Origin of the sequence: Streptomyces roseolilacinus, from assembly GCF_014649335.1 — a bacterium.
Lineage (GTDB): Bacteria > Actinomycetota > Actinomycetes > Streptomycetales > Streptomycetaceae > Streptomyces > Streptomyces roseolilacinus.
In genome coordinates this window covers 394980-506815 of the sequence record NZ_BMSV01000006.1, presented here as the reverse complement: position 1 = coordinate 506815, position 111836 = coordinate 394980, and the positions used below count along the sequence as shown (strand labels likewise).

The window sequence follows — 111836 nt, the reverse complement described above, 5'->3', positions numbered from 1 at the left end:
CGGTGATCCGGGCCAGCGGCTCCCAGCCGTCGAGCTGGCCGGGGCGGACCAGGACGCCGGTGGCGTCGGAGGACCGGATGTGGGCGAGGGCGGCCTCCGTGGCGTCGCCCTTGAGCCGGGTGACGTCGGCCCAGAGTGTGGTGTCCATCTGCGTTCTGCCTTTCGCCGGAAGGGCCGGCCCGGTCGCCGGGGCGCCGGCCGGAGCATGCGAACGGCGCGCCCTTCGGGGCGCGCCGGGGTGGGGACGCGCTCCGGCGCCGGCCTCGGGGCCGGCGCCGGAACGTGCGGGGCGTGGCGGGTGCGGGACGCGCGGTCGGGTTACCGCACGCCGGCGTACGGCGCCGCGTCGGGTGCGGCCGGTCCGGGCGGCGGCTCGTGGGACTCCCGCAGGCCGAACCTGCCGTGCAGGCGCCGCAGGGGCTCCGGGGCCCACCAGGTGGCCCTGCCGCCGAGCCGCATGAGGGCGGGCAGCAGCGCGCCGCGGATGAGGGTGGCGTCCATCAGCACGGCGAGCGGGAGCCCGATGCCGTACGCCTTGACGTAGGAGATGCCGGAGACGGTGAAGGCCAGGAAGACGATGGAGATCAGCACGGCGGCCGCCGTGACCATGCGCCCGATCTTCTCCAGCCCCTGGGCCACCGCCTCCGTGCCGGAACCGGTGCGGGCGTACTCCTCGCGGATCCGCGCCAGCATGAAGACCTGGTAGTCCATGGCCAGGCCGAAGGAGAGCGCGAACAGCATCACCGGGATCGTCGAGGCGATGGTCCCCGTGACGGTGACGTCGCCCAGCAGCGAGACCAGGTGGCCGTCCTGGAAGATCCAGACCAGCGCCCCGAAGGTGGCGGTGAGGCTCAGGCCGCTGAGGAGCAGCGCCAGCAGCGGCAGCGTCACGCTGCCGGTGAGGAGGAACAGCAGGACGACCATGGCGGCCATCACCGCGCCGAGCGCGTACGGCAGCCGGTCGAGGAGCGTCTCGGTGGTGTCGATGCTGTCGGCCGCCATGCCGCCGACGAGGACCTCGAACGGGGCCTCCTGCGCCCGCACGTCGTGGACGAGCCGCTGGGCCGCCTCCGGGTCCCCCGAGGCGGGGACCACCGACAGGTAGCTCCCGTCGCCGAGGCCGAAGCGCTGGTGCGCCGCGGTCGCGCCGACGGCCCGGGCGCCCTCCACGTAGCTGCCGGTGGGGCCGTCCACCCGCGCGACGCCGGGCAGCTCCGACAGGGCGGCGGCGTACCCGGGGAGGTCCCCGTCGCCCTTGTCCACTCCGGGTACGACGACCTGCGCGGCGTTCTGCTCGGCGCTGTCGAAGTCGGCCCTGATGACCGAGGCCACCTGCCGCGCCTGGGAGGACTGGGGCATGGAACGCTCGTCGGGCATGCCCAGCCGGACGCCCAGGAAGGGCGTGCCGAGCAGCAGCAGGAACGCGATCACCGCGGTGGCGACGGGCACCGGGCGGCGCATGACGAACGTGGCGAGGCGGTGCCAGAACCCGTTCTCCAGGGACTGCCCCGCGCGCCCGTCCCGGCGCCTGCCGAAGACGCGCCCCTTCTCGACCCGCGGGCCGAGCGTCAGGAGGAGGGCGGGCAGGACGGTGAGCGCGCCGGCCGCCGAGAGCAGGGCCGTCACCATGCCGCCGACGCCGAGGGACCGCACCGCCTCCAGGGGGAAGAACAGCAGCCCGGCGAGGACCAGGGCGATGGTGACGGCGGAGAAGAGGACCGTGCGCCCGGCCGTCTGCAGGGTGGTGCGGACGGCCTGCTCCGGCGCCGCCCCGTTGCGCTGCTCCTCGCGGTAGCGGTTGACGATCAGCAGGCTGTAGTCGATCGCGAGCCCGAGTCCCAGCAGCGTCACCACGCTGACCACGAAGACGGACAGCTCGGTCACGCCGGCCATCACCCACAGCACGCCGAGGCCGAGCAGCATCGAGACCAGGGCCACGGCGAGCGGCAGGCACGCCGCGACGACGCTGCCGAAGACGAGCACGAGGACGACCAGCGTCAGGGGGAAGGCGATCGTCTCGCCCTTGGTGCCGTCCTCCTGGCTGATCTCCGTCGTCTCCTTCTGGAACATCGCGTAGCCGCCGACCCTGACCTCCAGGCCCGCCCGCTCGCCCTCGTAGCGCGGCGCCAGGTCGTCCAGCAGCTTGTTCACGGCCGTCTCGTCACCGCGGATCGTCGCCCCGACGAGCGCCTTGTCGCCCTTCTCGCTGCGGAGTTGGGGAGGGCGCCCCGCGGTCCAGTAGGAGACCACGTTGACGACGTGCTCCTCCGCGGCGAGCCGCTGGGTGAGCCGGGCGCCCTCCCGGGCGGCGGCGGGGGCGTCCACGCCGCCCGGGCCGGCCGACACGAGGAGGGTGAGGTTGGGCTGCCCCTGGTCGTTCTCCTCCAGGATCCGGGTCGCCCGGCCCGACTCGGACCCCTTGTTCGTCAGCCCTCCCGCCGTGAGCTTGTCGAAGAGGGTCGCGCTCGCCGCGCCTCCGGCGAGCGAGAGGAGCAGGGCCACCACGAGCACGGCCCGGCTCCGCCGCAGGACGAGCCGGGAGAGGTACTCCATCATGATGCCGTTCTTCCTTCCTTCGTCTGGCGGCCGACGATGACGGCGCCACAGCTACGACGGAACAGCCCCGTGGATTCGTGACAGCCGGGCCGGGAGCGGGGCGCCGCCGCGCGCGCGTCGCCGGGAGGGGTCAGACGCGGACCGGGTCCGGCGCGGCCTCCGGCGCCTCCGGGGCTTGCACCGGGGGCCTGTTGAGCGCCCACGGGGACTGGCCCTCCGCCCGGATCTGCCGGTGGATCATCCTGACGTAGGTCAGGTCCAGCGCGAGGATGATGACGAACCAGAACAGCACGAGGGTGCGGCCGGGGAAGATGATCAGCACGTTCAGTCCGGCCAGGAACGAGCCCAGCATCTTGAAGACCGCGATGTAGAGCGACTGCCCGGCGGACGAGCGGCGCTGCCTGAGGGTGACGATGAAGGCCACGGCGATGCCGACGTTGAGCGCCACGCCGCTGTACATGCCGAGGTCGTCGCGGAACTCGTAGGCCATCAGGTAGTGCTGCACGGCGGTGTACGCGCAGATCCCCCAGAACATGCGGAGGAAGTTCTTCCGCGACAGCCGGGGGAAGTCCTTGCCGCCGTACTTGACGACCTGGTAGACGATGAGGAAGTCGAAGAAGAACCAGATGAAGTTGGCCGGGCGTTGCGCCGGTTCCTGGTCGATGACGAACGAGTGGACGAACTCCCAGGAGAAGTTGATCGCCACGACGACGGCGGGGATGCCGGTCCTCTTGTCCACGTGCGCCCGGTGGATCGCCAGGCAGTAGGCGAGCAGCCAGAACAGGGCGATCCCCACGACGATCGCCCAGAACCAGCCGTTCCTGAAGTCCCTCGGCGCCGAGATCGAGGGGGCGATCGCGGGGAGGTCTACGAGCGCCGGCGGCAGCCAGCTCATGGGGCACCTGCCTTTCTGCGGTTGTTCACGTCGCTGTTCTCCATGTCGCCGGGCCGCCCGGCCGGGCTCAGGTCCACTTGCCGCTGCCGAACGTCGCGCCGGTGCCGAGGACCTGTTCGCGCAGCGCGGCCCTCCTGACCTTCCAGGTGGCCGTCCTGGGCACGTCCTCCCAGGGCACCGTGCGCGGCGGGGCCAGGGCCGGCAGGCCCGCGGTGGCCCGCTCCCACTCCCGCGGGTCGAGGCGGTCGCCCCGCATGCACAGGACGGGGACGGGCGGCTGCCCGGGGACGCCGAGCACGGTCACGTCGGAGGCGTTCTCCAGCCGCTCCAGCAGCGTGCTCTCCAGCTCGATGCAGCTGATGCCCGGGACCATGTCGACCTCCCGGTCGATCAGGCGCACCCTGCCGAACCCGGCGCGCACGCCGAGGTCGCCGCTGTTCCACCACCTGCCGTCGAGCTTGGCGCGGTAGCGGTCGTCCTCGCCCAGGTAGGTGAGGCAGCGCGCCCGGGTGGAGACCATGATGATCCCCGGCTTGCCCCGGGCCTGCCTGCGGCCGGTCTCGGGGTCGACGACGTCGAGGCCCACCAGCATCGGCCAACCCGTGTTCGTCGCGTCCGGCCGGGCCTTCGCCCGCACCGTCCGGCGGGTGAACAGGTTCGCCATGATGCCGGTGATCTCGGACTGCCCGAGCCCCCAGCCCCACACGGGGAACCTCCTGCGGGAGGCGCCGAGGAACTTGCGGACCGTGCGCGGGTGCACGGCGTCGAAGGTGCTGACGTACAGCCGCGTCCGCGCGAACAGCTCGGGCCGCTCGTCGACCAGTTGCTCCCAGTGCTGGAACACGTTGGGGAACGCCTCCAGCGACGTGGGGCGGTGCTCCTCCAGCACCCTCTCCACGGTGGCCAGGCCCGGGTCGGAGACGGCCACGAGCTTGCGCGGCGCCATCTTCAGCTGGGACGACGCCCAGGCCACGACCCGGATGTGGGCGAAGGAGACGGCCGCCGCGACCACGTCGTCGCGCCGGGTCGTGAGCAGCGGGAGCCGGTACCGCTCCATCCGCGGCGGGAAGCGTCCGACGGCCGTGTTCGCCGTGTGCAGCACCAGCTTGGGCACGCCCGTCGTGCCGGAGGTGTGCGTGGCGATCATGGGGTCGTCGTCGCCGCCCGGCCGCGCGGGCGCCGCCGGCCCGCCCCGCAGCTCGTCCAGCGGGACGGCCCCGCCGCCCCCGGCGCCGGACGGCCCGGCGCGGACGACGCGCACGGCCTCGTCGGCGAGCTCCACCCCGGCCTCGGCGGCGCGGGCGAGCAGCCCGGTGCCCGCGACGAGGAGCCTGGGGGCGGCCCGGTCCACCATGGTCCGCACCGACTCCAGCGAGGCGATCGGCGCGATCATGACGGGGACCGCGCCGATCCTGGCCGCGCCCGCCGCGAGCAGCACCATGTCGAAGTGGTTCTCCTTGGACACGACGACGCGGTCGCCCCGGCGCAGCCCCGCCGCGTGGAGGCAGTCGGAGAGCTCGCGCACCGCCGCCGCGAGGGCGGGCCCGTCGTACACGAGGCCCCCGTCGGGCGCGATGTCGAACGGCCGGTCGACGTGGAGCACACTCTGGCGGGCCTGCTCGGCGTGCCAGTCGAAGACCCGGCCGAGGTGGAAGGACGACGTGGTGCGCCGTGCCATGCCCGTCCCCCTCAGCCCTCGCCGTGGACGACGGCCCGCAGCTCGGCGGTGGCGCGCACGGGGTCGGGGGCGCCGAACATGCGGCGCCCGACGCACAGTCCGGCCACGCCGGCGCCCATCGCGGCCTTCGCGGACTCGCAGAACGCCTCCCAGGTGCCCTCGCTCTGCCCGCCCGCCAGGACGACGGGCACGGGCACGGTCGCGGCGAGCTCCGCCACGTACGCGTCGCCGGGGTGGGCGGCCTTGACGATGTCGGCGCCCAGTTCGGCGGCGACGCGGGCGGCGTGCAGGACGGCGGGGCCGGGGTCGCGCTCGTCGGTCCGTACGTACGTCATGACCAGCAGCGGGACGCCGAGCCGGTCGCAGGTGGCGGCCAGGGAGCCCAGGTCGGCGAGGGCCCGCCGGTCCTCGGCCGAGCCGCCGCCGAGTGTGATGTGCGCGGAGAGCGCGTCGGCGCCGAGCGCGAGGGCGGCCTCGGGGTCGCAGACGCGGGTCTTCAGCTCGGGCTGGGGGCTCAGGGCGGTGTTGCCGGAGAGGTGCACGACGAGGGCGGTGCCGCGCTGCGCCGGCATGTGGTGGGCGGCGGAGCCGCGGTGGGTGACCACCCCGTCGGCGCCGCCCGCCACGGCGGCCGCCATGACCGAGCCCATGTCCGAGAGCCCGCCGACGGCGCCGAGGGTCAGCGAGTGGTCCACGGCGATGAGCAGGGCCTTGCCGTCCGCCCCGAAGAGCCGGCGCAGTCGGCGTTCTTTTCCAGTCACCATCTTGTGCTCCTTCAACTCCTCGGGGGTTCGCACATGCGAGACGCCCGGCCGGGGTCCCGGTCGGGCGTCGGTGCTCGGGTGGTGCGAGGGGGCGCTGCGGCCGGCGGGCGTGCCGGCCTCGGGGTCCTCCGGGCCGGCGCGGCGGCCGTGCCGGTCTCCCCGCGCGCGGGCGGCGGCGTGGGGACGGGTGGTGCGCGGGGCGGGGCCGGTGCGGGCGCGGCCGGCGGGGACCCGTTCGTCCCGGAGGCGCGGCTTCGTACCGGGCGCGGGAGGCGCGGGCGGGACGAGGAGGCCGGGGACGGGCCGGAGAAGCGTTCGCTTCCGGTTTCCGGGCACGGCGAACGTGGGGGAAGCGTGACACGGCCGGGTCCCGTTCCCCCACCCCCCTCCGGTGTGATCCGCGCCACACCGGCCAGGGGGCGGGCCGCGTCGCCCGAACGGGCGCCGCCGGCTCGCCGCGCGGTCCACGGCGCCGCAGGCTGCTCGTACACGCGCCGTGCCCCGGGCTCCGGGGCACGGCAGGCGTACGGCGGCGAGAGGGCACGGCGATGAGCGACACGGCGGGGCACGGCCACGACCGGGCACCCGGTCACGCCCACGCGCACCACGAGCGCGGCGGCGCCACCCGCACCCCCGGCGGAGGACCGGCGGCCGGTGGCGACTGGGCGTCGGCCGGGGCGATGTTCGCCGGGGTGCTGCTGCTGGTGCAGGGCGTGCTCGGCATGGTCCAGGGCGCCGCGGGCATCGTCGAGGACGAGGTGTACGGCGTCCTCGGCGGCTACGTGTTCGAGCTCAGCGTCAGCGCGTGGGGCTGGATCCACCTGGTGCTCGGGCTGGTCCTCGCCGTGATCGGCTGGGGCGTCCTGCGGGGCGCGGACTGGGCGAGGGCGGTCGGTGTCGCGCTCGCCTCGCTGGCGGTGATCGCCAACTTCGTCTGGCTGCCGTACCAGCCGGTCTGGGGCCTCGTCTCGATCGCGATCGGCGTCCTCGTCGTCTGGGCCCTGTGCACCACCGACACCCCGCCGGCCCCCCGCTGACCCCGCCGCGCCACCGGCGGCCTCCCCCGGCCCGGCGGGACGCCGGCGGGCCGGAGCATGATGGACGGCATGACTGAGCCGACCGACGTCCCCGCGACCGTGCCCACCGAACCCGCCCGACCCACCGGATCCCCCGCGCCCGCCGACCGCGACTGGTCGGCCCTGCCCGACTGGGAGAAGCGGTTCCGCGCGCCGCGGGTGTCCCTGCCCGAGTGGGCGCTGGACGCGCCGGCCCGGGCGCTGTTCGTGTCGAACGCGACGGGGACGTACGAGCTGTACGCCTGGGACCGGGACACGGGCGGGCAGCGGCAGGCCACGGACCGGCCGAACGGCACGACGGACGGGGTGCTCACCCCGGACGGCGAGTGGATCTGGTGGTTCGCGGACACGGACGGCGACGAGTTCGGCGTGTGGATGCGGCAGCCGTTCGCGGGCGGCGCGGACGAGCCGGCGGTGCCCGGCCTGGCCCCGTCCTACCCGGCGGGCCTCGCCCTCGGCCGGGACGGCACGGTGGTCGTCGGCCGGTCCACGGAGGAGGAGGGCACCACCGTCCACGTCGTCCGGCCGGGCGGGGAGCCGGTGGAGATCTACCGGCACCGCGAGTCGGCCGGGGTCGGGGACCTGTCGCACGACGGGACGCTCGTGGCGATCGAGCACACCGAGCACGGCGACGCGATGCACGCGTCGCTGCGGGTGGTGCGGCTGGACGGCGCGCTGGTGGCGGAGCTGGACGACACCAAGGGCGGCACGAAGGACCTGGGCCTGGCGGTGATGGGCTTCGCCCCGGTCGACGGCGACCGGCGGCTGCTGGTGGGGCACCAGCGGCGCGGCCGGTGGGAGCCGATGATCTGGGACGTCGCGTCGGGCCGGGAGACAAACCTGGACCTGGACCTGCCCGGGGACGTGAGCGCCGAGTGGTACCCGGACGGCTCTGGGCTCCTGATCGCCCACGGCTTCGAGGCGCGCAGCGAACTGTGGCGGTACGACCTCGCGTCGCGGCGGCTGTCGCGGGTGGACACGCCGGCCGGTTCGGTGGCGGGCGCGACGGCCCGCCCGGACGGCACGGTGGAGTACCTGTGGTCGTCGGCGGCGGTGCCGCCCGTGGTGCGGTCGACGACCGGCGCGGTCGTCCTCGACCCGCCCGGCCCGCAGGCGCCGCCCTCGGTGCCGGTGGAGGACGTGTGGGTGGAGGGCCCCGGCGGCCGCGTCCACGCGCTGGTGCAGCGGCCGGCGGGGGCGACGGGCCCGCTGCCGACCGTGTTCGACCTCCACGGCGGCCCGGCCTGGCACTACAGCGACACGTTCTCGGCGGCGCCCGCCGCCTGGGTGGACGCCGGGTACGCGGTGGTGCGGGTGAACTACCGGGGCTCCACCGGGTACGGGCGCGAGTGGACCGACGCGCTGCGGCACCGGGTGGGGCTGATCGAGCTGGAGGACGTCGCGGCGGTCCGCGAGTGGGCGGTGTCCTCGGGCCTCGCCGACCCGGAGCGGCTGGTGCTGACGGGCGGCTCGTGGGGCGGCTACCTGACGCTGCTGGGGCTGGGGACGCAGCCGGACGTGTGGGCGGTGGGCATCGCGGACGTGCCGGTCGCCGACTACGTGGCGGCCTACCAGGACCAGATGGAGGCGCTGCGGCCACTGGACCGGACCCTGTTCGGCGGCTCCCCGGAGGAGGTGCCCGAGCGGTTCCGCGCCTCGTCCCCCATCACGTACGTGGACCAGGTGCGGGCGCCGGTGTACATCGCGGCGGGCGTCAACGACCCGCGCTGCCCGATCCGGCAGGTGGAGTACTACGTGGAGCGGCTCGCGGCGCGCGGCGCGGTGCACGAGGTGTACCGGTACGACGCGGGTCACGGCTCGCTGGTGGTGGAGGAGCGCGTCAGGCAGCTGCGGCAGGAACTGGAGTTCGCCGCGCGGCACGTGCCCGCCACGAGCGGGACCCGGCAGGGGAACGGGTGACCGCGTTCCGTACCGTGGAGGGGTGTACCGGTTCCTGACGACACCCCGCTGGTGGGGGATCAACGTCTTCGTGCTGCTGGCGATCCCGTTCTGTCTCTTCATGGGGACCTGGCAGCTGGGCAGGTTCGAGGACCGCGTCGACTCGCACCAGGAGGCGGAGCGGCAGCCCGCCGTCCGGGCCGCGCAGGCGGCGGCGCCGCTGACGGAGCTGCTGCCCGTCGACAAGGAGACGTCGGGCCGCCAGGCGACGGCGAGCGGCCGGTACGGGAGGCAGTTCCTCGTCCCCGGCCGCGAGCTGGACGGCAGGACCGGGTCGTACGTGCTGACGCTGCTGCACACCCCGCAGGGCAAGGCCCTGCCGGTGGTGCGGGGCTGGCTGCCGAAGGGCGGCACCGCCCCGGCGCCGCCGTCCGGCGAGGTGACCGTGACCGGTGCGCTCCAGGCGTCGGAGCACGCCGGGAGCACCGGCGTCCGGACGGCGGGCGGCCTGCCGGCCGGCCAGCTGGGCATCATCAGCGCGGCGTCGCTGGTCAACCTGGTGCCGGACGACGTGTACGACGCGTGGGTGACACTCGGGGACTCCCCCGCCGGCCTGGTCCCCGTCCCGGCGGCCGCGGCGGCGGGCACGGGCCTGGACCTGAAGGCGTTCCAGAACCTCGGCTACACGGGCGAGTGGTTCGCCTTCGCGGGCTTCGTCCTGTTCATGTGGTTCCGCCTGGTCCGCCGGGAGGCGGAGGCGGAGCGGGACCGCGCCCTGGGCCTGGACCCGGAGGCCCCGGGCCTCGGCTGATCCCGCCGCCCGCCGCGGCCCCGCCCGGCGGGCGCGGCGGGCGGGCGGAGGGTCACCCGGCCGGGAGGAGGCCGGTGCGGTAGATGGTCCCGGCGCAGGCGCCGGAGATGGTCGCCACCGCCTGCGGGCCGCCCGCTCCGGGGGTGTACGTCACGCTGACGCCGCCGTCCGCGTCACCCTCCGCGCGCATCAGCTGCGGCTCGGTCGCCGCCGTGCCGGTGTCCGCGCCGCCCTCCGCCGAACCGGTGGCCGTGCCGCCCGCGGTCGGCGGGGGCTCCTCGCTCGGGGTGGAGGGGGTGGGCTCGGGCGACTGGCCGCCGCCCCCGTCGGCGTTCCCGCCCCCGTCGCCGCCGTCCCCGCTGCCGCCTCCGCTGCCGCCGTCCACCGGGCAGCTCTCGCTCGGCACCCAGGCGAACCGCACCTCGTACGCGCCGGACGGCTTCAGCACCAAGCTGCCGACCGTCTCGGAGGAGCCGGGCAGGCCGGACGCCGCGTCCCCGTCCGTGTGCCGGACGACGCTGACGCGGCCCGGGTCGGCCGCGCCGCTCGTGGCGAAGCCGACCGTGCCGGCCGTGGCGACGGTGCAGTCGCTGGAGGAGACGTTGGCGATGCGGAACGTGCCGTAGACCGCGCCGTCCCCGCCGGGGGCGCCCGCCTCGGCGACGCTCACCCCGAGCTGTTCCGCCCGGCACGCCTGGAGCGCCGCCGGGGCGGAGGCCCCCCGGCCGGGCGTGCCGTCCGTGCCGTCGGAGGCGCTGGTGCCGGCGGACGAGGGGGTCCGCGACGGGTCGGCGCCGTCCTTGCGGGAGCCGTCCGGCTCGCCGGAGGGGTTGCCGGCGGCCTGCTCGCCGGCGAGGCCGCTGGTGCCGCCCTGGACCTCCGCGCCGTGGCCGGCGTTGACCGGGTTGGCGTCGACGCCGCCGCCGGAGGTGGCGACGTGCACGAAGGCGGGCACGCCGGTGCCGAGCAGGATCACCGCGGCGGCCGTGCCGACCAGGGCCTGCCGCTTCCGGGCCCGCCGCGCGGGCACGGCCCGCCGGAGGTGGTCGAGCGCGCCGGTGGACGGCTCCAGCCCGTCCACGGCCCCGTGCAGCAGGCGCCGCAGCGCCGCCTCGTCCCCGTCGAGCCCGTCGGCCTCGTCTTCGTGTCCGTGTCCGAGGAGGCCCAGCACGTCGATCGGGTCGGTGCCGGCCCCGTCCCGGCCGGCCGCGCGTCCGCCGGCCGCTTCCCGGGCCGCGTCCGGAGCCGTACCGTCCCGGTCGGTGCCGTCCCGACCTGTGCCGTCCCGGTCGGCCGCGTGCGCCTCGGCCGCCCCGGGGTCGTCGGCCGTACCGTCCCGGGCCGCGTCCGGAGCCGTACCGTCCCCGTCGGCGCCGTCCCCGTCGGCCGGGGGCCGGGCCGGGGTGTCCGTGGCGGGGGGCCGGGCGGCGTCCTCGGGCGACGGGGCGGGGGCGGCCCCCGCCGGGGTGCCTTCGGCGGGTTCCGAGGCCGGGGGGGTGTCCCCGGGGGTCGGGGTGCCGGGGGTTTCTGGGGTGTTCACCGCGTTGCTTCCAGTCCGGTCGTTCGACGGCCCGTCCGGCCCGTTGTGCTCGTGGCTCTCGGCTCGGCCGCTCATGCCTTCGCTCCCATGGAGACGCGCAGTGCGGCGATGCCGCGGGAGCCGTACGCCTTCACCGACCCGAGCGATATGCCCAGGGTCTCGGCGACCTGTGCCTCCGTCATGTCCGCGAAGTACCGCAGGACCAGCACCTCCCGCTGGCGGCGCTGCAGCCCGCGCATCGCCTTGATCAGCGCGTCGCGTTCCAGCTGGTCGTACGCGCCCTCCTCCGCGCTCGCCATGTCCGGCATCGGCTTGGAGAGCAGCTTCAGCCCGAGTATGCGGCGGCGCAGGGCGGACCGGGAGAGGTTCACGACGGTCTGGCGGAGGTACGCCAGGGTCTTCTCGGGGTCGCGGACCCGCTTGCGGGCGGAGTGGACGCGGATGAACGCCTCCTGGACGACGTCCTCGCAGGAGGCCGTGTCGTCGAGGAGCAGCGCGGCGAGACCGAGCAGCGACCGGTAGTGGGCGCGGTAGGTCTCGGTGAGGTGGTCGACGGTGGTGCCCGACGTCACCGTGCCGTCGGCACCCTCACGCGGGAGCGGGGCGCGGGCACGGCGCGTGGCGGGCATGGGTGCGATCACCGGCATGCCACCTCCGTGCCGCCGGTCGCGCGGGGCCCGCTGGGGCGGCCGCAGGAGCGGAAGGACCGCCGCGCCGCCGCGCAGGGGGGCCGCCGGTGTGATGTCGAGTACCTCTGCCACGCCTGTTGGACACGTCGCCCCCCGTCAGGGTTGTACGCGCACGCCGCCGTATCTGACGGTGCGTCGTTGGCCCTCATCCGTATCCGCTCTCCCCATCGCCCCGTTCGCGCGGCAGCACAGGGGCGACCGCGGAGACGCCCTTCGCCGACCACCGGTTGCGGCGGGAGGGCGGGGGCATCGTCGAACATGCCATCACCCCAGTTCACACGGCACCGGCCGGAGAATTTCACACAGGGCGTTCACAGATCCTACAAAGAGCCGTCGCCGCGTCCACCGGGTATCGCCGCTCGGCATGGTCAGGACGGCGCCGCGCGGGCCGCGGCGAGTTCGGCCGCGACGGACTCCGCGATCTGGGCGGTGTTGAGCGCGGCGCCCTTGCGGAGGTTGTCGCCGCAGGCGAAGAACTCCAGGACCCGTTCGTCGTCGAGGCCGCGGCGGACCCGGCCGACCCACGTCGGGTCGGTGCCGACGACGTCGGCGGGGGTGGGGAAGTCGCCGGCGGCCGGGTCGTCGTACAGGACGACGCCGGGCGAGGTGGCGAGGATCTCGTGGGCGCGCGCCACGGTCACGGGCCGTTCGAAGCGGGCGTGCACGGCGACGGAGTGGGTGGTGACGACGGGGACGCGCACGCAGGTCGCGGTGACCCGCAGCCCGGGCAGGTCGAGGATCCTGCGGGTCTCGGCGCGCACGCGCAGCTCCTCGGAGGACCAGCCGCCGTCCTGGGGCGTGCCGGACCAGGGCACGACGTTGAGGGCGAGGGGCGCGGCGAACGGCTCCGCCCCGTCGTCGCCGAGCGCCCTGCGGACGTCTCCGGGGGCCGTGCCCAGCTCCGTGCCGGCGACGGCCGCGAGCTGGCCGCGCAGGGCGGCGATCCCCGCCTGCCCGGCGTCGGACGCGGCCTGGTACGCGGAGACGACCAGCTCGTCGAGGCCGAACTCGGCGTGGAGCGCGCCGACGGCGACGATCATCGCGAGCGTGGTGCAGCCGGGCCCGGCGACGATGCCGCGCGGGCGGATCCGGGCGGCGTGCGGGTTGACCTCGGGGACGACGAGCGGCACGTCCGGGTCGGCGCGGAACGCGGGCGAGGCGTCGACGACGACGGCGCCCTGCGCGGCGGCGATCGGCGCCCAGCGGGCGGCGACCTCCTCCGGCGCCAGGAACACCGCGACGTCGACGCCCCGGAGCGTGTCCTCGCCGAGCGGGAGGACCTCGGTCCACGCGCCGCGCACGGCCAGCCCGCGGTCGGCCGGGTGCGGCGACGGGCCCCCTCCCCGCGCGGACGGGGCGGGGGGCCCGGAGGAGAGCAGGCGTATCTCGCCCCAGACGTCGGCGCGCTGCGACAGGATCTGGAGCATGACGGCGCCCGCGGCCCCGGTCGCGCCGACGACCGCGAGCGCCGGCTTCCGGCTCGTCACCGGGTCAGGACGTCCGGGCCGTCAGCGGCCCGTGCCGCCGTAGACGACCGCCTCGGCCGAGTCGCTGTCCAGGCCGAAGGCCGTGTGGACGGCGCGGACGGCCTCGTTGACGTCGTCGGCCCGGGTGACGACCGAGATGCGGATCTCGGAGGTGGAGATCAGCTCGATGTTCACCCCGGCGTCGGACAGCGCCTCGAAGAACGACGCGGTGACGCCCGGGTTGGTCTTCATGCCCGCGCCGACGAGGGAGATCTTGCCGATCTGGTCGTCGTAGCGGAGGGACTCGAAGCCGATGGCGTCCTTCTGCTTCTCCAGGGCGTCGATGGCCTTGCGGCCCTCGGTCTTGGGGAGCGTGAAGGAGATGTCCGTCAGGCCGGTGGACGCCGCGGAGACGTTCTGGACGACCATGTCGATGTTGATCTCGGCGTTCGCGATGGTGCGGAAGATCGCGGCGGCCTCGCCCGGCTTGTCGGGCACGCCGACGACGGTGATCTTCGCCTCGGAGGTGTCGTGGGCGACACCGGAGATGATGGCCTGCTCCACCTTGCGGTCCCCTCGCGGTTCGTTGCTGACCCACGTGCCCTGGAGCCCCGAGAAGGAGGAGCGGACGTGGATCGGGATGTTGTATCGGCGTGCGTACTCGACGCAGCGGTGCAGGAGCACCTTGGAGCCGGAGCTGGCGAGCTCCAGCATGTCCTCGAAGGAGATCCAGTCGATCTTCCGGGCCTTCTTCACGACCCGCGGGTCGGCGGTGAAGACGCCGTCGACGTCCGTGTAGATCTCGCACACCTCGGCGTCCAGCGCCGCGGCGAGGGCCACGGCGGTGGTGTCGGAGCCGCCCCGGCCGAGGGTGGTGATGTCCTTCTTGTCCTGGGACACGCCCTGGAAGCCGGCGACGATGGCGATGTTGCCCTCGTCCAGCGCGGTGCGGATGCGGCCCGGCGTGACATCGATGATGCGCGCTTTGTTGTGGACCGAGTCGGTGATGACGCCTGCCTGGCTGCCCGTGAACGACTGGGCCTCGTGGCCCAGGTTTTTGATCGCCATGGCCAGCAGGGCCATGGAGATACGCTCTCCGGCGGTCAGCAGCATGTCGAACTCACGCCCGGCAGGGATCGGGGATACCTGCTCGGCGAGATCGATCAGCTCGTCCGTCGTGTCGCCCATCGCCGAAACCACGACGACCACCTGGTGGCCGTTCTTCTTGGCATCGACGATTCGCTTGGCGACGCGCTTGATGCCCTCGGCATCGGCAACGGAGGAGCCTCCGTACTTCTGCACGACAAGGCCCACGTGCGCTCCTCGCTCAGTCCGTTTGCGGTCGGCTCAGTCTAACGAGCGACCGGGAAACGCCCCCCGGATGTCACATCCTGAGATGTCCTGCCCGTCCGGTGGCCGTGCGGGGGGCGTCGCCCGGCCACGCCGGGACCCTGCCCATCCACCGGGCGCCCACGCGGAATGTGTCCCGGCTCACGCCGCGGGACGCGGCGGGGGCGCGGGCGGGACCGCGGGACGGGACCGCGAGTGGGCGGAGGCGCGACGCGGGGGCCGGGCTACTGGTGGGAGCGCAGGCCCAGCGGCGCGGCGATCTCCTGGAGCATCACCCGGCCCGCCTCCTCCGCCAGCGCCTCGTCCGCCACGTCCTCGTCCGTGTCCAGCCCGTCCAGCGCCTCCAGCGGCTGGTCCAGCCGGACGTGGGAGACCAGGGACTGCAGCGCCCGCAGGGTCGCCGAGGCCGTGGGCCCCCAGTTGGAGAAGTACGAGAACTGCCACCACCACAGCGCCTCGGTCGTCCGCCCCGCCCGGTAGTGGGCCAGCCCGTGCCGCAGGTCGGTGATGATGTCGGCCAGGTTGTCGGAGATCCGGCACGGCACCGGCGCCTTGCGCGGCTCGTACGGGTCGAAGACCTCCGAGAAGACGTCCACCGGGTCCAGCAGCACGGCGAACCGTTCCCGCAGGTCGTCGACGTCCATGTCGGGACCCGTGTCCGGTTCGTACCGCTCCTCGGGGAGGATGTCCTCGTGCGCCCCGAGCCTGCCGCCGGCGAGCAGCAGCTGCGAGACCTCCAGCAGCAGGAAGGGGATCGCGCTGGCGGGCTCGTCCCCCTTGGCCACCTCCGTGGTGGCCACGATGAAGGACTCGATGGAGTCGGCGATCTGGACCGCGAAGCTGTCGGGGTCCAGTGAGTGGGCGTGGAGAGTGGCGTCAGACATCGAGGAGTCGTCTCCCTTCGAACGCGCGACCGAGCGTGACCTCGTCGGCGTATTCAAGGTCTCCGCCAACGGGCAGCCCGCTGGCGAGGCGCGTGACCTTCAGGCCCATGGGCTTGACCATCCGCGCCAGGTAGGTCGCGGTGGCCTCCCCCTCCAGATTGGGGTCGGTCGCCAGGATCAGCTCGGTGACCGTGCCGTCCGCGAGGCGGGCCAGCAGCTCCCTGATCCTCAGGTCGTCGGGGCCCACGCCCTCGATCGGGCTGATCGCGCCGCCGAGCACGTGGTACCGCCCCCGGAACTCGCGCGTCCGCTCGATGGCGACGACGTCCTTGGGCTCCTCGACCACGCAGACCACCGCGTCGTCCCGGCGCGGGTCGCGGCAGATGCCGCACCGCTCCTCCTGGGCGACGTTCCCGCAGACCGCGCAGAACCGGACCTTCTCCTTCACTTCCAGCAGCGCGTGGGCCAGCCGCCGCACGTCCGTCGGCTCCGCCTGGAGGATGTGGAAGGCGATCCGCTGCGCGCTCTTGGGACCGACGCCGGGCAGCCTGCCCAGTTCGTCGATGAGGTCCTGGACCACGCCTTCGTACAACGGAACGCCTCTCCGGGAGTGCAGTCTTGGTGGTTACGGTAGTAGGTGCGGGGTGCGCCGCAGAAGACTCGGTGTGAACCCGCCGCGTCAGCGGGGTGAGCAGTCGGCGCCCGCCGGGTCAGAACGGCAGGCCCGGCATTCCGCCCAGTCCCTGGGTCAGCGGGCCGAGCTTCTGCTGCTGGAGCTGCTGCGCGTTCTCGTTCGCCGCCTGCACGGCCGCGACGATCAGGTCCGCGAGCGTCTCCGTGTCCTCCGGGTCGACCGCCTTGGGGTCGATGACCAGGCCCCGCAGCTCGCCCGAGCCGGTGACCGTGGCCTTCACCAGGCCGCCGCCGGCCTGGCCGTCGACCTCCGTGCGGGCCAGCTCCTCCTGCGCCTTCGCGAGGTCCTGCTGCATCTTCTGGGCCTGCTGGAGCAGCTGCTGCATGTTGGGCTGGCCACCACCGGGGATCACGGTCACTCCTGCGCGTCGACGACGATTCTTCGGTTACGCCGAGCCTACGTGGTCCTCGCGCGGCGCGCCCCACGCGCACCGCTCCACTCCTTCGGGTGAACCGCTGGCGCGCCCCCGCCTGATCACGCCCCTCTTCCGTGCGGAAAACCCGTGATTCGGCCACCGGGGACCGCCATTCGGCGGTAGGAAGGGCTCCGCACAATCCATCCTCTTACCCTCCCCCCGGCCCCCCACGCCCCGGCCGCCGCCGCCCGACCCCCTGACCACCCCCACCACCCCCACCGCCCCCACCGCCCCACACCACCCCGTATCGCCGTACGTCACGCAGAGTCACGCAGAGTGCAGAGGAGTGCCCCGGTGAGCCAGCCGGAGATGCAGCCCGGGAGGCCCGCCCGGGGGGAGGACCTGAGGGGACGGCCGTTCCCGCTCGGTGACTGGGGTGAACCGGCCGAGCGGTTGCACGAGCTGTACCGGTGGGTCGAGGCGAGCGCCCTGCGCACCGTCGACTGGTACCTCGCCGACCGGGTGTGGAAGCGCCGCGGCGCCCGCGCCCTGCGGGCCGGCACGGCGCTGGGCGGTGTCCTGGGCGCCGCGCTGCCGCTGCTGGACCTGACGGACGCCCTGGACGGCGCGGCCGGCTGGGGCTACCTGTCGCTGCTGCTCGCCGGGGCGTGCCTGGCGTGCGACCGGTACTTCGGGGTGACGTCCGGCTGGATGCGGGACGTGGCGACGGCGCAGGCGGTGCAGCGGCGCCTGCTGGTCCTGCAGTTCGACTGGTCGTCGGAGAGCGTCCGGGAGGTGCTGGGCCCCGCGGAGGGCACGGCCGCCGAGGCGGCGGAGCGCTGCCTGGGGGTGCTGCGCCGGTTCTCGGAGGACGTGACGGAGCTGGTGCGGGCGGAGACGGCGGACTGGATGGTGGAGTTCCGGGCGGGCCCGGCGCAGCTGGCCACGCAGGCCCTGAACGCCGCGCCCCCGCGCTCCGAGCCGGGGCCGGGCCAGACCGGGAGCCGCTTCCCGCTGCCCCCGGCGGCCCGCCCGAACATGCCCCGCCAGCGTCCCCCGGAGCCCCGCTGAGCCCGCCGGGCCGCGGCCCCCTCAGCTGAAGATGATCATCGAGCCCTGGCCCAGGCTCCGGGTGGCCGCCGCGTGCAGGCCCAGCCAGACGTGCCGCTCGCGCGCGAAGGGGTTGTCGTCGTACGGGACGGGCGCCGCCGGTTCCTCCAGCGAGGTCGGGTGGCGGGGCGGGGCGGGCGCGGCCGGCGGGTTGGCCGGGTCGATGCCGATGGCCGGGGCGACGTACTCCAGCTCCCGCAGCAGCCCCTGCGCGGAGCCCAGCGGGCCGCCCCCGGCGAGCAGTTCCTCGGTGGAGAGCGGCGCGGGGAAGTCCACCGGCACGTAGGCGCCGGCGTGGTCGTAGTGCCAGACCAGGTGGGACCGCTGGGCGGTCGGCTCGAACATCTCCAGCAACTGCTCGTAGTCGCCGCCGAGTTCGTCGACGGGCGTCACGGCGAGGCCGCAGACCTGGAGCAGGTAGGCGCGGCGCAGGAAGTGCAGGGCGTCGTAGTCGAACCCGGCGACCGGCGCCACGTCGCCCGACAGGCCGGGCATGTACGCGAAGACGGGCACGGTCGGCAGCCCCGACTCGGTCAGCGCCCGGTCGTACGCGGCGATCTCCTCGGCGAAGGGGTTGTCGGGGCTGTGGCACAGCACGTCGACCAGGGGGACCAGCCACAGGTCACAGGCCAAGGTGGACTCGCTCTCGGATCGGGGCGTCTGCTGGGTGGGGGCACAGGGCGGTCCTGCGCCGCGGACGTAGGGTCACAGTGATACCCGGTGGCACGGCCGCCGAAGCGCCGGGGCTACTCGGGGCGTTCGGGCTCCCGGCGGGGCGCGGGGAGGCGTTCCAGGTGGTCGGCCCAGCGCAGGGAGTGGGTGCGGTACGCGCCGAGGGCGGCGACGACCCGCCGCGTCGAGCCCGCCGCGACGGCCTCCGCCACCTCCTCGTGCCCGCTCCACAGCCAGTCGCGCCCCCGCCGGTCGCCCCGCAGGTGCGGCACGGCGAACACCCACGCCTGGACGCGCAGCCGGTGCAGGAAGTCGGCGATGTAGTGGTTGGCGACGAGCCCGCCCAGCTCCCGCCAGAACCGCACGTCGTAGGCGATCAGGATGTCGAGGTCCCCGGCGCGTGCGGCGCGCGCGGCCGCCTCGGCGCGCCGCCGCACGGAGACGAGCGCCTCGTCCGGCACGCACCCGCGTCCCGTCCCGGTCCGCGCCCCGTCGGCCGGGTGGCGGCGCAGGATGCCGTCGACGATCAGGGAGCGGGCCTCGATCATGCCCCGGTAGTCGTCGACCGTGAACTGGTGGACGCGGAAGCCCTTGTGCTGGTCGGAGTCGAGCAGTCCCTGCGCCGACAGGTCGACCAGCGCCTCCCGCACGGGCGTCGCGGACACGCCGTACTGCTCGGCGATCTGTTTGACGGTGAACTCCCGGCCCGGCTGGAGACGCCCCGCGAGCACCTCGTCACGCAGCGCGTCCGCGATCTGCTGGCGCAGGGTACTGCGGGTCACAGGTCCGCTCGCGGGCATGGGCAGGTCCCCTCCGTCCGGTTTCGGACACCTTAAGCCAGTCGGAGGGGGTCACCTGTAGGGGTCGGACGAGACGGAGGTCACACGGGCCGGTCACCCGGCCGGGTCGTGTCCGGGGCGCCGGGTCACCCCGTGTGCCCGTCCGCCGCGGCCGGCGCCGCGCCGAGCGCCGCGAGGCCCTCCTTGGCCTCCGCGTCGGCGGGGTCGCGCGCGGGGACGACGTGGGTGCGGTTCGTGTGGACGGAGGGCCGCGGCCCGTGCGCCCGGCAGGCTGCGGTGGAGGCCGCCGTCGGGTCCCCGGCCCCGCCCGCCGCCCCGTGCGGCACGAGCGGCTCGCGCGTCTCCCGGTCCCGTACGGGCTCCGGCGCCCGGAAGGCGCCCGGGCCCCGCGCCTGCCCCGTCGGCGGGTGCCGTTCGGCGGGCCCGCGCGGGCCCGGCCCGAGGACCCGGCGCCGGGGCCGGGCGCGTGACGGGCCGTCCGCCACGGGAGCCGGGCGCGTGACGGGCCGCCCGCCGCAGGGGAGGACCGCGCGCGTGACGAGGCGTCAGCCACGGGGCCGTGCGCGTCACCGGGCGGGGCCGTGCCGTCGGGTAGGGTGCCCGGGACGTCACCAGGACGCGCGAGGACCGAGGAGGTGGGACCCATCAACGCCAGGCAGGACTGGGTGCTCCCCTCCGAGGGCGGTACGGCGACCACGCCGCGGCCGTAACGAGACCGCCGGGAGCGCCGCATCGCGTACGCGGCCCCGAAAGGCTTTCCCGTGCCCCCGACTTCTCCGTCACCGGCCTCCGACTCCCCCCTGCCCGTCGCCCGCCCGGCGTCCGGCGGCACCCCGACACCGGTCGCCCCCGCGGCACCCGCCGCCCCTCCGGCACCCCCCGCACCCGCCGCCCCTTCGGCGTCCGGCCACGCTTCGGCGCCCGCCGTCCTTGCGGCACCCCCCGTCCCCTCGGCGGCCGGCGGCGCGACGCGCCCCCTCGACCCGCCCGGGGTGGTCGCCGCCCTGCGGGCCGCCGGGTGCGTGTTCGCCGAGGACGAGGCGGAACTGCTGCTCGCCGCCGCCCGCACCCCCGCCGCGCTGGCCGCCATGGTGGCGCGCCGCGCCGCCGGCCACCCGCTGGAACACGTCGTCGGCTGGGCCGAGTTCGGCGGGCTGCGGGTCGCCGTCGACGAGGGCGTGTTCGTCCCGCGCCGCCGCACCGAGTTCCTCGTCGAGCAAGCCGCCGCGCTCGCCCCGCGCGGGGCCCGCCCGGTCGTCGTCGACCTGTGCTGCGGTACGGGCGCGCTGGGCGCCGCCCTCGTCACCGCCCTGGACGGCGCCGCCGAGCTGCACGCCGCCGACATCGACCCGGCCGCCGTGCGCTGCGCCCGCCGCAACGTCGCGCCCCTGGGCGGCCGGGTCCACGAGGGGGACCTGTTCGCCGCGCTCCCGTCCGCCCTGCGGGGCCGGGTCGACGTGCTGCTGGCGAACGTCCCGTACGTCCCCACCGCCGAGGTGGCCCTCCTGCCCGCCGAGGCCCGCCTCCACGAGGCCCTGGTCGCCCTCGACGGCGGCGCGGACGGGCTCGACGTGCTGCGCAGGGTCGCGGCGCGGGCGGAGCACTGGCTGGCGCCGGGCGGGAGCCTGCTGTTCGAGACCAGCGGGGCCCAGGCGCCCGCGGCCGTCCGGATAGCCGAGGGGTCCGGCGGGCTCGCCGCCCGGACCGCCACGTGCGACGACCGGTACGCGACGGTCGTCATCGCGACCCGTCCGCGCCCCCGGCCTTCATGAGCGGGCGGATTCCCGCCAACCACGCCCACCCAGGTCGGCGAAATCCCTGGCCACAAGGGCGGCACTCGGCGCTCGGGAGTGTTTTCCGGCCATCCCTCCCGCTTTGTGATCACGCTCACACGGAGACGATCAATGACGGGTTAGCGTCAAGTGTGGCTGACCACCACACAACCGAAAAAAGAAACAGGGGGAACATCATGACGCGTACCCGTATACGCATGGCCGCCGTCGGCCTCACCGCGGTGCTGGCCCTTCCGGCCGGTGTCGCCGTCGCCGGCGAGATCACCAACAGCCGCCTTCCCTTCTCGATCGCCACCGCGGGGTCGAAGGAGGACGGCGACCGCTGGAAGGGCGCCGGCTCGGGCCACGCCAAGGCCTGCGGCGACGTCCCGACGTCCGACCTCAAGACGTTCAGCGCCTACGTCTACCAGGACAAGTCGCTCATGCCCGACCCGAAGATCGCCTCGACGTCGAGGAACTACCGGGACGGGTTCGGCTGCGGCTCCTACGGCGGCACGACCACGGGCGGCAAGTACTACACCAAGGCGACCTGGGCGGGCGTTCCCGGAAGCCGCGCCGTCGGCTACGTCTCCGCGCACAACTGACCAGGAAGCACGTGTCCGTAGGAAGTGACATCGCCGCGGCCGGCACCACGCCGGTCGCGGCCGTCGAGGGCGCCACGGTCCGCTACAAGACCGTGGTCGCCCTCGACGGGGTGCACGCGGAGTTCCGTCCCGGCACCACCGCCCTGCTCGGCCCGAACGGCGCGGGCAAGACCACCCTGCTCTCCCTGCTGAGCACCGCCCGGCGCCCGCACGAGGGCACGGTGTCCCTGCTCGGCGAGCCGGTCGGCGGCCGCGCCCGCACCCGCCGGGTCCGCGAGCGCGTCGGCGTCCTGCCCCAGACCTTCGGCTACTACCCGCGCTTCACCGTCCGGGAGTTCGTCGAGTACGCGGCCTGGCTGCGCAAGGTGCCGCGCGCCCGGCGGGTCGAGCGGACCCGCGAGGCCCTGCGGCTGGTGGAGCTGGAGAAGCACGCGGACCGGCGCATGGGCGAGCTGTCCGGCGGCATGCTCCGCCGGGCGGGCATCGCGCAGGCCGTGGTCAACGAGCCCGCCCTCGTCCTGCTGGACGAGCCGACGGTCGGCCTGGACCCGGCCCAGCGGGTCGGTTTCCGCGGCCTCATCAAGGACCTGGGCGAGCGCTCCGCCGTGGTGATGAGCACCCACCTCGCCGAGGACGTCGCCCACGTCTGCGACCGCGTCCACGTCCTCCTGGACGGCCGGATGCGCTTCACCGGCTCCCTCGGCGAACTCTGCGCGCAGGCCCCCGGCGCCGGGCGCGACGGAACGGCCGCCGAGATCAACGGCTCGACGGTGGAGGCCGGTTACCTGGCCGTCGTCGAGCGGAACGGGAACGAGGACCGGCCGTGACGCGCGTACTCCTCCACGAGATGCGGCGCGGCGAGGCGGGCAGGGTGGCCCTGCTGTCGACCGTGGCCGGCGTCTGGTACCTGGCCTCCGCGGACCCCGCGACGAGCGACTGGATCGGCTGGTGGAACCAGGCCGGCATCAAGGTGCAGGTCTTCGGCGTCATCGTCATGGGCTCCCTGATGAGCGCCGCCGCCGCGTGGAGCGCGAGCCGCTCGCGGCGCACCCGCACCGCCCTGTGGGCGGACACCACGCCCCGGGGCGGCTGGCCGCAGGCCCTGCTGCTGTGGGCCGCGGCCTGGCTGTGGTCGCTGGTCGCGTACGCCGTCATGACGGCCATCGCCTTCGGGCGCACCGCGTCGGTCAGCGAGGTCACGGACCCGGTGTGGACCCCGCTGCTGCTGGGCGCCGCCATGACCGGTCTGCAGATCGCCGCCGGGGTCGCCGCGGGCACGCTGCTGCCGACCAGGATCACCGCCCCCGTCATGGGCCTGTTCTGGTACGCGCTGTTCGTCGTCCTCGCCTTCGCGCCCGACCTCCCCCTGGCCCATCTCTTCCCGGCCATCGACGACCACTGGGACACCGCGTTCCGCCCGCACACCACCCGCCTCCTCGTCGCGACCGCCTGGTGCGCCGCCGCCGCGCTCGCGCTGACGGCCGTGCCCGCGCTGGTGCGCCGCGGGGTGCCGTCGCCCGGCCCGCTCGCCGTGGTGCCCGCCGTGGTCGCGCTGGTGGCCGGGGGCGCGCTGCTCACCTTCCGGACGCCGCACCCCGACCCGTTCTGGGCGCTGCGCGCCGAGCAGCCCGCCCGGCCGGCCTGCGTCACCGAGGGCCGTACGAAGGCGTGCCTGTGGCCCGACGACCGGCACCTGCTACCCGCGGCCGCGGGCGCGGCCCGCACGGTGGACCGCGTCCTGGGGCCGCTCACCGGCTTCCACCGCTCCTTCCACGAGACGGGCCTGCGCCCCGCCGGCCCGGACAGCGCGGAGCTGCCGGTCCCGCAGCCGGTCCTGGACGAGCGCGCCATGACCGAACTGATGCTCGGCGCGGCCCTCCCCAAGCCGCCCTCCGACTGCGAACCGCACCTGCTGGAGGAGGCGGGCGGCTACCCCGACACGTTCCTGGTCGAGGCCGTGGTCCACTCCCGCGCCCGGCAGCCCGCCCCGTACTACGGCGACCGGTTCGCGGCCGCCCTCGAACGGGTCCTCAAGGCCCCCGCCGCCGCCCAGGACGCCTGGCTGAGCGGCGCGGCCCGCGAGATCCGCGCCTGCCGCCCCGTCCCCCCGCTGCCCCGGTGACCGGCCCGGTGCACCCCGTCCTCGCGCTCGCCCGCAGCCGCGACGTCCCGCGCGCCGCCGCCGGTTCGCTGCTCGTGGCGCTGGCCGCGACCGTCTTCACCGGCACCCGGGTGGACGTCCCGGACTTCCGCTACCTGGTGGACTTCAGCGTCCCGGTCGCGGCCGTGGCACCGGTGGCGTACGCGGTGGTGCTGGGCACCACCCTGTACTCCCCCATGGCGGACCTGGAGCACACGGCGGCCCAGCCCGTCGAGGCGTACCGCCGCGCGCAGCTCGTCGCGCTGACCCTGTTCGCCGTCGCCCTGTCGGCGCTGCCGATGGCGGCGGGCCTGCCCTTCGAGGTGTTCGCGGCGTCCGCCCGCAACGCCGCCGGGTACCTGGGCCTCGCGGTGATCAGCGCCCGCCTCTTCGGCAGCGGCCTGGCGTGGCTGCTGCCGCTGGGCACCTTCGGTCCGACGCTGCTGCTGGGCGTGGGCGAGGACAACACCCCGGAGTGGTGGGCCTGGTCCATCGAACGCGCCGCCACGTCCTCCGCCCTGGTCATCGCCGCCGTGCTGTGGCTGACCGCCCTCGTGCTGCCGGGCGCCCCGCCCCGCGCGGACGACCGGGCGGAGACGTAGCCCGTACTCAGCCCCCGCCCGGCGCGCCCGGCCCGCCCGGCAGCAGCGCCACGACCGCGCTGCGCAGCAGCAGCGGGTGCACGAACCGCCCCGGCCCGGTCGGCGGGCACCGCCACGCCAACGGCCAGGTGCGCCCCCTGAGCGCGGGCACCGGCACGTAGCTGATCTGCCCCGGCTCGCCGTTGAACCGCACCGCGACGGCGGGCCAGGGGCGCCGGTACGTGCTGCCGGGCGGCAGCAGGAAGTACGTGCCGCGCCGCCCGTTGACCTGCGTCACGATCGGCCCCGGGTCACCGCCCGTCATCCGCTCCAGGCAGTCGGCCACGAGCCGCCCGTCCATTCCGTCGAGCCGCACCGCGTCGAATTGCACGCCCGCCTTGCGGAGCTGATATCCCGAAAGGGGAACCCAGTCAAGCCGTTCCCTGGAACTTCTCGATTTCACTGGGCCATTGTGCGCGCCCGGCGCTAGCGTTCTCCACATCTGCCGACGAACCGCGAAAGCGGTCGTGACCTGGGCGGACACCTTGTCGCGCGGTCGAATTCGACGGCGATCAGTTGAGACCGGTTGAGACCGGTCGAGTCCATGCGTGGAGCGAATATGGCTGGGCGAGAAAACAAGGAAAAGGCGACCCCGACGGCACAACTCGTCGCGCACATGACCCGAACGCTGCGCAAGCAGAAGGGGCTGACGCAGGAGCAGCTGGGCGGGATGTGCGGCTTCTCCGGGGCGGCGATCAGCGGCGTGGAGACGTGCGCCCAGCCGGCGAGCGACCAGATGCTGGTCAAGCTGGAGGAGGCGGTCGGCGACGGCATGGGCTTCTTCGAGGAGGCGCGGCTGTACCTGCGGATCGAGAAGTACCCGCAGCAGTTCAAGGAGTACGCGCTGCTGGAGCGGGCGGCGCTGAACCTGTACCTCTTCGCGACACCGGTGATCCACGGACTCTTCCAGACGGAGGAGTACGCGCGGGCGCTCATCGCCGGGGGGTTTCCCATCTTGACGGAGGAGCGGGTCGAGGAACTGGTGGAGGCGAGGGTCGCACGGCGGGAGGTCTTCGACCGCGATCCCACCGCGCTCATCGAACTCGTGCTGGACGAAGCGGTACTGCTGCGCCCCATCGGCAGCCGGGAGACCATGCGCGGCCAGCTGGAGTTCCTCGCGGAGTGCGCCCGCAGGCGCAACGTAACGATCCAGGTACTCCCTCTGGACTGTGCGCTCCACGGCGAGTACGCAGGAAACCAAGGCGAGCTGAACGCCTTGGAGACGCCGGACCACGAGTTCCTCGTGTACCTCGAACCCCAGGACGAGAGCGTCCTGATCAGCGACCCGGCAAAGGTGAGCACGTACATGCAGCGGTATGCGAGGATCCGTGGGCAGGCCCTTACCCCACGTGAATCGCTGAGCTTCATCGAGCGGTTGGCAGGAGAACAGCAGTGACCAGCAGCCTCCAGTGGTTCAAATCGAGCTACAGCAGCAGTAGCGGCGGCAACTGCATCGAAGTGGCCTTCGACTGGCACAAGTCGTCGTACAGCAGCGACGCGGGCGGCAACTGCGTCGAGGTCGCCACCTGCCCCCACACCATCCACGTGCGCGACTCCAAGAACCCCGACGGTGGTTCGTTCGCCGTCGCGCCCTCGGCCTGGACGGCGTTCCTCGCGGACGCCACGGCCCCGTGAGAACCGTGATCGCCGGGCAGCTGGTCGAGCTGCCCGGCACCATAGCGGCGATCCGGGCGGCGCTGGACGAGGACCGGGCGAGGGCGTTCGACGCGGAGATCCCGCACGTCCCGGTGGCGGACCTGCCCATCGCGCTCGCCCGGTGGGCGCTGTCCACGACGGACGCCGACCGGGAGGACGCCGAGCTGTTCGACCGTCTGGCGCGCGGCGAGGGCGTGCGGGAGTGAGCTGCTACCGCCTCCAGTACGCGCCCCCGGCGGACCTCGCCCTCGACTCCATGGACACGCCCCTGCGCGCCCGGTTCGACACGGGGATGCGCGCGCAGCTGGCCCCGGACCCGTACGGGTCCGGGTCGGTGCCGATAGGCCCGGACCAGGACCGGCGGGAGGCGACGGTGTCGGGCGTGGTGATCCGGTACTACGTGAGCCGCGACGTCTCCACGGTCACGGTCGTCCGCGTCGTCTACCTCTGAGGGACCGGCCGCACCGGCCCGTGGCGCCACGGGCCGTCGCGCGGTCGCCCGGTGACGGCGTACGGCGCCGAGAACCCGTCAGCGGACCACCGGCTCCCCCTCACCCCGCTATTCAATTTTGACTAGGGTGGGCGGGGTGAGCGAGAAGACGATTCCGATCCTGCCGTGCCGGACCCTCCAGCCCGTTCTCGACTTCTACACGGCCCTCGGGTTCGAGGTGACCTTCCAGCAGAGGAGCCCCAATCCGTACGCGGTCGTCCAGCGCGGCGGCATACAGCTCCACTTCTTCGGGATGAAGCACTACGAGCCGGCCGAGTCGTTCAGTACGTGCCTCGTGCGGACCGATGACGTCGACGGGCTGTACGAGACCTTCCGGACCAGGTTGAAGGCGGCGTACGGGCGGGTGCCGAACCGCGGGCTGCCGCGCATCGGGCCGCTGAAGGACACGTCACACGGCGTGCGGCAGTTCCTCATGACCGATCCGGGCGGCAACTGCATCCGCGTGGGGCAGCAGACGAGCGACGACCAGCACCACCGCCCCGCCCCCGAGGAGACCTTCGCCCGGGCCCTGCACCACGCCTCCCTCCTCGCCGACTCCAAGGAGGACCTGGCGGGCGCCGCGAAGACCATCGACCGGGTGCTGCGCTTGCGGGACGAGCGGCCCACGCCCGTGCAACTGCTTCGTCTCCTCGTCCTGCGGGCGGACGTCGCCACGCGCACCGGTGACACGCGGACCGCGAGGTCCGCGATCGCCGCGGCCACCGCGGTCCACCTCACCCCGCAGGAGCGGGAGTCCGTGCGCGACGACCTCGAACTCCTCGCGCGGTTACCGGTCTGAAGCGCCGGCCGCGCCCGTACGGGCCGAGCGCCGCCTCACCCGGCGGGCGCCGGGGTCGTCGTCTCCCACCACCACCCCGGCGTCCCGTCGGGGCGGCGTCCGACCGCGGTGGTGCGGGTGCGGTCGCGCAGGACGCGCAGCAGCGGCGCGAGGGCGGGAGGGGCCGGGCGGGCGGCGGGCCAGGCGAGCACGGCGTGGCACGGCGGCAGGTCGGAGACCGGGACGTAGCGGACGCCGGGGCGGGGCATGAGGTGGCGGCAGCTCGCGGGGATGAAGCGGATGCCGTGCCCGAGGCCGACGTGCGTGATGCACGACTCCAGGGTCGTGACGGCGTGGGACGTGTACGTGACGGGCGTCCCGCCGGGGCGCGGGTCGGCGGCCCAGAAGGCACGCCACCGCGGGTTCAGGTCGGGCGAGAAGCCGATGACGGGAAGGCCGTCGAGCTCCGCCAGGGTCACCGCGGCGCGCTCCGCGAGCGGATGGCTCTCGGGCAGGCACACGTACCGCTCCTCCGTCCCCAGCCGCAGGGTGCGGACGCCGTCGGGCAGGGGGGCGTAGCAGACGACCGCGTCGACGCGGCCGTCGAGCAGGGCGTTCGCCTGGTCGACGTTGTCGACGTCCCGCCACTCGACGGCGGGGACGCCGTCGCGCTGCCGCAGCGCGTCGAAGAGGATGCGCAGGGCCGGGAGCGCGGACAGGTAGGAACCCACCACCAGGCGGTCCGTGTCGTGCCGGGACGCCTCCCGCGCCGCCTCGCGCAGCACGTCCGCGGCGTGGACCGCCGCGCGCGCCGGGGGCAGCAGCGCCTCTCCGGCGCCGGTGAGCCGGACGCGGCGCGTGGAGCGCTCCACGAGGGCGACGCCGAGGAGTTCCTCCAGGGCCCGGATCTGCCGGCTGAGCGCGGGCTGGCTGACGAAGACCCGGCCGGCCGCCCGGCCGAAGTGCAGCTCCTCCGCCAACGCGAGGAACATGCGCAGTTGCTGCGTGCTCGGATCCGTGGGCATCGCTTCCCCCGCCTGCCGCCCGGTCACCGACATCGATGCCATCAGGGTATCAATACCCTTGCCGCGCACATCAGTTGAGCCTTCCGCACGGGTCCTTCGCGGGCGCAGGATGAAGGAGAAGCGAAAAGGGAGCGGCGAATTCGGCGCCAGCCGGATTCCCGCTCAGGGGGAAGGAAAGAGAAGTGCAGCTGAAATCATGGCCGGCGAGGGCGCTCACGGCCGCGGTCGCGGCTCTCGCCCTGTCGGCGGGCGCCCCGGTGGGCGCCGCCCAGGCCGACTCGCACGCCGACTCGCGGACGCGGGCGGCGGCGGGGGCGCCCGGGACAGCGGGCGGTTTCTACTGGAAGTGCACGCACAAGAGCGCTTCCAGCCGCACCGATCCGGGCGGCCGCGACGCCTGGATCAACTACGACGCGCCCAACAAGAAGGACCGGGCCGGAATGAGGTTCACGGCCGACGGCGAAATCATCACGGTGTGGAACAACAGCCGGATGGACATGGAATACGAGGTCTATTTCCAGGGCACCAAGGGCCCGATCGTGTGGCGCTGGATCCTGGAGGCCGGCGGCCGCCACCACACCGCGAACCTCTCGATCGCCGAGGGCCACAAGGTGCAGATGTCGGTCCTGCCCTGGCAGATCACCCTCGGCAGCTGCATCGACAACGGGGGCCGCACCTGATCCACCCCCGCGGACGGGCCGTACGGGCGGCGCCGTCCGCGGGGCGGCCGGCCACGGGAGGTGGCCGGCCGCTCCCTCGCTCAGGGGCGGGCGGCGTCGGCGGGCCGGCCGTAGGCGGCGAGGAAGGCGCGGGTCCCGCCGGTGGCCCAGCGCTCCAGGTCGGCCTCGGTGTGCCGGGCGCCGCCGTGGAACATGGCCTTGTTCACCGGGATCCACAGCAGCAGGCCCGCGAAGTGGTCGGCGGCCAGCAGGGGGTCGTCCACGCGGAGCAGCCCCTGGTCGGCGAGGCGCCGGAAGGTGTCCGCCAGGGTCGCCAGGACCCGTTCGAAGCCCTGCTCGTACCAGGAGGCGCCGAGTTCGGGGAAGGCGTCGGCGTTGGCGATGATCAGGCGCCGCAGCTGGAGGACCTGGGGCTGGGTGAGCGCCGTCAGGAAGCGGCGGGCGAGACGGGTCAGGTTCTCCTCCAGGCCGTCGGCGTCGGCCGGGATGTCGGTCACCACGTCGATCATTCCGTCGATGCGGTCGGTGGTGGCCAGGATGATCTCGGAGAACAGCTTCTCCTTGTCGGCGAAGTGCTTGTAGACGGTCTGCTTGGACACCGCGGCCAGGCGCGCGATGTCGTCCATGCTCGCCCCCGCGTACCCCTTGTTCAGGAACACCGTGGTCGCGGCCTCCAGGATCGCCTGGTGCTTGCGCGCCGAACGACTGTCCATGATCGCCATCCTCTCTCCGTGCGGCTCCCCCTCCGATGGAAGAGTACTGGACCGACCAGTACCCGAACGGGTACTGTACCGTCCAGTTCCGGAGATCGCGGGGTTCCGCCCCGTGGACCGCACACGAATGGAGTGGGATCCGCATGGAGAAGGTGTTCTCTGCCGACGGCACGGCCATCGCGTACGAGCGGCAGGGCTCGGGGCCCGCGGTGGTGCTCGTCGGCGCCGCCTTCATGACCCGGCACGACTCCGCCGCGCTGGCCGGCCTGCTGGCCGGGGACTTCACCGTGTTCACGTACGACCGCCGGGGGCGCGGCGACAGCGGGGACACCCCCGCGTACGACGTGCAACGCGAGGTCGAGGACCTGGACGCGCTGATCGAGCGGGCGGGCGGCTCGGCGATGCTCTTCGGCACGTCCTCCGGCGCCGTCCTGGCCCTGGAGGCCGCGGCCCGGGGCAGCGCCGTGACGCGGGTGGCCCTGTACGAACCGCCGTTCATCGTCGACGACAGCCGCCCGCCCCTGCCCGCCGACTACGTCGGCCACCTGGAGGAGCTGGTGGCCCGGGAGGCGTACGGGGACGCCGCCGCCTACTTCATGACCGCCGCCGTGGGCCTGCCCGCCGAGGCCGTCGCGGGGATGCGGCAGGCTCCCTTCTGGGCCGGGCTGGAGGCCACCGCCCGCACCCTCCCCTACGACGGCCGCATCATGGGCGACACGATGTCCGGCCGCCCCCTGCCCGCCGAGCGCTGGCGGTCCGTGACGGTCCCCGTCCTCGTCGGCAGCGGCGACGCGGGCCACCCGCACATGCTCGAAGGGGCCAGGGCGCTCGCCGCGCTCGGGGACCACTACACCCTGCGCGTCCTGCCCGGCCAGGAGCACGACGTCGACCCGGCGGTCCTCGCGCCCGTCCTGACCGACTTCTTCACCGCCGGCCGGGCGGCGCGCGCCTGACCCGGGGCGTCCCTGACCCGGACCCGGACCCGGGGCGCGCGGGCGCTGGTGTCCGCACGCCCGCGTCCGCCTCGGGTGCCCGGCTCAGGCCGCGGGCTTCCCCAGCACCTCCACCAGGCTGGACGAGCTGTCCGCGGCGTGACCGGCCTCCACCCCGCGCCGGAAGAGCGCGGCGACGGCCGCCGGGAGGGCCGTGTCGACCCCCGCGTCCGCGACCGTGTGGAGGACGTGCTCGGTGCTCGCCGCGCCCATGGCGAGCCGGTCGACGTCCCCGCGGTGGTCGCCGGCGTCCACGCGGGGCGTGTAGAACTCCACGAACTGCCTCAGGTCCAGGGCCTCGACCGCGAGCGGCCGGATGTCCGAGGCCGTCAGGCCGTGGGCGCCGGCCAGCGCGATGGCCTGCCAGTAACCGGACAGGGCGGTCCAGAACATGACCATGTTCAGCTGGTACAGGAGCGCCGCCAGGCCCGGGTCCTCGCCGCGGTGGTCGGCGCCCGTCAGCACCTCCAGCGTGGCGCGGTGGGCGTCGAAGGCGGCGCGCGGACCGCTGTAGAGGGTGGTGGAGGCGGGGTCGCCGATGCCCGAGGGCGGGGTGAGGACGCCGCCGGTGAGCTGCGTGGCGCCCCGCTCCGCGACCCAGGCGGCCGCCTCGCGGGCCCGGTCGGGGGTGTCGGAGCTGAGGTTCACCAGGACGCGGCCCTTCAGGGCGGCCGGGTCGACGCCGCCCAGCAGGGCGTACAGCGCCTCCTGGTCGGTGAGGCTCACCACGATCAGCTCGGCGGCGGACAGCGCCTCCTCCGCGCCGGCGGCGAGGCGCGCGCCGCGCTCGACGAGGGCGTCGGCGCGGGAGGGGGTGCGGTTCCAGACGGTGACGGGGTGGCCCCGGTCGAGGAAGGCACCGGCCATGGCCCGCCCCATGGGGCCGAGACCGATGACGGTGACGGGGGCGGGGGTGGTGACGGACGTGCTGCTCATGGGGGTCCACCTCTCGGGACATCTCTAGAACGAACGCTCTATCCAGGTACGGGAAGGACCGTATCACGGCTCTAGAACGAACGCTCTACTTATTTTCTCGGTACGATCGCCCCATGCAGACCGCCGCCGAAACCGCCGCCACGACCGCCTCCCGCACCGGGACCCGCGACCGGATCGTCGTCACCGCGGCGCGCCTCATCCAGCGCCAGGGGTACGTCGGGACGGGCATCAAGCAGATCGCCCAGGAGGCGCGGGCCACCCTCGGCTCCGTCTACCACTTCTTCCCCGGCGGCAAGGAGGCCGTGGCGGTCGCCGCGATCGAGCACAGCGGCGCGGAGTTCTCGGTCTTCCTGCGGGAGGCCCTGGGCAGCGCGCAGGACCCGGCCGAGGCCGTGGAGCACTGCGCCGTCCGGCTCGCCGAGGAGCTGCGCGCGTCGGGATGGGTCGACGGGTGCCCCGTGACGGCGGCCGCCCTGGAGACGCTCGGCGGCGAGACGCGCATCCAGCAGGCGTGCGCGGAGGCGCTGCGCGACTGGGAGGCGCTCGTCCGCGAGAAGCTGCTGGGCTGCGGCTTCGCGGCCGACGACGCCCGCGAGCTGGCGACCACCGTCATCGGCGCCCTGGAGGGCGCCGAGGTCACCGCCCAGGTCAACCGCAGCGAGGAGCCCCTGCGGGTGACGGGCCGCCAACTGGCCCGCCTGCTGCGCTCGTACGCCTGACCGCACCGCCCCCGGCGGCGGACGGCCACGCACCGCCCGGCGGTGGACGGCCCACGCGCCCCGGCGGCGGGACGGCCCACGCGCCGCCGTCCGGCGCGAGGAGGGCGGCGCGCGCGTGCGGTGGCCCGCGGGCCACAAGTCGGTTGACGGTGGGGCGGGGCGCCGCTTGGCTGCCGGGATGAGTGAACTCCGCATCGAACAGGTCGACGGCGAGGCCGGCGTCGAGGACTGGCAGCGCATCCACAACGAGGTCATCCCGACACACCTGCTGTCCCTGGACGACGTCCGCGAGCGCTCCGGGCGGAACGTGCTGGAGGTCGCCTACCTCGGCGACGTGGCCGTGGGGTGCTCCACGGTGCGCCCGCCGACCGGGGAGGCACCGGAGACGGCGACGGTGATCGCACGGATCCTGCCCGGGCACCGGGGCCGGGGCCACGGCGGGGAGCTGTACGCCCACGGGCTGCGGCGGGCCCGGGGACTGGGCGCGACGGAGATCGAGACGGTGGTGCTGGCCTCGAACGGGTCGGGCCTGCGCTTCGCCCTGCGGCACGGCTTCGTGGAGGTGGAGCGGTACCTGCTGGAGGGCGACACGATCCCGTGGATCGACCTGCGGCTGGCCTGAGCCCCGGCACGCGGCGGCCGGGGTCCTGAGCCGCCCGGGGCCGCCCCCGCGGAGAAACCCGTGCGGGCGGCTCCGGGATGCGCTACGGTGTACCCACGAAGCGAGACGAGACGTCTCGTCTCGAAATGGCTCCGGCCCTGACCGAGGAGGAACACCCGTGCACCGTGAACACCTCATCGACACCGCGCCCGGCGTCCGCCTGTGGGTGGAGGAGCGGGGGGACGCCGACGCGCCGGCGCTGCTGCTGGTCATGGGCGCGCAGGCGTCCGGACTCGGCTGGCCCGACGCGCTGGTGGACGCGCTGGCCGCGCACCACCGGGTCATCCGGTACGACCACCGCGACACCGGCCGCTCGACCTGGTCGTACGAGACGAAGCCGTACGCGATCACCGACCTCGCGGACGACGCGCTGGCGGTACTGGACAGGCTGGGGGTGGAGCGGGCCCACGTCGTCGGCATGTCCCTGGGCGGCATGCTGGCCCAGCTCCTGATCGCCGACCACCCGGAGCGGCTCCACACCGCCACGCTCATCGGCACCTGCGCGCTCAGCACCACCCCGTACACCCGGCCCGACGGGACCGTCGTGCCCGTCGAGGAACTGCCGCCCATCGACCCGCGCATCCTGGCCATGTGGGCCGACCGCCCCGCGGACCTGGACCCGGACGCCGAGCTGGACTGGCGGGTGGAGCACTGGCGGCTACTGAACAACGGCGGCGTCCCGTTCGACGCGGAGGCGGCGCGGGAGGCGGAGCGGCGGCTCATCGCCCACACCGGTCACGCCCGGGTCAGCACCGCGCACGGGCAGGCCGACCACTCGGGGATGCTCCGCACGGAGGCCCTGGCGGCGACCGCGGTGCCGACGCTGGTCGTGTCCGCCACCGCCGAGCCCGTGTTCCCGCCGCCGCACGCGCAGCACCTGGCGCAGGTGATCCGGGGCGCGGAACTGGTGGAGATCCCGGGCATGGGGCACGCGCTGCCCGCCCCGGTGCTGGAGCCGCTGGCGAAGGCGATCCTGGGCCACACGGGAGGCTGAGGGGAGGAGGCGGACCTCCGGGGAGGGGTGAACCCGCCCGCCGGGGAGGCGGGTTCACGAGGCCACGGGGGCACGGGAGTCCGGGATCGGGCCCACGGGGGAGGGCGGGGACACGGGGGCGGAGTCACGGGGGGAGGCGGGGCCACGGGGGCACGGGCCCGCCTCACCGTTCCGCCCTCGCCCCGCCCCCGGCCCGGTCGCGCGGACACCGCGGCCCCGGCCGCGCGGACGCCGGGGCCGCGGACGCGCGGACGCCGGGGCCGCGGACGCCGGGACCGCGGACGCCGGGACCGCGGACGCCGGGACCGCAGGCGGCGGGGCACGCCACCGGAACATGACGCCGGCCCCGGTCGCGAAGAGCGCGCGACCGGGGCCGGGGACCGTCTCGGCGGTACGGTCTCAGCAGTACAGGTTGGCGCCCGGGGCCACGCCCAGGATCTGCGTGAACTGCTGGTACTTCGTCACCCGGCTCTGCACCTGCGCCGGGTTGCGGCCGTCACACTCCAGCGCGCCGTTGATGGAGCGGATCGTCTGGCCGAAGCCCGCGCCCGTCACCATCGCGTTGTGCCCGGTCATCGTGCCGGGGCCGTTCTGGGTGTTCCAGTACCACAGGGCCGTCTTCCAGGCGACCGCCGCCTCCCGCTCGACGCGGTGCGGGTTGTTCAGCAGGTCGATGCCGAGGGCGTCGCCCGCCGCCTTGTAGTTGAAGTTCCAGCTGAGCTGGATCGGGCCGCGCCCGTAGTAGGCGGCCTGGCCCGCGGGACAGCCGTACGGCTGGCTCTGGTCGCAGTAGTGCGGGTAGTTGGCGGTGTTCTGCTCCACGATGTGGACGAGGCCGCCCGTCTCGTGGCTGACGTTGGCCAGGAAGGCCGCCGCCTCCTGGCGGCTGACCGTGGCGCCGCCCGTCGTCGCGAACGCCGGGTAGGCGCCGAGCGCCGCCTTCAGCCCGCTGTACGTGTAGAACGGGTTCCGGTTCGGGAACATCTGGTTGAACTGCGTCTCGGAGACCACGAATCCGGACGGCGCCGGGTCCGTCGGGTCCGGGTCGGGCGTGCCGGAGCCGCAGGTCCCCTGGTCGGCCCAGACCGCCACCGTGCCCGGGCGCTCGTTCTGGGTCCACCACTTCGCCTGCCAGTTGTGCCCGTTGTACGAGGCGGTGTTGCCGCCCCAGTAGACGGCCGACGAACTCCAGGGGGCCGCGCAGTCGGCGGCCGAGGCGGTGGTGGCGGGGAGGAGGGCCGTCAGGCCCACCGCCGTGGCGAAAGCGGCCAGCAGGGCGCCGAAGCGTCGTGACACGTCATCACTCCTTCGCGGGGGGGGTGCCGGTCACTTCACCGCATTGGTCTGGACCTGTCAAGAGGTCCGGACCGGACAACCGCGCGCGGCGGAGGGGCGGGAGAGGTCGTCACGACGCGGGCGGCGGCCGCGTCGCCGCGCGGCCGCCGCCCGTACCGGTGGCGGTGCTCAGTCCGGGATCCGCAGCGCCAGCAGCGCCACGTCGTCCTCGTTCTGCGGGGGTCTGGCCCGCTGGAGCAGCTCGTCCGTGAACGACTCCACCGGCCGGTGGGCCAGCGCCGCGGCGTGCCGGCGCAGCCGCTCCAGGCCCTCGTCGAGCGAGCGCCCCGGCTCCTCGATCAGGCCGTCCGTGTACAGCAGCAGCGTCGACCCGGGCGGCAGCTCCGCCCGCGCGTCCGTACGGCCCGTCCGCCCCTTGTACGCCCCGAGCCCCAGCAGGACGCCGTGGCCCTCGGTGAGGTACCGCGTCACGCCGTCGTGCGTGACCAGCAGCGGCGGCGGGTGCCCGGCGTTGGTCCAGGTCAGCTCCCACCGCCCGTTGTCCGACACGGTCATCCGGCCGAAGACCAACGTGGCCATGGAGACCTCGGCGATGTGCAGCGACGCCTGGTCCAGCCACTCGACGATCCCGCTCGCCGGCCCCTTCTGCGCCCACGCGTACGCGCGCAGCATGTTGCGCAGCTGCGCCATCCCCGCCGCCGCGTCCAGGTCGTGGCCGACCACGTCCCCGATGGCCAGCGCCAGGGCCCCGTCGTTCAGCAGGAACGCGTCGTACCAGTCGCCGCCGACGTGCGAGGCGTCCGGCGCGGGCAGGTAGCGGGCCGCGATCCCCAGCCCGGGCACGGTCGGCAGCTGCGGCAGCAGGTGGCGCTGCATGGTCTCCGCGACCTTCCGCTGCCGCTGGTACAGGCGGGCGTTCGCCAGGGCGAGGCCGGCGCGGCGCGTGATGTCCTCCAGCAGGGCCACGTCGGCCGCCGTGAACACCTCCGCCCGCTGGGAACGGCCCAGGGTGAGCGCCCCGAGGATCTCCCGCAGGCCCCGGATGGGCGCGATGACCGCCGAGTGCATCCCCGTCGCCTCGAACAGGCGGCGCTGCTCCAGCGCGATCCCCGAGTCCGGAAGGCCCTGGTACGTCTCCGGGCCCGCCAGCGCGGACGACTCGCCGCGCAGCGCCCGCGACAGGGGCATCGGCGACTCCCCCGGCACCGGGGGCATCGGACCCTCCAGCTCCTCCGCGTGCACCAGGGCGTCGCCCTCCGCCCGCACGACGGCGGCGCGCCACACCTCGTCCGGCTCCCTGATCAGGTCGATGACCACCCAGTCCGCGAGCCGGGGCACCACCAGGGCCATCAGCCGGTTCAGTGCCTCGTCCACGTCGAGGGTGGAGGTCAGCGTCGTCGTCGTCTCGGCCAGCAGCGCCAGCCGCTCCAGCTCCGACAGCGACGCGGTGGGCTCCTTCAGGAGCTCGGCGGTCGGGCGGACGGACTCGTACGGGTGGAAGACCACCAGGGTGACCGGTGGCAGCCCGTCCCGGACGCAGGGCGTGGCCAGCCACGACAGCAGGAGCAGCGACCCGTCGCCGCGCCGCGCCCACTCGCCGGCGCTCTGGGCCGTGCGCCCGGCGAGGGCGGCCTTCCGCAGCGCGCAGCGCGCCCTCGGCGTGGGGTTGCCGTGCTGGTCGCGGTGGAGCAGCTCGTGCGCGTCCTGCCCGACGAACTCCGCGGCGGACCGGCCCAGGATCTCCTGGCCGGAGGTGTTGACGGCGAGGACGCGGCCGCTGCCGTCCAGCAGGCAGGCGCCCGCCGCGAGGGCGTCCAGCGCCGCGACGAGTGCCTCGGGGGACGCGTCCGGGAGTCTCTCCCCGGACGCGTCCGCCACGTCTCCGGCCGTCATCTGCTCGCTCGCCTCCCGCCCCGCCCGGGGACGCGCCCCGGTGCTTCTTCCTGCCCGTCCTCTTCCCCTCCACCGGGCGCTGACGCCTCGGCCCCCGGCGCCGGCGCCCCGACGCCCTGGTCAGGGCCCGGGGGCGGGCCGCCCCACCGCGGCGGAGTTGAACCTCCCATGAACTTACGGCACCCCCGCCCGCCCCGCGCCCCCCGGCGTCCTACCGTGACCGCACACGTCCCGCCGGACACCTGCTGCGAGCGAGGGGGAGCGCCCGTGGAGTGGTTCAGCGCCGAGAACGTCATCGCCGTGCTCACCGCCGTCCTCGGCGTGCTCGCCTCCGTCGCCGCGCTCTGGTACGAGCGGCGGGTGCCGCGCCGCAGGCGGCTCGGGTACCGGGTCCAGATGGACACGCCGATCGGCAGCAACGTCCGCGACGGCGGCCGCGCCAACGTGCGGATCGGCCTCTTCGGCGAGGGGCCGGACGTCGACCTGTCCGACGCCACCCTCGTCCTGCTCCGCATCGAGAACGACGGCCCGCAGAGCGTCGGCGACGGCGACTACACCAGCCGCCCGCCGCACGGACTGACCGTCGAGTTCACCGGCCGCGAGATCCGGGGCGTCGCCGTCACCCAGCCCGGCGACGCCGACCACCTGATGGAGCACTTCACGCCCGAGGCCGGGATGACGCACCAGGGCGGCACGCTCCACCTGCCGCGCGTCCCGCTCAACCCGGGCGAGCACTTCAAGCTGCTGTGCCTGCTCACCGGCGGCCCGGTCGACAGCCCCGTGCGCGTCACCGGCGGCCTGCGCGACGGGGAGGTGCGGCCCAACACCGCCGTCCCCTCCGACGGCAAGCCGCCCGTGTTCAGCCGCCCGGCCCGGCTCCTCACCGTCCTGCTCACCGTGTGCGTGGTCACCCTGGCCGGGATCATCGTCGGCCGCGACGACACCAGACCGCCCATCGGCTGCGCCACCGGCACCCTGACCGTCGTCGGGTCCACGGCCTTCGCGCCCGTGGCGGAGGAGGCCGCGCGGAAGTACGAGAAGGACTGCCCCGGCTCCACCGTCACCGTCGACGCGCGCGGCACCACCACCGGCATCCGCGCCCTCGCCGAGGCGGGGGCCCGGCACGAGGACGGCTCCCCCGCCGTCATCGCGCTGTCCGACGGGCCGAAGCCCGAGCGGGGGTACGACCGGCTGCGGGAGAACCGCGTCGCCGTGTCCGTGTTCGCCATGGTCGTCAACGACCGGGTGCCGCTGCGCGGGCTGACCACCGCGGACGTGCGGCGCGTCTACCGCGGCGACGTGCGGCGGTGGTCCGAGCTGGGTGGCCCCGACCTGCCGATCGCCCTGGTCAGCCGGAACACCAACTCCGGCACCCGGGAGGTGTTCCAGCGGCGCGTCCTCGGCGGGTACGAGCCGGCGCCCTCGTCGGGCGACTGCCGCACGAAGGCCGACCCGGCGGCACGGGTGCTGCGGTGCGAGGTCGACTCGACGCGGCAGGTCATGGCGGCGGTCGCCGAGATCCCCGGCGCGCTCGGCTACAGCGAGCTGCGGTCCGGCCAGGGCGTCCGGGGGCTCCACCGGCTGGACCTCGACGGGCGGACGCCGTCGATCGACGACGTGGCGCGGAGCGGGTACCCCTACCGGGAGATCGAGTACGCGTACACGTACGGGCGGCCGCCCGCGGACTCGCTCGTCTCCAGCTTCCTCGACTACCTGGTGCGGGGCAGCGGCCAGGACGTCATCCGCACCCACGGCCACCTCCCCTGCATGTCCCCCGAGGGCCTCGGGGTCTGCGCCCGGCCGTGAACCGGGGGCGCGGCGGCGCGAAGCCCCCCGCACCGGTGGTGCGGGGGGCTTCGCGCGGGGCCCGGTCGCGGGGCCTACAGGAACGAGTTGATCTCGATCGTCTCGGTGCGGCCGGGGCCGACGCCGATGGCGGAGATCGGGGCGCCCGACATCTCCTCCAGCGCCTTCACGTACGCCTGCGCGTTCTTCGGCAGGTCCGAGAAGGTCTTCGCCTTGGAGATGTCCTCCGACCAGCCGGGCAGGTACTCGTAGACGGGCTTCGCGTGGTGGAAGTCGGTCTGCGAGTACGGCAGCTCCTCGACGCGCCGGCCGTCGATCTCGTACGCGACGCACACCGGGATCTGCTCCCAGCCGGTCAGGACGTCCAGCTTGGTGAGGAAGAAGTCCGTCAGGCCGTTCACGCGCGTCGCGTAGCGGGCGATCACCGCGTCGAACCAGCCGCAGCGCCGGTCGCGCCCGGTGGTGACGCCGCGCTCGCCGCCGATGCGGCGCAGCGCCTCGCCGTCCTCGTCGAACAGCTCCGTCGGGAACGGTCCGGCGCCGACGCGGGTCGTGTACGCCTTGAGGATGCCGATGACGCGGCTGATCTTCGTCGGGCCGACGCCGGCGCCCGTGCAGGCACCGCCGGCGGTCGGGTTCGACGAGGTCACGAACGGGTACGTGCCGTGGTCCACGTCCAGGAGCGTGCCCTGGCCGCCCTCGAAGAGGACGACCTTGCCGGCGTCGATGGCGTCGTTGAGGATCAGCGTCGTGTCGGCGACGTAGGGGCGGATCTGCTCCGCGTAGCCGAGCATCTCCTCGACGATCCTGTCAGCCTCGATCGCGCGGCGGTTGAAGACCTTGGCGAGGAGCTGGTTCTTCTGCTCCAGCGCCGCCTCGACCTTCTGGGTGAGGATCGACTCGTCGTAGAGGTCCTGGACGCGGATGCCGACGCGGTTGATCTTGTCGGCGTACGTCGGGCCGATGCCGCGGCCGGTCGTACCGATCTTCCGCTTGCCGAGGAACCGTTCCGTCACCTTGTCGAGGGTGACGTTGTACGGAGTGATCAGGTGAGCGTTTCCGCTGATCAGAAGCTTGGAGGTGTCGACACCACGCTCGTTCAGCCCGCTCAGCTCGGAGAGCAGGACGGCCGGGTCGACGACGACGCCGTTTCCGATCACGGGGGTGCATCCCGGGGAGAGGATGCCGGAGGGAAGGAGATGCAGCGCGTACTTCTGGTCGCCCACGACGACCGTGTGGCCGGCGTTGTTGCCGCCCTGGTAGCGCACCACGTAATCGACGGATCCACCGAGGAGGTCGGTGGCCTTTCCCTTGCCCTCGTCACCCCACTGAGCACCGAGCAGCACAAGTGCGGGCACAGGCGTACACCCCTTCCGGGCGGGGCATGTCCAAGGCCAGGGGCGGAAGACGTCGTACGGCGGTGTACGACGGCAGCCCGAGCCGTGGAACCGGTGCCCCGGAATAGACGAAGCCCCTGGCGCAATAGCGCAAGGGGCTCTTGCACAAAGATGCTACCCGAGGAAGGACCGAGGTGTCGGCTCCCGACCAGCTCCTGGTGGTCATCGACCCGGTAGCGCGCCGCTGCGACGGCGAGTCCGTACGGATCGCGAAGGACGTGTTGCGCGGTGGCGCGGCCGCGAAGGTGTGCCTGCCCGACACCCCGGAGGAGTTCGCGCGGGCCCTGGCGCGGCGGGGTGCCCGGCGGCCCGTGGTGATCGGCGACGACCGGGCGCTGGTGCGGGCCGTGGGGCTGCTGCACCGGGGCGGCGAGCTGGGCGGGGAGGCCCTGTCGCTGGTGCCGGTGGGGCCGCCCGAGACGGTGCGGCTGGCCGTGTCGCTGGGCGCCCCGCCCGGTGCGGTGACGGCGGCGCGGGCGGTCCTGGACGGGGTGGAGCGGCGGCTCGACCTGCTGGTGGACGACCGGGGCGGGGTGGTCGTGGGCGGGGTGCGCATCCCGGAGGGATCGCCGTCCCCGGCGCCCGCGGCGGCGCCGGAGGACCGGTTCCGCCCTTCGGGTGGCGGGGCGCCGGCGCCGTCGGTGTGGGGGACGTGCCGCTCGCTGGTGCGGACGCTGGTGGGGCCGGGGTGCGGGCGGGTCCCGCAGATGCGGGGGCAGCGGCTGCGGGTGGAGGCCGACGGGCGGCTGCTGGCCGACGTGGACGACCCGGTGGAGGGCGTGACGGTCGTGTCGCGGGACGGCACGGCGGAGGTCGTGGTGCGTCCGCGGGTGGCCGCGCCCCGGTGGTCGGCCGCCCGTACGGTCACCGTGTCGGTCCCGGCCGGCGCCGGGTTCCGCTACCGGGCGGACGCCGAGCCGACCGGGCCGGTCCTCAGCCGCACCTGGACGGTCCGCCCGGCCGCCTGGTCCCTGCTGGTGCCGGCCCCGGCGCCGGCGGCGGAGGGCGGCTAGGCGGCCGGGGCGCGGGGCCGAGGGCGTCCGCGACGCGGCGCGGGGCCGGGGGCGTCACGGGGCCGGGGGCGTCACGGGGCCGGGGGCGTCACGGCGGCCGTCAGCCGGTCGCGTCCTTGCGCGCCCGCCACCCCTCCAGGATCCGCAGCAGTCCCTCGTGGAGGAACTGGAAGAACTCCGCCGTCTCCGCGACCCGCGCGCCCGCCGCCGTGTCGGCGCCCAGGGTCTCGGCGCCCTCGCGGAGGGTCTTCTGCCAGCGGCCGAGGATCTCGTCACGGCGGGTGAAGACCTCGTACCACATGCCCTCGTGGAGCACGTACCGCTCACGCCGTGAGCCCGGGTCGCGCTCGCGGCCGATCATGTTGACCTGCGTCAGGTAGCGCACGGCGCCCGAGACGGCGGCCGGGCTGATCCTCAGCTGCTCACCCAGCTCGGCGGAGGTCAGGGCCGCCTCCTCGGAGACGAGCAGCGCGGCGAAGACCCGGGCGGGCATCCGCTGCATCCCGGCCTGCGTCAGCTCCCCGGCGAAGCGCTCGACGAAGCGGTTCACCGCCTCCTCGTCGCGCTCCCGCCGTGCGGGCCGGTCGTCCGTTCCCATGCGCCCCTCGTCTCCCGTCGTCCCTGGATCCCATCGATTTTATACGCTTTCTTAACTTCACAACTTTGTGAAGAAAGGCGTACCGTCGAAGCATGACGAACGCCATCACCGTCGGCGGACTGCACAAGTCCTTCGGGCGCACCCACGCGCTCGCCGGCCTCGACCTGACCGTCGCGGCCGGCGAGGTCCACGGTTTCCTCGGTCCCAACGGCTCCGGCAAGTCGACCACCATCCGCGTCCTGCTCGGGCTGCTCCGCGCCGACTCCGGCACCGCCCGGCTCCTCGGCCGCGACCCCTGGCGGGACGCCGTCGAGCTGCACCGCCGGGTCGCCTACGTCCCCGGCGACGTGACGCTCTGGCGCAACCTGTCCGGCGGCGAGGTGATCGACCTGTACGGCAGGCTGCGCGGCGGCCTGGACGCGGCACGCCGCGCCGAGCTGGTCGAGCGGTTCGAACTGGACCCGACGAAGAAGGGCCGCACCTACTCCAAGGGCAACCGCCAGAAGGTCGCCCTCGTCGCCGCGTTCGCCTCCGACGTGGACGTGCTGATCCTCGACGAGCCGACCAGCGGACTCGACCCGCTGATGGAGGGCGTCTTCCAGGCGTGCGTGCGCGAGGAGCGCGACCGGGGCCGCACGGTGCTGCTCTCCTCGCACATCCTCAGCGAGGTCGAGAGCCTCTGCGACCGGGTGAGCATCATCCGCAAGGGCCGCACCGTGGAGTCCGGTTCGCTGCCCGAACTGCGCCACCTGACCCGCACCAGCGTGGAGGCCGAGCTGGCCGCCCCGCCGAACGGGCTCGCGCACCTGCCGGGCGTCCACGACCTGCGGGTCGACGGCACCCGCGTACGGCTCCAGGTCGACACCGACCGGCTCGACCCCGTCCTGCGCTCCCTCACCGAGGCCGGGGTGCGGTCGCTGACCAGCGCGCCGCCCACCCTGGAGGAACTGTTCCTGCGCCACTACGCGGACGAGGCGGTGGCCCGGTGACCGCCCTCGCCCCCGCCGTCCCCCGCGCCGGCGGGGGGTCCCGCCCCCTCGCCGGGACCGGGACGCTGCTGCGGCTCGCCCTGCGCCGCGACCGGGTGCTGCTGCCCGTGTGGGTGCTGGTCCTCGGCACCGTGGTCGTCAGCGGCGCCGGCTCCATCGACGCCCTGTACGGCACGCGGGCCCAACGTGCCGAGATCGCCGTGTCGATGACCGCCAACAGCTCCCTGCGCTCCCTGTACGGGCCGGTGTTCGGCGACTCCACGGGCGCGCTCGTCGCCTGGCGGTTCGGGGTGTTCGCGGCGGTCCTCGCCGCCGTGATGAGCCTGGTCGTCGTCGTCCGGCACACCCGCGAGGAGGAGGAGACCGGCCGTCAGGAACTCCTGTCGGCCGCCATGGTCGGGCGGCGGGCGCCGCTGACCGCCGCCCTGCTCGCCGCGCTCACCGGCAACGCCGCCCTCGCCCTGGCCGTCACCGCCGGGCTGGCCGGCCGGGGCGCGGGCAGCGCCCTCGCGCTGGGCCTCGCGGTCGGCCTGACCGGCATGGTCTTCGCCACGACGGCGGCGATCGCCGCCCAGCTGACGGAGAGCGCCCGGCTGGCGAAGGGCCTCACGGCGGCCGTGCTGGGCGCCGCGTTCGTCCTGCGCGCGGCGGGCGACGCGGGCCGTGACGACGGCGGGTCGCCCCTCACCTGGCTGTCGCCGGTCGGCTGGGCCGAGAACGTGCGGGCGTTCGCCGGGGACCGCTGGTGGGTGCTGCTGCTGCCGGCCGCCGCCGTCCTCGTCCAGGGCCTCGCCGCGTACGAGCTGACCGGGCGGCGCGACGTCGGGATGAGCTTCCTGCCCGCCCGGCCCGGCCCCGCCGAGGGACGGCTCGCCACGGCGGGCGGCCTGGCCTGGCGGCTCCAGCGCGGCTCCCTCACCGGCTGGACGCTCGGGTTCCTCGTCGCCGGACTGGTGTTCGGCGGGATGGTCGAGGGCGCCGCGGACCTGGTCGGGGACAACGAGCGGGCGCGGGAGGTCTTCGAGCGGATGGGGGGCGCGCAGGCCCTCACCGACGCCTTCCTGGGCGCGCTGCTCGGGCTGTTCGGGATGATCGCCTCGCTGTACGCGGTCGGGTCGGTGCTGCGGCTGCACGGCGAGGAGACCTCGCAGCGCGCCGAACCGGTGCTCGCGAACGCGGTCGGGCGGCTGCGCTGGGCCGCCGGGCACCTGGTGATCGCGTTCGCCGGGTCCGCCCTGCTCCTCCTCGCGGCCGGGCTCGGCATGTACCTCTCGTACGGGCAGGACCCCGGCACCGTCCTGGGCGCGGCGGCCGTCCAGCTGCCCGCCGTGTGGTTCCTCGGCGCGCTGGCGGTGCTGCTGCACGGCGCCGCCCCCAGGGCGGCGGTCGCGGCGTGGGGCGTGGCCGGGCTGTCCGTCGCGATCAGCTGGGTCGGGCCGGCGCTGGACCTGCCGCAGGCCGTCCTCGACCTGTCGCCGTTCGGGCACCTGCCGAAGCTGCCCGGCGCCGACATGGCGTGGCAGCCGGTGCTGGTCCTGCTCGCCGGGACCGCGCTGCTGGTCGCGGCGGGGCTCGCGGGACTGCGGCGCCGCGACCTCGTCACGGCGTGACCAGCAGCTCCTCCAGGCCCCGGATCACGTAGCCGGGCCGCCACCGCGGCTCCCGGACCGGGCGCAGCCCCGGCGCCCGCTCCAGCAGCGCGCCGAACGACGCGGCGAGCTCCAGCCGGGCCAGCGGCGCGCCCAGGCAGTAGTGGACGCCCGCGCCGAAACCGACGTGCGGGTTGTCGGCGCGGGCCAGGTCCAGGCGGTCGGGGTCGTCGAACCGCGCCGGGTCCCGGTTCGCGGAGCCGAACAGCAGCGCCACCTCCGAACCGCGCTCCACGGTCACCCCGCCGATCTCGATGTCGTCGAGCACCCAGCGCTCGAACATCTGCAACGGGGTGTCGTGGCGCAGCAGTTCCTCCACGGCCGTGGACAGCGGCACCTCACCGGCGCGCAGCGCGGCGAGCTGCTCCGGGTGCCGGAACAGGGTCCACCAGCCGTTGACGGTGGTGTTGACGGTCGCCTCGTGGCCCGCGTTGAGCAGCAGCACGCACGTCGACACCATCTCCTGCCCGGTCAGCCGGTCGCCCTCGTCGTGCGCGGCGATCAGCGCGGACACCAGGTCGTCGCCGGGCTCCCCGCGCCGCCGGGCGATCAGCTCGCGCAGGTACGCGGAGAACTCCACGGACGCGGCCACCGCGCGGCGGGCGGTCTCCTCGTCCGGGTTCAACTCGAACATCCCGCAGATCGCCGCCGACCAGGGGCGCAGCAGGGGCCGGTCGGACGCCGGGATGCCGAGCATCTCCGCGATCACCGCGACCGGCAGGGGCTCCGCGACCCGGGTGAGGAGGTCGCCGCCGCCGTCCGCGACGAGACCGTCCACGAGTTCGGCGGCGATCCGGTGCACGACCGGCTCCAGCCGCTCGACCGTGCGGGGCGTGAACGCCTTCGCCACCAGGCGGCGGATCCGCGTGTGGTCGGGGCCCTCCAGGTCGAGCAGGCCGTGCCCGTTGAGGACGTGGAACGGCTCGTGGGCGGCGGGCGGCGGGGTGCGGCCGAACTCCTCGTGCGTGAAGCGATGCAGGTAGGTGCGGCCCAGGCGCCGGTCGCGCAGGAGGGCGGAGACGTCGGCGTGGTGCGGGACGAGGTACTGGCGGGTGGGCGCGAACCAGTGCGCCCTGCCGCCGGCGCGGAGCGCCGCGTACGCCGGGTAGGGGTCCGCGACGAACCCGGGCGACCAGGGGTCGAAGGGCATCTCCATGCGGGGACGCTACACCCGCCGGTCCGCCGCGGGCAGCCGGTCGGGCCGGCCGCCGGCGGCGGGGATGGTCTCAACGCGGGGTCACGAGGCGGGCCTCGTAGGCGAAGACCGCGGCCTGGGTGCGGTCCCGCAGGCCCAGCTTCACCAGGATCCTGCTCACGTGCGTCTTGATCGTGGACTCCGCCACCACCAGGTGCGCCGCGATCTCCGCGTTCGACAGGCCCTGCGCGATCAGCACCAGGACCTCCGTCTCCCGCTCCGTCAGGTCGCCGACCTGGGACAGCGGCACCGTACGCGGCGACTCCACGTGCTTGGCGAACTCGGTGATCAGCCGCTTCGTCACCGTCGGCGCCAGCAGCGCCTCCCCCGCCGCCACCACCCGCACCCCGTCGGCCAGTTGCCGCGCCGACGCGTCCTTCAGCAGGAACCCGGACGCCCCGGCGCGCAGCGCCTGGTACACGTACTCGTCCAGGTCGAAGGTGGTCAGCACCAGCACCTTCGCGTCGCCGTCCGCCGCGACGACCTCCCGCGTCGCGTCGATGCCGTTCATCTCCGGCATGCGGATGTCCATCAGCACCACGTCCGGCCGCAGCACCGCGACCTTCGCGACCGCCTCGCGGCCGTTGACCGCCTCGCCGACGACCTCGATGTCCGGCATCGCGTTCAGCAGGACGGAGAAGCCCTCCCGCACCATCACCTGGTCGTCCACGACCAGCACCCGGATCGTCACGCCGCCGCCCCGTCCCTCGCCACCGGGACGAACGCCGCCACCTCGTACCCGCCGTCCTCCGTCGCGTCCGCCGTCAGCTCGCCGCCCAGCATCGCGACCCGCTCCCGCATGCCGGTGATGCCGTGCCCGGCGCCCGGCGACGCCTTGACCAGGCCGCGCGGCGGGCCGTTCACGACGCGCAGCCCGAGCCCGCCCAGGACGTAGCTGACCTCCACCCGGGCCGTCGCGCCCGGCGCGTGCCGCAGCACGTTCGACAGCGCCTCCTGCACGATGCGGTACGCGGACAGCTCCACGCCCTGCGGCAGGTCCCGCACCGCGCCGGTCACCGTCTTGTCGACCTCCAGCCCGGCGTCGCGGACGTTGGCGAGCAACCCGTCCAGGTCGGCGAGGGTCGGCTGCGGGGCGTCGGGCGCCTCGTAGTCCTCCGCGCGGACGACGCCCAGGACGCGCCGCAGCTCGGTCAGCGCGGCCACCGCGTTCTCCCGGATCGTCACGAACGCCTGCTCCAGCTCGGGCGGCGGGTTCTCCACCCGGTACGGCGCGGCCTCCGCCTGGATGGCGACGACCGACATGTGGTGGGCGACCACGTCGTGCAGCTCCCGCGCGATCGTGGTGCGCTCCTCCAGCTGGGTGCGCATCGACCGCTCCTGCGCGGTGGCGGTCCGCTGCGCCGTGACCTCCTCCCGCGCCGCGCGCCGCACGTGCCACACGGTGACGACGAGCAGGGCGAGCGCGGCGGCGAACAGCAGCTGGGCCGTGGGGTCACCGCCACCGCCGCCGAGCACGGTCCCGGCGAACAGTCCGTACAGGCCGGTGACCACCCACATCCACGCCGCCGCGCGCGGCCGGGTGCGGGCCGCGACGACCGTCATGACGACGACGTGCGCGAGGAAGGTGGCGGGCGTCCACACCCCCCAACCCCCGGCGAGGACCGCGTACACCGACGTGGTCAGCAGCGACGCCCAGAAGGCGGCGACGGGCCGGACCAGCGTCAGGAGCACCGGCACCGCCGGGACGAGCGCGGCCGGGGGGAAGCCCGTCGCGCCGTACCCCACGGCGAAGACCAGCAGCGCGGCCGCGGCGATCACGAAGTGCGGCGTCCACAGCAGGCGCCGGCGTATCCGCTCGGGCAGCCGCCGGGAGACGGGGCCGTCCAGGGCCGTGGGGAGGAGGGGCCGGTAGGCGAGGGCGTCCTGCACGAGGTCCTCCCGCAGTCCCTGGAGCATCCCCACCGCGTGGTGGAGCTCGGGACTGCGGCCGGCCGGGTCGATGCGCTGCGTCGTCTCGGTCACGGCAGCCACCGTACGGGGGCCGCCGCGGCCCGGGCGTCGGGCTGGAGAGGGGTTCCGCGGGATCCGTCCTGAGGACTACGGCGCCTACGGCAGGAACGCCGCCGCGTGCTCCCGCGCCCACGCGGCGAACGTCCGCGCCGGGCGGCCCGTGACCCGCTCCACGGTGTCGGTGACGGTGCGGCCCTCCACGGGGGTGTCGCCGTACACGTCGAGCAGGAAGTCGACCAGTTCCTGCGGGCGGCCCTCGGCCCGCCAGCGCGCCGCCGCCTCGTCGGGGGCCAGCTCCACCAGCCGCACCTCCCGGCCCCGGGCCGCGGCTATCGCGTCGGTCCGGTCCCGGAGGGTGAGCGCCTGTGGGCCGGTGATCAGGTACTCCCGCCCGGCGTGCCCGTCCTCGGTGAGCGCCGCGGCGACGACCGCGCCGATGTCGGCCTCGTGGACCACGGCGCTGAGCCGGTCGGCGAACGGCTCGCGGACCTCGTCCTCCGTACGGACGGAGTCGGCCCACTCCAGCGTGTTCGCCATGAACTCGACGGGCATGGCCACCGTCCAGGCGAGCCCGCTCGCGCGGACCGCGTCCTCCACGGGCGTGGGTCCGCCGCCGTGGAGGACGACCAGGCGCCGCACCCCGGCGGCGCGGGCCTGCTCCACCAGGGCGGGGCCGGTCCCCAGCGGGGTGTAGTCGGCTCCGCCGAAGGTGATCAGGTGCAGTCCGGTGACGCCGTCGAGGGCGCCGGACGCGGCGAGGGAGGCGGGGTCGGCGAGGTCGCCGCGCACGACCTCCACCCCGGCGGGCAGGTCCGCGGACGCGGGGTCGCGGGTGAGGGCGCGGACGGGCACGCCGCGGCGCAGCAGCTCGGCGGTGACGTGGCGGCCGACGGTTCCGGTGGCTCCGGTCACGAGAAAGGTCATGGGGAGCACGCTAGGGAGTGTCGCGGTCAGTTTCGGTCCGCAATCCGGCGTCCCGCCCCTCCGGTCGGGCGCGACCGCCGGCGCGCCGCGTCACCAGGCGAGCTGGGCGATCTCCTCCGCGACCACCGCGCACGCGTCCGCCGCCGGGTCGATCAGCGGGAAGTGCCCCACGTCGTCCAGCACGGTCAGCCCGACCATCTCGCCGGCCCGCGCCGCCGCCTCGGCGTACGCCTCGGCGACCGGCAGCGGGACGACGATGTCCTCGCGGCCCTGCACGACGGTGGTGGCGATGCCCGTGGGCAGCAGGACGGCGGGGTCCGCCGACGCGGCCCGCTCCTTGAAGTCGTCCTCCCCGCCGAGGAGTTGCCTCACGGCGTCGCCGCACACGTCCAGTTCCACGGCCCGCTCGAAGTGCGCGATCGGCGCGAGCGCGACGACCCCGCGCAGTTCGGGCGGCTCCGGCAGCCGCCACGGCGATCCGGCGGGCAGGACGTGCCGGGCGGCGGCCCACAGCGCGAGGTGGCCCCCGGCGGAGTGGCCGGTGACGACGGTGCGGCGCGGGTCGGCCTGCGGCAGGTGCGCGGCGGCCAGCGCGGGCAGCGCGTCCAGCGCCGCCGCCACGTCGTCGAACGTCTCGGGCCACCGCCCCGCCACCGGGCCGGTGCCCCGGGGCGCGGGGAGGCCGGCGCCGCGCCGGTACTCGACGCTGGCGACGGCGAAGCCGCGGCGGGCGAGGTGGTCCGCGAAGGGCGAGACGTGCCGCCGGTCGTACGGGGCCCGCCAGGCGCCGCCGTGCAGGACGACGACGAGCGGCACCCGGTCGTGCCGGCCCCGGGGCGCGTGGAAGTCCACGATCTGGTCGGGGTGGTCACCGTACGAGGCGGTGGAGTCGGGGGCGACGGCCGGGTGCGACAGGGCCGACGCCTCCTCGGCGGCGTCGCGAGCAACGGGGTCGGGCATGCTGCTCAACCTTTCGGTGACGAGGCCGAATCGGCCTGACCTGCGGGGACCGTACCAGGACTGACGCCCCCGCAGGCCGGCTCCGATGGCGGCGCTACCGCTCCGCGCACACCTCTGCCAGCACGCGGGCCGCGCGCTCGGCGTCGGCGAACCCGACGTACAGCGGGGTGAAGCCGAAACGCAGCACGTCAGGGCGCCGCAGATCGCCGACGACACCGCGTTCGATCAGCCGCGCCATCACCGCGGGCGCGTCGGCGCAGGACAGCGCGACCTGGCTGCCCCGCTCGGCGTGCGCGGCCGGGGTGAGGGAGGTGAGCCGCCCCTCGGGGACGTACGCGCGGACGCACTCCAGGAAGAAGTCCGTCAGCGCGAGGCTCTTGGCCCGCACCTCGTGCACCGCCACCCCGTCCCACACGTCGAGGGCCGCCTCCAGCGACAGCATCGACAGGATGTCGGGCGTACCGACCCTGCCGCGCCGCGCGCCGTCCGCCGCCGCGTAGCCGGGGGACATCGCGAACGGGTCCGCGTGCGAGTTCCAGCCGGGCAGCGGGGAGTCGAAGCGCCCCTGGTGGCGTTCCGCGACGTACAGGTACGCGGGGGCGCCGGGACCGCCGTTGAGGTACTTGTACGTGCAGCCGACGGCCAGGTCGACGCCGTGCGCGTCCAGGTCGACGGGGAGGGCGCCCGCGCTGTGGCACAGGTCCCACACCACGAGGGCGCCCGCGTCCCGCACGGCGGCGGTGGTGCCGGGCAGGTCGTGGAGGCGGCCGGTGCGGTAGTCGACGTGGTTGACGAGCGCGGCGGCCGTGCGCGGGCCGACCGCGGCCGGGACGTCGCCGGGTGCGACGGGCACCAGGCGGCGGCCGGTCATCCGGGCGGCGGACTCGGCGATGTACCCGTCCGTGGGGAACGTCGTCGCGTCCACGACGATCTCGTCCCGGCTGTCGTCGCCGGCCAGGCGCACGGCCGCGACCAGCGCCTTGAAGACGTTCACGCTGGTCGAGTCGCCGACGACGACCTGGCCGGGCGCGGCGCCCAGGAGCGGGGCGATGCGGTCGCCGATCCGCTCGGGCGCCGTCCACCAGCCGCTCTCGTCCCAGGAGCGGATGCGCAGCCGGCCCCACTCGTGGGCGACGACGTGCGCCATCCGCGCCGGTACGTGGCGGGGCAGCGCGCCGAGCGAGTTGCCGTCGAGGTAGACCACGCCGTCGTCGAGCGCGAACAGGTCGCGCCGCTTCGCCAGCGGGTCGGCGGCGTCCAGCGCGGCGGCCCGCGCCGCCAGGGACTCCGCGGCCGGGGACTCCGCGGCCGGGGCCGGGACGGTCTCCACGACCGCCGCGCCCGGGGCCGGGACGGTCTCCGCGGCCGGGGCCGGAATGCTCCGGGCGTCCCGGCCGTCGTCGGTGTTCCGCAGGACGTCAGACATGGCTGCGCGCCGTCCACAGCTCGGGGAACACGTTCTTGCGGGCCCGCTTCTCCAGCCAGGCGACGCCGGCGGAGCCGCCCGTACCGGTCTTGGAGCCCATCGCGCGCCGGGTGGCGACCAGGTGGTCGTTGCGCCAGCGCCACACGAGCTCGGCCACGTCGGTGAGCGCCTCGCCCAGGGCGACCAGGTCGCCGTGCCGGTCGGGGTCGGCGTACAGCTCGGCCCAGACCTCCTCGATCCGCTGCGACGGCTCGTACCGCTGCGTCAGGTCCCGCTCCAGGACCTCCGCCGGCACGGGCAGCCCGCGCCGGGACAGCAGCCGCAGCACCTCGTCGTACAGGCTGGGCTCCGCGAGCGCCTTCTCCAGCTCGGCGTGGACGCGGGGCGCGCCGCGGTGCGGCACCAGCATGGACGCGGACTTGTCGCCGAGCAGGAACTCCATGCGGCGGTACATCGCCGACTGGAAGCCGGAGCCCTCGCCGAGCTGGGCGCGGTACGCGTTGAACTGCGCGGGCGTGAGGCGGGCGATCGGGTTCCAGGAGGCGTTCAGCGCCTCCAGCTCGTGCGTCGAGCGGCGCAGGGCGGCCATCGCGTCGGGGACGCGGTCCCCGCGCAGGGCGCGGCTCGCGGTCTCCCACTCGTGGACGATGACGGTGAACCACAGCTCCATCACCTGGGTAGTCACCAGGAAGACCATCTCTCCGGGGTCGTCGGAGCGCGGGTGCTGGAGGTGGGTGAGGACGTCCGCCTGGACGTAGTCCTCGTAGGGTGTGGTGCCCGCGAAGTCCAGGTTCGGCATGTCCGAACCCGTCTCGGGGGCAGCAGGGGTGGTAGGCGAAGTAGACATCGCTGTCTCCGTCAATGCGTGCTACCGGGTAGCGGTCCGCTCCTTCCGTAGGGTGATGGAGCCCCGGTCCCCTCGGGACCGGGCGTGATCGGTGCCGTCGGTCCCGATCGCATCATGGCACGATCGGCCCGGTGATGTAACGGCCCTCCTCGTCATACGGCCAGGCGTTGGAGACGCAGCCGCGCAGTCCCTTGATCTGCTGCATCATGACCGGTGCGGGTTTTCCGGGGCCGGGGCAGGTCAGGTGGGTGCGGATGCCGATCTCGTGACCGACCTCGTGGTTGATGATCAGGTGCCGGTACTCGGCGGGGGTGCCGGTGAACGTCGGGGACCCCAGCATCCAGCGCTTGAGGTTCACGACGACGCCCTCGGTCGTCTCGCAGTTGTACTCGCCCCGCGTGTCGAGGCCCTGGGCGAGGCACAGTTCGTCGGCGGTCTCCGGGGTGGCGATCCGGATGACGAAATCGGCCTCCCCGCTGACCAGTTGGAACGCGCCGCGGCCGTGGGCGGCCCAGCCGCGCGGGTGCGCGAGGATCCGCTCGATCTCGTGGGCGGCGGCCGCCGCGGAGATCCCGGTGCCGTCCTCGACCTGGACCCGGTAGCGGCGCGGCGTGCCCGTGCCGGCCTTCGCGCCGGACGCCGCCGCGGTGGTGAACGTGCCGGGTCCCGAGCGGGGCACGGCCGGCGGGGCGGGGTCCGCGCCGGCGCTCCCGGACGGCGGGGCCGGGCGCCCGGGGGACGCCTCGGCGCTCGCCTTCGGGGGCGGCGGGGGCTGCGGCGACCGCCGCGGCGGGGTGCCGGGGACCGTGGGGCCCGTGGTGGCCGGTCCGCTCGCGGCGGCCGGTCCGCTCGCGGCGACCGGCTCGCCACCGGTGTGCCAGTGCGCGAGGGCGGCCCCGCCCCCCAGGCTCAGGGCCCCGAGGGCGACACCGCCCAGCAGGACGCGGCCCAGCGGACGGCGCGCGCTCCCCCGGCCCCGGCCTCCCCGACCGCCGCGCCGACGCCGCGGCGCGGGCGCTCCACGCTTGCCCAAGACAGACCTCTCCCCGTTTCGCGGCCGGGCGGGGGGAGGTCCGGCGCAAGAATTCGATGGTCTGTGCGATCGTACCGGCCGGTCCTGTCAAGGGCGGTGGCACGCGAAGCGCCCGGCCCCGCCGCCGGCCCGGACGCGCGTGCGGCGTCCGGACCGGCGGCGGGGCGTCGGCCGAGGGTGGCGCGGTGAGGCGTCAGCCCAGGGTGTCGGCGGCGAGCGGGGAGGAGTCGCGCAGGAAGGTCGAGCAGCGCTCGTACTCCTCCTTCTCCCCGATCTCCCGCGCCGCCCGCGCCAGGGCGTGCAGGGCGCGCAGGAAGCCCCGGTTCGGCTCGTGCTCCCACGGCACCGGGCCGTGGCCCTTCCAGCCGTTGCGGCGCAGCGCGTCCAGGCCCCGGTGGTAGCCGGTGCGGGCGTACGCGTACGACTCGACGACGCGGCCGCCCTCGTACGCCGCGTCCGCGAGCTGCGCCCAGGCGAGCGAGGACGCCGGGTACTTCGCCGCGACCTCCTCGGGCGCGGTGCCGGACTCCAGCAACTCCCGCGGCTCCGGGTCGTCGGGCAGGCGGGTGGGGGGCGGTCCCCCCAGAAGGTTCTCGTGAATGGACATGGCCCCAGTGTCCTACGGCCGGCGGCTCAGACCGCCATGCGGGCCAGGGTGCGCACCAGCGCGTCGATCCCGTGCTCGGCCTTGCTGCGCGGGCAGCCCAGGTTGATCCGCACGAAGCCCTTCGCGCCGTACGCGGCGCCCGGCCGGACGGCGACCTTCTCGCGCGCCACGAGCGCGTCGTCCAGCGCCTCGTCGTCCACGCCCAGCGGGCGCAGGTCCAGCCACGCCAGGTACCCGGCCTGCGGCGGCGCGTACGGCGCGCGGCCCGGGAACGCGGCCTCCAGCCGGTCGGCGAGCAGCCGCAGGTTGCCCAGGACGTACGGGCGCAACCGGTCCAGCCAGGCCGCGCCGTGCCGGTACGCGGCGGTGTGCGCGGTCAGGGACAGGGCCGACGGCGAGTTGAGGCCCTCGCCCCGCTCCGTCCGGCGGATGAACTCGGCGTGGTCGTCCGGGTTCCCGAGGATCCCGTAGGCGCCGTTCAGCGCGGGGAAGTTGAACGCCTTCGACCCGGACGTGACCACCGCCCAGCGCCCGCCCTCCGGCGCCACGGACATCCACGGCACGTGCCGGTGCCCCGCGTGGGCGAGGTCCGCGTGGATCTCGTCGCTGACGACGGCCACGCCGTGCTCCCGCGCCAGCGCCGCGAACCCCCGCAGCTCCGCCTCGGTCCACACCCGGCCCGTCGGGTTGTGCGGCGAGCACAGCAGCAGCATCCGGCTGTCGGGGCGGGCCAGCTCCCGCTCCAGGGCCGCTTCGTCCCCGACCGGGACGCCCCGCAGCTCCCGCCCGAGCCCGTCGAGCGTCTTGAGGAACCCGTCGTACGTCGGGGTGTGCACCACCACGCCGTCGCCGGGCTCCGTCCACATCCGCAGCAGCTGCGCCAGTTCGTTCAGCACGGACGGCCCGAAGACCAGCGCCTCGGTGTCGAGGGCCACGCCGTGGCGGCGCGCGTACCAGTCCCGCACGGCCTCCGGGAAGCCGGTGTGGCGCCAGTCGGTGTAGCCGAACACGCCCCGCTCGACGCGCCGGCGGACCGCCTCCAGCACCTCGGGCGGCAGGCGGAAGTCCATGTCGGAGATGGTGAACGGCACCAGGTCCGGCACCCCGTACAGCTCGGGCAGCACGTCCCACTGGAACGAGCCGGTGCCCCGTATCCCGACCACCGTGTCGAAGTCGTACGTCGTGTCGTGCGCCATGGGCCCTCCTACGGAGCGGGCCCGGCACCGCGCTGTGCGATGCCGGGCCCGGCCGGTCGTCGTGGTGACGCCTACTTCAGCTTCGTACCCGCCGAGCGCAGCGCCTGGCACGCCTCGACGACGCGCCCGGCCATGCCCGCCTCGGCCAGCTTGCCCCAGGTGCGCGGGTCGTACGTCTTCTTCGAGCCGACCTCGCCGTCGACCTTCAGGACGCCGTCGTAGTTCTTGAACATGTGGTCCGCGACCGGACGGGTGAAGGCGTACTGCGTGTCGGTGTCGAGGTTCATCTTGACGACGCCGTTCTCCAGCGCGGTGGCGATCTCCTCCTGCGTGGAGCCGGAGCCGCCGTGGAAGACGAAGTCGAACGGGTCGGCCTTGCCGAAGCGCTCGGCGACGCCCTGCTGGAGGTCCTTGAGCAGCTCGGGGCGGAGCACGACGTTGCCCGGCTTGTACACGCCGTGGACGTTGCCGAAGGACGCGGCCAGCAGGTAGCGGCCCTTCTCGCCCAGGCCGAGCGCCTCGGCCGTGCGGATCGCGTCGTCGACGGTGGTGTACAGCTCGTCGTTGATCTCGTGGGTGACGCCGTCCTCCTCGCCACCGGTCGGGGTGATCTCGACCTCCAGGATGATCCTGGCGGCGGCGGCCTGCGCGAGCAGCTCCCGGCCGATGGCCAGGTTGTCGGCGAGGGTCTCGGCGGAGCCGTCCCACATGTGCGACTGGAACAGCGGGTTCTCACCCTTGGCGACGCGCTCGGCGGAGACGGCCAGCAGCGGGCGGACGTAGCCGTCCAGCTTGTCCTTCGGGCAGTGGTCGGTGTGGAGCGCGACCGTGATGTCGTACTTCGCGGCGACGACGTGCGCGAACTCGGCCAGGGCGACCGCGCCGGTCACCATGTCCTTCTTGTGCTGTCCGCCCAGGAACTCCGCGCCACCGGTCGAGATCTGGATGATGCCGTCGCTCTCGGCCTCGGCGAAGCCGCGCAGGGCGGCGTGCAGGGTCTGCGACGACGTCACGTTGATGGCCGGGTAGGCGAACTTGCCTGCCTTCGCCCGGTCGAGCATCTCGTTGTAGACCTCGGGGGTTGCGATGGGCATCTGTCCGCTCCTTGTGATCTGCGGTTGCGTGCGTTGCTGATCCCTGACCTGGGGGCGACGTCATCGTCGCACCCATCTTCCCAGACGGGCCCCGAGGCTCCACCCCCTGGACGCACCGGGTACGCGAGAGGCGTGCGCCGTTTCACGTGAAACGACGCACGCCTCGGGAAAGCCGCAGGTCAGCCGAGCGGCCGGTCAGGCGAGGCCCAGCTCGTCCAGCGCGTAGGCGTACCGGTACGGCACGCCGGCCGTCCCGCTGATCTTCTCGCCGGCGCCGGTCGCGCGGTCCACGATCGTGGCGACCGCGACGACCTCGGCGCCCGCCTCGCGGACCGCCTCGACGGCCGTCAGCGGGGAGCCGCCGGTGGTGGAGGTGTCCTCCACCACCAGGACGCGGCGGCCCTTGATGTCCGGGCCCTCGACGCGGCGCTGCATGCCGTGCGCCTTGGCGGCCTTGCGGACGACGAACGCGTCCAGCGCGCGGCCGCGCGCGGCGGCGGCGTGCAGCATCGACGTGGCGACCGGGTCGGCGCCCAGGGTCAGGCCGCCCACCGCGTCGTAGTCGAGGTCGGCGGTCAGATCGAGCATGACCTGACCGACGAGCGGCGCGGCGGCGCCGTCCAGCGTGATCCGGCGGAGGTCGACGTAGTAGTCGGCCTCCAGACCCGAGGAGAGGGTCACCCTGCCGTGCACCACGGCCTTGTCCTTGATCTGCTGGAGCAGATCCGCTCGTGCGTCAGTCATGCCCCGAGCTTAAGGCGCGCCGGCCGGGCCCCGCGTCAGAGGCGCCGCCACGTCCAGGTCGACGCGATCTCCAGCGGCTCGATGGGCGTGACCAGGCGCGGCGCGGTGTTCAGCCCGTTCGGCGGGCCCGACTGCGGCTCCACGCACACGGCGGGCTCCTGCTCGTCGTACACGACGACCCACGGGACGTGGCTGGTGACCTTCAGCTCCAGCCGCTCCGGCCAGGTGAGGGTGACGTCCACCCCGTCCGGCATGCCGAAGCAGTCGTCCCACGGGCCGGGCCGGGGCTCGACGCGGCGGCCGGTGGGCAGGTGGTCCTCGCCGCGTTCCTCCTGCCACCGGGGCGCGAAGTCGATCCCGACCGCGCTGCCGTCGAGGACGCGGTTGAACCACGGGTGCCAGCCGGCCTGCGCCGGGAACGAGTCGCCGTACGTCTCGACGCCCAGCCGCAGGGTGAGCGAGGCGTCGGTCAGCTCGAGGATCTGGGTGACCCGGCCGGGGTACGGCCAGGGGTCGGCCAGGTCGTAGGTGAACACCGCCTCCGTGCGGTCGGCGCGGGCGGTGCGCCAGGCGGTGTCGCGGCCGGTGCCGTGGATGGCGTGCGGCGGCGCGTTGAGCGGCAGCTGGTGCCGCGTCGCGCCGTTCAGGAACCGTCCCCGGTCGGTCCGCCCGCACCAGGGCACCATCGGGAAGCAGCCGTACCGCTCGCCCTGGCGCAGCAGTTCGGTGCCGGCGACGCGCAGGCTCGCGATGCGGCAGCCGTTCTCCGGCGTGATGGTCAACTCGACGTCTCCGGCGGCCAGCCGGACCTCTTCGCTCATGCTCACACCGCCCGACCTTACGTGCGCCGCGACTGCTTCCGGTGGCGCAGCACACGGCCGATGACGATCGCCGAGGCGAGCACGAGGGCCGCGGCGGGGACGAGCCAGCGCAGCACCCCGGCCCCGGCGCCCGCGTCGGGGCCGGGCACCGGCGCGTACCGGCCGCGCGGCGGGGCGTGGTCGACCTCCTCGGCGCTGCGGCCGATCATCGTCCGCCGGGCGTGCGCGGCCTCGGCGGGCGGCTCGGCCTCGTCGACCGGGAAGTCGTCCACGGCGAACGGGTCCAGCGAGGACGGCGGGACGGGCGCGTCGAACACCCGGGGCCGCCGCCCGCCCTCGACGGGATCCTCGACGGCGCCCTCCACGGCGCCGTCGTCGACCCCGTCGTCGTCCACGTCGTCGGGGTCCGCGCCGTCGTCGTCCACGTCGTCGGGGTCCGCGCCGTCGAGGTCCACGTCGTCGGGGTCCGCGCCGTCGAGATCCACGTCGTCGGGGTCCGCGCCGTCGAGATCCACGTCGTCGGGGTCCGCGCCGTCGAGATCCACGTCGTCGGGGTCCGCGCCGTCGAGGTCCGCGTCCTCACCGGCCGCGCCGGTGCCGGCGGCGGCCGCGCTGTCGCCCGGTGCCTGGTCCGCCTCCTCCGCGAGGGCCTCGCCGAAGCGGTCCAGGAGGCGGCGCGCCGTCGCCGCGAGGGTGTCGGCGGGGAGTTCCGCCAGCCGGCCCTCCGCGCTCGCCGTGCCGGTGAACGCCAGGTCGGTGCCGCCCTCGGCGGGGGTGAGCCGGGCGGTGAGCGTGACCTTCACACCGCCGCTGCCGCGCGCCTCCGCGCCCTCGCCCTCCAGGTCGTACCCGCCGTCGTCCCGCACGGCCAGGTGCAGCGCGCCCCGGTAGGTGACGGTCTGCCCGCCGGTGCGCACCCTGAGGCGGCCCGACAGCGGGTCCGCCGACGCGTCGGCGTCCTGCTGGAGCCCCGGTACGCAGCGGGCGACGCGCGCGGGGTCCGTCAGGACGGCTCGGAGGGACTGCGCGGGGACCGGAACGAACACCTCATGCTCCATGACAGTCGAGACTACCCACGCCGGGCCGTCCCGTGCCCCTGCCGCGCACGGCCCGTCGCGAAGTCAGCGGCCGTAGCGCGGACGGGTCAGCGTCGACGGGGGCGGCCCGGGCGGGCGGGACCGTTCGGCGCGGCGCGCCGCCGCCTCCAGGGCGGCGGCCGTCGGCACGTCCCCGCCGGACGGGACCGCCGCGGGACCCGGGTCCGGCGGGCCCAGGACCGGCGGGCCCGGCCGGCGCGGGTCGGCCGGGGCGGCCAGGACGAGGCCCCGGCCGTACGCCGTCGCGGTCCCGCCCGGCGGCCGGCCGCCGGGCGGGACCGCGACGGCGTACGGCCGGGTGGTGAACCCGGCGGCGCGCAGGGTCGCCTCCACCGTCCAGTACGCGCGCGGCCGCAGGGGCCCGGTGTGGACGGCGAGGCGCCCGTCGGCGGCGAGGGCGCGCGCGGCCAGCCCGTAGAACTCCAGCGAGTACAGCCGGGTGCTCCCCGCCGAGCCCGGGGGCGGCAGGTCGGAGACGACCACGTCGTACGGCGCGTCGCCGCGCGCCGCCCTCAGCCAGGGGAACGGGTCGGCGTGGACGACCCGCAGCCGCCGGTCGCCGTACGCGTGCCCGTTGAGGCGCACCAGGGCCGGGTCGGTGCGGGCGAGCCGGACGACGACCGGGTCGGCCTCGACGACCGTCACGGACTCCACGTCGCCGTACCGGAGCACCTCGCGCGCGGCGAGCCCGTCGCCGCCCCCCAGGACGAGCACGCGCGCGTGGCGCCCCCGCATCGCGGGGTGGACGAGCACCGGATGGTGGCGGTGCCGGTCGCCGCCGCCGATCCGCGGCCGCCCGTCCACGTACAGGCCGGGCGGCTCGTCCGCGCGGCCCGTCAGCACCACCTCCCGGACGGGCGTCCGCACGGCGACCCGCACCTGCCCCCCGTACACGGCGTGCCGGGCGGCCCGTTCGAAGTCGTCGACCAGGGCGGCGGCGACGGCCAGCACCACCAGCACCGCAGCGTTCGCCGACAGCAGCAGCCGCCGCTCGCGGCCCGTCAGGTCCCGGCCGAACAGCCACAGGACGAGCGCCCCGCCCACCAGGGCGTTCACCGCGCCGGTGAGGAGCGCGGTGGTGAGCTGGCCCAGCCGGGGCAGCAGCAGGAACGAGAAGGCGAGCCCACCGACGAGCGCACCGACGTAGTCGGCGGCGAACAGGTCGGCGACCGTGCCGCCCGCGTCCTGCCGGGCGCACCGCGAGACGCGCTGGATCAGCGTCATCAGCAGCGGCACCTCCGCGCCGATCAGCACCCCGACCGCGAACGCGAACGCGACCAGGGCGTGCCGCGAGCCGTCCAGCCAGGCGAACGCCGCGTACAGCACGAGCGCCGAGCAGCCGCCGACCAGGGCGAGCAGCGCCTCCAGCAGTGCGAACCCGACGGCGGCCCGGCAGCGCAGCCGCTTGGCGAGCAGCGACCCGAGCCCCATCGCGAAGACCATCACGGACAGCACGACGGACGTCTGCGTGACGGACTCACCCGTCAGGTACGAGGCGAGGGCGACCAGCTCCAGTTCGTAGACCAGCCCGCAGGCGGCGCACACGAACACGGCCGCCAGGACCGGGAACCGGCCCTCCCGCGGCCCCGCCCCCTTCGGGGAGGGCGGCGGGGCGGGTGGCACGGCGGGCGGCGCTTCGAGCATGCACCCACGCTACGTGACCAATCAGCCACACAACGTCACTCGCACGGCTGCCGGCGCCGGTTCCGCGGGGCGAACCCGACGCTGGTCCGGGTCACCACCAGCTGCCCCTCCTGCGGGTACGCGTGCCAGGTGCGCCACCGCACCCGGTCCTCGTGCCGCTGCGCCACCATGGCCGTGAACGCGTGCGGCGAGCCCGGGAACGTACCGGCCAGGCCGTGCGGGTGGTCCGCGACGAGCGCCAGCAGTTCCTGCGCCCGTCTCGCGAACGACCCGTGCGACAGCGTCTCCACGTGCGCCGCGAACGCGTACTCCCATCCGCCGACCCGTTTGGCCACGCCCAGCGGCAGCGGCGTGCGGCTGCCCGGCAGGCAGGCGACCGTCTCCGAACAGGTCGCGCCGCCCTCCTCCAGCAGCACCTGGTGGGACGCCCCGAGAAGTCTCATCTGCAGCGTGGTGCCCGCCAGCCGGAGATCGAGCACGGCGAGGGCGGGCAGCGCCTCCTTCCCCAGCGTCCAGGCCAGGTCGGCAGCACGCGTGTCGGTGTAGGCAGTCTGAAGGGTGGTGAGCATGGGTCAGCTCCGCAAGCACGGTGACGTGACGGTGGACCGGGGGGTGGCGTCGTCCCGCAAGACGTTCCAGGGAACTCGAGGTACCGGCTCGGGGTTCACACGGGATCCGAGGGCTCGATGTACTCGTCAACGAGCGAATCACGAACCGCCGGGGGCTCACAGCGTCTTTACCCAACTTGGTTGCGAATACATCCCCTAGGGGGCCTGGGGGTTCAACTGTTCAACGCACAGCGCGCGTTGGGGCGCACACGTGCACGCAAGGGCGCGCCCGGCGGATGTCCCTCCCGCCGGGCGCCCCGTCACGGCCGGTGCGGACGGACGGACCGACTGCCCCGTGTCAGTCGCCTCCGCCGCCGCACCCGCCGCCACCCCCGCCACCCCCGTCGCAGGAGCCTCCTCCCCCGCCGCTCCCGCCGTCGCAGGACGACCCGCCGCCCCCGCCGGAGTCGGCCCACAGGGCCGCCCCGCCGGTGTCACCCGTCGTGCCGTCCCCGCCACCCCTGCCGCCCCCGCCGCCGCCTCCGCGGCCCCGCGGGGAGCGGCCCCCCGTGAGCACGACGAACCCCGTCAGGAGCAGCAGCACCGCTCCGCACACCACGACCGCTCCGGTCATGCCGGCCACCTCCCTTCCCCCTCAGGAGCCCCCACCGCAGCCACCGCCACCGCCGCCACCCCCGCACGACGACGAGCCCCCGCCGCACGAGGAGGTGCCCCCGCACGACGAGGCGCCCCCGCCCCACCAGCCGCTCCCGCCGCTGTCGTGCGACGACGAGGCGCGCCGGCGGTGCCCGCGGCGCGTGCCCGCCCCTCCGCGCGCGAGGGCCGTGACGATGACCAGGGCGATCCCCAGGAACACCACCACCACCATCACGCTCATGACCAAGACGGTTCCCATGCCGTTTCTCCTCCCCCGTGCGATGTGTGCCTGGGAGATGCCCACCCCGGGGACACGCCCAATCCGCACTTGAGGAACTCCAGAGGTTCCGCCCGCCCGCGCGTGCCCTTGAGGCGGCTCCCGCTTGCCCGCAGGATGGCGCCCATGACCAGAGCACCGCTCAACCGCCGCCTCGTCGGGTTCGGCACGACGATCTTCGCCGAGATGTCCGCCCTCGCGGCCACCACCGGCTCCATCAACCTCGGGCAGGGCTTCCCCGACACCGACGGCCCCGAGGAGATCCGCGAGGCGGCCGTCCGCGCCCTGCGCGAGGGGCGCGGCAACCAGTACCCGCCCGGCCCCGGCGTCCCCGAGCTGCGCACCGCGATCACCGACCACCAGCAACGGCGGTACGGCCTCGCGTACGACCCCGACACCGAGGTCCTGGTCACCGCGGGCGCGACGGAGGCGATCGCCGCGGCGCTGCTCGCGCTGGTCGAGCCGGGCGACGAGGTCATCGCCCTGGAGCCGTACTACGACTCGTACGCGGCGTGCGTCGCCATGGCGGGCGGCACGCGCGTCCCCGTCACGCTGCGCCCGGACCCGGCGGGCGGCCGGTTCGTCCTCGACCTGGACGAGCTGCGCGCGGCCGTCACCGACCGCACCCGCCTCATCCTGCTCAACACCCCGCACAACCCCACCGGCACCGTCCTCACGCGCGAGGAGCTGGCCGCCGTCGCCGCGCTCGCGGTCGAGCGGGACCTGCTGGTCGTCACCGACGAGGTCTACGAGCACCTGGTCTTCGACGGGGCGGAGCACGTGCCGATCGCGACGTTCCCGGGGATGCGGGAGCGGACGGTGACCATCTCGTCGGGCGGGAAGACGTTCTCGTTCACGGGCTGGAAGGTGGGCTGGCTGACCGCGCCCCCCGCGCTGACGGCCGCCGTGCGCACCGCGAAGCAGTACCTCACGTACGTGGCGTCGGGGCCGTTCCAGTACGCCGTCGCGGAGGCGCTGCGGCTGCCGGACGCGTACTTCGACACCCTGCGGGCGGACCTGGAGGGCAAGCGGGACGTCCTCGCGGCGGGGCTGGCGGCGGCCGGCTTCGAGGTGTACCGGCCGCGCGGCACGTACTTCGTCACCGCGGACGTCGCCCCGCTGGGCGAGAAGGACGGGGTCGCCTTCTGCCGGGCGCTGCCCGAGCGGTGCGGGGTCGTCGCCATCCCGAACGCGGTCTTCTACGACCACGCGGACGCCGGGCGGACGCAGGTCCGGTTCGCGTTCTGCAAGAAGGAGGCGGTGCTGCGGGAGGCCGCCGAGCGCCTGGCCCGCCTCTGACCGGTCCGGGAACGCGGCCGGGGCGGTGACCTCGTGCGGTCACCGCCCCGGCCGGATCACGGTCGTACGGGTCGTACGGGCCGCTCAGACCTCGTCGCCCTCGGCGCCCTCGCCGGGCTCCAGGCCCAGCTGCTCCACCATCCACTTGTCGAACTCGATCGACGCGCGGACCCAGCTGACGGTCGACGACACGAAGTGCTCCAGGCTGACGCCCGTGCCGATGAGCATCTGCGCCTCGCCGATGAGCCGGATGGTGGCGCCGCCCTGCTCGTCCTCGTGGAGGTGGCTGTAGACCTTGGGCCACAGGGTGCGGCGGTTCCAGTCGTCGATGGTCTCGAGGATCTTCGTACGCTCCTCGACCGGGTGCGGGCGGTCGTAGAACGTGCGCACCGAGAAGACCTGCTGCTCCGCCTCGCCGCGGAACATGAAGTAGGTGCGGAACTCCTCCCACGGCGCCGCGAGGTCACCCTCGTCGTCGACGACGTACTTGAGCTCCATCTGCTCGAGGAGCTGCTTCACCAGGTCCTGATCGGGGACGACGGGGCCCGCCGGTCCTGCGGCCTGAGGCTGGGGCTGTCCCCCGAAATTCGGAATCGAGGACGGGTCGATGCTCACCGGGTAATTCCCTTCGTACGGATAACCGCCATCCTCCCCCATCCCGGCCCGTCGGTGGCAAGCCCGACCGGCCGCGATCCGCTGCGGGCTGACACGGCCGTGCCCCCGCCGGGGCGGGGGCACGGCCGTGTCGGGGCGGGATCACCGGACCGGCGCCACCGACAGGTCGCCGTCCACGCGGTCCACGCGGACCGTGTCGCCGTCCTGGATCTCGCCGGACAGGATCTCCCGCGCCATGCGGTCCCCGATGGCCGTCTGGACCAGGCGGCGCAGCGGCCGCGCGCCGTACGCCGGGTCGTTGCCCTCGTCGGCGAGCCAGTCCAGGGCCGCCGGGGTGACGTCCAGCGTGAGGCGGCGCTCCGCGAGGCGGCGGGCCAGCCGGCCGACCTGGAGGCGGGCGATGCGGGCCAGCTCGTCGCGGGTGAGCGCGGAGAACACCACGATGTCGTCCAGCCGGTTCAGGAACTCCGGCTTGAAGGAGGCGCGGACCACCTCCAGGACCTGCTCCCGCTTCTCGGCCTCCGTCCTCGTCGGCTCCGTCAGGAAGTGGCTGCCCAGGTTGGAGGTGAGGACCAGGATCGTGTTGCGGAAGTCGACCGTGCGGCCCTGCCCGTCCGTGAGCCGGCCGTCGTCGAGGACCTGGAGGAGGATGTCGAAGACCTCGGGGTGGGCCTTCTCCACCTCGTCCAGCAGGATCACGCTGTACGGGCGGCGGCGCACCGCCTCCGTCAGCTGGCCGCCCTCCTCGTAGCCGACGTAGCCGGGGGGCGCGCCGACGAGGCGGGCGACGGAGTGCTTCTCCCCGTACTCCGACATGTCGATGCGGACCATCGCCCGCTCGTCGTCGAAGAGGAAGTCCGCGAGCGCCTTGGCCAGCTCCGTCTTGCCGACGCCGGTCGGGCCGAGAAAGAGGAACGAGCCGGTCGGCCGGTCGGGGTCCGCGATGCCCGCGCGCGTGCGGCGCACCGCGTCCGAGACCGCCCGGACGGCCTCGGCCTGCCCGATCAGCCGCTTGCCGAGCTCCTCCTCCATGCGGAGCAGCTTCTGCGTCTCGCCCTCCAGGAGCCGCCCGGCGGGGATGCCGGTCCAGGAGCCGACCACGTCCGCGATGTCGTCGGGGCCGACCTCCTCCTTGACCATCTTGTCCGCGACGCCGGCCGTCTTGGCGGCCTCCTGCTCGGCCTCCGTCGCCGCGGCCAGCTCCCGCTCGACGGCCGGGATCTCCCCGTACAGCAGCTTGGACGCCGTGTCGAAGTCGCCGTCGCGCTGGGCGCGCTCGGCCTGGCCGCGCAGGTCGTCGAGGCGCTCCTTCAGCTCACCGACGCGGTTGAGGCCCTGCTTCTCCTTCTCCCAGCGGGCGGTCAGGCCGCGCAGCTCCTCCTCCTTGTCGGCGAGGTCGCGGCGCAGCTTCTCCAGGCGCTGGACGGAGCCGGGGTCGGTCTCGTTCTTCAGCGCCAGCTCCTCCATGCGGAGGCGGTCGACGGCGCGCTGCAGCTCGTCGATCTCCACGGGCGAGGAGTCGATCTCCATCCGGAGCCGCGAGGCCGCCTCGTCGACGAGGTCGATCGCCTTGTCGGGCAGGAAGCGGGACGTGATGTACCGGTCGGAGAGCGTCGCGGCGGCGACCAGCGCCGAGTCCGCGATCTGCACCTTGTGGTGGGCCTCGTACCGGCCCTTCAGGCCGCGCAGGATGGCGATCGTGTCCTCGACGGTCGGCTCCGCGACCAGGACCTGCTGGAAGCGGCGCTCCAGGGCCGGGTCCTTCTCGATGCGCTCGCGGTACTCGTCGAGCGTGGTCGCGCCGACCATGCGCAGCTCGCCGCGGGCCAGCATGGGCTTGAGCATGTTGCCCGCGTCCATGGCGGAGTCGCCGCCGGCGCCCGCGCCGACGACCGTGTGCAGCTCGTCGATGAAGGTGATGATCTGGCCGTCGCTCTCCTTGATCTCGGAGAGGACGGTCTTCAGCCGCTCCTCGAACTCGCCCCGGTACTTCGCCCCGGCGACCATGGCGCCCAGGTCGAGGGCGACGAGCCGCTTGTCGCGCAGCGACTCGGGGACGTCGCCCTTCACGATGCGCTGGGCGAGGCCCTCGACGACGGCGGTCTTGCCGACGCCGGGCTCGCCGATGAGGACGGGGTTGTTCTTGGTGCGCCGCGACAGGACCTGGACGACGCGGCGGATCTCCTGGTCGCGGCCGATGACCGGGTCGAGCTTGCCCTCGCGGGCGGCGGCCGTGAAGTCCGTGCCGAACTTCTCCAGCGCCTTGTACTGGCCCTCCGGGTCCTGCGTGGTGACCCGGCGCGTGCCGCGGGACCGGGTGAAGGCGGCCAGCAGCTTCTTCGCGTCGGCGCCCTGCCGGGTGAGCAGCTCGCCGGCCGGCCCGCCCTTGGCGGCGATGCCGATGAGCAGGTGCTCCGTCGACAGGTACTCGTCGCCGAGGTCGCGGGCGCGGGCCTGGGCGTCGGCGACGACGGCCAGCAGGTCACGGTTGGGCTGCGGCGGGGCGACGGTCGACCCGGTGACGCTCGGGAGGGCGGAGAGGAGCCGCTCGGCGCCGGAGCGCACGGCGGCCTGGTCGGCCTCGACGGCGGCGAGCAGGTCGACGAGGTTCTCGTTTTCCTGGCCGGAGAGCAGCGCCAGCAGCAGGTGCGCCGGAGTCAGGTCCGGGTGTCCGTCGGACACGGCGCGGCTGGTGGCGGCGTTGAGTGCGTCCCGGCTCTTGTTGGTCAGCTCGGCGTCCACGGGTGCTTGGTCCTCCTCGGCTGCTGGTGTGCGTACGTACCGGCTATGACTCAGCCAACGTGCACAAAGTTGAGTCTATTCCACTCAATGTGGTGAGGGCCAGCAGCCGCCGGTAGGTTCCGACCCATGGCCATCGACCTGCGCGACCCCCACGCCTCCTACGTCAGCTTCTGGCGGGAGCGGCACATGTGCACTCTGACGACTCTCCGCCCGGACGGCACTCCACACGTGGTGGCGGTGGGGGTGACGTACGACCCGGAGGGCGGCGGGAAGGGGATCGCCCGCGTCATCACCAACAAGAACAGCCGGAAGGTGGCCAACGTCCTGGCCGCCGGCCCCGACGGCGCCCCGGTCGCCGTGTGCCAGGTGGACGCGGGGCGCTGGGCGACGCTGGAGGGCCGCGCGGTGGTCCGCACGGAGCCGGACGCGGTCGCGGACGCCGTCGCCCGGTACGCGGAGCGGTACGGGCGCACACCGACGCCGAACCCGGACCGGGTCGTGATCGAGATCACCCTCACCCGGGCGATGGGGCGCGCCTAGGGCGCGGCTTCACGGGCGCGGCCCGTCCCGGACGCGCGCAGCACAGCGGCGCCATCGTGTTTCAGGTCCACGATGGCGCCGCTGTGTGGGGGAAGCACCTGAGCGATCTACAACGACGGGGGAATCGCTCAGGCGCTGCGGGGGGTGGCGGTGGTGGGCTGGGCCTCGACGAGCTGGTGGTCACGCTGGTCGAGGTTGACGAAAATCATTCCGTAGCGGATGGCGCAACGGACGGGCTGCGGCGCGCCGCGCGGCCGGCGGAGGCACCGGTAGGCGCGGATGTCCTCGTCCTCCCCGCGGGTGATGACGATCGGCTCGCCGAAGAGGGTGACCATCAACGAGTCACCCCCCTGCGGCACGGCGGTGACGAGGTCGATGAAGTGCCACCCGGAGCGGTAGGCGGACGCCATCTCACGGCGGAAGCGGGAGTCGTCGGGGACGTTCATGCGACGACACCCGTCGGCGCGGAGCCGGCGCTCTCCCAGGAGGGCTCACCGAAGGTCGACGGGGCAACCTCCCACGAGGGCTCGCGCGGACTCGCCGGTCCGACCTCCCATGAGGGCTCACCTGCGACGACACTGCCCGCGGACACCGTTTCCCACGACGGCTCGCCGCTGAGGGCGGCGACACCGCACGCGGCCGCCGCGGCGACAGCTATGGCGCTAAGTGCACGAACCATCCTGGTCATGGACGATCTCCACCTCTTTTTGTCCTTACCTCCTCCCCCGCGCCTATGACGATGGCTCACTCCGAACGCTTCCACCAGCCGATACAGGCATCATGTTCCTGAAATACAGGACCCTGAGGGGGGTGCAGATGCGGTCTAAGGTGGACAATCCGGAAACCGAGCACAGTCATGACGAGCTGTGCGAAGCCGGAAAGCACCTGTACGCGGCTGCCCTGCGCGCCGGCCGGATAGCCCGCTCCGAGATCGAGGCGGCACCCTGCCTCGTCGACCTCGCCCTGCTGCATCCGGATCCGGACGACCCGCAGTGGCTGCGGCCCGTCCCTCCGTCCATCGCCCTCAACCAGCTGATACACCCCATCGAGCGGGAGATCCAGCAGCGGCGGCAGCGGGCGCTGTCGTTGGCCGATGCATTCGAGCCGTTCATGACGATCCCCGCCGCGGCCCCCTCCACCAGCGACGCGATCAACGTCCTCGAAGGACTCGCCGTCATCAACGCCGAACTCGACCGCGTGACGGACGAGTGCGCGGTCGAACTCCTCACCATCCAGCCCGGCAGCGGACGCAAACCCGAGACTGTCAAGGCCGCCCTGCGCCGGGTGGAGCCCCTGCTCGGCCGCGGTGTCCGGATGCGGACCCTCTACCAGCACACGGCCCGGCACCACTCGGCGACCATGGGGTACGTCGAGCGGATCACCCCGTACGGGCTGGAGGTGCGCACGCTCGAGGAGATCATCGACCGGCTGATCATCGTCGACCGCAAGGTCGCCTTCATCCCGGCCCGCAGCGACCGCCAGGTCGCGCTGGAGCTGCGCCACGAGGGGCTCGTGCAGTACCTCGTCGGCGTCTTCGAGCAGTTCTGGCTGCACGGCATCCCCTGGGAGGAGGAGGTCGTCACGTACACGCCCGCCCTCAACGGGATAAGCGGCATCCAGCGCTCCATCGCCAAGCTCCTGGTCGAGGGCCACGTCGACGAGGCCATCGCCCGCCGCCTCGGCATGAACGTCCGCACCTGCCGCGCCCACATAGCCAAGCTCGCGTCCACGCTCGGCAGCGGCAGCCGCGCCCAGCTGGGCTACCTCATCGCCCGGTCCGGCATCCTCGACCAGGAGGCGGGCCAGGGACAGGAGCCGGAACCGGCCCGCGGCCACGACTGACCGCCCGCCGCGCCCCGGCCGCCCCACCGCCCGGCTACGCGCCCTCCGGCACCCAGGGCGTGACCTCCACCGCGTCGGTGTTGCCCAGGTCCAGCGGCCCGTCGTGCGGGGCGACCGTCTGCGCGGCGGCCCCCCGGCCGGGTGCGACGCGCAGGTACGCGCCGTTCGTCGCCGCGACGTCCGCCCGCGTCACCGTGTTCCGCCACAGGACCCCCGAGCGGGCCCGCTGCCCCGGCCGCAGCACGAACGTGGACCGGGCCCGCCCGCCGTCCACCGCGTCCGTGCCGAGGCGCACGGTCACGTCGAGCTCCTCGCGCCCCGCGTCCAGCACGGCCACGTCCGGGTAGCCGCTCACCTCGAACGGCCGGGCGCCGCAGTTGTCGAGGAACACCGACAGCGCCCGCTGCCCCAGGGCGGCCTCCGTGTCCCCCAGGGTGATCCGCACGCCCGACTCGGGGCACGCGCCCGGCGAGGGCGCCCTCCCGGTCGCGGAGGGCGGGGGCGGCGCGTCCGGTCCCGTCCCGTCCGCCGAACACCCCGCGGCCACCGCCGTGAACACGGCCGCGGCGGCGAACGCCACGCTCCCCCTCGTACGCATTCCCGGATCATCGCACGCGTGAGGCCCCCTCCTCGGAGGGGGCCTCACGTCATGTCCGCTCCCGGCGCCTTCCGCCGGGGGACTACTCGCCGGCGCGCTTGCCGCCCGGCCGCCACACGACCAACGCACTGGTCTGCTGCACGTCCTGATAGGGCACCAGGTCCCGCCGGTACGAGGCGTGCACCTGCGCCTCGCGCTGACGCATCGCCACCGCCGCGCCCTCCAGGGCCGCGGTCAGCTCGGCCACCCGGGCCTCCAGCACGGTGACCTGGTTCTCCAGCTCGATGATGCGCTTGATTCCGGCCAGGTTGATGCCCTCGTCCTGCGACAGCTGCTGCACCTGCCGGAGCAGTTCGATGTCGCGGGCCGAGTAGCGGCGGCCCCGGCCGGCCGTACGGTCCGGGGAGACGAGCCCCAGCCGGTCGTACTGGCGCAGCGTCTGCGGGTGGAGCCCGCTGAGCTGCGCCGCCACCGAGATGACGTACACCGGGGTCTCGTCGGTCAGTTCGTACGGGTTGCGTCGGCGTGCGTCCATTGCCTCAAGCCCCCTTCGCGGCCTGGAACAGATCCGCCCGCGGGTCCTCACCCGCGGTAGCTTGACGGTACGTCTCCAGAGCCTCACGCGCCTTGTCGTTCAGCTCCTTCGGTACGGCGACCTCGACCGTGACCAGCAGGTCGCCGCGCGTGCCGTCCTTGCGGACCGCCCCCTTGCCCCGTGCCCGCATCGTGCGGCCGTTGGGCGTGCCGGCGGGGATCTTCAGCGTGACCGGCGGTCCGCCGAGGGTCGGCACCCTGATCTCGCCCCCGAGGGCCGCCTCCGGGTACGAGACGGGCACGGTGACGGTGAGGTTGTCGCCCTTGCGGCCGAAGACCGGGTGCGCGTCGACGTGGACGACCACGTACAGGTCGCCGGCCGGACCGCCCCGCTCGCCGGGGGCGCCCTTGCCGCGCAGCCTGATCCGCTGCCCGTCGGAGACCCCCGCCGGGATGCGGACCTGCATGGTGCGCGACGACTTGGCGCGGCCGCTGCCGTGGCACACCTCGCACGGGTCCTGTGCGATCAGCCCGCGGCCCTTGCAGTCCACGCACGGGTCGGTCAGCGAGAAGCCGCCGCCCGAGCCGCGCGACACCTGGCCGGTGCCGACGCACGTCGGGCAGACCTGCGGCGTGCCGTGCTTGTCGCCCGTGCCGGAGCAGGCCTGGCAGGGCTGCTGGCTGGACATGCGCAGCGGGACGGTGGCCCCGTCGACCGCCTCGGTGAAGCTGAGCGTCACCTCGGACTCGACGTCCTGGCCGCGACGCGGCTGCGTACGGGTGCCCGTGGCGCCGCCCCGGTTGAACAGGCCGCCGAAGACGTCCCCGAGCCCGCCGCCGAAGCCGCCGGCGCCGCCCGCCCCGCCCTGGCCGCCGAACAGGTCGCCCAGGTCGAAGTTGAACGTGCCGCCCGCGCCGCCGGGTCCGGGGCGGAAGCCGCCGTTCCCGAAGAGGGCGCGCGCCTCGTCGTACTCCTTGCGCTTCTTGGGGTCGCCGAGGATGTCGTTCGCCTCGGAGATCTCCTTGAAGCGGGTCTCCGCTGCGGTGTCGCCCTTGTTGGCGTCCGGGTGGAACTCGCGGGCGAGCTTCCGGTACGCCTTCTTGATCTCGGCCTCGGTGGCGTCCTTGGGGACGCCGAGGACCTTGTAGTAGTCCTTCTCGACGAAGTCCTTCGTGCTCATCGACGTCCCTCCTTCCGGACGGTCACCGCGCCGGCCCGGGGGCCGGCGGTCCCGTGACCGCCGGCCCCGCGGCTGTCAGCCCTCCTCGGGGCCACCGTTCTCCTCGTCGGCCGACTTCTCTTCCTTCGCGGCCGGCGCGGCGCCCGGCTGGGGCTCGGCGACGGCGACACGCGCGGGACGGATGGTCCGCTCGCCGATCCGGTACCCCGGCTGGAGGATCGCCACGCAGGTCGTCTCGGTGACGTCCGGCGCGTACGAGTGCATCAGCGCCTCGTGCACGGTCGGGTCGAAGGGCTCGCCCTCCTTGCCGAACTGCTGGAGGCCCATCTTGGCGACGGTGGTCTCCAGCGACTCGGCGACCGACTTGAAGCCGCCGACCAGCTCGCCGTGCTCCCGCGCCCGGCCGATGTCGTCGAGCACCGGCAGCAGTTCGGACAGGAGGTTCGCGATGGCGACCTCCTTGACCGCGATGCGGTCCCGCTCCACCCGCCGGCGGTAGTTCTGGTACTCGGCCTGGAGCCGCTGGAGGTCCGCGGTGCGCTCGGCGAGCGCGGTGCGGGTCTGGTCCAGCTGGGCGGTCAGGCCGATCGACTGGCCCGTCTGGTTCGCGTCCCCGGCCGGGGCCGCCGCACCCTCCTCGACGGAAGGGCTCTCGGCGGCCTCGGCGGCGTCGTCGGAAGTGGCGCCGGAGGGGACGTCGGGCTTCTCCTCGAAGCCCGGGGTCTCCTCCGTCATGCGGCCCCACCCTTCGGCTTCTCGTCGTCGACGATCTCGGCGTCGATCACGTCGTCGTCGGCCTTGGCGCCCTCGGCACCCGCCTGGGCACCGCCCGCCGCCTGGCCGGCCTGCGCGTCGGCGTACAGGGCCTGGCCGAGCTTCTGGGAGACCGCCGCGACCTTCTCGGTGGCGGTGCGGATCTCCGCGGTGTCCTCGCCCTTCAGCTTCTCCTTGAGCTCGTTCACCGCCGTCTCGACCTCGGTCTTGACCTCGCCCGGCACCTTGTCGGCGTTGTCGGTGAGGAACTTCTCGGTCTGGTAGACGAGCTGCTCGCCCTGGTTGCGGGTCTCGGCGGCCTCGCGGCGCTTGTGGTCCTCCTCCGCGTACCGCTCGGCCTCCTCACGCATCCGGTCGACCTCGTCCTTCGGGAGCGAGGAGCCGCCGGTGACGGTCATCTTCTGCTCCTTGCCCGTCCCGAGGTCCTTGGCCGTGACGTGCATGATGCCGTTGGCGTCGATGTCGAAGGAGACCTCGATCTGCGGGACGCCGCGCGGGGCCGGCGGGAGGCCGGTCAGCTCGAACATGCCGAGCTTCTTGTTGTACGCCGCGATCTCGCGCTCGCCCTGGTAGACCTGGATCTGCACCGACGGCTGGTTGTCCTCCGCCGTCGTGAAGATCTCGGAGCGCTTCGTCGGGATCGTGGTGTTGCGCTCGATGAGCTTGGTCATGATGCCGCCCTTGGTCTCGATGCCGAGGGACAGCGGGGTGACGTCGAGGAGCAGGACGTCCTTGACCTCGCCCTTGAGGACACCGGCCTGGAGCGAGGCGCCGATCGCGACGACCTCGTCCGGGTTCACGCCCTTGTTGGCCTCCTTGCCGCCGGTCAGCTCCTTGACGAGCTCGGCGACGGCCGGCATGCGGGTCGAGCCACCGACGAGGACGACGTGGTCGATCTCGGAGAGCTGGATGCCCGCGTCCTTGATCACGTTGTGGAACGGGATCTTGCAGCGCTCGAGCAGGTCGGCCGTCAGCTGCTGGAACTGGGCGCGCGTGAGCTTCTCGTCCAGGTGCAGCGGGCCCTCGGCGGACGCCGTGATGTAGGGGAGGTTGATCGACGTCTCGGTGGACGAGGACAGCTCGATCTTCGCCTTCTCGGCGGCCTCGCGGAGGCGCTGGAGCGCCATCTTGTCCTTGGCGAGGTCCACGCCGTGGCCGCTCTGGAACTGCTTGACCAGGTAGTCGACGACGCGCTGGTCCCAGTCGTCACCACCGAGGTGGTTGTCGCCGTTGGTGGCCTTCACCTCGACGACGCCGTCGCCGATCTCCAGCAGCGAGACGTCGAAGGTGCCGCCACCGAGGTCGAAGACGAGGATCGTCTGGTCGTCCTTGTCGAGCCCGTACGCCAGGGCGGCGGCGGTCGGCTCGTTGACGATGCGCAGGACGTTCAGGCCCGCGATCTCGCCGGCCTCCTTGGTGGCCTGGCGCTCGGAGTCGTTGAAGTACGCCGGGACGGTGATGACCGCGTCCGTGACCTTCTCGCCCAGGTACGCCTCGGCGTCCCGCTTCAGCTTCTGCAGGATGAACGCGGAGATCTGCTGCGGGTTGAAGTTCTTCCCGTCCAGCTCGATCTTCCAGTCCGTGCCCATGTGGCGCTTGACCGAGCGGATGGTCCGGTCGACGTTGGTGACGGCCTGCCGCTTGGCGACCTCACCCACGAGGACCTCGCCGTTCTTGGCGAAGGCGACGACGGACGGCGTGGTCCTGGCGCCCTCGGCGTTGGTGATGACGGTGGGCTCGCCGCCTTCCAGAACGCTGACGACGGAGTTAGTCGTGCCCAGGTCGATGCCGACCGCACGTGCCATTTCGATTCCTCCAGCTGACTTGAGCGGAACAGACTCAAGGATGCACCACTCATCCCGTGCGGTCAACAGACCTGAGTCAGCCCGACTCAGCTTTTATCCGGCCCTTATGCGCAACACGCGGTGCGCCCACCCCTCCGCGGCCGGTCGCCGCGCCTATCCTTCTGCACACTGGACAATCTGCACCATCCGCCCCTTCCCCACCTACGGCGCCTTACCCTCCTTTTCCTCGCATTCCGGATTTCCCGGACCGGCGCCACGACGCCCGCCCCGCCATGACGTCCCAGAACGGTCAGGTGACGCGCCATGCACCCCAAGCGCATCCTGGATCTGGCCCTCGGCTCCGTCCTCCTCGCCCTCGCCGCCCCCGCGCTCCTCGCCGCCGCGGCCGCGCGCGCCCTGCGCCGCCCGCCCGGCAGCCTCCTCGTGCGGGAGGCGGCGACCGGCCTGCACGGCCGGACGTTCACGCTGCGCACCCTGCCGGTCCGCCGGCTGCGCCTCGACGCGCTGTCGCGGCTGCCCCACGTCGTACGGGGGGAGATGTCACTCGTGGGGCCCGCGCCGCTGCCGCCGGGGGCCCCCGGCGCGGACGCGGCGTGGCGGCACCTCGTCAAGCCGGGGCTGACGGGACTGGCGCAGGTGAGGCGGGGCTCCGCGCTCCCGTGGGACGAACCCCTGCTGCTGGACCAGCACTACGTGGAGCACCATGGGATGGGACTGGACGCGGCTCTGCTCCTCCGCACGCCCCGGGCCCTGATCGGCACCCCGCGGCGACGGGGGCGATGAGCGGCGGTCAGGCTCACCTGAGCGACGCAGATCACCGCGTGCGCGGCTACAGTGCGGCGGAATAACTGGGTACGCTCAGCACCGAACCCAATAAGTTACCGCTTAGTAGTGCTGGATCCCCCACCTCGCAGGCCCGAGGAGCCCCCATGCAACTCGCCGCGATCATTGTGTCGCTGACCCTGACCGTGGTCGGCGTTGCGCTCTTTGCCCGAGCGATCGCGCACATCTACCGGTTCGTGAAGCTCGGCCAGCCCGTGCCGGCCGGCAGCCGCACCGACGACTGGAAGGCCCGCACGGTCACCGTGGTCCGGGAGTTCCTCGGTCACACCCGGATGAACCGCTGGGGGATCGTCGGCTTCGCGCACTGGTTCGTCGCGGTCGGCTTCCTCACCCTGCCGCCCACGCTGGCGCAGGCGTACGGACAGCTCTTCCGCGCCGACTGGACCCTGCCGGTCATCGGCGGCTTCCTGCCGTTCGAGATGTACACCGAGCTGATCGGCCTGCTGACGGTCCTCGGCATCGCCGTGCTGATCGTGATCCGGCTGCTGAGCCTGCCGTCCCGCGCCGGCCGCAAGTCGCGCTTCACCGGCTCCAAGGCCTGGCAGGCGTACTTCGTCGAGTACATCATCCTGACCATCGGCCTGGTCATCCTGGTCCTGCGCGGCCTCGAGGGCGCGCTGCACCACGTCGACTCCTACGACCCGGCCTACTTCGTGTCGTACCCGCTGGTCCTCGCCTTCGACGGCCTGGACACCGGCACCCTGCAGAACCTCGTCTACCTCGCCGCCATGGTGAAGATCAGCGTCTCCCTGATCTGGATGATCACGGTCTCGCTCAACACCAACATGGGCGTCGCCTGGCACCGCTTCCTCGGCTTCCCGAACATCTGGTTCAAGCGCAACGCCACCGGCGAGACCGCGCTGGGCGCCCTGCTGCCGATGACGTCCGGCGGCAAGGTGATCGACTTCGAGACCGTCTTCGACGACGAGGAGGGCGCGGAGGAGACCGTCTTCGGCGTCTCCCAGGTGGAGCACTTCTCCTGGAAGGGCATCCTCGACTTCTCCACGTGCACCGAGTGCGGCCGCTGCCAGTCGCAGTGCCCCGCCTGGAACACGGGCAAGCCGCTCTCCCCGAAGCTCCTGATCATGTCGCTGCGCGACCACGCGCACGCCAAGGCGCCCTACCTGCTCGCCGGCGGCGGCAAGACGGCGGAGGGCGAGGAGAAGGCGTCCGCGGAGCAGCTCGCCGGCGTCCCGGCGTCCGCCCTCGCCGAGGCCGAGCGCCCGCTGGTCGGCACCGCCGAGGAGAACGGCGTCATCGACCCGGACGTCCTGTGGTCCTGCACCACCTGCGGCGCCTGCGTCGAGCAGTGCCCCGTCGACATCGAGCACGTCGACCACATCGTCGACATGCGCCGCTACCAGGTGATGATCGAGTCCGCGTTCCCGTCCGAGGCGGGCACGATGCTCAAGAACCTGGAGAAGAAGGGCAACCCCTGGGGCCTGGCCAAGAAGCAGCGCGTCGAGTGGACCAAGGAGGTCGACTTCGAGGTCCCGATCGTCGGCAAGGACGTCGAGGACCTGTCGGAGATCGACTACCTGTACTGGGTCGGCTGCGCCGGCGCCCTGGAGGACCGCGCCAAGAAGACCACCAAGGCCTTCGCGGAGCTGCTGCACATGGCGGGCGTCAAGTTCGCGATCATGGGCGGCGACGAGAAGTGCACCGGTGACTCCGCCCGCCGCCTGGGCAACGAGCCGCTGTTCCAGCAGCTCGGCCAGGAGAACGTCGCGATGCTGAACATGGCGTTCGGCGAGGACGACGAGGACGAGTCGACGAAGAAGCCCAAGGCCTCCAAGAAGATCGTCGCGACCTGCCCACACTGCTTCAACACGATCGCGAACGAGTACCCGCAGCTGGGCGGCGAGTTCGAGGTCATCCACCACACGCAGCTGCTCCAGCACCTCATCGACGAGGGCAGGCTCACCCCGGTGACCCCGGTCGACGGCCTGATCACCTACCACGACCCGTGCTACCTGGGCCGGCACAACAAGGTCTACACGCCGCCGCGCGAGATCATGTCCGCCGTCCCCGGCCTGCGCCAGCAGGAGATGCACCGCCACAAGGAGCGCGGCTTCTGCTGCGGCGCCGGCGGCGCGCGGATGTGGATGGAGGAGCGCATCGGCAAGCGCATCAACACCGAGCGCGTCGACGAGGCCCTGTCGCTCAACCCGGACATCGTGTCCACGGCGTGCCCCTTCTGCCTGGTCATGCTGACGGACTCGGTGAACGGCAAGAAGAACGAGGGCCAGGCCAAGGAGACGCTCCAGGTCGTGGACGTGGCGCAGCTCCTCCTGGAGTCGGTGAAGACCCCGGAGCCCGAGGCCCCCGAGGCCGACGCGGCGCCGGAGCCGGAGCCCGCGCAGTAGGACCGGCCACCGGTACCGGCCCGTGACAGGACGGCCGGGTCCGCCCCCAGGGGGGGGTGGACCCGGCCGTTCCGGTTTTCCGCGCCCCTCGGGGGCGGCCCCCTGGCGTGTCGGCCCTTCGGGGGACGCCGGCCCCTAGGGGATGTCACAGCTCAGCAGCAAAGAGGGCCCGGCGAACGGCCGGGTACGCCGGTGCGGGCGGAACCGGGTACGTTCATAGACGTGGCTGGATTCAGGATCGGACGCGGCCGGGACAACCGCACCCCGCACCAACAAGGGCAGCAGCCCCCGCACCCGCGGCAGGGGCCGTACGGCAACGCCGGCGCGCCCGCGCCGCCGTCGTACGGGTCGCCGCAGCAGTGGTCGCGGGACGGACGCACGCACGGCGAACCGGAGTACTTCGGCGACCCCTACCAGCAGCAGGCCGCGCCGCACCCGCACCACCCCCGGCAGCCGTACCCGCCCCAGGCGCACACCGCGAACAACCCGGGCCACACCCAGGTGTTCAGCGTCAACGAGGACCCGTACGGCCCGCCGGACACCTACCAGGCGGGCGCCCCCGCCCCCTCCGGCCCGCGCCTGCCCTGGCAGCAGCTCCTGGCCGGCATCGTGCTGCGCCCCGGCCCGACGTTCTGGCAGATGCGCGACCACGCGGTCTGGCTGCCGGCGCTGACGGTCACCTTCGTGTACGGCCTGCTCGCGCTGTTCGGCTTCGACAAGGCCCGCGACGAGGCGATCAACGCGACCCTGTCGACGGCGGTGCCGTCCGTCCTGCTCACGGGCGTCATGTTCGTCGTGGGCGGCGTGATCCTGGGCGCGGTGACCCACACCCTGGCCCGCCAGCTGGGCGGCAACGGGGCGTGGCAGCCGACCGTGGGCCTGTCGATGCTGATCATGTCGATGACGGACGCGCCGCGCCTGCTGTTCGCGATGTTCCTGGGCGGCGAGAACGCCCTGGTGCAGGTGATCGGCTGGCTGTCGTGGCTGGCGGCGGGCGCGCTGTTCACGTCCATGGTGAGCAAGTCCCACGACCTGCCCTGGCCGAAGGCCCTGGGGGCGTCGGCGATCCAGCTGGTGGCGCTGCTGTCGCTGATCAAGCTGGGCACGTTGTAGGAACACCCCGGGCACACGGCAGGGGCCCGCGGCGCTCTCGCGTCCGCGGGCCCCTGCCGTGTGCCCCCCCCCTGCGCCCTCAGGCGTCGAGCACCTGCCCGGTACGCCGCACGACGGGCTTCTCGACGCTCCAGGGGAAGTTGATCCAGTCGTCGGTGCGCTTCCAGACGTACTCGCACTTCACCAGGGAGTGGGACTTCTCGTAGATGACGGCCGACCGGACCTCGGCGACGTGGTCGAGGCAGAAGTCGTGGACGAGCTTCAGGGTCTTGCCGGTGTCGGCGACGTCGTCGGCGATCAGGACCTTCTTGTTGCTGAAGTCGATCGCGTTCGGGACGGGCGCGAGCATCACCGGCATCTCCAGGGTGGTGCCGACGCCCGTGTAGAACTCCACGTTCACGAGGTGGATGTTCTTGCAGTCGAGCGCGTAGGCGAGCCCGCCGGCCACGAAGACACCGCCGCGGGCGATGGACAGCACCACGTCCGGCTCGTAACCGTCGTCCGCGACGGTCTGGGCGAGCTCGCGCACCGCGCGGCCGAACCCTTCGTACGTGAGGTTCTCCCGTACACCACTCATGCTCACACCTGCGTCCGATGGAAGTTCTGGAAGGACCGCGAGGCCGTGGGCCCGCGCTGCCCCTGGTACCGGGACCCGTACCGGTCGCTGCCGTACGGGAACTCGGCCGGCGAGCTGAGCCGGAACATGCACAGCTGGCCGATCTTCATCCCCGGCCACAGCTTGATCGGCAGGGTCGCGAGGTTCGACAGTTCCAGGGTCACATGTCCGGAGAACCCGGGGTCGATGAAACCCGCGGTCGAATGCGTGACGAGGCCGAGCCGCCCGAGCGAGCTCTTGCCCTCCAGCCGGGAGGCGAGGTCGTCCGACAGGGAGATGACCTCGTACGTCGAGGCGAGCACGAACTCGCCCGGGTGGAGGATGAACGCCTCGTCCCCGTCCGGCTCCACCAGCCGGGTGAGATCGGCCTGCTCGACGGCGGGGTCGATGTGGGGGTAGCGGTGGTTCTCGAACACCCGGAAGTAGCGGTCGAGCCGCACGTCGATGCTCGAGGGCTGCACCATGGATTCGTCGTACGGGTCGATCCGCACCCGTCCGGATTCGATCTCGGCCCGGATGTCCTTGTCTGAGAGAAGCACGTCCCGAGGATACGCAGAGCGCGCGGGCCCGCCCCAATCGGACGGACGCCCGCGCGCTCCCCACCAGGGACGACGGCGGCCGTACGGACCGCTAGGCCGTGTCTTCAAAGTCCCGTCTGCCTGCCGGCGTCTGGCACGCCCTCCCCCGAGCTCTCGGCTGCGCTCGAGCAGGGGGGACCCCCAGCCGCGTTGTCGTCGGTCGCCCATGCTCCGCAGTGGCTCCCTCCTCCGCCTTGCGATCGCACGCACCAGACGCCGCCCGGCCCGCCCTACGGGCGAACGACGCTACTTTGAAGACACTCCCTAGCCCCGCTCGGCCGCCCCCGCGGTCACGGGCACGGCGTGCCGCAGCCGCGCGCACCGGGGACAGCGGATGAGCCGCCCGGGCCCGATCCGCCCCGCACCGAGGTTCTGCATCGGGAACGTCGCGGTACTGAACACGTGCCCCTCGGCACACCGGACGACGGTTCGCTCCATGGAGTGCATCAAGCCCTTTCCCAGCAAGTGGTGGACGAGGCAGCCACATTAGGGGATCAACGGGACACCACTCCAGGCGGCACTCCGACCCCCACCCTACGCCCCAACTCCCCACCCGAAACCGCCGGATCATCCCGCCCGACACACGAAAACCCCGCGGCGCGACGCACCGGGGGCTGCGGATGGGGTACAGTGAGCGACGATGCGGACGGAGCTCCGGCCGCTGTGCGGGTGTAGTTTAATGGTAGAACATGAGCTTCCCAAGCTCAGAGCGCGGGTTCGATTCCCGTCACCCGCTCCATAGCGAAGGCCCTGGTCAGCGACCAGGGCCTTGTCTGTTGTCCGGACCACGCCAGGCGTCGCGCGCCAGATCCGCACCGGATGACGGGTCGGCGCCCTCCCGGTGGGCGGCCCGCACCAGTTGGTCGAGCTCGTCCGCGGCCTTCTGCTGCCGGGCCAGGTCCGAGTGCTGGCGGGTCAGCGCGGCTTTTCCCGACGACCGTCCCGCTCGGACCATCGGGCCCTTGAACGTGGCGCCCGAACGGGGGCGAGTACGTAGGGGGGAGAGCAAGAGGTGCGGGCGCCGTCGAGGGTTCGGTCGGGTGGCGCCGGAGAACATCCGGTCGGTACGGACGCTGGGGCGCGAGCCTGGCCGGCAGGGTGATCACTCGAAGCAATCACCGAGGGTGCGGTTGTGGCGACACATAGTTAGCGTCGGCTTCGGTGGCCGGATCTGGACGTCCTGGGTCGGAGCACGTCTCGCATGGTGCTCCGGGGTTCCGGTGAAACTTCTGGTCCGCAGGCCGCCTCGACCGCGACTCAAGGAGTCCCCTTGGCAAACGAACTGCTCTTCTACCGGCCGGACAACGGTCACATCGCCACTGGTCGGCTGGAATCCGACGGCAACTTCACCGGCCTCGCCACCGGCGTCGTCTCGCCCGGCTGGACCCACGTCGTCTCCGTGAACCGAGAGCTGCTCTTCTACCGAGCCGACAACGGCCACATCGCCACCGGCCGACTGGAAACCAACGGCAACTTCACCGGCCTCGCCACCGGCGTCGTCTCGCCCGGCTGGACCCACGTCGTCTCCGTGAACCGAGAGCTGCTCTTCTACCGAGCCGACAACGGCCACATCGCCACCGGCCGACTGGAAACCAACGGCAACTTCACCGGCCTCGCCGAGGGCGGACTCTCCGCGGGCTGGGGACGCGTGACCTCCGTCGACTGACCCCACCGCGCGGCCCGTACGAGCCGGCCGCGACCCGCGGCGCCCCCCTCCGGTGCTCGGCGCCGTCCTCCCGGAGGGCCGGCCGCACGGACCGTCGTGTCCTTGGGCGCCGCCCCGGTACCGGGCCGGGCTCCCGCCCCGGTACCGGGGGAGCCGGCCGCGGCCTTCGCGCGGCGCCGGCTCCCGGGCCGGAGCCGTTCCCTCCGGGATCGTCCGCCGTGGACGGGCCGGTCCGTCGGCCCAGGCCGCGGGCTTTGGCCGGACGTCTTCGCCGACGCTAGGGTGTGGCGCCGTACTCGGCGGATCGCTTCCCTGAGGAAGGTGGGAATGGGGCTCATGGACGCGGACCACACGAGGCTGGTGGTCGCGGCGCAGACCGGTGACGACCGGGCGCGCGAGAAGCTGATCGCCGCGTACCTGCCGCTGCTCTACAACATCGTCGGGCGGGCGCTGAACGGACACGCCGACGTCGACGACGTCGTCCAGGAGACCCTGCTGCGCGCGGTGCGCGACCTGCCCGCCCTCCGTGCCCCGGAAAGCTTCCGCTCCTGGCTGGTGTCGATCACGCTCCGCCAGATCAACACCCACTGGCACCGGCAGCGCACCCTCGCCGACCGGACCACGGTCATCGACGAGGCGCTCGGGACACCGGACGCCGGCGCCGCGACCGAGGACGTGACGGTCCTGCGCCTGCACATGTCGGACGAGCGCCGCCAGGTGGTCGAGGCCGGCCGGTGGCTCGACCCGGAGCACCGGGTGCTGCTGTCGCTGTGGTGGCAGGAACGCGCCGGCCTGCTGAGCCGTCATGACATCGCCGCCGCGACGGGGCTCAGTGCCGCCCACGCCGGGGTGCGCCTGCAGCGCATGCGCGAGCAGTTGGAACTGAGCCGGACGATCGTCGCCGCGCTGGAGGCGCACCCGCGCTGTCCGCAGTTGGAGGAGACCGTCGCCGGCTGGGACGGTCTCCGTACGTCCGTGTGGCGCAAGCGGATCGCGCGGCATGTCCGCGACTGCCCGGTCTGCGCGGTGACGACGGAACGGGTTCCGGCCGAACTGCTGCTCCTCGACCTCGCGCCGCTGGCCGTCCCGGCCGCGCTCGTCACCGCGCTGATCGCCAAGGGCCTGCTGTCGGGTACGGCCGCGAGCGCCGCCGGGCTGGCCACGGCGCACGCCACCGTCGGCGCGGCGGCGGGGGGAGGCGGCCTGCACGGCTCGCTGATCGGCAAGCTGCACGCGGTGACCGCGCATCCGATGGTGGGCCTCGCCACCGGCGCGGTGCTCATAGCCGGGACCGTCACCTACGCGGTCTGGCCCGAACCGGCGCCCCGGGTGCCCGGCGTCACCGCCGCTCCCACGGCCGGCGCCCCCACGGTCGGCGCCCCCACGACCGGCGCCCCGGCGGCCGCCGCTCCCACGGCCGGCACCCCCGCGCCGAGCCCGTCGCGCACCCCCGCGCCGGCCGAACCGTCCCCGGTGGGTCCGTCCGCCGTCGCGGGCACCGTTCCGCTGGGCGCACGGTCGCTGGAGTCCGTGGACCGGCCCGGCCTGTACGTCACGTACGACGGTGACTTCGCGACGCTCGGCAGCGTCCCCGCGTCCGGTGGCGCGCAGGCACGGCAACGGGTCACCTTCACGGTCGTCGGGGGGCTGGCCGACACACGGTGCGTCACCTTCCGCGCCGCGGACGGCCGGTACCTGCGCCACCACTACCTGCGGCTGCGGCTGAGCGCCGACGACGGCAGCGAACTGTTCCGTGAGGACGCCACCTTCTGCCCGCGCCCCGGGGCGGTCGCCGGGTCGGTGACCCTGCACGCGCACAACTACCCCGGATCGGTCCTCCGCCACCGCGACGGCGGCATCTGGCTCGACGGCTCCGACGGGACTCGGGCCTTCGCCGGTCAGGCCTCCTTCATCACGCGCGAGGCCCGGGCCTGAGGGCCCTTCCCCGAACGTGCCGGGCCGGGTCGCCCGGCGGCGGGTGATGATCCCGCGGCACGGTCCCGCACCACGCCCTCCCCGGCCCGGCGGTGGGCCGGGTGCCGCGCCCGATCCGGCTCCCACCCGCACCTCGTCGACGGCCGCCCCGTCGTGACCGGCCCGGGGGCCGATCCCCGCAGCCGCCACCGGTACCGCCCCGGAAGCCGTCGCCGACGACCGGTGCGGCGCGCCCTCCTTCCGCGGGGACGGCCGGACCGGGGGCCCCGGCATAACGCTTTCCGCCTGCGAGATGTGTCACCGGGCGATCCTCCGGGCGGCGCGACTTTTCCGTTACGCGGCCGCGCGCTCGGAAGCCTCCACTTCATGGGGGTGTCCTTCCCGCCGCGCGCCACGACGTGCCGGCGCGGCGGGTCTCCCGGCTTCCCCCGTCGACGTACTCCCTGAAGAAAGTCCCTTCCATGACACGACACACCCACGAACCCCGGGTGAGCGGTAGGCAGGAACGGCCACGTGTCCCGCACCGTTCCCGCCCCGCGGCGAACCGGGCCGCACTGGCCGACGCCCGCACGATCACGGCGCCCGGAGTGGCCCGCGACCCCCGAGGAGAATCATGAAGGGCCTGCACCGGCTCCGCCGGCGTCACCGGACACTGACCGTGGGGCTGTCGGCCGCGGTGGTGGTGGCCGGGGTCGTGACGTTCCTCCCGAACTCCGCCGGAGCCGCCGGCCTGGGTACCCAGGCGGCGCCCTCGGGCCGGTACTTCGGCACGGCCGTGGCCGCCGGCAGGCTCGGCGACCCGGCGTACACCGCGATCGCGGACCGGGAGTTCAACATGATCACCCCGGAGAACGAGATGAAGTGGGACGCCATCCAGCCGTCCCGCGGCACCTTCACCTTCGGCTCCGCGGACCGGATCGTCGACCGTGCCGTGGCACGCGGCCAGCGCCTGCGCGGCCACACCGCGGTCTGGCACTCGCAGCTCCCCTCCTGGGTCGGCTCCATCCGCGACGCGAAGACGCTGCGCGGCGTGATGAACCACCACGTCACCACCCTGATGTCCCGGTACAAGGGCAAGATCTACGCCTGGGACGTGGTCAACGAGGCGTTCGCCGACGGCGGCAGCGGCCGGCTCCGCGACTCGGTCTTCCAGAAGGTGCTGGGTGACGGCTTCATCGAGGAGGCGTTCCGCACCGCCCGTGCGGCCGACTCCTCGGCCAAGCTCTGCTACAACGACTACAGCATCGAGAACTGGTCGGACGCCAAGACCCAGGGCGTCTACCGCATGGTCAAGGACTTCAAGTCCCGCGGCGTGCCCATCGACTGCGTCGGGTTCCAGAGCCACTTCGGGACGGGCGGACCGCCGGCGAGCTTCAAGACCACCCTGGCCTCCTTCGCCGCCCTGGGCGTCGACGTCCAGATCACCGAGCTGGACATCGCCCAGGCGTCGCCCACCCACTACGCGAACGCGGTCGGCGCCTGCCTGTCCGTGGCCCGGTGCACCGGCATCACGGTGTGGGGCGTCCGCGACAGCGACTCCTGGCGAAGCGACGAGAGCCCCCTGCTGTTCGACCGCGGCGGCAAGCCCAAGCCCGCGTACACCGCCGTCATGAACGCCTTCCGCTCCGGCTCCGGGGCCGCCCCGGCCGCGCCGGCCGCCGGTACCGGGGAGGTCAGGGGTGTGGCCTCCGGCCGCTGCGTCGACGTTCCCGGCTCCGCCACCGCCAACGGGACCCGGGTACAGCTGTGGGACTGCAGCGGCCAGGCCAACCAGCGCTGGACCCACACCGCCGCCAAGCAGCTGAAGGTCCTCGGCGACAAGTGCCTGGACGCCGAGGGCAAGGGCACCGCCAACGGCACCCCGGTGGTCGTCTGGGACTGCAACGGCGGCGCCAACCAGCAGTGGAACGTCAACGCCGACGGCACGATCACCGGCGTCCAGTCCGGGCTGTGCCTCGACGCCGTCGGCGCGGCCACCGCGAACGGCACCAGGCTCCAGCTGTACGCCTGCGCGTCCGCCGGCAACCAGAAGTGGACCGCCCCGTCCGGGTCGGGCGGCGGCACGTGCGCCCTGCCGTCGACGTACAAGTGGAGTTCGACGGGCGTGCTGGCGCAGCCGGCGAACGGGTGGGACGCGGTGAAGGACTTCACCACCGTGACGCACAACGGCAAGCGCCTGGTCTACGCGTCGAGCGCGTCGGGAACCTCGTACGGCTCGATGGCGTTCAGCCCCTTCACGAACTGGTCGGACATGGCGTCGGCCGGCCAGACCAGGATGAACCAGAACGCGGTGGCGCCCACGCTGTTCTACTTCGCGCCCAAGAAGATCTGGGTGCTGGCGTACCAGTGGGGCGCGTCGCCCTTCAGCTACCGCACGTCGAGCGACCCGACCAACCCCAACGGCTGGTCCGCCCCGCAGCCGCTGTTCACCGGCAGCATCCCCCGCACCGACTCCCCCACCGGCCCGATCGACCAGACCCTGATCGCCGACGAGAAGAACATGTACCTGTTCTTCGCCGGTGACAACGGCAAGATCTACCGGGCGAGCATGCCGATCGGGAACTTCCCGGGCAACTTCGGCTCGTCGTACACGACGGTGATGAGCGACACGGTGAAGAACCTGTTCGAGGCGCCGCAGGTCTACAAGGTGCAGGGCCAGAACCAGTACCTCATGATCGTCGAGGCTCGGGGCGCCAACGAGAAGCGCTACTTCCGCTCGTTCACGGCCTCCAGCCTGAACGGCTCGTGGACCCCGCAGGCCGCCACCGAGGGCAACCCCTTCGCGGGCAAGGCCAACAGTGGCGCCACCTGGACCGACGACATCAGCCACGGCGACCTGGTCCGCGCCAACCCCGACCAGACCATGACCATCGACCCCTGCAACCTGCAGTTCCTCTACCAGGGCAAGTCCCCCGCCGCGGGCGGTGACTACGACCGGCTGCCGTACCGGCCGGGCGTCCTCACCCTGCGGCGCTGATCCACCCGGTACACGGTGACACGCAAGGAGAACACCTCCCCATGAAGAATCCAACGAACGGCGGGCGCCGCGGGCGTCACCGCCGTCGCTGGACGGCGACCGGACTGCTGCTCGGCGTGCCCGCCGCACTCGTGCCGTACCTCCTGTTCGCGCAGGACGACTCGCAGGCCGCGACGATCGACGGCAACGCCTACTACCGGCTGGTCTCCGTGCACAGCGGCAAGGCGCTGGACGTCGACGCCTTCTCCACCGCCGACGGCACCCGCATCCAGCAGTGGACCGACCGGAACACCGCCAACCAGCAGTGGAGGCTGCGCCCCACCGGGGACGGCCACCACGAGCTGGTGAACCGCAACAGCGGCAAGGTGCTGGGCATAGCCGGCGACTCGACCGCGCGGTCGGCGGCCGCCGAGCAGCAGACCGACGGCTCCTCCCGCTCCCAGGAGTGGCGGATCGACGAGGTGAGCGGCTCCGACGCCGTCACCCTCACCTCCCGCAGGAGCGGCCTGGTCCTGGACGTCTTCGGAGGTTCCACGGCCGACGGCGCGGCGGTCGTCCAGTACCCCGGCAAGGGCAGCACCAACCAGCAGTGGAGGCTGGTGCGGGCGGTCGGGCCCCAGGCCGCCGGGACCGGACCGTACGTGTGGAACAACGCCCAGGTGGTGGGCGGCGGTTACGTCACCGGTCTGGTGTTCAACCCGCGGGAGAAGGGCCTGCTGTACGCGCGCACCGACATGGGCGGCGCCTACCGCTGGGACGCCGCGGCCGAGCAGTGGATCCCGCTGACCGACTGGGTCGGCGAGAAGGACTGGAACCTGCTGGGCATCGACGCGCTGGCCACCGACCCCGTCGACCCGGGCCGGCTGTACCTCGCGGCGGGCACCTACACCAACGACTGGGCGGGCAACGGCGCGATCCTGCGCTCCCAGGACCGGGGCCGTACCTTCCAGCGCACCGACCTGCCGTTCAAGCTGGGCGGCAACGAGGACGGCCGCGGGGCGGGCGAACGGCTGGCGGTCGACCCCTCGGACAACGGCACCCTGCTGCTGGGTACCCGCAAGAACGGCCTGTGGCGCAGCACCGACCACGGCGCGACGTGGCGGCAGGTCTCCTCGTTCCCCGTCAAGGACGGGGCGGGCAGCGGCGCGGGCGTCTCCTTCGTGACGTACGGCCCGGCCGGCAGCGGGACGGTCTACGTCGGCGTCGCCGACCGGACCACCTCCCTGTACCGCTCCACCGACGGCGGCGGCACCTGGCGGGCCGTCCCCGGGCAGCCCACCGGTCAGCTGCCGCAGCACGGCGTGCTCTCCGGTGACGGCTCGCTGTACCTGACGTACACCAACGCCCTCGGGCCCAACGGTGTGACGGCGGGTTCGGTGTGGAAGCACACGCCGAAGAGCGGGGCGTGGAAGAACGTCTCCCCGTCCCAGGGGAACCACGGGTTCTCCGGCCTGGCCGTCGACCCGCGCAAGCCCTCCACGGTGATGGTCACCACCCTCGGCCGCTGGTGGCCGGAGGACGAGGTGTACCGGACCACCGACGGCGGCACGACCTGGAAGGCACTGGCCGGGAAATCGGTGCGGGACGCCTCCGCCGCTCCTTACGTCGGTACCGGCACCGGGCACTGGATGACCGCCCTGGCCATCGATCCCTTCGACTCCGGACACGTGCTGTACGGCACGGGCAGCGGCATCCTGCGCAGCGAGGACGCCGACGCCACCGACAGCGGCGGCACCAGCCACTGGGCCGTCGGAGCGCGGGGCCTCGAGGAGACCGCGCTGCTGGACGCGATCGCCCCGCCCGGTGGCGCGCAGGTCGTCACCGCCATGGGCGACCTGGGCGGATTCCGCCACGACTCCCTGACCAAGGTGCCCGCCGGGCGGCTGGCGAACCCGATGATGACCAACAGCACCGACATCGATTTCGCCCAGTCCCGCCCCACGGTGATGGTCCGCGTCGGCCGGGGCGGCGCGCAGGACGGCGCCTACTCCACCGACGGCGGCAGCAGCTGGCACGGCTTCACGGCGGAGCCGGTGAGCAGTGCCGAAAGCGGCCGTGTCGCCCTCGCGGCGGACGGCTCCACCATCGTCTGGACCCAGGCCGGCCAGGTCCCGTACCGCTCGACCGACAAGGGGGCGAGCTGGTCGAGGGTCGGCGGCCTGGGCACCGACGCCGTGGTCGTCGCCGACCGTTCCTCGGCCGGGACGTTCTACTCGCTGGCCGGCGGCACGCTCCACGCCAGCACCGACGGCGGGGCGACCTTCACCGCCCGCGCCACCGGCCTGCCCGCGGGCCGGCTCACGGCCGTCCCCGGTGTCGCCGGGGACCTGTGGATCGCCGGCGGTGCCAAGGGGCTGCTGCACTCCACCGACGGCGGCCGCACCTTCACCACGCTCTCCACGGTGCGGTCCGCCTCCGCCCTCGGCTTCGGCAAGGCCGCACCGGGCGCCTCCTACCAGGCCCTGTACCTGATCGGTACCGTCAAGGACGTCACCGGCGTCTTCCGCTCCACCGACAAGGGCGCCACCTGGTTCCGCGTCAACGACGACGCCCACCAGTGGGGCAGCATCGGAGGCGTCGGCGTCGTCACCGGCGATCCCGACACCTTCGGCCGCGTGTACGTCGGCACCAACGGACGCGGCCTCCAGTACGGCGACCCGTCCTGACCCCGGCGCCGTGGCGGGGCCGCGGGCACGAAACGGCCTGCGGTCCCGCCGTGGCCGGGGGACCCGCTCGGGCGTGCCGCGGTTCGCCGCGGGAGGACAGCGTCTCCACGAACCAGGTCCTGGCCGGTGGCCGGGGCCTGGTTCGTCGTCCGGACTCTCGACGCCGTGCCGAGCGTCCCGTGCCAGATCCGTGCCAGGAGGCCCTCGGACCCCTGGTCGAAAAGTCGCGGAGGGCCGGGGAGAGGGGACGCGGAAGCAGCCTTGGAGGTGGACGAGGCCGTTCGTGAGCCGGGCTCGGGACTCGCGCCGACCGGCGAGGGCGACCGCAGGCGCCCCCCGGTGGCCGGTGCCGGCTTCGTCGACCTCCGGGAACAGCGTTCGGCGACCGGCTCCGGAAGCGGTCGGTGATCACCTGGCTCACCGATCTCGACGAGGGCCGACGGCACTGCCGTGTCCACGGACGGGGGACGCCCGCCGCCCGTCGTCAGAGCGGCCGGCCGTCGAGGGGGCCGCCGGATCCGGGCCGGAACGTCGCGCCGAGGTCGTACCGCGCGATCCCGAACGGCCGGAACCCGGCGTCGGCGAGGACGCGGTAGAGGAACTCGGAGGTGGACATGTCGTACCGGTGCCACGGGTCGCCGTCATGGGACCGCGCGAGGACGGGGTGGTGGCCCGGCCGCCCGGCGTCGATCAGCCAGCAGTACTCGTCGGCCCACTCGGTGGAGCCCCACGCGACCACCCCCTTGCCGCCCGGTGCGTAGACCTCGTAGGGGTCGACGGCGGAGACGCTTCCGAGCCCGCTGTCCCGTTCGACCGACAGGGCGGCCCGCCACTGGGTCAGGAAGTCGAACGAGACGCCCTCGTCGCGCCCCAGGAAGAAGACGGAATCGCTGAAGACGCCGCCGCCGAACGCCTCGTAGAGCTCCTTGTAGTCCGCCGGCAGCGGCGCCCCCAGCTCTCCCTCGATCGCCGCCCAGTCGACGCGGATCCCGAGCGGCTCCCACCCGGTCAGTTCGATCACTCGCTGAACCCACGTACGACCGTCCTCGGGCAGTTCGCTCCCCCCTTCCCCTTCGATCTCCGCCCAGGGCCGTGCGGCGTCCCGCGCGTCCCCGCCCGTGGCGCGGAGAAGGGGGTCCGCCCGGGAAGCCCCTTCCGGCGGCGCGTCCGGCGAGGGCGCGGCCCGCTCCGCCACGAGCACCACCAGTTGTTCGCCGTCCCCGGCACGGACCACACCGCAGCCGATCCACCGGCCGCCGGACGCCCATCCGCGCATCTCGACCAGTTCCCCGGCGAAAGGAGCGAGGAGCGGCAGCCCGGTCCGCTCGGTCACCGTCGGATCGGCGAAGCCGCCCATGGCGAGGTTGCGCAGCTGCCCGTACCGACGGCTGAACTCCTTGAGGAGGGTGGAGAGGCCGACCGTTCCGGAGACGGCCAGGCACACGTGCCCCGCCGGGTGCCCGGACCGACCGCACGCCGACTCCCGCCCGCCCGGCCGGACCAGGGAGGCGACGGCTTCGAGCAGTTCCTGTTCGTCCATGGCCGGAGAGTGAAACACACGCCGCGGACAACGAGCCGGGACTGCGACCCGACTGACCTCCCCTGTCCCGCGAGAGGGCGCCGCCTTCGTGGTCCGGCGGCCCGGGGGGCTGTTCCGTCCGCGTTCCCCTTCGGGGCGCGGGGTCCCGCCGTCTGCGGAACCGCCGCCGGGTGGAGGCGGGGAGGGGCCTCACTCGAGGGTGGTGTCCCCGAGGGTCTCCAGCACCTGCCGGAGGCCCTGGGCGGTCTGCGCGACCAGGTCGCGGTCCACGCCGGCGAGCAGCCGCGCGTAGTTCGCCAGGTGGTCGGCGAAGGCGGCTCGGGTGACCTCGTGCCCGTGTTCGGTGAGGCGGATCCTGACGGTGCGCCGGTCGTCGTCGTCCCGTACCCGCTCGACCAGGCCCTTGGCCTCCATCCTGTCGATGCGGTTGGTGATCGCGCCGGAGGTCACCATGGACGCCTTGAGGAAGGCCCCGGCCGTGAGGGCGTAGGGCGGTCCGGAGCGCTGCAGCGTGGTGAGCACGTCGAACTCGCCGTGCTCCACTCCGTGCGCGGCGGCCGCGGCCTTGGCGGACCGGTCGGCCACCCGGGCCAACCGCTGGACCCGCGCGAGGAGTTCCACCGGCCAGAGGTCCTCCACCACGTCGGGGCGCTCCTCGGCCCACTGGCCGATGATCGCGTCCACGGCATCGCTCATCGCCGTACTCCTCTCCAGGGACACCTTCTCAACGTTGAGATACTTGACGTTGAGGGAGTCGAGCTGCTTTTATCTCAACGTTGAGATTATCAAGGCTGAAGAACGAGAGCACGTCGTCGTCCACGCCCGATGCCCACGCTCGTCGCGGCTCGCCGCGACGAGGCCGCCCCACCTCTCCGCCGAAGCCGCCGAGCCCTCCGTACCGACCACCCCGGTCTCCCGCGCGACACCGGTGACGCCCTGCACGACGACCACCCACCCTCCCAGGAGCCTGGCCATGAACAAGGAAACGCCCACCACGTCCACGTCCACGTCCACGTCCACGTCCACGTCCACGTCCGCGACGCCGCCGGCGAGGGTGCTGACCCGTCACGCGGATGCCGAGACCTGCGCCGACCCGAGCAGCGCGATGACCCTCCTGGCCGACTCGGACGGCACGGCGGGCGGCGTCACGAGCTACCGGTCCACGTTCGCCGAGGGCGCGGCGGGGGCACCGGCCCACTTCCACACCCGGGCGACGGAACTGTTCTTCGTGATCAGCGGAGCCCTGCAGGTCCTGGTGGACGAGGAGGTCACCGTCCTGGAGGAGGGCGACTTCCTCGCGGTGCCGCCGCACACCCCGCACGCCTTCGCGGCCGCCCCGGGCCGTGAGGCGGACGTCCTCTTCGTCTTCACCCCCGGCATGGGCCGGTTCGACTACCTGCGCCTCCTCGGCCGGGTGATGCGCGGCGAGGCGGACCCGAAGGAGATCGCCGAGTCCTCGGAGCGCTTCGACAACCACTACGTCGACAGCCCCGTCTGGCGCGCCGCCCTGGAGCGTTCCGCGTGATCGACCCCGCGGCCCCGGTCCGGGTGGCCCGGCCCTCGCGGGACCTCGCCGCCGCGGAACGCTTCTACCGGGACGGCCTGGGCCTGGCCGTCCTGTGGCGGACCACCGAGCGCGTGCCGGGCGAGCACGACCTGCTGATGCTCGGTCCCGCCGGCGGCGCCTGGCACTTCGAGCTGACGCACGACCCGGACCGTCCCCTGGAGCCGACCCCGACGGTGGACGACCTGTTCGTGGTCTACCTCGGCAAGCCGGTGGACGCGGCCCTGGTCGACCGCCTCACGGCGGCCGGCGGTACCCGGGTCCGGGCGCACAACCCCTACTGGGACGAGCACGGGGTGACGATCGCCGACCCGGACGGCTACCGCCTCGTGCTGTGCTCCCGCACCTGGGCGTGAACCCGTCCACGGCCCCTTCGGCACCCCCGAGCGGCCGGCGTCCCCCCCCTGGTCAGCGACTCGCCGGCGTACGCCCTCCCGGTGTGCCGGGCCAGGGGGGCGGCGGGCGGCGCGGACACGCCCTTCCCGAAACATCGCGCACCGGTGAATCGATATCTGCCTCCGCGAGGAGAGTTTTTAACTCACCGCACGGTGAGGGTTTTCAGCGCAACGACGGAGAGTGAATATCCTCCGCACACAGGACGCCGCGGCGTGCTACTGTCGATGTCAGTTGCAGTTGTGGTTCCCAAAATCCAAGTGCCTCCGGTCGGCTTCGCGCCGCCGGGAGCGTTTTTGCATTTCCGGTCATTTTCCGGACGGGGCAATCATCACGGCGACACGGCGTCCGCGCAGTGCGGATCCGATGTACCCCGAAGGAGATATGACATGGCTACTGGCACCGTGAAGTGGTTCAACGCGGAAAAGGGCTTCGGCTTCATCGAGCAGGACGGTGGCGGCGCCGACGTGTTCGCCCACTACTCGAACATCGCCGCCCAGGGCTTCCGCGAGCTGCAGGAGGGTCAGAAGGTGAGCTTCGACATCGCGCAGGGCCAGAAGGGCCCGACGGCCGAGAACATCGTTCCCGCCTGACGCTGACGCGTACCACGTAGCTGGGGCCCGCATCCTTCGGGGTGCGGGCCCCAGCTGCACGCATTTCCCGCAGCGGTCCCCCTGCGGAGGATTTCGGGGGATCCGCGCCCCCCAGCGCGCGCGGACATCCCCCAGGGCTGCCGAACCGCAGCCTTCACCCCCGGGTTTCATACCCGTATCACGCCACCCGTTTCAGCGCCTGCGGCGACACGAATTCCCTGCCGGCCTGATTCGCTCCCGCGTTCCGTCCGGCCCGTTCTCGCGATTCTCCGTGCTGCTCTTCCGCCGTGGGAATTCCTTGATATGTGCCGCATCGAGGAAGGTTCCCCCGTGAACCGCTCACGCACGAACGACCACTCCCGCACGAACGACCGCTCCCGCAACGGCGGTACCGGCTCCGGCCGGGCCGGCACCCGCTCCGCCTCGCCCGTCTCCGGCCGGGCCGGCGGCCGTGGCCGCCCGAGTGGCCCCGGCCGCCGGCCAGGCGCGGCACGGGGCGAGTTCGCCCTTCCCGAGACGATCACCCCCGCACTGCCCGCCGTCGAGGCGTTCACCGACCTCGACATGCCCGAGCAGTTGCTCGCCGCGCTCCGGACCGAGGGCGTGACCGTGCCGTTCCCGATCCAGGGCGCGACCCTGCCGAACAGCCTCGCGGGTCGCGACGTCCTGGGCCGCGGCCGCACCGGCTCCGGCAAGACCCTCGCCTTCGGGCTGGCGCTGCTGGCCCGCACCGCCGGCCGGCGCGCCGAGCCCCGGCAGCCGCTCGCCCTGGTCCTCGTGCCCACCCGCGAGCTGGCGCAGCAGGTGACCGACGCGCTCACCCCGTACGCCCGGCCGCTGAGGCTGCGGCTGGCCACGGTCGTGGGCGGCATGCCGATCGGCAGGCAGGCGTCCGCGCTGCGCAACGGCACCGAGGTCGTCGTCGCGACCCCGGGCCGGCTCAAGGACCTCATCGACCGCGGCGACTGCCGACTGGACCAGGTGGACGTCACCGTCCTGGACGAGGCCGACCAGATGACGGACATGGGTTTCCTGCCGCAGGTCTCCGCGCTGCTCGACCAGGTGCGCCCCGGGGGGCAGCGGATGCTGTTCTCCGCCACCCTGGACCGCAACGTCGACCTGCTGGTCCGCCGGTACCTGACCGACCCCGTCGTCCACTCCGTGGACCCCTCGGCCGGCGCGGTCACCACGATGGAGCACCACGTGCTGCACGTCCACGGCGCCGACAAGCACGCCACCACGACGGAGATCGCCGCCCGCGACGGGCGCGTGATCATGTTCCTGGACACCAAGCACGCCGTCGACCGGCTCACCCGGAACCTGCTGGACAGCGGGGTACGGGCCGCCGCGCTGCACGGCGGCAAGTCGCAGCCGCAGCGCACCCGTACGCTGGCGCAGTTCAAGACCGGGCACGTCACCGTGCTGGTCGCCACGAACGTGGCCGCCCGCGGCATCCACGTCGACGACCTCGACCTCGTCGTCAACGTCGACCCGCCGACCGACCACAAGGACTACCTGCACCGCGGCGGCCGCACGGCCCGTGCGGGCGAGTCGGGCAGCGTCGTCACCCTCGTCACCCCCAACCAGCGGGGCGGCATGGCGCGCCTCATGTCGGACGCGGGCATCCGCCCGCGGGTCACCGAAGTCCGCTCCGGCCAGGCCGAGTTGCACCGCATCACCGGCGCGCAGGCTCCTTCCGGCATCCCGGTCGTCATCACGGCGCCCGTGACCGAGCGTCCCGGGCGCGACGCCGCCTCCCGCACCCGGCGCCGCCGCTCCCCGCAGGCGTCGCACCGCGCCACCCAGCGGCGGTCCTCCTCCGGCGCGGCCGCCTAGGACTCCGTGCGCAGGCCGACGCCCACCCATCCCCCGCAGGAGGCACTCGTGACACCGGTTCTGACCCAGCCCCACCCCCCGCGCACCACCTCACCGGACAAGATGGTCGCCGAGGCCGGGCCGCAGGTCTGGGACGGCATGACCGTCGAGGTGGCCCTGTCCGTCATGGCCGGCGCCCGCTCCGGGCACCTGCTCCTCTGCGACGAGGACGGCCAGTGCGTCAGCCTGGTCACCCGGGCCCAGCTGACCGCCGTCCGCGACAGCCCCTCGTACACGGACCGGATCCGCCTGCGCGACGTCCTCGGCGGCCACGGGCCGTCCGCCCCACCCGTGGCCGCGGCGGCCGGGTCCGAGCACGCGGCACGCCACGACCGTGCGCGGACGCCGTACGCGGCCGGCGGGAGGGACCGCGCCCCGGGCGCCGCGCGCCTCCCCCGCTGAACCACCCCGCTCTTTTTCCCCCGGATCCTCCCCCCTTCTCCCTGTGAGGTCCCATGCGCTGCGTCATCGCCCGCTTCCCGTTCCACCTGACGAAGAACGGCGTGCTGGAAACGATGAAGGGCGTCAGGCCGGAACCGGTCACCGGGCAGTCCGTGACCATCGGACGCCGCCGGTACCCCGTCAAACAGGTGGGCGCGGTCATCACCGGTCAGGACCGCCGCGACTTCAGCGCCGGCGAGGTCGTCCGGGCCATGGCCCTCCTCGGTTTCGCCTGCCGGCCGGGAACCCCGGCCGCGCCCACGCACGCCGACCCCGTCCGGCGGGCGTCCGCCCTGCTCGGCACCCCCGCACCGGCCTGACCGGCGGGCGGGCGCGCACCGCGTCCGAACAGCAGTGAGGGCCCGACCGGCACGTTCCGGTCGGGCCCTCCCCATGTCGTCCGCCCCGCCGCCTCCGCGGCGGCGGCTCAGAGGCGGCGGCTCAGAGGCGCCGGCTCAGTGGTCGGAATAGCTGAAGTCGCCCACCGTCCAGGCGCTGACGTCCTCGATCGACACGCGGTACATCCCGCCCGTCTCGGGGATCCCCACGGTGCCCTGCAGGATCCGGGCGACGTGGAAGTGCAGATGGGTCGGCGGGCCGTCCTTCGGCGCCGGCGTGTCGAAGACGCCGGCGAACTCGCCCAGGCGGGAGGAGTCCGCCAGGACCTCCGACACGCGCTGCCGCCACACCGCCTCGGGGGCCAGCCGACCAGTGATGACGGCTCCACCCGTGACCACGCTCAGGGACATCTGATTGCTCTGTCCGGACTCGACCCTGGCGGCGATGTCGACGAGCAACTCATCAGGTTTGGACATGAGCGCCGATTCTATTCGCCTCCCTCCGCCGGTCGTCCGGTCGGCCCGGGCGGCGGTGCCGCCGACCCGGGGGGAGCGCCGCCGCCGTCGCCGTACCGGCCGGCGCACACGGCGCCCGCGAGCCGCTCCGCCACCGTCCGGCCCGTCGGACGGGTCGGCCGTACGCGCCCGCCCCCGCCTGCGCCATGCGCCGCCCGCACCCGATCATCCGGTCACCGCACACGAAAATCTGTCGTGGCCACACTAGACATTCGATTGCGGTGTGGTTATGGTTTCTGTCGTAGCCGAGATCGAGCAAGGCCCGGCAGAGACGAACTGCCGGGCCGCAGGACAGCAGGACGGTGCGGTGGTGGAGTCCCGAAGCCACGGTTGTCGCAGGACGGCGACGGGGCTGACGACCGGACCGGGTGGCCCGCGGTGATCAGGGGCCGCCATGAGCGGTACACGCAGATGCAGTCGGCAGTACCAGCAGTGAGGTAGTCAGTGGTTCCCCGGTGAAGGCGTCGGACTGCGGGCGCGCGCACCGGGGGTCGGCAGCGGGATCCCAGCCGGACGGACGCAGGACAGCGACGGGAGCGGCCGCCGGTGGAGTGGCGCTCGTCCAGGCCACGGCCACTGCACGGCAAGTGAGTTGATCCAGAGGAAGAACGGAGGATTCGAGCGCCATCAGGATCGCCCGGGCGGAAGCCTTGCCCCCGGGTACCGCAGGACATCGATAGGTAGGTGGTCTCCGGTCACGCATCCGCGATCCCCGCACCCCCGACCCCGTAGCGGGCGGCCGTGCGGACACAAGAGGCCGGCACAGCACTGAGGCCGGCAGATGGTGCAGTTCCTTCGGGGCCCTGGTGCCGTACGGTACCAGGGCCCCTCGACGCGTCCCCCAGAGAGGTGAGATGACAGCAGACGATTCGATCGGCCGTCTCGAAGACGACGACTACCCCGCCTACACGATGGGGCGGGCGGCCGAGATACTCGGCACCACCCCCGGCTTCCTCCGCGCCATCGGCGAGGCACGGCTGATCACGCCCCTCCGCTCCGAGGGCGGCCACCGGCGCTACTCCCGGTACCAGCTGCGCGTCGCGGCCCGCGCCCGGGAACTCGTCGACCAGGGCACCCCCATCGAGGCCGCCTGCCGCATCATCATCCTCGAAGACCAACTCGAGGAAGCCCAGCGGATCAACGCCGAGTACCGCCGCACAGCGGCCGGACCGCGTCCGTCGACCACGGTCTGAGACGCCCTGCCCGCCGGACCCGGCGGGCACCGCACCCACCCGGCCCGGAACCCCGCCGGCCCCCCCACCGATCCTCGCCGGACCGCCCCGGACCCCCGGGGCGCGGCGGGACGGGCCCGTGCGGGGCCCGCCTGCCGTCAGCGGGCCTGCGCCCACACCACCAGCAGGCCCACCACGGCCGTGCCCGCCCCGTAGCAGAGCCCGCGCAGGAACTGGTCGGCCGCGATCCGCCGACGCCGTGAGACCCAGTGCGCGCAGCCGCGCGCCAGCCGGCCGCAGCGCGCCCCGGCGGCCGACAGCCGTCGCCCGGCCCCGGCGGACAACCGGCGCCCGACGGCCGCCCGACGGTCCGGGACCGTCGTCTTCTCCCTGGGGCACCCCGAGCGGGCGCGCCGTACATCCATGGCGGTTGCACCTGCTTCCTTCGCGTGGTGGACGTCTCCGGGGCCCCGGCCGGGGCCCCGGTGGGGTCGTGCGGGGTGGGGGGTGCCGGGCGGGCGGGGGTCATCCCCCGGCGCGGGCCGGGACCGGGTGCTCCTTCTGGGCGGGGCGCAGGAGGCGGAAGGTGACCGCGCCGTCGGCGTCGACGCGGGCGCCGTGCACGGCCGGTTCGGGCAGGCTGTTGTAGTGGAAGGGGGTGGAGAAGTAGTAGGCGCCGGTGTCCGGGACGACGACGATGTCGCCGGCGTCGAGGAGCGGCAGCGGGTGCTCGCGCGCCAGCAGGTCGCCGGCGAAGCAGCACGGGCCCGCGACGTCCTGCGGCACGGGCCGGCCGTGCTTGGCGTGCCCGCGGGGGTCGTGGGCCTCGATCCGCAGCGGCCACGCCTCGGGGGCGAACACGGTCCGCGCGGCGACCTGCGCGCCGGCGTGGGTGATCGCGATCGGACGGCCGCCGACGGTCTTGGTGTACTCGACGTACGCGGCGGTGAACCCGTTCTTGGCCATCACGGAGCGCCCGAACTCGGTGACGATCTCGTACGCGCCGGAGAACAGGGCCGGCGCGTGCTCCCGCAGGCGGTCCACGTACGCGCCGAAGCCGGGGGTCGTCTCGTCGCTGCCGAAGTTGACCGGGAGCCCCCCGCCGATGTCGATGCCGGTCACCTGCCGGCGGCCGAGGCGCTCGTTGACCTCCTCGGCGAACTCCACCGCCTTCGCGACGCCCCGGGCGATCAGGTCCAGGGGGCAGCCCTGCGAACCGACGTGGGTGTGCACCCAGGTGAGCCAGGGGCGCTCCCGGTACGCCTGGACCAGCCGCTGCCGGTTGCCCTCGTCCTCCAGGGGGACGCCGAACTTGGACGTCGCGGTGGCCGTGCTCATCGCGCCGATCGAGCCGGCGCCGACCTGGGGGTTGACGCGCACGCCGATCCGCGAGTCGGAGCGGCGGGTCGCCAGGATCTCGTCCAGCCGCGAGAGCTCCTGGAAGCCGTCCGCGTTCACGGTGACCCCCAGGGACAGGGCGCGGGCCAGTTCCGCCCGGGTCTTGGCCGGGGAGTCGAACACGATCCGCGCGGGCTCGAAGCCCGCCTCCAGCGCCTGGGCGAGTTCGCCGGCACTGGCGACCTCGCAGCCCATGCCGGCCAGGCGCAGCTCCTCCAGGACGGGGACCAGGCAGTTCGCCTTGGCCGCGAACGCGTGCAGGACCCGCAGCGATTCGGGGAACGCCTCCCGCAGGGACGTGACGGTCTCGTCGACGCCGTCGAGGTCGACGAACCCCGCCAGCAGGGCCGTCTCGGGGTCCATGAGCCCCTGGTGTACGGCCGCCCGCAGGATCCGCTCACGCCGTTCGGCCTTGCCGGAAACACTCATCGTGCACCTTCCCTGAGCCGTGGTCCTCGATCGCCCGCGGACGTCGCGGGCGGACCACCAGACTCCCCCCGGGACGGTGCGGGTGTCTTCGTCGGGATCCCCCGTGTCGGGCCGCGCGCTTCTCACCGGAGGGCGAACCCGGGGCCGCGGCGGCGGCGCCCTCGTACCGGGGCACGAAGACGCCGCCGCCTCTTCGTGGCGGCGCCCGAACGCTCACGCGCCGGGGCCGCCGCGGTCCAGCAGGCGCAGTTGCAGGTGGGCGAGCAGCCGGGCGTCGGGGCTGCGCAGGTCGATGCCGGACACCTCGCGGAGCCGGTTGAGCCGGTACCTGAGGCTGTTCGCGTGCACGCCCAGCGCCCGGGCGGTGGCCGGCACGTCGCCGAAGTGGTCGAGGTAGGCCCGCAGGGTCTTCACCATGACGCCCCCGCTCTGCCCGGCGTCGAACGCCACCAGGCGGGCCACCGGGGTGTCCGGTGCCGGGGCCGGCCCCGGCAGCGCCTCCATGACCTGGTCGAGGGCGACCGCCTCGGCCACCTCGCTCGCGAACGCGACGGCGCGGTCCTCCTGCGCCAGGAGGGCGCGCAGCGCCAGGTCGGCCGACCGGCGGGACCCGGGCAGGTCCGCCAGGCCCTCGACCACCGTGCCCAGGCCGATCCTCGCCCCCGGCCCGAACGCGTCGGCCACCTGCCGGACCAGCGCCCTCCCCAGCTCCGCGACCTGTTCGACGGCCCGCCGCCCGTCCCGGTGCAGGGCGCCCAGCAGGACGAGGGCCCCCCGGTCGACCGGCAGCACCACCGACGTGAGGCCGTACGTGCCGCAGCGCACCGCCAGCAGGCCGCGCAGCTTCCCGGCCCCGTCGCCGCTCCAGGAGGCCCCGGGCCGCACCGCCAGGACCGCGCAGTGGCCGTGCGCCGGGATCCCGGCGCGTTCGGCCAGTACGTCGGCGGACCCCCGCCCGTCGAGCAGCGCACGGGCCGCGTCCTCGACGAGCCGGGCGTGCGTCCGGTGCGACCGGTGGTGGACCAGGTGGGCGGCGGCCACCCGCGCCGCCGACCGCAGCACGTCGGACGCGTGCGGCGCGAGGGGGGCGCCCGCGGCCGCCACCCAGATCGACCCCAGGACCTCCCCGCCCGCCCGGACGGCCACCACCAGGCGTTCGGGGTTCTCCCCGTGCGCGGGCCGGTGGACGACGTCCCCCGTCCCCCACAGCATCCGGAAGAACCCGTCCTCCCGCATCGCGGAGACGCGCCACTCCGGCACCTTGCGGCCGAGGATCGTCAGCAGGCGCACCTCGTCCACGTCCCCCTCCGTGGACGAGTACGCCAGGACCCGGGACTCCACGTCCTCGATCGTCACCGCCCCGCCGACCAGCGCCGCCACCGCGTCGGCCAGTCCGTTCAGGTCGCCCAGCGCCACGGCCGCCACGGCCGGGTCGGCGCGGGCCCCGGACAGGACCAGTCCCGCCCGCAGCGCGCCGACCAGCTCCGTCCAGCCGAACCACGCGGTCCGCAGGAGCAGCGCGGTACCGGCGCTCTCGGCGGCCGCCCGCAGCGCGTCGGGGAGCCGGTCCGACCCGCCCCGGCCGAACACCACCGCGACCGCCCCCGCCGCCGCGGCGCCGCGCACGACGTCGACGGCGGCGGCCGACTCCGGGTCGACGCCCACCGCCAGCAGCACCTGCCCCGGTGGCGGCCCCGGTTCGAGCGGGTCCAGCACCGTCACCCCCTCGACGACGGCCCCCGGGCCGCGCGGGGCCACGCACAGCTCCAGCGCGCCGGCGCCCATCACCGACAGCAGCCCCTCCAGGGTCGGTTCCGGCGGGTCGGCGTGTCCCCGTCCGGGTGGTCCGCTCAGCGCCATCCGGTCCCCCTCACCTCAGCGCGTCGTGTGACGGGGAGTGTAGGAGCCATCACGGCGGGGGCGCGAGACCCGTGGGCGACGGGCCGTCAGGCGGCCGCCCGGCGGCGCCGCGTGGCCGCACGGGGCGGGGGCGCCCCCTGCCGGCCCGGCCGCGCGGCGCCCGTCCGCACGCCGCGGCGCCGCGGAAGTGGGCGGCGGCGCACCGCGGTTCCGTCCGCCCGCACCCACGGCCGCTAGGCTGGGCGGGCCGCAGTGCGCCCCCACCGTCCGTCCGGCGTGCACGGGCGCCCCGGAGCCGCGGCGGTCACGTCGTTCGCTGGTGAGGATGAACACACAGGTGCTGATAGCGGAGCGTTATCGACTGCGCGAACCCATCGGGCGCGGGGCGATGGGCGAGGTCTGGCGGGCGTACGACGAGACCCTGGCCAGGCCGGTCGCGATCAAGCTCCTGCTGACCCAGGAGTCGGACCCGACCGCCGTCCAGCGCTTCCGCCTGGAGGCGCGTACCGCCGGGCGCCTCAACCACCCCCACGTGGTCTCCGTCCTCGACTTCGGGGAGCACGACGGCCGCCTGTTCCTGGTGATGGAACTGGTCGAGGGCGGCAGCCTCGCCCGCCTCCTCAAGGAACGCGGCCCCCTGCCGGCCGAGGAGGCGGCGGGCATCACCGCGCAGGCGGCGGCCGGGCTGGCCGCCGCCCACCAACAGGGCGTGGTCCACCGGGACATCAAGCCCGCGAACCTCCTCCTCGACGCCGACGGGAGCCTCAAGATCGGGGACTTCGGCATCGCCCGCTTCCTCGACGACCCGTCGGCGGCGCTCACCGGCACCGGCCAGATCGTCGGCACGGGCCTGTACCTGGCTCCCGAGCGCGCCCTGGGGAAGCCCGCCGCCCCCGCCTCGGACGTGTACGCGCTGGGCTGCGTGCTGTACCAACTCGTCACCGGCCGGCCGCCGTTCCAGGCGGACTCGTCCATCGCCATCCTCCACCAGCACCTCGACGCGGCCGTCGAGCCGCCCAGCCGCCTCGGCTTCGCGGTGCCCTCCGGCTTCGAGGAGTACCTCCTGCGGCTCCTGGCCAAGCGCCCCGAGGAGCGCCCCACCGCGCACCAGGTCGCCGGCTGGTTCGCGGGCGGCTCGTGGCGGCGCAGCGCGGCACCGCTGCCCTCGGCGGTGCCGCTCCACCCGGCCCAGGCGCCGCTGCCCTCGGCGGTGCCGCCCCCTCCGGCCCGGAGGTCCCCGGCGGCCGGCCCGGTGCCTCCGACCGCCGGGCTCCCGCCGGTCGGGGGCCCGACCGCCGGACTCCCGCCGGTCGGACGCCCACCCGTCGGAGGCCCGACCACCGGACTCCCGTCCGCCGGGCGTCCGCCCGTCGGACGCCCGCGTGCTCGCGTCGCCCCGTCCTCCGGGGCGGCGGACCGGAAGCTCAGCCGGCGCGGGGGGCTCGTCGTGGCCGTCACGGGGTCCGTGGTCTTCCTGGCGGCGATGCTGGCGGGGCTGGCGCTGTTCTCCCCCGACGACGACCTCACCGCGCCCACCGGCCCGGGGTCCGGCGCCACGGTTCCCGCGGCCACCCCCCTCGGGCGGACGGCGCCCTCCTCCCCCGCGGTGGCACCGGACGGCTCCCGGCAGACGCCGCCCCCGCCCACCGCGTCGGCCACCGCGGACCCGCAGGAGGTCCCGCGGGAGGAGCGGAGGCAGGAGGACGAGGGGGGCAAGTCCGGGAAGGACCGGGAGAAGCACAAGGAGAAGGACGACGACTGAGGGCCCCGCGGACCCGGCGGAACTCCCGGGAGCCGGCCGGCGGCCTCCCCGCGGCGCCCCTCCCCGGGCGGCCCGGACGCGGGGCGCCCCTCGGGCGGCCCCGGACCGCCCACCGCTTCCCGGGAGCCCTCCGCGGGCGCCCCGCCGGACGGGGCGGTGCCCGGCGGCCGGCCGCCGCGTCACGGGGTCCCGGCCCTGCCCCAGGCCTCGAGTATCAGTTTGCGGTCCAGCAGCGGGGCGCGGACGGCCACCGCGGATCCGGGTGGGTCCTGGCACAGGACGACCCGCCCGGTCGGCATCACCACGCCGCCCCGCAGGTCCCCGAGGAAGATCAGTTGCCGGTCGTGGAGCCTCCTGCGGTCCCCCCGGTGCATGAGCCGGATCGTGCAGTCGAGCGCGGCGAACGCGGCGACGGTGGCCGCGTCGAGCCGGTCGGCCTGGTCCGCCGCGATCAGCAGGCGGATCCGCGTGCCGCAGGACGCGCGGACGTCCTGGACGAACCGCAGCAGCTCGGGGGTGTCGGAGGTGAGGTACCGGTCCACCCACACCACTTCCGGGACCCCCGAGAGGAGTTCGCAGAACGTGGCGACGGACTTCTCCCACCGGTCGGGCCAGGTGGGGGCCCGGCCCTCCAGGGCCGTGCGGGCGGCGTCCGCGCGCAGCGCCCGCACCACGTCGTAGCGCCCCTCGCCCACCGGGAACACCAGGGGGGCCAGGGCCTCGGTGGCGGAGTCGTCCTCGGGTAAGGCGGCGGGCCCGTCGCGTACCACCTGCGTCATCCACCGGACCGCCTCCCACGGCACGTCGTCGATCCAGTGGGCGGCGAGCGCCGCGGCCGTCTCGTGCACCTGGTGGAGCACGGGGCGCCCCATGACCACGGCCGTCTTCGCCAGGAGGGCGGCGTTGCCCCCCACGGCCTCGACGACGCCCCGCGCCCCCGCGCAGCGGACGGCCTCGAAGTCCTCCTCGGCCGCGGTCGGCAGCGGGACGCCGCGCGCCCGGGCCACCAGCGGGGAGCCGCTGCTGACCAGGTGCATGCTGCGCGCCCAGCGCCCCGTGAACAGGGCGCCGACGTCCAGGGCGTGCTCCCCGTCGACCAGCAGGCGCAGCAGCTGCCGCTGCAGCATGACCCCCCGGGTCCGCCGCAGGGCGTGCGGGTAGTCGTCGAAGAGGAGGTGGGCCGTGCCGTGCTTGTCGAGCGCCGCCCGCACGCGCGCCCGGAAGTCCTCGCTGCGCTCGTCCTGGTCCTGCTCGGTGTAGCTGCGTCCCAGGGTCGTCACGCTGGTGTCGCCGAGTTCCCTGGCCACCGAGTGGAGCAGCGTGGTCTTGCCGGAGCCCGGCACGCCCCGCACGACGACGATCTCCCCGTCGATCAGGTGCTCGCAGACGGTCTGGACCCAACGCCGCTGCGCCGGCAGCAGCCTCATCTCAGCACCAGGGCCCGCATGGCGTGGATCCGCGGGGCCCAGTCGTCGTCGGTGATGCCGTACGAGACCAGGTGCGCGGCCATGTCGGGCTCGCTGCGCGCCCACTCCCTGGCCTCCGTGCGCTCGTCCGGGTCCTCGGACCAGAGCAGGGGCAGCATGGCCGCCTCGTCCCCGAACCACTCGGTGAACGACTCGAGGACGTCCCCGACCTCCGAGCGGGGCGAGTTGGGCCCCTGGATCCGTGCCGCCTCCTCCAGCGCCGCGAGGGGGACGTGCCAGGGGATCTCCTGGCCCGGGCGCTTGCGGGCCGCCGCCGAGCAGGCCTTGCGCGTGAGCAGCGGATGGCCGCCGAACTCGCGGAAGAGGAAGTCGATCGTGTCCGCGTCCCGGTAGCGCAGCCCCATCCGCTTGCCGAGGCTGCGCACCATCTCCTGCATCTCGTCCCGGCTCATGGGGGAGAGGAACACCAGCCGGGCGAACTTGTAGAGGAGGTTGTCGCGGCCGTCGAGGAGGGGCCGTTCGAAGATGGCGGGGTCCACTCCGGCGCAGATGATGCCGATGCCCTCCTTGCCCTCGGCCTCCCGGCTCTGGATCACCCCGCGGAGCTGGATGAGGGAGTTGAAGACCGCGGTGGCCTCCTCCGCGCCGACGTGGGAACGACCGGGCCAGGCCTGGTCGATCTCGTCGATGAACAGCTCCAGTCGTCCGGGCAGCACGTCGAGCAGGGCGTGGAGGTCGCGGATCCAGTAGGTGCTGACCGGGACGGCCGGGTTCGGGTCGCCGCTGCGGGTGAGCGTCATCAGGCGGGGCACCGGGCGCCCGTGCTTCCGCACGATCCCGTGGCACTTCTCCAGCAGGGCGAGCTGGAACTGCTCGGCGGTCTGCCCGCTGATGTCGACGCGGACCGCGTGCTTGCCGAGGCGGGTCCTGTGCTGCTCGACGAAGTTGAGCAGCGACGTCTTGCCCGCCTTGCGGAGCCCGAAGATCCCGACGGGCTGGCCGCGGTCCAGGGCGAAGTCCAGCGTCGCCACCTCGGCCCGCCGTCCGTAGAAGGCCGCGGGCTCGGTGACGGGGAGCGTCAGGTCGTAGTGGTCGTGGGTGATCATGATCTCCGCGATGCGCTCGCGGAGGCCCACGGGCGGTCCGCTGATCAGCTCGTCGGAGTTGACGGTGAGGATGGCGAGTTGGCCGCGCCGGCGCCGGACGAGGTCGGCCGCCGCGGGGTCGGGGGTGAGCAGGATGGCGAAGTCCGGGTCGAGCCGGGCCTCGCGTTCGAGCAGCCGCTCCGCGATCGTGTTGAGCGTGCGCGGTTCGACGCGTTCGTACGACGCCGACAGGCACAGGACCTCGAGGTGCAGGTCGAAGGTCTCCCGGACGTGGCGGGGCAGGGTGATGTAGATCCACCAGCGCCGGCCGTCCCGGGGGTCCTCGACGAACCGGTTGGGCTCCGCGTCGATCTCGCGCAGGAGTTTGTTGAACTCGCGTCCCCCGGTCACCCGGCGTTCGAACTTCGCCTTGTGTTCCGCCAGGACCTGCTGGTTGTGGGTACCGGCCACGTGCGCCTCTCCCCCGGAGACTTTTCCCGCATGCTAGTACGCGGCGCGGGGGCCGCACCGGGGTTCGGGGGAACGCGCGGGCCCCCCGGTTCCGAGCGGTCCGGCACCGGCGGGACGCCGGTGGGGGCGCGGTGGCGTGCGGGCGGCAACCTTTCGGGGGGCGGCGGCCACCCAGGGGTGGACGCCCCGACGGACGGGGTGTCCCCGAACCCGTAAGGACTCATCTGTGGCATCCCCCACCCATCGCCGGTCGTCGCGCCGGCGGCGTACGGCGATGATCTCCGCGGCGGCCGTGGTGGCCGCCGGTCTCGGCGCCGTCCCGTTCGTGACGAGCGCGAGCGCGGCCGTCGACCTGGCGCACCAGACGCTGCCCGCCGACGACGGCTGGGCGGCCTCCGGTTCCGGTACGACCGGTGGCTCGAAGGCCGACGCGGCGCACGTGTACACGGTCACCAACCGCGCCGAACTGGCGAAGGCCCTCGGCTCCGTCTCCGACACGACACCGAGGATCATCCGCGTCAAGGGCCTGATCGACGCGAACGGCGGCAGCGGCTGCGAGGACTACGCGGCCGGGACCGGCTACTCGCTGTCCGCGTACCTGAAGGCGTACGACCCGGCCGTGTGGGGCCGGTCGAAGAAGCCGTCCGGCACGCAGGAGAACGCGCGGAAGGCCGCGGCGGCCAAGCAGGCGAAGAACGTCGTGTTCCGCGTCCCGTCGAACACCACCCTCGTCGGCGTGCCCGGCACCGGCGCCGGGATCAGGGGCGGCAGCGTGGCGGTGCAGAACGTGGACAACGTCATCATCCGCAACCTCGCCTTCAGCGCCACCGAGGACTGCTTCCCCCAGTGGGACCCGACGGACGGCTCGCAGGGCGAGTGGAACTCGGCGTACGACTCCGTCACCCTGCGCGGCGCGACGCACGTGTGGGCCGACCACAACACGTTCACGGACGCCCCGCTGTACGACAGCTCCCTCAAGACGTACTTCGGGCGGAAGTACCAGGTGCACGACGGGGCCCTCGACATCACCAACGGGTCCGACCTGGTGACCGTCGAGCGGAACCTCTTCACCAGCCACGACAAGACGATGCTGATCGGCAGCAGCGACACCGACAGCGTCGGCAGGCTGCGGGTCACCCTCCACCACAACGTGTGGAAGGGCATCACGCAGCGGGCGCCGCTGGCCCGCCTCGGCCAGATCCACCTCTACAACAACCACTACGACACGACGAAGGTCAACGGCTACGCGCACAGCTACAGCGTCAACGCGCGCGCCAAGGCCCAGATCGTCGCCGAGCACAACGTCTGGACCCTGTCGTCCGACCGCAAGGTGTCGCAGCTGCTGAGCGGTGACGGCACGGGCGCCGTCGCCGGTCGGGGGAACGTCGTGAACGGGGCGGTGACGGACGTCGTCGCCGCCTACAACGCCGCCTCCTCGAAGAAGCTGAAGACGTCCGTCAACTGGACGCCGAAGCTGACGGCCGGGCTCCAGACCTCGGCGGCCGGCCTGCCGGACGAGCTGGCCGGGACGGTCGGCGCGGGCGTGCTGACCGAGCAGGGCACCGTGAAGCGGTAGTCCCCGTCCGGGGGCCGGCCGCCCGTCGGCGCCGGCCCCCGTTCCGGTGCGTCCCCGGCGGTCACGGCACGTACTTGTAGCCCACCCGGCGCACGGTGACGATCCGGTCCCGGTACGGCGCGCCGAGCTTGCGGCGCAGCCTCGCCACGTGGACGTCGACGGTGCGGCCGTCGCCGATGTGCCCGTAGCCCCAGATCCGCGCCATGAGGGCCTCGCGCGAGTGGACCGTCCTCGGGTGCGTCACCAGGTGGGCGAGGAGGCCGAACTCCAGGTACGTCAGGTCGAGTTCGCTCCCGTCCACCTCGACGACGCGGCGGTCGTGGTCGATCCGGACGCCGTCGTCCCCCACCGGCGGGGGCGGGGGTGGCACGGGGGCGGGCGCCGGGGGCGTGCGGGGGGCGAGGGGATGGATCTCGGGGCGCACGCCGCGGGCCGTCAGCAGTTCCACGGGGTCGACGCCGTCCGGCAGGAACACCAGGTAGCCGACGTGCGGCCGGGCCGGGCGGTCACCCACCAGGCGGAGGCGCGGGCCGTCGGGCGCGGGGGCGGCGGCGGGGAGTGCGGGGGGTGAGGGGAGTGCGGTGGTCACGGTGACTCCTTCGGAGGGGCGCGGACGGGCGCGGACGGGTGGTCGCGGGCGGGTGGTCGCCGCCGGTCGCGGGTGAGTTGTCGCGGCTGGCCGGGTGCGGCCGCGGGTGGGTCGGCGGGGCGTGGGCGTGGGCGTGCGTACGGGCCGCCGGGGACGGCGGGCGCGGGAAGGGCGCGTGGTCCCGGACGGTCGGACGGCCGTACGGGCGGGCACGCGTACGCGGGCGGCAGGCGGCGGGAGCCTTCAGCGGCCGGGCCGTGGGCGGCCGGCGGTGCCGTGCGGTGCCCGTGGGCGCCGGGCCGGGCGGCGGGAGCCGGTTCCCGGCGGGCGGCGGCGCCGCGAAAGCCCTACGCGCAGCGGCAGATGGCGCTGGCCACGCGACGGAGGTCGACGTGCCTGCGGCGTACGAGCGGCTGCTGCGTCAGGGACGACATGGCGACCATCCTGCGCCCGCCGCGCCCCGCCGTCAATACTTCCCTACCGAATACATAGGAAATCTCGTCGGGCGCCCCGGGCCCCGTACGGGATAATGGCCCCATGCGGATCTCGGCCAGGGCGGACTATGCGGTACGGGCGGCACTGATGCTCGCCGCCAAGCAGGACGGACCGCTGAAGGCCGAGGCCATCGCGGAGGCGCAGGACATCCCGCACAAGTTCCTCGAGGGCATCCTGAACGACATGCGGCGCGGCGGCCTCGTCGCCAGCCAGCGCGGGGTGCGCGGCGGTTACCGGCTGGCCCGGCCGGCACGGGACATCAGCGTCGCGGACGTGGTGCGCGCGGTGGACGGCCCGCTGGTCTCCGTACGCGGCGTCCGGCCGCCCGAACTGGCCTACAGCGGACCGGCCGAGTCGCTGCTCCCCCTGTGGATCGCCCTGCGCGCGAACGTGCGGCGGATCCTGGAGGGGGTGTCGCTGGCGGACGTGGCGTCGGGTCACCTGCCGGACTTCGTGGGGGCCTTGGCCGAGGACCCGGCCGCCTGGTCCAATCCCTGAGACGCGAAGACACCACCACTGACCTGCGGTTTCTCGTAGGGCGAGACAAAAACGTCCAACCCTTGGGCACCCGCTTGCCGAAGCGGTCGACGCGCACCCACCATCCCTACCAACCCGATGGGGAAACTAGGGATTCGTGAGGTGTGACCGTGAAGACGCTGATCCTGCTGGCACTCGCCGGGCTCGGCGCCCAACTCGTCGACGGGAGCCTCGGCATGGCCTACGGCGTCACCTCCACCACCCTGCTGCTGGCGTTCGGGACGAACCCGGCGGCCGCCTCCGCGACCGTGCACCTCGCGGAGATCGGCACGACGCTCGCGTCCGGCGTGGCGCACTGGCGGTTCGGGAACGTCGACTGGCGGGTCGTCGTCAGGATCGGCGTCCCGGGAGCGGTGGGCGCGTTCGCCGGGGCGACGTTCCTGTCCAGCCTGTCGACGGACGTCGCGAAGCCCGTGATGGCGCTGATCCTGCTGGGTCTCGGCGCGTACGTGCTGGGCCGCTTCACCTTCCTCGGCCTGCCCTCCGGCAACCTGGGCAAGCCGCTGCGCAAGCGGTTCCTGTCGCCGCTCGGCGTCGTCGCCGGGTTCCTGGACGCGACCGGTGGCGGCGGCTGGGGGCCGGTCGGCACCCCGGCGATCCTGGCCAGCGGACGGCTGGAGCCGCGGAAGGTCATCGGGTCGATCGACACGAGCGAGTTCCTGGTCGCGGTCGCCGCGAGCCTCGGGTTCCTGCTGGGCCTCGGCTCCGAGGGCGTCGACTCCACGTGGGCGGCCGCGCTGCTGATCGGCGGGCTCGTCGCCGCGCCCATCGCCGCCTGGCTGGTACGGCACGTGCCGCCGCGCATCCTGGGCTCGGCGGTCGGCGGTCTCATCGTTCTGACCAACATCCGGACACTGCTGCGCAGCGACTGGGTGGGCGCGGGCGACGCCGCCCAGTGGACGGTCTACGGGATCGTCTACGTGGTGTGGGCGGCCGCGCTGGCCCACTCGTTCCGGGAGCACCGCCGCAACGTGGCCGCCGCGTCGGCCGCCCACCCGGCGCCGGAGGGCCCGGCGCCGGCGGACGGAGCCGCGCGGGCCGGGACCCCGGTGCCCGTACCGGCCGGTGAGACGCGCGCGGACGCCGGGTCCCGCTCGCCCGAGGACCGTTCGCCGGACGCGGCCACGACCGTCTGATCCGTACGGACGGAACGCCCCCCACCTCACCCCCGGAGCAGCCCCGTGCCCCACACCGCCACCCCCCAGCGCCCCACCGCCCCCTCGGCACCGGTGTGTTGCCGATGACGCCCGCCGCCACCGCCGCCGGCCCCACCGCCCGCGACCTCGCGGACGACCTCGCCGCCGACACCACCGCCACCGACACCGCCGCCGGTCCCGCCGCCCTCCTCCGCACCGCCCGCGACCTCGCGGACGACCTCGCCGCCGACGCCATCCCCCGCGACCGCGCCGGCAGACCGCCCGCCGACGAGGCCGCACGGCTGCGCGAGGCCGGGCTGCCGTCGGCCCTGGTGCCCCCCGGAACCGGGTACGGCACCGACTGGCGCACCGGCTGCGCCGTCGTACGGGAGGTCGCCACCGCCGACAGCTCCGTCGGGGAACTCCTCGCCCGCCACTACGCCCTCGCCTGGAGCACCCGCCTCTACGGGCCGCCCGACCGCGCCGACGCCCTCGCGCGGGACTCCGCGCGGCGGCGGTGGCTGTGGGCCGGCGCCCTCCGGTACGCCGCCGGCCCCGAGGAGGGGGGCCGGCCCGACCTGACGCTGATCCCGCTGGGCGGTACCGGCCACGTCCTCAACGGCCGCCGGGCCGTGCCCGCCGCGCTCGCGGTCGCCGACCAGCTCGTCGTGGACGCGGTGTGCGCCGTGACCGGGGACGTGCTGGTCGTACGGGTGGCGCCGGGCGGCCGGGGGGTCTCGGTGGAGGCGGCCGGCGACCGGCTGGGGCAGCGCGCCGCCGGGGCGGGCGCCGTCGTCTTCGACCGGGTGACGGTCCCGCCCGCCCGGCTCGTCGGCCGCCGCCCGCCCGACGAGGAGTCGGCCCCGCCGACCGCGGCGCTCGCGCCCTCCGTGCTGCGGCTGGCGCTCTGCCACGTCGGGCTCGGCATCGTGGAGGGCGCGCTGGCCGAGGCGCGGGACGCCGTCAGGACGGCGCGGCGGGCCGGGCCGCCGGACGGGGACCCGGACCTCCTCCTCGCGTACGGGGAGCTGGCGTCCGCCGCGCACACGGCCGCCGCCGTCGTCGAACGGGCCACGGACGCCACGGCGGACGCCCTCGACGCGGGCCCCGGCCTCGACGCGGACGCCCCCGCCGACGTCGCCGCCCTCGTCGCCACGGCGGAGACCGTCACGGCACGGGCCGCCCTGCAGGTCACCACGCGCGTCCTGGAACTCGCCGACGCCCCGGGCCTGGACCGGTTCTGGCGCAACGCCCGCGTCCTGACGGCCCACCGCTCCCCCACCCACCGCCTGCGCTCCATCGGCGACCACTACCTGAACGGCACCCACCGCCACGTGACGGCCCCCTGCCGGTGACGGCGGCCACCGCTTGACCCTCCCCCCGCGTCAGGCTCCACCCTGGACGCGGACGAGGCGACCAAGGAGGTCCGGTGGGATATTCGGTCGGGCAGGTGGCGGAGTACGCCGGGGTGACCGTGCGGACCCTGCACCACTACGACAAGACGGGCCTGCTGTCGCCGGGCGGGCGCAGCCCCGCGGGGTACCGGCTCTACGACGACGCGGACCTGGCCCGGCTCCAGCAGATCCTGTTCTACCGGGAGCTGGGCTTCCCGCTCGACGAGATCGCCGCGATCATGGCCGACCCCGCCGCCCGCGCCCTGGACCACCTGAGGGAGCGCCACCGGCGGCTCAACGCGGAGATCGGCAGGCTGCGCCGGCTCGTCGAGGTCGCCGAACGGGCCATGGAGGTCCAGGAGACGGGCGTGCGGCTGTCCCCCGAGGAGCGGTTCGAGGTGTTCGGGGACGTCTCCTTCGACCTGAGCTACGCGACGGACGCCCACCTCAAATGGGGCGCCGGCGAAGGCTACCGGCAGGCCATGGCGCGGGCGGCCGCGCACACCGAGGAGGACTGGCGGCGGCTCATGGCGGAGGCCGCGTCGTGGCGCGGGCGGCTGCTCGACGCGTACGACGCGGACACCGCGCACGACTCCGGCCCCGCCATGGACCTGGCGGAGGAGCACCGGCGGCACGTCGAGCGGTGGTTCACGCCGTGCCCGCCGGAGACGCACTGCCGGATCGCCGACGACTACGTCGAGGACGCCCGCGCGTTCGCCCTCGTCGTCCCCGCTCCCCAGCAGCGCCCCGGCCTGGCCCGGTTCCTCCGGGAGGCCGTCCACGCGAACGCGCGGAGGGGGACGCACCCGCGATGAGGGTCCTGATCACGGCG

General features: G+C 74.0%; 110 protein-coding genes and 1 tRNA gene (2 of these 111 cut by a window edge). 48 read left to right on the top strand and 63 right to left on the bottom strand.

What is annotated here, in order from left to right:
- The 5 genes from IE106_RS17665 to IE106_RS17645 form a co-directional block, all read right to left on the bottom strand.
- Nucleotides 1–148 carry the beginning of a 3-dehydroquinate synthase II domain-containing protein gene (locus IE106_RS17665; RefSeq protein ID WP_189535015.1) on the bottom strand. The gene continues 959 nt to the left of window position 1, outside the view, so only the first 148 of its 1107 coding nucleotides appear in the window; its start codon is at nt 146–148; its stop codon lies off the left edge, out of view.
- Nucleotides 149–318: 170 nt separating this feature from the next.
- Complete coding sequence (locus IE106_RS17660) at nt 319–2556, bottom strand: MMPL family transporter (protein WP_189535013.1); 2238 nt, start codon at nt 2554–2556, stop codon at nt 319–321.
- 130 nt (nt 2557–2686) lie between these two features.
- Nucleotides 2687–3451 carry a transmembrane-type terpene cyclase gene (locus tag IE106_RS17655; RefSeq protein WP_189535011.1) on the bottom strand — a complete coding sequence of 255 codons (765 nt, stop codon included), beginning with the start codon at nt 3449–3451 and terminating at the stop codon, nt 2687–2689.
- A 67-nt stretch (nt 3452–3518) separates the two neighbouring features.
- The gene (locus IE106_RS17650; RefSeq protein WP_189535009.1) at nt 3519–5129 is read right to left on the bottom strand and encodes an AMP-binding protein; all 1611 of its coding nucleotides are present in this window, start codon (nt 5127–5129) and stop codon (nt 3519–3521) included.
- 11 nt (nt 5130–5140) lie between these two features.
- A complete protein-coding gene (locus IE106_RS17645; protein ID WP_189535007.1) occupies nt 5141–5893 on the bottom strand; it encodes a beta/alpha barrel domain-containing protein in 753 nt (250 codons plus the stop codon).
- Between the two features lie 548 nt (nt 5894–6441).
- Between IE106_RS17645 and IE106_RS17640 the strand changes: the two genes are divergently transcribed.
- From IE106_RS17640 to IE106_RS17630, 3 genes are all read left to right on the top strand, one after another.
- Nucleotides 6442–6930 (top strand): DUF7144 family membrane protein, encoded by a 489-nt coding sequence (locus tag IE106_RS17640; protein WP_229840531.1) that lies wholly within the window; start codon nt 6442–6444, stop codon nt 6928–6930.
- Between the two features lie 69 nt (nt 6931–6999).
- Nucleotides 7000–8889 carry a S9 family peptidase gene (locus IE106_RS17635; RefSeq protein ID WP_373295952.1) on the top strand — a complete coding sequence of 630 codons (1890 nt, stop codon included), beginning with the start codon at nt 7000–7002 and terminating at the stop codon, nt 8887–8889.
- A 22-nt stretch (nt 8890–8911) separates the two neighbouring features.
- Nucleotides 8912–9679: an SURF1 family protein gene (locus tag IE106_RS17630; RefSeq protein WP_189535005.1), complete on the top strand. Its 768-nt coding sequence runs from the start codon at nt 8912–8914 to the stop codon at nt 9677–9679.
- Nucleotides 9680–9731: 52 nt separating this feature from the next.
- Here the strand turns inward: IE106_RS17630 and IE106_RS17625 are convergent, their stop codons facing one another.
- The 7 genes from IE106_RS17625 to IE106_RS17595 form a co-directional block, all read right to left on the bottom strand.
- Complete coding sequence (locus tag IE106_RS17625; protein ID WP_189535003.1) at nt 9732–11294, bottom strand: hypothetical protein; 1563 nt, start codon at nt 11292–11294, stop codon at nt 9732–9734.
- A complete protein-coding gene (locus tag IE106_RS17620; protein WP_189535001.1) occupies nt 11291–11980 on the bottom strand; it encodes a SigE family RNA polymerase sigma factor in 690 nt (229 codons plus the stop codon). The genes IE106_RS17625 and IE106_RS17620 overlap by 4 nt, the downstream gene beginning before the upstream one ends.
- Before the next feature lie 296 nt (nt 11981–12276).
- Entirely contained in the window at nt 12277–13395 is a 1119-nt protein-coding gene (locus IE106_RS17615; protein ID WP_189534999.1) for an aspartate-semialdehyde dehydrogenase, read from the bottom strand.
- Between the two features lie 21 nt (nt 13396–13416).
- Nucleotides 13417–14688, bottom strand: coding sequence for an aspartate kinase (locus IE106_RS17610; RefSeq protein ID WP_189534997.1), 1272 nt, complete (start codon nt 14686–14688; stop codon nt 13417–13419).
- Between the two features lie 260 nt (nt 14689–14948).
- Nucleotides 14949–15608, bottom strand: coding sequence for a DUF5063 domain-containing protein (locus tag IE106_RS17605; RefSeq protein ID WP_189534995.1), 660 nt, complete (start codon nt 15606–15608; stop codon nt 14949–14951).
- The gene (gene recR / locus IE106_RS17600; RefSeq protein WP_031132641.1) at nt 15601–16200 is read right to left on the bottom strand and encodes a recombination mediator RecR; all 600 of its coding nucleotides are present in this window, start codon (nt 16198–16200) and stop codon (nt 15601–15603) included. The genes IE106_RS17605 and recR overlap by 8 nt, the downstream gene beginning before the upstream one ends.
- Before the next feature lie 118 nt (nt 16201–16318).
- Nucleotides 16319–16654: a YbaB/EbfC family nucleoid-associated protein gene (locus IE106_RS17595; protein WP_189534992.1), complete on the bottom strand. Its 336-nt coding sequence runs from the start codon at nt 16652–16654 to the stop codon at nt 16319–16321.
- A gap of 372 nt (nt 16655–17026) precedes the next feature.
- Between IE106_RS17595 and IE106_RS17590 the strand changes: the two genes are divergently transcribed.
- Nucleotides 17027–17728: an SLATT domain-containing protein gene (locus tag IE106_RS17590; protein WP_189535104.1), complete on the top strand. Its 702-nt coding sequence runs from the start codon at nt 17027–17029 to the stop codon at nt 17726–17728.
- A gap of 21 nt (nt 17729–17749) precedes the next feature.
- Here the strand turns inward: IE106_RS17590 and IE106_RS17585 are convergent, their stop codons facing one another.
- From IE106_RS17585 to IE106_RS17575, 3 genes are all read right to left on the bottom strand, one after another.
- A complete protein-coding gene (locus tag IE106_RS17585) occupies nt 17750–18400 on the bottom strand; it encodes a putative DNA-mimic protein (RefSeq protein WP_189534990.1) in 651 nt (216 codons plus the stop codon).
- A 113-nt stretch (nt 18401–18513) separates the two neighbouring features.
- A complete protein-coding gene (locus IE106_RS17580) occupies nt 18514–19239 on the bottom strand; it encodes a GntR family transcriptional regulator (RefSeq protein WP_189534988.1) in 726 nt (241 codons plus the stop codon).
- 125 nt (nt 19240–19364) lie between these two features.
- A complete protein-coding gene (locus tag IE106_RS17575) occupies nt 19365–19724 on the bottom strand; it encodes a PLP-dependent aminotransferase family protein (RefSeq protein ID WP_189534987.1) in 360 nt (119 codons plus the stop codon).
- 507 nt (nt 19725–20231) lie between these two features.
- Here IE106_RS17575 and IE106_RS17570 point away from each other — a divergent pair.
- The 5 genes from IE106_RS17570 (at nt 20232) to IE106_RS17550 (ending at nt 24358) form a co-directional block, all read left to right on the top strand.
- Nucleotides 20232–21011 (top strand): putative protein N(5)-glutamine methyltransferase, encoded by a 780-nt coding sequence (locus IE106_RS17570; protein ID WP_189534985.1) that lies wholly within the window; start codon nt 20232–20234, stop codon nt 21009–21011.
- Nucleotides 21012–21208: 197 nt separating this feature from the next.
- On the top strand, nt 21209–21616 hold the full coding sequence (locus IE106_RS17565; protein ID WP_189534983.1) for a hypothetical protein: 408 nt from the start codon (nt 21209–21211) through the stop codon (nt 21614–21616).
- A gap of 11 nt (nt 21617–21627) precedes the next feature.
- Nucleotides 21628–22443, top strand: a complete 816-nt coding sequence (locus IE106_RS17560) for an ATP-binding cassette domain-containing protein (RefSeq protein WP_229840527.1) — start codon at nt 21628–21630, stop codon at nt 22441–22443.
- Complete coding sequence (locus IE106_RS17555) at nt 22440–23738, top strand: DUF7224 domain-containing protein (RefSeq protein WP_189534981.1); 1299 nt, start codon at nt 22440–22442, stop codon at nt 23736–23738. Before IE106_RS17560 ends, IE106_RS17555 begins: the two co-directional genes overlap by 4 nt.
- Nucleotides 23735–24358, top strand: coding sequence for a hypothetical protein (locus IE106_RS17550; RefSeq protein WP_189534979.1), 624 nt, complete (start codon nt 23735–23737; stop codon nt 24356–24358). Before IE106_RS17555 ends, IE106_RS17550 begins: the two co-directional genes overlap by 4 nt.
- A gap of 7 nt (nt 24359–24365) precedes the next feature.
- On the opposite strand, the gene IE106_RS17545 is transcribed toward IE106_RS17550, so the two are convergent.
- The gene (locus IE106_RS17545; protein WP_229840526.1) at nt 24366–24728 is read right to left on the bottom strand and encodes a hypothetical protein; all 363 of its coding nucleotides are present in this window, start codon (nt 24726–24728) and stop codon (nt 24366–24368) included.
- Between the two features lie 228 nt (nt 24729–24956).
- Here IE106_RS17545 and IE106_RS17540 point away from each other — a divergent pair, with 228 nt between their 5' ends.
- The 5 genes from IE106_RS17540 (at nt 24957) to IE106_RS17520 (ending at nt 27342) form a co-directional block, all read left to right on the top strand.
- On the top strand, nt 24957–25793 hold the full coding sequence (locus tag IE106_RS17540) for a helix-turn-helix domain-containing protein (protein WP_189534975.1): 837 nt from the start codon (nt 24957–24959) through the stop codon (nt 25791–25793).
- The gene (locus tag IE106_RS17535; RefSeq protein ID WP_189534973.1) at nt 25790–26032 is read left to right on the top strand and encodes a DUF397 domain-containing protein; all 243 of its coding nucleotides are present in this window, start codon (nt 25790–25792) and stop codon (nt 26030–26032) included. Before IE106_RS17540 ends, IE106_RS17535 begins: the two co-directional genes overlap by 4 nt.
- Nucleotides 26029–26259 (top strand): hypothetical protein, encoded by a 231-nt coding sequence (locus IE106_RS17530; protein WP_189534971.1) that lies wholly within the window; start codon nt 26029–26031, stop codon nt 26257–26259. Before IE106_RS17535 ends, IE106_RS17530 begins: the two co-directional genes overlap by 4 nt.
- Nucleotides 26256–26504 carry a hypothetical protein gene (locus IE106_RS17525; RefSeq protein WP_189534969.1) on the top strand — a complete coding sequence of 83 codons (249 nt, stop codon included), beginning with the start codon at nt 26256–26258 and terminating at the stop codon, nt 26502–26504. The genes IE106_RS17530 and IE106_RS17525 overlap by 4 nt, the downstream gene beginning before the upstream one ends.
- 136 nt (nt 26505–26640) lie before the next feature.
- Nucleotides 26641–27342 (top strand): bleomycin resistance protein, encoded by a 702-nt coding sequence (locus tag IE106_RS17520; RefSeq protein WP_189534968.1) that lies wholly within the window; start codon nt 26641–26643, stop codon nt 27340–27342.
- 35 nt (nt 27343–27377) lie between these two features.
- Here IE106_RS17520 and IE106_RS17515 read toward each other — a convergent pair whose 3' ends face one another.
- Entirely contained in the window at nt 27378–28388 is a 1011-nt protein-coding gene (locus IE106_RS17515) for a LysR family transcriptional regulator (protein WP_229840524.1), read from the bottom strand.
- A 140-nt stretch (nt 28389–28528) separates the two neighbouring features.
- Here IE106_RS17515 and IE106_RS17510 point away from each other — a divergent pair, with 140 nt between their 5' ends.
- Entirely contained in the window at nt 28529–29026 is a 498-nt protein-coding gene (locus IE106_RS17510; protein ID WP_189534966.1) for a hypothetical protein, read from the top strand.
- Between the two features lie 80 nt (nt 29027–29106).
- Here the strand turns inward: IE106_RS17510 and IE106_RS17505 are convergent, their stop codons facing one another.
- Complete coding sequence (locus tag IE106_RS17505) at nt 29107–29739, bottom strand: TetR/AcrR family transcriptional regulator (RefSeq protein ID WP_229840523.1); 633 nt, start codon at nt 29737–29739, stop codon at nt 29107–29109.
- Nucleotides 29740–29882: 143 nt separating this feature from the next.
- Here IE106_RS17505 and IE106_RS17500 point away from each other — a divergent pair, with 143 nt between their 5' ends.
- Nucleotides 29883–30692 carry an alpha/beta fold hydrolase gene (locus tag IE106_RS17500; protein WP_189534962.1) on the top strand — a complete coding sequence of 270 codons (810 nt, stop codon included), beginning with the start codon at nt 29883–29885 and terminating at the stop codon, nt 30690–30692.
- A gap of 84 nt (nt 30693–30776) precedes the next feature.
- On the opposite strand, the gene IE106_RS17495 is transcribed toward IE106_RS17500, so the two are convergent.
- A complete protein-coding gene (locus IE106_RS17495; RefSeq protein WP_189534960.1) occupies nt 30777–31667 on the bottom strand; it encodes an NAD(P)-dependent oxidoreductase in 891 nt (296 codons plus the stop codon).
- Between the two features lie 113 nt (nt 31668–31780).
- Between IE106_RS17495 and IE106_RS17490 the strand changes: the two genes are divergently transcribed.
- The 3 genes from IE106_RS17490 (at nt 31781) to IE106_RS17480 (ending at nt 34041) form a co-directional block, all read left to right on the top strand.
- Nucleotides 31781–32386, top strand: coding sequence for a TetR/AcrR family transcriptional regulator (locus IE106_RS17490; protein WP_189534957.1), 606 nt, complete (start codon nt 31781–31783; stop codon nt 32384–32386).
- 178 nt (nt 32387–32564) lie between these two features.
- Nucleotides 32565–33008 (top strand): GNAT family N-acetyltransferase, encoded by a 444-nt coding sequence (locus tag IE106_RS17485; protein WP_189534955.1) that lies wholly within the window; start codon nt 32565–32567, stop codon nt 33006–33008.
- Nucleotides 33009–33165: 157 nt separating this feature from the next.
- Complete coding sequence (locus IE106_RS17480; protein ID WP_189534953.1) at nt 33166–34041, top strand: alpha/beta fold hydrolase; 876 nt, start codon at nt 33166–33168, stop codon at nt 34039–34041.
- 399 nt (nt 34042–34440) lie between these two features.
- On the opposite strand, the gene IE106_RS17475 is transcribed toward IE106_RS17480, so the two are convergent.
- Entirely contained in the window at nt 34441–35337 is an 897-nt protein-coding gene (locus IE106_RS17475) for a glycoside hydrolase family 19 protein (RefSeq protein WP_189534951.1), read from the bottom strand.
- A 168-nt stretch (nt 35338–35505) separates the two neighbouring features.
- Nucleotides 35506–37230 (bottom strand): SpoIIE family protein phosphatase, encoded by a 1725-nt coding sequence (locus IE106_RS17470; protein ID WP_189534949.1) that lies wholly within the window; start codon nt 37228–37230, stop codon nt 35506–35508.
- A 267-nt stretch (nt 37231–37497) separates the two neighbouring features.
- Here IE106_RS17470 and IE106_RS17465 point away from each other — a divergent pair, with 267 nt between their 5' ends.
- Nucleotides 37498–39036, top strand: a complete 1539-nt coding sequence (locus tag IE106_RS17465) for a substrate-binding domain-containing protein (protein WP_189534947.1) — start codon at nt 37498–37500, stop codon at nt 39034–39036.
- Nucleotides 39037–39110: 74 nt separating this feature from the next.
- Here IE106_RS17465 and IE106_RS17460 read toward each other — a convergent pair whose 3' ends face one another.
- Nucleotides 39111–40394: an adenylosuccinate synthase gene (locus IE106_RS17460; RefSeq protein WP_189534945.1), complete on the bottom strand. Its 1284-nt coding sequence runs from the start codon at nt 40392–40394 to the stop codon at nt 39111–39113.
- A 173-nt stretch (nt 40395–40567) separates the two neighbouring features.
- Here IE106_RS17460 and IE106_RS17455 point away from each other — a divergent pair, with 173 nt between their 5' ends.
- Nucleotides 40568–41446: a diacylglycerol kinase gene (locus tag IE106_RS17455; RefSeq protein WP_189534943.1), complete on the top strand. Its 879-nt coding sequence runs from the start codon at nt 40568–40570 to the stop codon at nt 41444–41446.
- A 100-nt stretch (nt 41447–41546) separates the two neighbouring features.
- On the opposite strand, the gene IE106_RS17450 is transcribed toward IE106_RS17455, so the two are convergent.
- Nucleotides 41547–42044, bottom strand: coding sequence for a GbsR/MarR family transcriptional regulator (locus tag IE106_RS17450; protein ID WP_189534941.1), 498 nt, complete (start codon nt 42042–42044; stop codon nt 41547–41549).
- Between the two features lie 92 nt (nt 42045–42136).
- Between IE106_RS17450 and IE106_RS17445 the strand changes: the two genes are divergently transcribed.
- A complete protein-coding gene (locus IE106_RS17445) occupies nt 42137–43033 on the top strand; it encodes an ABC transporter ATP-binding protein (protein ID WP_189534938.1) in 897 nt (298 codons plus the stop codon).
- On the top strand, nt 43030–44643 hold the full coding sequence (locus IE106_RS17440; RefSeq protein WP_189534936.1) for an ABC transporter permease: 1614 nt from the start codon (nt 43030–43032) through the stop codon (nt 44641–44643). The genes IE106_RS17445 and IE106_RS17440 overlap by 4 nt, the downstream gene beginning before the upstream one ends.
- On the opposite strand, the gene IE106_RS17435 is transcribed toward IE106_RS17440, so the two are convergent.
- From IE106_RS17435 to IE106_RS17350, 18 genes are all read right to left on the bottom strand, one after another.
- Nucleotides 44633–45838, bottom strand: a complete 1206-nt coding sequence (locus IE106_RS17435) for a cytochrome P450 (protein ID WP_189534934.1) — start codon at nt 45836–45838, stop codon at nt 44633–44635. The two genes, IE106_RS17440 and IE106_RS17435, sit on opposite strands and share 11 nt — an antisense overlap.
- A 70-nt stretch (nt 45839–45908) precedes the next feature.
- Nucleotides 45909–46568: a response regulator gene (locus IE106_RS17430; RefSeq protein ID WP_189534932.1), complete on the bottom strand. Its 660-nt coding sequence runs from the start codon at nt 46566–46568 to the stop codon at nt 45909–45911.
- Nucleotides 46565–47860, bottom strand: a complete 1296-nt coding sequence (locus IE106_RS17425; protein ID WP_373295951.1) for a sensor histidine kinase — start codon at nt 47858–47860, stop codon at nt 46565–46567. Before IE106_RS17425 ends, IE106_RS17430 begins: the two co-directional genes overlap by 4 nt.
- 84 nt (nt 47861–47944) lie before the next feature.
- A complete protein-coding gene (locus IE106_RS17420) occupies nt 47945–48772 on the bottom strand; it encodes an NAD(P)H-binding protein (protein ID WP_189534930.1) in 828 nt (275 codons plus the stop codon).
- A 90-nt stretch (nt 48773–48862) separates the two neighbouring features.
- Nucleotides 48863–49732 (bottom strand): alpha/beta hydrolase, encoded by an 870-nt coding sequence (locus tag IE106_RS17415; RefSeq protein WP_189534928.1) that lies wholly within the window; start codon nt 49730–49732, stop codon nt 48863–48865.
- Nucleotides 49733–49826: 94 nt separating this feature from the next.
- Nucleotides 49827–51158 (bottom strand): kynureninase, encoded by a 1332-nt coding sequence (gene kynU, locus IE106_RS17410; RefSeq protein ID WP_229840520.1) that lies wholly within the window; start codon nt 51156–51158, stop codon nt 49827–49829.
- On the bottom strand, nt 51151–52005 hold the full coding sequence (locus IE106_RS17405) for a tryptophan 2,3-dioxygenase family protein (protein WP_189534926.1): 855 nt from the start codon (nt 52003–52005) through the stop codon (nt 51151–51153). Before IE106_RS17405 ends, kynU begins: the two co-directional genes overlap by 8 nt.
- Nucleotides 52006–52117: 112 nt before the next feature.
- Complete coding sequence (locus IE106_RS17400) at nt 52118–53038, bottom strand: DUF3152 domain-containing protein (RefSeq protein ID WP_189534924.1); 921 nt, start codon at nt 53036–53038, stop codon at nt 52118–52120.
- A 193-nt stretch (nt 53039–53231) separates the two neighbouring features.
- A complete protein-coding gene (locus IE106_RS17395) occupies nt 53232–53645 on the bottom strand; it encodes a DUF3151 domain-containing protein (RefSeq protein WP_189534921.1) in 414 nt (137 codons plus the stop codon).
- 26 nt (nt 53646–53671) lie between these two features.
- Nucleotides 53672–54841 carry a MalY/PatB family protein gene (locus IE106_RS17390; RefSeq protein ID WP_189534919.1) on the bottom strand — a complete coding sequence of 390 codons (1170 nt, stop codon included), beginning with the start codon at nt 54839–54841 and terminating at the stop codon, nt 53672–53674.
- 71 nt (nt 54842–54912) lie between these two features.
- Entirely contained in the window at nt 54913–55953 is a 1041-nt protein-coding gene (gene fbaA, locus IE106_RS17385) for a class II fructose-bisphosphate aldolase (protein ID WP_268255309.1), read from the bottom strand.
- A gap of 177 nt (nt 55954–56130) precedes the next feature.
- Complete coding sequence (gene pyrE, locus IE106_RS17380) at nt 56131–56679, bottom strand: orotate phosphoribosyltransferase (RefSeq protein ID WP_189534916.1); 549 nt, start codon at nt 56677–56679, stop codon at nt 56131–56133.
- A 35-nt stretch (nt 56680–56714) separates the two neighbouring features.
- Nucleotides 56715–57500, bottom strand: coding sequence for an aldose epimerase family protein (locus IE106_RS17375; RefSeq protein WP_373295955.1), 786 nt, complete (start codon nt 57498–57500; stop codon nt 56715–56717).
- A 17-nt stretch (nt 57501–57517) separates the two neighbouring features.
- A complete protein-coding gene (locus tag IE106_RS17370) occupies nt 57518–58558 on the bottom strand; it encodes an SRPBCC domain-containing protein (protein WP_189534912.1) in 1041 nt (346 codons plus the stop codon).
- Nucleotides 58559–58621: 63 nt separating this feature from the next.
- Complete coding sequence (locus tag IE106_RS17365; protein ID WP_189534910.1) at nt 58622–60241, bottom strand: polyamine aminopropyltransferase; 1620 nt, start codon at nt 60239–60241, stop codon at nt 58622–58624.
- Nucleotides 60242–60276: 35 nt separating this feature from the next.
- Nucleotides 60277–60810: a DUF2617 family protein gene (locus IE106_RS17360; protein WP_189534908.1), complete on the bottom strand. Its 534-nt coding sequence runs from the start codon at nt 60808–60810 to the stop codon at nt 60277–60279.
- 337 nt (nt 60811–61147) lie between these two features.
- Entirely contained in the window at nt 61148–61423 is a 276-nt protein-coding gene (locus tag IE106_RS17355; RefSeq protein ID WP_189534906.1) for a hypothetical protein, read from the bottom strand.
- A 21-nt stretch (nt 61424–61444) separates the two neighbouring features.
- Nucleotides 61445–61705: a hypothetical protein gene (locus IE106_RS17350; RefSeq protein ID WP_189534904.1), complete on the bottom strand. Its 261-nt coding sequence runs from the start codon at nt 61703–61705 to the stop codon at nt 61445–61447.
- 135 nt (nt 61706–61840) lie between these two features.
- Here IE106_RS17350 and IE106_RS17345 point away from each other — a divergent pair, with 135 nt between their 5' ends.
- Complete coding sequence (locus IE106_RS17345) at nt 61841–63022, top strand: pyridoxal phosphate-dependent aminotransferase (protein ID WP_189534901.1); 1182 nt, start codon at nt 61841–61843, stop codon at nt 63020–63022.
- An 84-nt stretch (nt 63023–63106) separates the two neighbouring features.
- Here the strand turns inward: IE106_RS17345 and IE106_RS17340 are convergent, their stop codons facing one another.
- Nucleotides 63107–63637 carry a type III secretion system chaperone family protein gene (locus tag IE106_RS17340; protein WP_189534899.1) on the bottom strand — a complete coding sequence of 177 codons (531 nt, stop codon included), beginning with the start codon at nt 63635–63637 and terminating at the stop codon, nt 63107–63109.
- A gap of 141 nt (nt 63638–63778) precedes the next feature.
- Entirely contained in the window at nt 63779–66379 is a 2601-nt protein-coding gene (gene clpB, locus IE106_RS17335; protein WP_189534897.1) for an ATP-dependent chaperone ClpB, read from the bottom strand.
- Nucleotides 66380–66505: 126 nt separating this feature from the next.
- Here clpB and IE106_RS17330 point away from each other — a divergent pair, with 126 nt between their 5' ends.
- Nucleotides 66506–66919, top strand: coding sequence for a pyridoxamine 5'-phosphate oxidase family protein (locus IE106_RS17330; RefSeq protein WP_189534896.1), 414 nt, complete (start codon nt 66506–66508; stop codon nt 66917–66919).
- 128 nt (nt 66920–67047) lie between these two features.
- Here the strand turns inward: IE106_RS17330 and IE106_RS17325 are convergent, their stop codons facing one another.
- A complete protein-coding gene (locus IE106_RS17325) occupies nt 67048–67365 on the bottom strand; it encodes a Rieske (2Fe-2S) protein (protein WP_189534894.1) in 318 nt (105 codons plus the stop codon).
- A 370-nt stretch (nt 67366–67735) separates the two neighbouring features.
- Here IE106_RS17325 and IE106_RS17320 point away from each other — a divergent pair, with 370 nt between their 5' ends.
- Nucleotides 67736–68761 carry a helix-turn-helix transcriptional regulator gene (locus IE106_RS17320; RefSeq protein ID WP_189535094.1) on the top strand — a complete coding sequence of 342 codons (1026 nt, stop codon included), beginning with the start codon at nt 67736–67738 and terminating at the stop codon, nt 68759–68761.
- A gap of 34 nt (nt 68762–68795) precedes the next feature.
- On the opposite strand, the gene IE106_RS17315 is transcribed toward IE106_RS17320, so the two are convergent.
- From IE106_RS17315 to dnaK, 5 genes are all read right to left on the bottom strand, one after another.
- A complete protein-coding gene (locus tag IE106_RS17315; protein ID WP_189534892.1) occupies nt 68796–69359 on the bottom strand; it encodes a DUF4232 domain-containing protein in 564 nt (187 codons plus the stop codon).
- Between the two features lie 82 nt (nt 69360–69441).
- Nucleotides 69442–69894, bottom strand: coding sequence for a heat shock protein transcriptional repressor HspR (locus IE106_RS17310; protein ID WP_189534890.1), 453 nt, complete (start codon nt 69892–69894; stop codon nt 69442–69444).
- Between the two features lie 4 nt (nt 69895–69898).
- Nucleotides 69899–71074: a molecular chaperone DnaJ gene (dnaJ, locus tag IE106_RS17305; RefSeq protein ID WP_189534888.1), complete on the bottom strand. Its 1176-nt coding sequence runs from the start codon at nt 71072–71074 to the stop codon at nt 69899–69901.
- A gap of 75 nt (nt 71075–71149) precedes the next feature.
- Nucleotides 71150–71809 (bottom strand): nucleotide exchange factor GrpE, encoded by a 660-nt coding sequence (gene grpE, locus IE106_RS17300; RefSeq protein WP_189534886.1) that lies wholly within the window; start codon nt 71807–71809, stop codon nt 71150–71152.
- The gene (gene dnaK / locus IE106_RS17295) at nt 71806–73653 is read right to left on the bottom strand and encodes a molecular chaperone DnaK (protein ID WP_189534884.1); all 1848 of its coding nucleotides are present in this window, start codon (nt 73651–73653) and stop codon (nt 71806–71808) included. The genes grpE and dnaK overlap by 4 nt, the downstream gene beginning before the upstream one ends.
- 303 nt (nt 73654–73956) lie before the next feature.
- Here dnaK and IE106_RS17290 point away from each other — a divergent pair, with 303 nt between their 5' ends.
- The 3 genes from IE106_RS17290 (at nt 73957) to IE106_RS17280 (ending at nt 77975) form a co-directional block, all read left to right on the top strand.
- Complete coding sequence (locus IE106_RS17290) at nt 73957–74436, top strand: sugar transferase (protein ID WP_229840518.1); 480 nt, start codon at nt 73957–73959, stop codon at nt 74434–74436.
- 146 nt (nt 74437–74582) lie between these two features.
- Nucleotides 74583–76862, top strand: coding sequence for a (Fe-S)-binding protein (locus IE106_RS17285; protein ID WP_189534882.1), 2280 nt, complete (start codon nt 74583–74585; stop codon nt 76860–76862).
- Nucleotides 76863–77084: 222 nt separating this feature from the next.
- Nucleotides 77085–77975 carry a Yip1 family protein gene (locus IE106_RS17280; RefSeq protein WP_189534880.1) on the top strand — a complete coding sequence of 297 codons (891 nt, stop codon included), beginning with the start codon at nt 77085–77087 and terminating at the stop codon, nt 77973–77975.
- A 79-nt stretch (nt 77976–78054) separates the two neighbouring features.
- Here the strand turns inward: IE106_RS17280 and IE106_RS17275 are convergent, their stop codons facing one another.
- The 3 genes from IE106_RS17275 to IE106_RS30415 form a co-directional block, all read right to left on the bottom strand.
- A complete protein-coding gene (locus IE106_RS17275; protein WP_189534878.1) occupies nt 78055–78552 on the bottom strand; it encodes a phosphoribosyltransferase in 498 nt (165 codons plus the stop codon).
- A gap of 2 nt (nt 78553–78554) precedes the next feature.
- Nucleotides 78555–79130, bottom strand: coding sequence for a dCTP deaminase (dcd, locus tag IE106_RS17270; protein ID WP_189534876.1), 576 nt, complete (start codon nt 79128–79130; stop codon nt 78555–78557).
- 303 nt (nt 79131–79433) lie between these two features.
- The gene (locus IE106_RS30415) at nt 79434–79616 is read right to left on the bottom strand and encodes a hypothetical protein (RefSeq protein ID WP_229840516.1); all 183 of its coding nucleotides are present in this window, start codon (nt 79614–79616) and stop codon (nt 79434–79436) included.
- Between the two features lie 218 nt (nt 79617–79834).
- On the opposite strand from IE106_RS30415, the gene IE106_RS17265 reads away from it, so the two are divergent.
- Nucleotides 79835–79908, top strand: a tRNA-Gly gene (locus IE106_RS17265).
- 15 nt (nt 79909–79923) lie between these two features.
- Here the strand turns inward: IE106_RS17265 and IE106_RS17260 are convergent.
- Entirely contained in the window at nt 79924–80124 is a 201-nt protein-coding gene (locus IE106_RS17260) for a hypothetical protein (protein ID WP_189534874.1), read from the bottom strand.
- Between the two features lie 315 nt (nt 80125–80439).
- On the opposite strand from IE106_RS17260, the gene IE106_RS17255 reads away from it, so the two are divergent.
- The 4 genes from IE106_RS17255 to IE106_RS17240 all read left to right on the top strand — a co-directional run bounded on the left by IE106_RS17255 (nt 80440) and on the right by IE106_RS17240 (nt 88413).
- Entirely contained in the window at nt 80440–80835 is a 396-nt protein-coding gene (locus IE106_RS17255; RefSeq protein WP_189534872.1) for a hypothetical protein, read from the top strand.
- A 327-nt stretch (nt 80836–81162) separates the two neighbouring features.
- Entirely contained in the window at nt 81163–82770 is a 1608-nt protein-coding gene (locus IE106_RS17250) for a sigma-70 family RNA polymerase sigma factor (protein ID WP_229840513.1), read from the top strand.
- Between the two features lie 613 nt (nt 82771–83383).
- Nucleotides 83384–85747, top strand: a complete 2364-nt coding sequence (locus IE106_RS17245; RefSeq protein ID WP_189534869.1) for a non-reducing end alpha-L-arabinofuranosidase family hydrolase — start codon at nt 83384–83386, stop codon at nt 85745–85747.
- Nucleotides 85748–85788: 41 nt separating this feature from the next.
- Nucleotides 85789–88413 (top strand): RICIN domain-containing protein, encoded by a 2625-nt coding sequence (locus tag IE106_RS17240; RefSeq protein WP_189534867.1) that lies wholly within the window; start codon nt 85789–85791, stop codon nt 88411–88413.
- Nucleotides 88414–88897: 484 nt separating this feature from the next.
- Here the strand turns inward: IE106_RS17240 and IE106_RS17235 are convergent, their stop codons facing one another.
- Nucleotides 88898–89953 (bottom strand): SMI1/KNR4 family protein, encoded by a 1056-nt coding sequence (locus IE106_RS17235; protein WP_189534866.1) that lies wholly within the window; start codon nt 89951–89953, stop codon nt 88898–88900.
- A gap of 189 nt (nt 89954–90142) precedes the next feature.
- A complete protein-coding gene (locus IE106_RS17230) occupies nt 90143–90649 on the bottom strand; it encodes a MarR family winged helix-turn-helix transcriptional regulator (RefSeq protein ID WP_189534863.1) in 507 nt (168 codons plus the stop codon).
- Nucleotides 90650–90926: 277 nt separating this feature from the next.
- Here IE106_RS17230 and IE106_RS17225 point away from each other — a divergent pair, with 277 nt between their 5' ends.
- The 6 genes from IE106_RS17225 (at nt 90927) to IE106_RS17200 (ending at nt 95139) form a co-directional block, all read left to right on the top strand.
- Nucleotides 90927–91478 (top strand): cupin domain-containing protein, encoded by a 552-nt coding sequence (locus tag IE106_RS17225; protein WP_189534862.1) that lies wholly within the window; start codon nt 90927–90929, stop codon nt 91476–91478.
- A complete protein-coding gene (locus IE106_RS17220; RefSeq protein WP_189534860.1) occupies nt 91475–91873 on the top strand; it encodes a VOC family protein in 399 nt (132 codons plus the stop codon). Before IE106_RS17225 ends, IE106_RS17220 begins: the two co-directional genes overlap by 4 nt.
- 426 nt (nt 91874–92299) lie before the next feature.
- On the top strand, nt 92300–92503 hold the full coding sequence (locus IE106_RS17215) for a cold-shock protein (RefSeq protein ID WP_030224351.1): 204 nt from the start codon (nt 92300–92302) through the stop codon (nt 92501–92503).
- 330 nt (nt 92504–92833) lie between these two features.
- A complete protein-coding gene (locus IE106_RS17210) occupies nt 92834–94339 on the top strand; it encodes a DEAD/DEAH box helicase (RefSeq protein WP_189534857.1) in 1506 nt (501 codons plus the stop codon).
- 48 nt (nt 94340–94387) lie between these two features.
- A complete protein-coding gene (locus tag IE106_RS30410; protein ID WP_373295950.1) occupies nt 94388–94780 on the top strand; it encodes a CBS domain-containing protein in 393 nt (130 codons plus the stop codon).
- 53 nt (nt 94781–94833) lie between these two features.
- A complete protein-coding gene (locus IE106_RS17200) occupies nt 94834–95139 on the top strand; it encodes an SCO5918 family protein (RefSeq protein WP_189534855.1) in 306 nt (101 codons plus the stop codon).
- Between the two features lie 135 nt (nt 95140–95274).
- Here IE106_RS17200 and IE106_RS17195 read toward each other — a convergent pair whose 3' ends face one another.
- Nucleotides 95275–95634 carry a hypothetical protein gene (locus tag IE106_RS17195; protein ID WP_189534853.1) on the bottom strand — a complete coding sequence of 120 codons (360 nt, stop codon included), beginning with the start codon at nt 95632–95634 and terminating at the stop codon, nt 95275–95277.
- Between the two features lie 893 nt (nt 95635–96527).
- Between IE106_RS17195 and IE106_RS17190 the strand changes: the two genes are divergently transcribed.
- Nucleotides 96528–96866, top strand: coding sequence for a MerR family transcriptional regulator (locus IE106_RS17190; protein WP_189534851.1), 339 nt, complete (start codon nt 96528–96530; stop codon nt 96864–96866).
- 137 nt (nt 96867–97003) lie between these two features.
- Here IE106_RS17190 and IE106_RS17185 read toward each other — a convergent pair whose 3' ends face one another.
- The 3 genes from IE106_RS17185 to IE106_RS17175 form a co-directional block, all read right to left on the bottom strand.
- A complete protein-coding gene (locus IE106_RS17185) occupies nt 97004–97270 on the bottom strand; it encodes a hypothetical protein (RefSeq protein ID WP_189534849.1) in 267 nt (88 codons plus the stop codon).
- 100 nt (nt 97271–97370) lie between these two features.
- Nucleotides 97371–98672 carry a type III PLP-dependent enzyme domain-containing protein gene (locus tag IE106_RS17180; protein ID WP_189534847.1) on the bottom strand — a complete coding sequence of 434 codons (1302 nt, stop codon included), beginning with the start codon at nt 98670–98672 and terminating at the stop codon, nt 97371–97373.
- Between the two features lie 213 nt (nt 98673–98885).
- Nucleotides 98886–100532, bottom strand: coding sequence for a PucR family transcriptional regulator (locus tag IE106_RS17175; RefSeq protein WP_189534845.1), 1647 nt, complete (start codon nt 100530–100532; stop codon nt 98886–98888).
- Nucleotides 100533–100857: 325 nt separating this feature from the next.
- Between IE106_RS17175 and IE106_RS17170 the strand changes: the two genes are divergently transcribed.
- The gene (locus IE106_RS17170) at nt 100858–102294 is read left to right on the top strand and encodes a serine/threonine-protein kinase (RefSeq protein WP_229840511.1); all 1437 of its coding nucleotides are present in this window, start codon (nt 100858–100860) and stop codon (nt 102292–102294) included.
- A 179-nt stretch (nt 102295–102473) separates the two neighbouring features.
- Here IE106_RS17170 and IE106_RS17165 read toward each other — a convergent pair whose 3' ends face one another.
- On the bottom strand, nt 102474–103721 hold the full coding sequence (locus IE106_RS17165; RefSeq protein WP_189534842.1) for an ATP-binding protein: 1248 nt from the start codon (nt 103719–103721) through the stop codon (nt 102474–102476).
- Nucleotides 103718–105277, bottom strand: coding sequence for an ATP-binding protein (locus tag IE106_RS17160; protein WP_189534840.1), 1560 nt, complete (start codon nt 105275–105277; stop codon nt 103718–103720). Before IE106_RS17160 ends, IE106_RS17165 begins: the two co-directional genes overlap by 4 nt.
- A gap of 226 nt (nt 105278–105503) precedes the next feature.
- Between IE106_RS17160 and IE106_RS17155 the strand changes: the two genes are divergently transcribed.
- Complete coding sequence (locus tag IE106_RS17155; RefSeq protein WP_444545529.1) at nt 105504–106853, top strand: pectate lyase family protein; 1350 nt, start codon at nt 105504–105506, stop codon at nt 106851–106853.
- A gap of 61 nt (nt 106854–106914) precedes the next feature.
- Here the strand turns inward: IE106_RS17155 and IE106_RS17150 are convergent, their stop codons facing one another.
- Together IE106_RS17150 and IE106_RS30980 are read right to left on the bottom strand one after the other, a co-directional pair.
- Nucleotides 106915–107442: a winged helix-turn-helix domain-containing protein gene (locus tag IE106_RS17150; RefSeq protein ID WP_229840509.1), complete on the bottom strand. Its 528-nt coding sequence runs from the start codon at nt 107440–107442 to the stop codon at nt 106915–106917.
- A gap of 347 nt (nt 107443–107789) precedes the next feature.
- Complete coding sequence (locus tag IE106_RS30980; protein ID WP_373295954.1) at nt 107790–107876, bottom strand: putative leader peptide; 87 nt, start codon at nt 107874–107876, stop codon at nt 107790–107792.
- Nucleotides 107877–107979: 103 nt separating this feature from the next.
- On the opposite strand from IE106_RS30980, the gene IE106_RS17145 reads away from it, so the two are divergent.
- The 5 genes from IE106_RS17145 to IE106_RS17125 form a co-directional block, all read left to right on the top strand.
- On the top strand, nt 107980–108435 hold the full coding sequence (locus tag IE106_RS17145) for an RrF2 family transcriptional regulator (RefSeq protein ID WP_189534836.1): 456 nt from the start codon (nt 107980–107982) through the stop codon (nt 108433–108435).
- A gap of 149 nt (nt 108436–108584) precedes the next feature.
- A complete protein-coding gene (locus IE106_RS30725) occupies nt 108585–109610 on the top strand; it encodes a sulfite exporter TauE/SafE family protein (protein ID WP_189534834.1) in 1026 nt (341 codons plus the stop codon).
- Nucleotides 109611–109714: 104 nt separating this feature from the next.
- Nucleotides 109715–110965 carry an acyl-CoA dehydrogenase family protein gene (locus tag IE106_RS17135; protein WP_189534832.1) on the top strand — a complete coding sequence of 417 codons (1251 nt, stop codon included), beginning with the start codon at nt 109715–109717 and terminating at the stop codon, nt 110963–110965.
- Nucleotides 110966–111039: 74 nt separating this feature from the next.
- Nucleotides 111040–111819: a MerR family transcriptional regulator gene (locus tag IE106_RS17130; RefSeq protein ID WP_189534830.1), complete on the top strand. Its 780-nt coding sequence runs from the start codon at nt 111040–111042 to the stop codon at nt 111817–111819.
- Nucleotides 111816–111836, top strand: the 5' end (the start) of a protein-coding gene (locus IE106_RS17125) for a glycosyltransferase (protein ID WP_189534828.1). 1221 nt of this gene lie beyond the right edge of the window; only the first 21 of its 1242 coding nucleotides appear in the window; it begins with the start codon at nt 111816–111818; its stop codon lies beyond the right edge, outside the window. The genes IE106_RS17130 and IE106_RS17125 overlap by 4 nt, the downstream gene beginning before the upstream one ends.

What these genes read in the sequence shown, in the direction of transcription:
- IE106_RS17200 (WP_189534855.1), top strand. Translation starts at nt 94,834, where the DNA reads ATGCGCTGCGTCATCGCCCGCTTCCCGTTCCACCTGACGAAGAACGGC.
- IE106_RS17310 (WP_189534890.1), bottom strand. Translation starts at nt 69,894, where the DNA reads ATGGACGCACGCCGACGCAACCCGTACGAACTGACCGACGAGACCCCG.
- IE106_RS17145 (WP_189534836.1), top strand. Translation starts at nt 107,980, where the DNA reads ATGCGGATCTCGGCCAGGGCGGACTATGCGGTACGGGCGGCACTGATG.
- IE106_RS17235 (WP_189534866.1), bottom strand. Translation starts at nt 89,953, where the DNA reads ATGGACGAACAGGAACTGCTCGAAGCCGTCGCCTCCCTGGTCCGGCCG.
- IE106_RS17580 (WP_189534988.1), bottom strand. Translation starts at nt 19,239, where the DNA reads ATGCCCGCGAGCGGACCTGTGACCCGCAGTACCCTGCGCCAGCAGATC.
- IE106_RS17225 (WP_189534862.1), top strand. Translation starts at nt 90,927, where the DNA reads ATGAACAAGGAAACGCCCACCACGTCCACGTCCACGTCCACGTCCACG.
- IE106_RS17395 (WP_189534921.1), bottom strand. Translation starts at nt 53,645, where the DNA reads ATGTCCATTCACGAGAACCTTCTGGGGGGACCGCCCCCCACCCGCCTG.
- IE106_RS17370 (WP_189534912.1), bottom strand. Translation starts at nt 58,558, where the DNA reads ATGGAGCATGAGGTGTTCGTTCCGGTCCCCGCGCAGTCCCTCCGAGCC.
- IE106_RS17245 (WP_189534869.1), top strand. Translation starts at nt 83,384, where the DNA reads ATGAAGGGCCTGCACCGGCTCCGCCGGCGTCACCGGACACTGACCGTG.
- IE106_RS17590 (WP_189535104.1), top strand. Translation starts at nt 17,027, where the DNA reads ATGCAGCCCGGGAGGCCCGCCCGGGGGGAGGACCTGAGGGGACGGCCG.
- IE106_RS17390 (WP_189534919.1), bottom strand. Translation starts at nt 54,841, where the DNA reads ATGGCGCACGACACGACGTACGACTTCGACACGGTGGTCGGGATACGG.
- dnaK (WP_189534884.1), bottom strand. Translation starts at nt 73,653, where the DNA reads ATGGCACGTGCGGTCGGCATCGACCTGGGCACGACTAACTCCGTCGTC.
- IE106_RS17640 (WP_229840531.1), top strand. Translation starts at nt 6,442, where the DNA reads ATGAGCGACACGGCGGGGCACGGCCACGACCGGGCACCCGGTCACGCC.
- pyrE (WP_189534916.1), bottom strand. Translation starts at nt 56,679, where the DNA reads ATGACTGACGCACGAGCGGATCTGCTCCAGCAGATCAAGGACAAGGCC.
- IE106_RS17445 (WP_189534938.1), top strand. Translation starts at nt 42,137, where the DNA reads ATGACGAACGCCATCACCGTCGGCGGACTGCACAAGTCCTTCGGGCGC.
- IE106_RS17285 (WP_189534882.1), top strand. Translation starts at nt 74,583, where the DNA reads ATGCAACTCGCCGCGATCATTGTGTCGCTGACCCTGACCGTGGTCGGC.
- IE106_RS17420 (WP_189534930.1), bottom strand. Translation starts at nt 48,772, where the DNA reads ATGACCTTTCTCGTGACCGGAGCCACCGGAACCGTCGGCCGCCACGTC.
- IE106_RS17500 (WP_189534962.1), top strand. Translation starts at nt 29,883, where the DNA reads ATGGAGAAGGTGTTCTCTGCCGACGGCACGGCCATCGCGTACGAGCGG.
- IE106_RS17635 (WP_373295952.1), top strand. Translation starts at nt 7,000, where the DNA reads ATGACTGAGCCGACCGACGTCCCCGCGACCGTGCCCACCGAACCCGCC.
- IE106_RS17645 (WP_189535007.1), bottom strand. Translation starts at nt 5,893, where the DNA reads ATGGTGACTGGAAAAGAACGCCGACTGCGCCGGCTCTTCGGGGCGGAC.
- IE106_RS17165 (WP_189534842.1), bottom strand. Translation starts at nt 103,721, where the DNA reads ATGAGGCTGCTGCCGGCGCAGCGGCGTTGGGTCCAGACCGTCTGCGAG.
- IE106_RS17350 (WP_189534904.1), bottom strand. Translation starts at nt 61,705, where the DNA reads ATGGGAACCGTCTTGGTCATGAGCGTGATGGTGGTGGTGGTGTTCCTG.
- IE106_RS17215 (WP_030224351.1), top strand. Translation starts at nt 92,300, where the DNA reads ATGGCTACTGGCACCGTGAAGTGGTTCAACGCGGAAAAGGGCTTCGGC.
- IE106_RS17405 (WP_189534926.1), bottom strand. Translation starts at nt 52,005, where the DNA reads ATGTCTACTTCGCCTACCACCCCTGCTGCCCCCGAGACGGGTTCGGAC.
- IE106_RS17240 (WP_189534867.1), top strand. Translation starts at nt 85,789, where the DNA reads ATGAAGAATCCAACGAACGGCGGGCGCCGCGGGCGTCACCGCCGTCGC.
- IE106_RS17330 (WP_189534896.1), top strand. Translation starts at nt 66,506, where the DNA reads ATGGCCATCGACCTGCGCGACCCCCACGCCTCCTACGTCAGCTTCTGG.
- IE106_RS17355 (WP_189534906.1), bottom strand. Translation starts at nt 61,423, where the DNA reads ATGACCGGAGCGGTCGTGGTGTGCGGAGCGGTGCTGCTGCTCCTGACG.
- IE106_RS17290 (WP_229840518.1), top strand. Translation starts at nt 73,957, where the DNA reads ATGCACCCCAAGCGCATCCTGGATCTGGCCCTCGGCTCCGTCCTCCTC.
- grpE (WP_189534886.1), bottom strand. Translation starts at nt 71,809, where the DNA reads ATGACGGAGGAGACCCCGGGCTTCGAGGAGAAGCCCGACGTCCCCTCC.
- IE106_RS17365 (WP_189534910.1), bottom strand. Translation starts at nt 60,241, where the DNA reads ATGCTCGAAGCGCCGCCCGCCGTGCCACCCGCCCCGCCGCCCTCCCCG.
- IE106_RS17660 (WP_189535013.1), bottom strand. Translation starts at nt 2,556, where the DNA reads ATGATGGAGTACCTCTCCCGGCTCGTCCTGCGGCGGAGCCGGGCCGTG.
- IE106_RS17505 (WP_229840523.1), bottom strand. Translation starts at nt 29,739, where the DNA reads ATGGACAGTCGTTCGGCGCGCAAGCACCAGGCGATCCTGGAGGCCGCG.
- IE106_RS17180 (WP_189534847.1), bottom strand. Translation starts at nt 98,672, where the DNA reads ATGAGTGTTTCCGGCAAGGCCGAACGGCGTGAGCGGATCCTGCGGGCG.
- IE106_RS17415 (WP_189534928.1), bottom strand. Translation starts at nt 49,732, where the DNA reads ATGCCCGACCCCGTTGCTCGCGACGCCGCCGAGGAGGCGTCGGCCCTG.
- IE106_RS17625 (WP_189535003.1), bottom strand. Translation starts at nt 11,294, where the DNA reads ATGAGCGGCCGAGCCGAGAGCCACGAGCACAACGGGCCGGACGGGCCG.
- IE106_RS17565 (WP_189534983.1), top strand. Translation starts at nt 21,209, where the DNA reads ATGACGCGTACCCGTATACGCATGGCCGCCGTCGGCCTCACCGCGGTG.
- IE106_RS17190 (WP_189534851.1), top strand. Translation starts at nt 96,528, where the DNA reads ATGACAGCAGACGATTCGATCGGCCGTCTCGAAGACGACGACTACCCC.
- IE106_RS17485 (WP_189534955.1), top strand. Translation starts at nt 32,565, where the DNA reads ATGAGTGAACTCCGCATCGAACAGGTCGACGGCGAGGCCGGCGTCGAG.
- IE106_RS17320 (WP_189535094.1), top strand. Translation starts at nt 67,736, where the DNA reads ATGCGGTCTAAGGTGGACAATCCGGAAACCGAGCACAGTCATGACGAG.
- IE106_RS17490 (WP_189534957.1), top strand. Translation starts at nt 31,781, where the DNA reads ATGCAGACCGCCGCCGAAACCGCCGCCACGACCGCCTCCCGCACCGGG.
- IE106_RS17135 (WP_189534832.1), top strand. Translation starts at nt 109,715, where the DNA reads ATGACGCCCGCCGCCACCGCCGCCGGCCCCACCGCCCGCGACCTCGCG.
- IE106_RS17250 (WP_229840513.1), top strand. Translation starts at nt 81,163, where the DNA reads ATGGGGCTCATGGACGCGGACCACACGAGGCTGGTGGTCGCGGCGCAG.
- kynU (WP_229840520.1), bottom strand. Translation starts at nt 51,158, where the DNA reads ATGTCTGACGTCCTGCGGAACACCGACGACGGCCGGGACGCCCGGAGC.
- IE106_RS17360 (WP_189534908.1), bottom strand. Translation starts at nt 60,810, where the DNA reads ATGCTCACCACCCTTCAGACTGCCTACACCGACACGCGTGCTGCCGAC.
- IE106_RS17605 (WP_189534995.1), bottom strand. Translation starts at nt 15,608, where the DNA reads ATGTCTGACGCCACTCTCCACGCCCACTCACTGGACCCCGACAGCTTC.
- IE106_RS17515 (WP_229840524.1), bottom strand. Translation starts at nt 28,388, where the DNA reads ATGGCATCGATGTCGGTGACCGGGCGGCAGGCGGGGGAAGCGATGCCC.
- IE106_RS17540 (WP_189534975.1), top strand. Translation starts at nt 24,957, where the DNA reads ATGGCTGGGCGAGAAAACAAGGAAAAGGCGACCCCGACGGCACAACTC.
- IE106_RS17325 (WP_189534894.1), bottom strand. Translation starts at nt 67,365, where the DNA reads ATGAACGTCCCCGACGACTCCCGCTTCCGCCGTGAGATGGCGTCCGCC.
- IE106_RS17230 (WP_189534863.1), bottom strand. Translation starts at nt 90,649, where the DNA reads ATGAGCGATGCCGTGGACGCGATCATCGGCCAGTGGGCCGAGGAGCGC.
- IE106_RS17345 (WP_189534901.1), top strand. Translation starts at nt 61,841, where the DNA reads ATGGCGCCCATGACCAGAGCACCGCTCAACCGCCGCCTCGTCGGGTTC.
- IE106_RS17655 (WP_189535011.1), bottom strand. Translation starts at nt 3,451, where the DNA reads ATGAGCTGGCTGCCGCCGGCGCTCGTAGACCTCCCCGCGATCGCCCCC.
- IE106_RS30415 (WP_229840516.1), bottom strand. Translation starts at nt 79,616, where the DNA reads ATGCACTCCATGGAGCGAACCGTCGTCCGGTGTGCCGAGGGGCACGTG.
- IE106_RS17495 (WP_189534960.1), bottom strand. Translation starts at nt 31,667, where the DNA reads ATGAGCAGCACGTCCGTCACCACCCCCGCCCCCGTCACCGTCATCGGT.
- dnaJ (WP_189534888.1), bottom strand. Translation starts at nt 71,074, where the DNA reads ATGAGCACGAAGGACTTCGTCGAGAAGGACTACTACAAGGTCCTCGGC.
- IE106_RS17260 (WP_189534874.1), bottom strand. Translation starts at nt 80,124, where the DNA reads ATGGTCCGAGCGGGACGGTCGTCGGGAAAAGCCGCGCTGACCCGCCAG.
- IE106_RS17650 (WP_189535009.1), bottom strand. Translation starts at nt 5,129, where the DNA reads ATGGCACGGCGCACCACGTCGTCCTTCCACCTCGGCCGGGTCTTCGAC.
- IE106_RS17450 (WP_189534941.1), bottom strand. Translation starts at nt 42,044, where the DNA reads ATGGGAACGGACGACCGGCCCGCACGGCGGGAGCGCGACGAGGAGGCG.
- IE106_RS17435 (WP_189534934.1), bottom strand. Translation starts at nt 45,838, where the DNA reads ATGGAGATGCCCTTCGACCCCTGGTCGCCCGGGTTCGTCGCGGACCCC.
- IE106_RS17195 (WP_189534853.1), bottom strand. Translation starts at nt 95,634, where the DNA reads ATGTCCAAACCTGATGAGTTGCTCGTCGACATCGCCGCCAGGGTCGAG.
- IE106_RS17170 (WP_229840511.1), top strand. Translation starts at nt 100,858, where the DNA reads ATGAACACACAGGTGCTGATAGCGGAGCGTTATCGACTGCGCGAACCC.
- IE106_RS17175 (WP_189534845.1), bottom strand. Translation starts at nt 100,532, where the DNA reads ATGGCGCTGAGCGGACCACCCGGACGGGGACACGCCGACCCGCCGGAA.
- IE106_RS17470 (WP_189534949.1), bottom strand. Translation starts at nt 37,230, where the DNA reads ATGACGGCCGGAGACGTGGCGGACGCGTCCGGGGAGAGACTCCCGGAC.
- IE106_RS17275 (WP_189534878.1), bottom strand. Translation starts at nt 78,552, where the DNA reads ATGAGTGGTGTACGGGAGAACCTCACGTACGAAGGGTTCGGCCGCGCG.
- IE106_RS17315 (WP_189534892.1), bottom strand. Translation starts at nt 69,359, where the DNA reads ATGCGTACGAGGGGGAGCGTGGCGTTCGCCGCCGCGGCCGTGTTCACG.
- IE106_RS17185 (WP_189534849.1), bottom strand. Translation starts at nt 97,270, where the DNA reads ATGGATGTACGGCGCGCCCGCTCGGGGTGCCCCAGGGAGAAGACGACG.
- IE106_RS17375 (WP_373295955.1), bottom strand. Translation starts at nt 57,500, where the DNA reads ATGAGCGAAGAGGTCCGGCTGGCCGCCGGAGACGTCGAGTTGACCATC.
- IE106_RS30980 (WP_373295954.1), bottom strand. Translation starts at nt 107,876, where the DNA reads ATGTCGTCCCTGACGCAGCAGCCGCTCGTACGCCGCAGGCACGTCGAC.